The sequence below is a fragment of the Alteromonas macleodii ATCC 27126 genome (assembly GCF_000172635.2).
Lineage (GTDB): Bacteria > Pseudomonadota > Gammaproteobacteria > Enterobacterales > Alteromonadaceae > Alteromonas > Alteromonas macleodii.
The window spans coordinates 1787817-1903159 of the sequence record NC_018632.1 but is presented as its reverse complement, the minus strand read 5'-3'; the positions used below and the strand labels follow the sequence as shown (position 1 = coordinate 1903159).

Genomic DNA, 115343 nt, shown 5'->3' with positions numbered 1-115343 from the left:
TTCGATGTGTAATGTCAGATATGAAGCCGTCTACATAGAGCACCATGCCATCATCGTCTTTAACCTGTACTCCATGCTCGATAACCCACTTCACCTCTCCGGATTTTGCGACGATTCTATATTCATATGAAAAGGCGCCTACATCAGGACTAATAGATGATAGACGCTCTACATCATCAGGATGGTAAAGATCGGTGAAAGAGCGCTTCGGATTGGGCAAGGTAAAATCTTCAGGCGGGTATCCGGTTACTTCTGTTACAGCATCACTAATAAATACCATGGGCCACCCTGGCATACTTAAACAGCGATAAGCCATACCAGGAATATTTGAGATAAGACTTCTAAATTTAGCTTCGCTCTCGCGCAATGCATCTTCCATTTCCTTGCGTTTACGTAAATCAGAAGCGAAAGAGACAAAAACGGGCTTACCATCAATTTTTGTGTAGCCGACACCCAAGCGCACTGGTATACGCTCACCGTCTTTGCGAAGTACTTCTACTTCTCTTCCTGTACCAATAATTTGCTCAGTTGGTACTACTCGCTGACTGAAGAAGTCATCACCGTATAAATGACGTCTTTCAGGAGTTACTACCTCAGCTGCGTGCATACCGATTATTTCTTGCTGAGTATAGCCATAGATGCGCTCAACAGCGGGGTTAGCGGTTTTTATAATGCCTTTGTCATCAACGGTCAGGATGGCGTCGACGGCGGTATCGGTAATAGCACTTTGAATTCGCTCACTTTCAATGGCGCGTACCATTACATCGCGATATTTAAAAAGAAGGCTAATGCCCAATACCATCGTAATTAATATTAACGTAACGATAGCAATCGAAATTGCTAGATAAACAGCAATATCTGAAGACTGACCCGACGTTTCCATTCCTGGTGGCAATACGAATCTTGCTGCCGCCATCCCCGTATAGTGCATACCAGAAATAGCCAGTCCCATGACGATACTTGCAAGTAATACATGTTTTCCTAACAGCTTTTTACTTTTCGTAGCAGCTGTAATGCCGAATTTAATCCACAGCGACAGCATGGCTAAACACACAGCTACCACAATAGAAAGGGCAAACATACCAAGGTCGTAACGAAGAAGCGGTGCCATTTCCATAGCGGCCATACCACTATAGTGCATAGTGCCAATACCAGCACCTACCAGTACACCACCTAATATTATTTCAGCGAGGCTAATACGGGACTTAGTTAAAAGGTGAAGCGCCACCCAAGCTGCGGCAATCCCGGGAACGGCAGAGAGCCCGGTAATCAGAGGATCATAGTCAACGGGCAGACATAAATCAAAAGCGGTCATCCCCAAGAAATGCATAGACCAAATACCACCGCCTAATGCAATGCTGCCGGTGCCTAATAAGGCATTTCGTCGAAGTTTGTCTTCGGTGATCGCGGCTTGCCCTGCCACATTAAACGCCATAAATGAGGCAAACACAGCCACCATAAGCGATAGAATGACCAAAGGAAAATGATAAACACCTTCTATTAAGGTGGCGTGTTCTTCAAAAGTAAAAAAACGGGATATCATAACGCGGCCATACTACCTATTAGTTTAATTTTCAATGGTGGCGTGAGGTTAACTTAGCACACTCATTTACACAGTGTAGTAATTAATTCAAAATTATCGTGTAAATCAAGGAACGCTATTATGTTTTGCCGTATAAAAAGAAAAAACCCAGCAAAAGCTGGGTTTTAAATGTGGTTGCGGGAGCAGGATTTGAACCTACGACCTTCGGGTTATGAGCCCGACGAGCTACCAGACTGCTCCATCCCGCGGCTGTACGGTAAAGCTTGCATTTGCAATGCTTTGTAATTCTGGTTTTGTTTGGTTGCGGGAGCAGGATTTGAACCTACGACCTTCGGGTTATGAGCCCGACGAGCTACCAGACTGCTCCATCCCGCGCCAGAAAATTATTGTTGTAAGCGCTTCATTTAATGCCTCGCTTCAACGTGGTGCGTATTATACATAGGGACTTTCGCAACACAAGTACCAGCATGCGAAATATTTCATTTTTCTGACTGTTAGCGGTTTAATTGACCAACATGAACAAAGTTAATACGAATTAACCGATTTTTAGCTCCTATTTACACACGTTGATTAAAGCTATTTAAATTTTTCCATTTTTTCAGCCAACGAAAAATCTAATTCTGTTAGCCCACCAGCGTCGTGCGTAGTCAATGTTACCTCTACTTTATTATAAACATTGAACCACTCCGGATGATGTTTTAGCTTTTCCGCCCAAATCGCAATTTGAGACATCCACCCAAAAGCTCGGATAAAGCTCTTAAACATAAACGTCTTTTTGATAGTGTCTCCACTTTGCTCCCATGGTGTGTCATCGGAAACCAGTTCATTGAGCGCTTTCAATTTTTCGTTAATTTCATTATCAGACAGCTTCGTCGCCATTCTTATCTCCTTCAATCACTGATGATTACGTAAAAGTCTTACCTACTACGAGATACTTTAATCGATTGGTTTAACATTAGAAGAGACTGGAGACAAAATCACAAAGAGGAGTGGAGGCTAAGGTTTACAAAAAAGCCACCCTTCAACTTTTATAGTCAAAGGGTGGCTATACTTCTACCTTATTAACAGATTAGAACTCGATAGCTAAGCGCGCATAGATTTGACGACCTCGTGGATCGTGAACCTTAGAGTCAAACCCGCTGTTAGTGAATAGCTGTGGAGGCTCTTCGTCGAACATGTTAATTGCGCCTAACGTCAACACATAACTTTGTTCTGTATCATATAAGCCGCCTAAGTCGATGTTGTATTGAGCATCTACCGTCAAGTGACTATCCACTTCGTAAAAGCCACCTGAACAACCACCCACATTTGCAGTACCGTCCGCGCAATTTTGATCATCATCATATGATGAGATGTAGCGAAGGAAGATATTGGCTGCATGGATATCGTTTTGCCAAGCCAGTCCCAAGTTCGCGCGCAATTCAGGAGAAGACACACCAATGTTATTGAAGTTACGGCGTCCTGCACCATCAATGTTCCCTGCCTGTGGGTCCATCAAGTCATACTTAGTGATGTAGGTCGCATTCAACGTAGGTGTAAAGTTACCGAAGTCTGTCTCTATTTTATAACTAGTTACAAAATCAAGACCCGATGTTTCCAAAGAACTCGCGTTAACATACGTGTTATTTACTTGAAGAACAGGCCCAGTCAGCGGGTCTCCAGCACGGATGACGCGGTCTGGGTTAGTCGGATCATCATTTAGTACCGCCTGCGCGTTCTCTTGAATGATCAAGTCTTCAAACTCGAAATTCCAATAATCAACTTCAACAGAAAAGTCTCTGAAAGGCTCGTATGAGAAGCCAATATTATAGGCTGTCGACTCTTCAGGTTTTAGCTCTTCATTACCCGATGTTCTAACAGCTACAAATGCCGTAGCACCTTGAACGGGGTCAATAAGCTGTTGCAACGACGTTGCGCCACCTTGTGCTAAGAACACTGTTGGCGCTCTAAACGACGTAGATATCGAGCCGCGAAGTGAAAACTCATCAGTCGCACGCCACGAAATCGCTAACTTTGGATCCACCGTACTTCCAATGGTACCGCCGTAATCTTCATAACGAACCGCTAGCTGAACATCTAATTCGTCATTTATTGGTAATGCAAGTTCACCGAACGCTGCCCATACATCCTGGCTACCATCAATATCAGGGTTGCCGATAACGAATGTGAAACTGTCTTGGTTAGCAAGGTCATCGTAATCTTGGCTAAGCTGGTTTTCACGATATTGAACACCCAATGCTAACGCCGCAAAGCCACCGCCCATTTCGAACACATCAAACGATGTAAACGCTTCGAAAACTTCAAGGTCAGCTTTAGAGTCAATCACTTCGGTTCCCGTAAAGGAGCTAACCACGTAATCAGAGTTAGGCGCCGTTGTGTAAGACGTTGCAAATGGGTTGAAGAATTCGCAATCCCCTACCCCTGGCGTTCCAGCGATAGGGTCACAATTAGAGCCACCTAGACCGTATAGCGCAAGCTGAAACTCGGTATTTAGTACGTCAGGAACCCTAAATACAAAATCGTTAACCGCACGTGTATAGCTTACTTCCCAGAACCCAGTGTCTGTCACACCTTGTAAACTGGTGCTAAAGCGAAAGGTATCTGATTCGGTATTCGCTGGGTCACCAGGGAAGCCGTTACCTTCAGCGCGGCCGAAGAAAGCGACAGGCTGACCAAATGGATTCTGCGGATGATAATCCGGAACAATTGGAGAGGTTAAAATTGGGAAGCTCGGTGCTCCACCACGTTCAGCACGGTTTCTCGCTAAACTGAATTCAGCCGACCATGTAATATCGTTATCGAACTCGTAGTCTGCACGTACATAAGCATTTGTTCGGCTCTCATCAGCAACATATGAATAGAATTTACCGAAATCAAAACCACAAAAACCAATTTCTAAACCTGGCACTGTACCACTTGGCGCAAGTAAACTGGGTGCACCACCAAACTCCTCACATCCGTACGGGTCGATAATGGGCAGTGCCCCTGCACCTGGAATGTTTAAGAAGAAAGAGCCTGGGTTACCCAGAGCACTTGTATCGTCTTGGGGACGACTTAGTCGTCTATCGCTGAGAAAAAGCGGCGAACGGTTGGTATAGCTTATCGCCGCTAGTACGCTTCCGTTATCACCGGTTGCGCCCCATAAACCTTGTAAAATGTATTCTTTGTTGTCGCCATGCGCACCATCTTGATAGTCAAGGCTTACCATTGCTCCGTCATAATTGCGTTTGGTGATAAAGTTAACGACACCTGCAACGGCATCAGAACCATACAGAGCCGACGCACCATCTTTAACCACTTCCATACGATCAATGGCAATCATTGGCACAAGTGAACTGGTATCGACGAAGTTCAGGCCTTCGTTCGTTGGTTGCGCTGTAACGACCTGACGCTTGTTGTTAAGTAAAACCAGAGTAGACGCTACGCCTAAACCACGAAGGTTAATATTCGACGTACCCGCTGTTGCGTTTTGCGTAAAAGCATCTGGGTTGTTTTCAGCACCCGTGTTAATAGTGAGTGTTTGTGTAATATCCGCAATATTCTTTGCGCCAATCGCGTCTATAGCCACGCTATCTACCACGGCTAGTGGAGAAGGAGATTCGAAGTTTTCGCTACGGCGGACAAAACTACCAGTAACCAAAATGAGTTCTACGTCTTTCTTAGCTTCTTGCTCACTTTCAACGTCTGCTTCTTGGGCTGATGCGATATAAGGAGAGCAAAATAAAGCAGTACCGACCATTGCCGCCACTGCTGTCTTACGCGTTTTAAATTTCATAGTGTGATTCCAAATCTGGGCTTATCACTACCGGCATTACTACCCACACTTTCCGCTAGCGACAGGCTGTTCGATTTCGTGTTGTTATTGTCTGAGGCCATGAACAAATATTGACCTACGCAATTGATACTATGCTTGAATTTCACCTTTGTAAATTTATTGTGAATAATATGTTTACATTAATTTTACACATGGTCTGACCAGATATCCTTTAGGATAAATTGAAGCCTCTCCACTGAATTTAGCCATATCCCAATTGAGAATATGTTTCCCAATATGGGAAATTTATTCATTACGCTTGATGGATCGCGCACCTCAAAAACCAGGCATACCCTCCAATTTTCAATGCGTTACAAGATTATTTTGAAAGGAATGATTCTTGAAACATCAGGAACACTTTATATGAAGGTGCACGAGGTCTATGGAGTTTCCAAAAATAGATGAGGTTTATAAATTACTCAGCGAAAAGCTAGAGTCTTGGATAGAAGGTGGCATTACGCTTCTTCCTAACATTGTTGTCGCATTTTTTATTGCGATAGCCTTTGGCATTATCGCCAAAGTGATCGGCAACGTTGCTGGCAAGATTATGCGCAGAACGTTTGAGTCTCGACAAATTGCAAGCCTCCTCACCTCCATAATCAAATCTATCGTTTTAATAGCGGGAATTTTCATTGCGCTAGACTTTGTTGGCCTTAAAGGTACTGTCACCTCTTTACTTGCAGGCGCAGGTATCGTCGGGTTGGCCATTGGTTTTGCGTTTCAGGACATGACGGAAAACTTCATTGCCGGTGTAGCCATGGGAATTCGAAAACCCTTTGAAATTGGTGACGTCATTGAGGCAGAAGGTGTATTTGGTAACGTAAAGGAAATAAACCTTAGAAACACCTTAGTTGAAACCTTTTATGGTCAACTTGAAGTTATACCCAACAAGATTCTTTTCCGAAATATATTGACCAATTATTCATATCTTGGTTATCGAAGAATAGAGATCCCTGTCGGCATTTCTTATGCTGATGATATAGAAGAAGCCGCCAAAGTTATTACGGATGCTATGAATGAAAAAGATTATGTCATCAAAAAAGAAGAGACCGCGGTTTACGCAGAGTCTTTTGGCGATTCAAGTATCAACCTATTACTGTGGTTTTGGATTCGATATCCAGGAGAGCCAGGATTTATGGTCGTACGCCACGACGCGATCAGTACAGTAAAAACGGTATTAGAAGAAAACGATATTCTTATTCCTTTCCCTATCAGAACATTGGATTTCAATGCTAAAGGGGGAGATAAGCTTAATAGCATGCTTAAAAAGCAGGATGAGAGAAGTTCAAGTAAAGGTAATACAAATTCATCAACTGAGCAGTCTGATGTGAAAGCGGGTGATAACCCTGAGCAACCCGCAGAAGAATGAAACTAACGGAGATGCAAATGGAAATGTTAAATTCAAAAACACTTAAACACGCTTTTTTAGTACTTATACTCGCAGCCAGTTTTGGGAGTTTAGGCGGTTGTGCAACAGTTGAAGGGGCCGGTAAAGATATTCAAAGTGCTGGAGAAGCCATTGAAGAAGGTGCCGAGGAAGCGTCTAACTAACTCGTTTCTGTCGACATAGGTCTTGCCGATAAAGTACGACTGTGTAGGTAAAAGCCTGACGATTGCTAAACTAGGCCCTGTTGACCTTTGCTTTATATCAAAGGTCAACAACCGCCAGCATCTCAGGCTTTTTTATTTTGTGGCACCATGTTTTTGTAATACACGGTGCGACATATCAACTAGACAACGACGTAGCACACGCATCGTCATACGCATTTGGCAATATGCCGTACTAGTCTGTACAGCCACTTTTACTGCGTAAAACAGCAATCTATCAAGGCTTAAGCACCGCGAGCATGAGAAAGCCACCTATTAGCGCTGGATTCCCATTCGATTTAAGTAAGCAACTTGCCTCTACTTTATAAAGCTTCCCTTGCGCCTTTTCAGTGATTTCGACAAGTTTGAATCGGTATTTAACGGCATCATTACTTTTTACTGGTTCAAGAAAACGTAACTTATCAATGCCATAATTGATCATAGACGCGATACGTTCGTCTGGCGCGATTACCTCAGCGAATGCTTTAGGCATGAGACTGGCAGTCAAGAAGCCGTGAGCAATTGTTGTTTTAAAGGGACTTTCTTTTTCACAGCGCGCAGCATCTAAATGTATCCACTGGTGATCGCCGGTAGCGTCTGCAAACTGATTGATCATGTCCTGCGTAACCGTCAGCCATTCAGGTTGTTCAAGGGTATCTCCCACTGCTAAGTCTAAAAGTGTTCTCATTTTTCAGTCCAATCTCCATTTATTGACGATAAAACTACTATTATTACCTTGAATGTTTCAATTAACTTTTAATAATAGGTATTTATAAATATTCTTGTTACACTAACGTAAATTATTCGTAGATGCTATGTAGCATTGGATCACAGTTTTCTATTAAACGCACCGTGATACAAACTAGCGCCTCTTCATCTATTGGCTTTTTTCAGGGCACTCGCTCTTAAAGGATTAGTTATGAATCTCAATAGAATCGATTTGAACCTTTTTGCAGTATTCGACGCCATTTACACGGCAGGAAGCTTAACCAAGGCAGCAGATGTCTTATGCATTACTCAACCAGCGGTAAGTAACTCTTTAGCAAGGCTAAGAGAAATGCTTAACGACCCGCTGTTCGTTCGTACCGGCCACAGTATGACGCCTACCCCCGTAGCGCAAAATATTATTGTTCCAGCTCGACAAGCCTTAGCCTTACTACGCAGAAGCGTGCAAGAAAGTCATACATTCGACCCTCTCACAGCCGAGAAGTCCTTTAACTTTGCCAGCCGTGATTTGCTTGAAGTAAGCATTATGCCTCGTCTCATTTCACGTTTGCAGAATTTGGCGCCAAATATTGGGTTAACCAATTACGAGATTCCTAGAAGCCAAGTTGTTTCGGCGATGGCATCGGGCACGTTGGACTTTTACTCAGATGCATCGACATTTACAGACCCTCATTTGTGTAAAGAAAAAATCGCCCAAGACAGACTTGTTGTGTTAGCGCGTAAAAATCACCCCGCGCTCAAAAACGGGCTTAACTTAGATACCTTTCTACGATTAGGCCATATTAATGTGTCACAGCGTAAGTCTGGTGTGGGCCCGATAGATATTGCGTTAGATAAAATGGGCAAAAGACGCAAGGAAGTTATGCGAGGTCAACATTTTTTAACCGTACCAAGTACGATAGTAAAGACAGACCTAATCGCGTGCCTGCCGTATCACCTTGCTAAACACTACGATCTTGCGTTGTACGAGGTTCCTTTTGATTTACCGCCTGTAGAGTATTTCCTTTATTGGCATGTAAGCGCCGACCATGATCACGCTCATATGTGGATGCGTGAACAAATAATGGAAGTAGCGAGCAACTATAAACCTCACTAACATAGACAAAGCAAAAGCCCTGTTTAAACAGGGCTTTTTTTACTTTTGAGTAAATTAAACTTTCAGCACGTTGAAGCTTATCGAACTCTGATGCTCATCATTGTGATAAATCGTGTGGAATGCTCTGGTGAAATCGCTCTCTTTAGCGTTAAAAATGTTTTCAACATAATTCTGCGGGTTTAAATCAAGGAACGGAAACATGCTACTTTGTATTTGAATTTGTAGCTTATGTCCTCGTTTGAATGTATGTAATACATCGTAAAGTTCAAAGCCAATTTCCGTGGGCTGATTAGGAACAAACGCTTTGGGCTTACTCATACTTTCTCTAAAACGACCGCGTAACACGCCCCAACGCACCAACTCATGGCGATTACCTTTCTCCATATCCGCCTTATTGACATTGTCATCTACAGACGGAAAAACATCGACCAGTTTTACGACTACATCGGCAGCAGATTTGTTTGTTGAAAACCACAAATTTAGGTCTATGGCGCCAGCGATAGTGAGGTCGTTTTCTAGTATTTCTGTTTCGAATACCAGCACATCAGGCCTTCTCGCTGCAAACCTCTGATCTTCGACCATATAGGGTCTATCCCACCCGCGGCTAATTTTTGCAGAGTGTGGAACGGGTTTGTTCGGATCGCTCACATATTCGCTGCTTCCGGTGTTATTTGCATTTTCAACCAGCTTTTCCTTTCCTGCTAAGAACAACGTTTTTTGAGATGTATCTTTGGGTGGCCAGACATCAAAGTGACGCCAACGATTACTCCCCGTTTCAAACATAGTTGCAGTGGCAATGTTTGCATCATTGGCCCCTTTCAAGTGTTGCTTGAAGAACGGTAATAACACGTCTTTTTGAAACCAAGCGCTGGTGTCAAATCCGAAATGCGCTTCGCCGAGTTCCGTTCCACCTTTTTCACTCTGCCATTGACCGTGATACCAAGGACCCATCACCAGCTTTACATGATCCTTTTTGTTGTTATGTGACATGGTTTGGTAGGTGTAAAGCGGGCCGTATAAGTCTTCGGTGTCGTACCAACCGCCGACAACCAGCGTCGCAGGCTTTGTCTTAGATAAATGTTGCAATACATCTCGTGACTTCCAATAGTCGTCATAATTAGGGTGTTGAATAACTTCATTCCAAAATGGTCGTTCACCGTGAAAGTACTTGTCGTTGACATTGGAAAGCGGGCCTAAATTTTTAAAAAATTGATAGCCATCTGGTGTTTCTGACTTCATTCCTTCAGGCCAATACGCAAACGTACCATCACGCTGCTTATCAAACGTGTCGAAAAATATAAACGCCATAGGGGTCACAAACGCCCCATTTCGATGGAAGTCATCAAAAAACCAATCTGCAATTGGAGCTTGTGGAGAAATAGCCTTTAGCGCGGGGTGGCTATTTATAGAGGCGACTGACGTGTAATAGCCAGGATACGATGTGCCCCACATCCCCACTTTACCGTTATTGCCTTCAACATTTTTTACGAGCCACTCGATAGTGTCATAGGTATCAGTAGCATCATCCGTCGCATCTTTACCGCGCTTATAAGCGTCTTGAGGACGCATATTGACAAACTCTCCTTCAGACATGAATTTGCCACGCACATCTTGGAACACAAAAATAAAACCTTCCTTTTCGAAAGCTTCGCTCGGTCCCAAGCGCTTTTTGTACTTACTAACACCATAAGGAGCAACGCGATAAGGCGTACGCTGCATCATAAAAGGGTAAGCGTCTGTTCTATCGTTTGGCACATAGACTGACGTAAACAGTTTTACGCCATCACGCATTGGAATTTGGTATTCGTATTTCGTGTAGTTTGCCCTTATATAGGCTTCCCTAGCATCGGTTTCACTTTGTTCACTGAATGCATACGTAGTTGTTAACAAAAGTACCACCAGCATAATGCTGCGCATTACCACCTTCATTTTCTGTCCTTTTTTGTTATTGGATTAATTCATTTACCACCGCGATAGGGTGACGTGGCTTTTTACCTTCAAACCTTGCAACTTGGCTTCGACATGAAAAGCCGCTTACAAGCACTTCATGCTGTGTGCTACATTGCTTGAACACACCTGACCAACTTAATTCGTAAAGCGCTTTTGAATTTTTATAATGTGAAGCTTCGTGACCATAGGTTCCAGCCATACCGCAACATCCTGAGGGCTGCACTGTTAAATTAGCACCAAGTTTCTCAAAAATGCTTTGCCAGCGGGTTGTCAGCGCCGGCATAGCCGTTTTTTCACTACAGTGTGCAAGCAAACTGAATCGCTTTTTAATCATCGCCTTTACTATGTGCTTTTCAGTTAAAACCAAATCCAGCCATTCATCGATAGTATGCACAAAGAAGTTACCTCTTTTATCACGCAAATACTTCTTGTATTCATCTCTGTAACACAACACTAGCGACGCATCAGTGCCTACCATAGTTATGTCTAGTGCATGGAGTTGATTGAGTAAGTTAGCGGTCTTTATCGCTTGTTTTTCGAACTTATCCAGAAAGCCTTTTACGTGAGCAGGTTTTCCATTGGGCGTATACGGCACTACCATGGGTTTAAAGCCAAGCTTATAGATCACACTTATCAGCTTCTCGACGCTAGCCGCATCGTAATAACTGGTAAAGGGATCTTGAACGACAGCGATATAATTTTTTCGCTCTTCTGTATTCATTTGGGAAAGGCGTTGTAAATCAAACGGCACTGTTTGTGCTTTTACTCGGCTAGTTAACGTTGGATAAGAAAGCTGAGGAGCATCTTTATACCCTACTTGCTTCTCCAAGAAGCGCTTCACCCATTTTAGCTCTATTAGGGCATTATGAAGTTTAGGCGCACGCGCGCTCAATGGAGCAATCGTTTCTATATTAGCAACCAGCATATCTTTTAAAGGTCGCAAATACCGTCGATAGTAAATAGACAAAAATATTGACCTGAAGTGCGGCACATCAATATTCACCGGGCATTGATGTGTACATGATTTGCACGCCAAACACCCATCCATGACCTCTTTGACTTCGTGTGAAAAGTCTGGCTTGTTACTTAAAATGGAGTTCTTAAACCGAGATAGAAAGTTACTTTTGAACTGCTTATACGACAACCCTTCACTTTCTAATGTAGTGCCGAATTTGGTACTAAGCGATAGTAGCCGCGTCCACTCTCTTAGCATGCTTGCGCGCCCTTTCGGTGTGTGCCGCCTATCGTGGGTAACCTTGCTAGACGGGCACATAGGTGATGTAGGCTCGTAGTTGAAACACAGTCCATTGCCGTTACATTCAAAAGCAGGAAACACATCTTGTTTTATGCTGACGGGAATAACCCGCTCAATCCCTGCTCTTTTAATATCTTTCACCGAGACTAATTTATCATCACTCTCTATCGGTGTGCAGATTTTGCCGGGGTTCATCTGGTTATGGGGGTCAAATACGGCTTTGATCTTGCGCATTTCATTGAACAGTGTTTCGCCAAAAAATGCGGGGCCGTATTCACTTCGAAATCCCTTGCCATGCTCTCCCCACATCAATCCACCGTACTTAGCAACAAGTGCCACTACCTCATCAGAAAGCGTATGCATCAGTGCTTCTTGCTGTGGATCTGATAAATCTAGTGCCGGCCTCACGTGCAAAACACCAGCATCAACGTGACCGAACATGCCATATTTTAAATTATGGCTGTCTAATAATGCTCGAAACTCACCAATGAAGTCGGCCAAGTTTTCCGGCGGCACAGCGGTATCTTCGGCAAATGCAATGGGCTTTTGATTGCCCTTTACCTTACCAAGCAGCCCAACGGCTTTTTTCCGCATGGCATAGATGCGCTGAATATCGGGCTTGTCATAGGTGACGCTATAGCCTGTTATACTGCTGCCATCTCGTCCTATCCCTTGTGTAATTGCCACTTCTAACTGTTCAATATGAACTTTCGTTTCTTCTGCAGAATCGGCGTTGAACTCTACAAGATTTAAACCCAACAACTCGTTATCTGGAACATCTGCTATTAAATGATGAATGGAATGCCACACAATGTCGGTTTTCGCAAAGTTAAGTACCGTGCTATCGATGGTTTCAACACTGGTTGCTTTGGCTTTTACCAACACTGGCGCATGTCGAAGCGCCGCGTCAAATGAACGGTAGGATATGTTAACAAGCGCTTTCAGTGGCGCTATTTTATCAAGTGTTAACGTCGCTTCCGTAACAAACGCAAGTGAGCCCTCTGCACCTGTGATTAGCCTACCAATGTCAATGTTATCACCGTCAACTACGTGTTCTAAATCGTACCCCGTCAAAAAGCGGTTTAAGCGGGGAAATGTTTTTAAAATGCCCTCTCGATGTTGAATACAGGTACGCATTGCTTGTTGATAAATTGCGGCTTCTGACGCACAGCCACTTGCTTTAAGTAAAGCTTCATCCCGCGAAATTTTTGCGGTTTCAATTATCTCGCCATTCGCAAGCACTGCTTTGAGTCCGATGACGTGGTCGCTGGTTTTACCATACACTAATGACCCCTGCCCCGACGCATCAGTGCTTATCATACCGCCAAGCGTAGCGCGATTGCTGGTTGATAGATCAGGGGAAAAGAACAGGCCGTGCGGGCACAATGCGTCGTTGAGTGAATCTTTGACTATACCCGCTTGAACCCTAACCCACCCTTCTTCCAGGTTCAGTTCAATGATCTCATTTAGATAACGACGGATATCGACAACGATACCATCGGTTAAACTCTGCCCATTAGTACCAGTGCCACCACCACGGGCAGAGAATGCGACATCTGGGAAGTGGCTGGCTAATTTACCTATACACTGACAATCTTCAGTAGATTTTGGGTAAATAATGGCCTGCGGGACTTTGTAATAGACTGAGTTGTCAGTAGCATGCGCGATGCGAGCACTATAGGCCGTTTCGATATCACCGGTGAAGGCACTCATCTTTAGGCGCTCTACAAATGCTTTATATTGTGCGGCTAGATTGGATTCGACCGTCAACGCGGGAAGAGTCACTTGTTGATTTTCCTATGTTAAAAATGAGGGAGATTTTGTTACTGCGAAATTTTCTTACCTTAAGCGTATATCGCGGTGAACACCCCGCTCAAATGTTATAATATAACATATTATTATTAATTCATAGGGATGTACTCCCTGCTATGATAGCCTTGTGTGAGAGTTTTGATATTTTCATATGACTTTCAACGAAGACATTCACAATGATAAAAGCTGTACCTACTAACATCATTACTGGCTTTTTGGGTGTGGGTAAAACATCCTCGCTATTACATTTATTAAAACAAAAACCTGCAAATGAACGCTGGGCAATACTAATCAATGAGTTTGGTGAGATTGGTATCGATGGTTCATTGGTAAACGGCTCGCGAAATAAAGCACCTAACAATGACGCCAGCGGTGAAAAGCGGGTATTTATTAAAGAAGTGCCAGGTGGATGTATGTGCTGTGCCGCGGGGCTGCCAATGCAGATTGCTCTTAATCAGCTGTTGGCCGAATCTAAACCAGACCGTTTGCTTATTGAGCCTACTGGTTTGGGGCATCCTATAGAAGTACTACAAACACTAGCTGCCGAGCATTATCAAGACGTTCTCGACATACAAAAAACGGTAACTTTGGTTGACGCAAGAAAGCTCGCTGATCCTCGCTATACCTCTCATGATACCTTCAATCAGCAAATCGCCATTGCTGACGTTATTGTGGGGAACAAACAAGACCTTTACACTCATTCAGATGCCGAAGCATTGGAGACCTATGTCGTCCAACGTACCAAGCCAAACACGCCCGTCTTACTGTGCGAAAAGGGAGAGTTCCCAATTAGCGTATTAAAGGGAAACTCAAGTGCACTTACTCATATCAAAGCACAAAAATTGCACGACCACAAAACTACCACTACGCCCTCAATAAATGAACAGCCTTTTCCTGACTCAGGTGTATTGAGAGTAGAGAATAAAGGCGAAGGTTTTAAAGCTGTCGGGTGGCGTTTCTCACCTTCCAGGGAGTTTGACCGCATTGCACTACTAAAATGGATGCACAACCTTAACGTTGAAAGGCTTAAAGCAGTTGTCATAACAAGTGACGGTGTCTTCAGCTATAACGTTGTTGACAACGAGGTTACCGAAGCCGAATTAAGTGAGTGTAGTGAAACTAAAATTGAAATTATCGCTATTGAACTTAACCCTATATGGGATGAAGAGCTCACAAAGTGTCTTTCGGTTTACTAGTGCAATAATGTTTAGCATCAAGGCAGTCTTTTTATAACATTTGACGCAGCAACAGCGCGAGGCTATCACGCGGCACCAAAGAGAGAAGCGCCGCCGTAGTATTATTGAAATTAGAGGTGGTGTATTTGTCTAAATATTACCCCGTGAATACACAATGTTGCCTGCAACTATGGTTGTATGCGTTTCTCCATACAGAGTTTTTCCTATAAATGGCGAGTTCTGAGACTTAGAGGCGAAAAAGGATGGCGTTACCGTAAACGCGTTATTTAAGTCGAACAGCACAAGATCAGCCACTTCGCCTTGTTTAATTCTTCCACAGCGTATGCCGAAAATGTCACCTGCATTTTTACTCATTAAATCGATGGCACGACCAAGCGTTAGCTTTTCGGTTTTTACGAAATGGGTGAAGATCAGAGGAAACGCAGTTTCAAGACCAATAATCCCAAACGGTGCCTGTTCAATAGGTTGCTTTTTTTCCTCAGGTGAGTGAGGTGCATGATCCGTTGCTATAGCGTCTATTACACCCTCAACAAGGGCATTTTGACACGCCAGCATATCTTCTCTAGAACGAAGTGGTGGATTCATTTTCCAATTCGCATCTAAAGTCCCATCAGATTTTATGGCGATATCTTCGTCACATAACAACAAGTGATGAGGAGAAACTTCTACAGTAACGTTGGCGCCACGTTCTTTTGCTTGCTTTACCGCTTCAATAGAAGCCGATGTGGAAACATGCAATACGTGATAATGACCACCGGTTTCCAAACTATAGTCACAACCACGTTCGACGTGCACAGATTCAGAGGCTGACTTTATACCCTTCACATTGAATTTTTTTGAAATTTCGCCTTCATGTATTGCTCCCCCATTTGATAAAGTCTCGTCTTCACTGTGATCGAGAACTGGAACCCCTAGGTGCTTAGCACTAACGAGAGCTTGCTTAAATAACGCATTGTTTTGAACGCCTTTACCGTCGTCGGTAATTGCCACTGCACCAGCGCTTGTTAAGGCGCTGAAGTCAGTCATGGACTTTCCTTCTAATCCCTTTGAAAGCGCGCCCGTTGGGTAGACTTTACACAAGCCTTTTTTAGCTGCTGTTTCTACCATGAAACGTACAGTATCTGCATTATCAGCTGTAGGCGTTGTATTAGGCATTGAAACTACTGCTGTAAACCCACCTTTAACCGCGGCTTTACTACCCGATTCTATGTCTTCTTTGTATTCCATCCCCGGTTCCCTGAAATGTACTTGGGGATCAAGAAGGCCAGGCGATAAAAACAAGGCTTTCGCATCTATGGTCTTTACCGACTTTATAGTGATGGGGGTTTCCGAAAGAGCAGCTATTTTTCCGCCATCAATTAATAGTGAAACAGACGTTATTTCATCTTCATTTTTGCCTAATAACCGTGACGAGGTAGAGGCATTATTTATAATTAGTTTCATGACACTAAAGATATGAGTAGATTAAAAAAGTAGCGCTGCATTACTTGCAGTGCTTGCAGATACACGCCACTTCAAGGTGTGGCGTTACAATATCGCACCCTAGATTTTTAGCTTGCTTAACAAGATTTTCAGATATGATTGGGTCTATCGCAACTTCTTCAACAGAGCCACATTGAACACAAATTAAAAACTGTGAGTACCCGTGATGCTCGCAACATTTTGCTTGAGAACACGCGACAAACTTGTTGTTCAAATTCAGTTTGTGTACTAAATCAGTCTCAGTGAGAAACTCTAGTGCGCGATATATCGTCATAGGCTTTACATCTTCAGAATACCTCGTAGTGAACATATCCTTTATCTCGTAAGCGGAAAGCGGAGCTTGGGCATCTATTAATAAGTTCAATACTCTTTTGCGTTTTTCTGTTAAGCGCAAACCGTCCGAGTCGCATTTATCCTTTGCTACCGCAAGTAAATTTACAAACCGTCGATTCATATAACCCTAGCGTCAAAATGACGATTTCCTGTGACATTAAATGGCATGGCGTTCACAACCCAAAGCGATTAATTACGCACCTTAAGTGTTACTTTATAACATATCACTTTCAAGTGATTATTGTCAGCCCTGCACCACAAAAAGGCACTAAAGAATTGTTTTTGTAAAAGAGTGGTTCAAGCCTCGATGCGAACGACAGAGGCTTAATTCAATTACCTTACTATACTTATGAAACCACATACCTAAGTATCGCTTAGAACGTTTTCAAGATTTCATTTTTGTCGTTTAATCCTCCCGAACAAACAAACAATCTATAGAAGTACTTGAGGAATTAACCATGTTGAAAATTGTTAAAACTTCTCTTGTTATCGCAGCGACATTAGGTGTGTCGGGCGTAGCACAGGCTGATGTTAACGAAGCACTAGCGAATATTTGCACTATCGTTCAAGCGGACGATAAAGGCGAACTACGTAAGAAAATGCGTTCAGTCGAATCAGACTACCGTATGAAACTTAAAGACTACTACTCAGCAATTAGCTGTGGCGGTAACAGCCTAATTCGTACAGCACTGCTAAACAATGCTTTAGAAGCTGGCGAGTTACTTGTTAAGAAAATGCCAAAAAGTGATTTAGAAGCACCTGAAGCTGACGGAAAAACACTTCAAGCTTGGGTTGCGGAAAACGGTCTGCAAGATAACCCAATTGCTGCGGTTATCAACGACCGCCTATAAAACAGTTTCACACCATGTGAACCAGTTCAACATGGTTGCAGAGAAATCTGCACTTTAGAAAGCGACCCTCGGGTCGCTTTTTTCTTTTGTATCAGTCTATAAAATTCAATGCATAAAAAAGGAGAGTATTCCCTACTCCCCTTCGTACTAATGCAGATTACCAATACAATCTAACAAGCTCTGGCAAGCTCGAGTTTATTGTTTGCTACCTTTTCGCTAATCAGCAACACCGGCTCTTGTTGATACAAGCGCTCTACAAAGCCCTGGAAACTAGCGGTAAAACGCGCTTCATCAACCAGCTTACCAAATACTTCTTCTAGCATTAAAAAACTAAGGCTGTCTATTTGGTTATTACTAGCCGCGTTGTGTAACTTATCAGCTAACACATCGTTGATTTCAAGTGACTTCCCGTCTTGAGAGGCATGCCTGTCTGAATAGAAGGCCCAGCAAGCAACAACTAAAGCACTTATATCGGTGTCTCTGTTGGCCGCCAAATTATCTCGTACGGTGGGAAATAAAAACACCGGAAGCTTAGCCGAACTTTCAAGGCAAATTCGCGCTAGCGTATCTTTAATGAAAGGGTTGGAGAAACGAGATAGCAGCGTATCTCTGTATTCATACACGTCAATCCCCTCTACTGGGTCGAGTGTTGGCATAACCTCTTGTTCCATAAAGATTGATAGAAGACGCTTTAACTGTTTCGCTTCAACACTTTCATGGATAGTTTCAAGCCCTGCTACAGAACCAACCAACCCAAGTACTGAATGGCCCGCATTAAGCATACGAAGCTTAAGCTTTTCGTACGGTGCCACATCGCTTACAAACTGCGCGCCTACTAAATCTAAACACGGCTTGGTATTGCAAAAGTCATCTTCAATAACCCACTGGTCAAAAGGCTCACACACTACAGGCCAAGCATCTTCTACGCCCTGAGCCCATAACGTTGCGATATCTTCATTTGTGGTTGCAGGCGTTATTCTGTCTACCATTGAATTAGGGAAACTCACGTTTTCGTCAACCCAACTAGCAAACGCTTGGTCAAACAGTTCAATATACGCAAGCAGCATTTTCTTTAACACATGGCCATTGTGTTGAATATTGTCACAGGACATAACGGTAAAAGGCCTTACGTTATTTTCTTTGCGTTTTTTAAGCGCTGCAACTAAATAGCCGAAAACCAGTTTAGGCGTTTTGGGGTTTTCGATATCGTGAATGACATCAGGGTTAGTGGTAATAAATTCCCCTGAGGAAGCATCAAAATTATAGCCACCTTCGGTAATGGTTAACGATACGATGCGTACTTCGGGCTCAGCCATTTTATCAATGACTGCTTGAGGATCGTCCGGCGCCATTAAAAACCCCGTCATTGCACCGATAACTGATGCACTGCGGGAACCGTCATTGTGCTTTTCAACCAAGGTATATAAGTTATCTTGTTCGTCGAACACTTTTTTCATCGCACGGTCGTTCTCGCGAAGACCCACACCACAAATGCCCCACGATAGATCGCCGGTTTTTGCCATTAATCTGTCTACATACATGGCTTCATGTGCCCGATGAAAACCACCCACACCAATGTGAACAATACCCGTTTGAACGTTCTCCACATCATAAGCTGGACGCCTTATGTCATTTGGCAACGACGATAAGTTCGCTCTGTTCAATAAAATAGACGTTTGAGATTGCATAAGAACCTTATTAGCTTTGTAACGCTTTGTGGCGACGCATCGCCCAATACGCAGTAACGAAATAGATAACGGTGCACGCGAACCCAACATTAAAGAATAGGTCTCGGTTCAATTCGTAAGCGGCAACCGTGTCACTAAGAGAAAAAGTTTTGATTGCCAATGCTATGGACACCAACAAACTCGCTAGCGAAGTAAGACGCAGTAATTTAGATACGGCAGTAACGTCTTCAACGTGTTCGTTTTCTAACGCCGCTTCTTGCTGCTGATAAGCTTCAACACGTGCATTGAAAGCATCTACTTGTGCTTCTTGCTCAGGATAAGCTTGTTTTGCGCCATACTTGGCGGCCAGCGCTGTATAGACAACTATGGTGAAGAACCACGTGGGTATGAATAGATAGTAGAAAGACATGACGTCTAAGACGTTTAAACCAAAGCCAAACACAAGCCCCAAACCCCAACTCGCTACCGCTGGCGTGCTGTGAGTAAGGCTTTGATAATGTGCCCAATAACGTGTGAATCCAATACGCGGAAAAATCATGTGCTCTGCGAACACAATTGCTCCTACAGGAACAACAAGTAATCCAGCATACGTTAACAGTGGCAGTAATTTAGTAAACACGAACGGGAAACACGCAATTGCAACGGTGACCATACCGACGACCGCGGTCGTTGTGGTACGTGATTTATCTTTAAAAATGGCTTGCGCGGCAAGTCCAGCGCGATAGAGATTCGCGTTTGCTGTAGTCCAACCTGCAACGATAACAATAACGAGTCCAGAAAGACCTAATGCATGGAAAGCCACATCGCCCGGGTCTAATTTACCAATGGACTTTTGAACAATAACCGCTGTTCCTGCGCCCATAATACCGGCTGAAATCCATGCAATATAATGACCAAATAACATACCCGCCGACGTACATAAACCGTAACGTTTACGCTTGGCAAAACGCAGTAATGCCATATCAATAAGGCCGAAATGCGTTATTGTGTTCGCTGCCCACGAAAAGCCAATCACTTCTAATAAACCAATACCAGGCTCACCACTTTGGGTGAAGCCCGTCCACACCGATGTACTACCGATATGAATAAAGTCATTCCACGATGTAAGAAACGTTTGCCCAATTACAGATTCAGCGAGTGCAGGCATTAGAATAAGTGGACCGCAAATGAACATGGTGAACAACCAAGGCGCACAAATACGAGAAAAATTGGAAACGGCGTTAAAGCCATACATAGCGACAAAGACAACTATCACACCGACTGCAAGCACGACGGCAACAAAAGCTAAATTAGTCGGATACCAATTTAACTGCGCCGGAATGTTCAATGCAAAACGCACGGCGGTTGCCGACACCGTAATCATAGCGGCCGATATCACTGTAAATATGATGACATTCGCCCAGTTATAGAGCTTGGTCATAGAGTCGCCAGCTATTTTCTGAAGATACGAGTACAAGCTCAAACGGGTATCTACAGCGATAGGCGTAGTGATAAGTGTCCAGCTTAGGACAGCAAGTAGATTACCAATTAATAAACCCAACAGAATGTCGGTCATGGTGGCGCCTAGCGCAACAAAGGTTGCACCAAATACAAATTCAGTGGCTGCAACATGTTCACCGGCGTACAAGCCCATGAAATGCTTCCAGCCTTTCAGTTTATGTTTAGCGACGGGGAGTTGCTCGTCACTAACTTGTGAAATATCAATATCACTAGACGTCGACTTCATCTTCAAATCTCGTGTTGTAGGTGTATTTCCCACTGGTTTCAAAATACTTCAAGAGCATTTGCCCAGGCATTGAGATATATCTCAATTTTTGTAAATATTTGCATATACCCTCTACTTTGTAAACAGCCATTAACAAAATAAATGGAGGCTTGTTTATTTAATTAACACAATAAAAATGCACATTTAACCAATCAAAATAAACGCGATATAATTTATCCAATTGATACTATGAAGAAATTTTAGAGACGAAATTTGAGGCCGAAAACCGCGTATGTAGTCGTATGACTCAAGAACTGCTTGTTAAGGTAGAACAAACGCCATCAATTACCTTACACTTAGGCAAATGTTCATATAATTAGGGCCTGTTGACCTTTGGTGTACGAATACGGAATTGGCAAGGGGACGTTGGTTAAATGTTAATACTTAAAGGAAGGTGACTCTTGCAGGCACACAACGTGGAACTGGTGATTTTTGATTGTGATGGCGTACTGATTGACAGTGAAGTGCTGTCGATGCAGGCGTGGCAAGCACTTCTGTCTAGTTTCGATATTGCATTATCGAAACAATATTTTATAGAGCATTTTCTTGGCAAGAGCATGGAGCACGTTCAGGGTAAGTTAAAAGATGACTTTGCGCTCACACTTACCACGTCCATGAAAAACAAATTCCATGGATTACTGTTCGACAGCTTCGAGTGCCATTTACAAAAGACTACCGGTATCACCTCTGTACTTTCTGCACTTAACTCACTAGGTATTCCATTTTGTGTCGCCACAAGCAGTTCACCTGAAAGAACAACAAAGGCGTTAACCAGTACAGGGCTTCTTTCCTATTTTGAAGGCCGCATTTTCACGCGAGCACTCGTAAATAAAGGCAAGCCAGCACCAGATTTATTTTTATATGCGGCAAATGCGCTCAACATTGCCCCTAAAAACTGCCTAGTTATTGAAGACTCTCAGCCGGGGATCGCTGCCGCTAAAGCCGCAGACATGCGCTACTTCCACTATACAGGTGGCGCACATCTACAGAATTGTATTGTGACATCGGACAACACCATTAATTCATGGGACGAGTTTTGCTCTCGAATCCCTGACATTTTTGACATGAGAAAAATTAAATGAGTAAGAAAGCACAAAACGAACTCAATAAACTCGACGAGGCCGCCAGAGCAGGATGGATGTACTATGTTGGTGGTAAGACGCAAGATGAGATAGCTAAAACGCTCAAAACATCACGCCAAAGCGCACAACGCTTAGTGGCGTTATCCATGTCGGAAGGTCTTGTGAAAGTGCGCTTAGAACACCCGATTGCTAGATGTATGGAATTAGCGCAAGGCATAAAGAAAAAATTCGGATTAACTTTCTGTGAAGTTGTGCCCAGTGTTGATGACGATCCCAATTCAACGCTTGGCCTTGGTCAAGCGGGTGCAGCAGCAATAGAAAGAGCTTTAAAATTCGACGCTCCACAAACCATCGCGTTTGGCACTGGCCGTGTACTGCGTGCCTGTGCTGATGAATTGTCAATACTTCACTGCCCTCAGCATAAAATTGTTTCCCTTGTTGGTAATATTGCTGATAACGGAGAGGCGACGCGTTATGACGTTGCTGTTCACGTAGCCGACAGAGTTAAAGCACAGCATTATCCTATGCCTATCCCTGTAATAGCATCAAGTAAACTAGAACGGGAAATTTGGCAACAGCAACAACACATATCTAGAATTCACACGCTTGCCGAACAAGCGGATATTAGCTTCGTAGGCATTGGTAACTTAGGCAGTGTGTCTCCATTGTATAAAGACGGATTTATCGACGATGATCAATTAGCAACCCTCGCTGAATCTGGTGCAAGTGGCGAAATCATAAGCTGGATCTTTAATGAAGAAGGTGCGTTGATTAGTTGCGATATTAACGAGAGAGTAACGAGCTTTAAGTTGAAAGCAACGCCAGAAAAGCCTGTAGTAGGTGTTGCAGCGGGCGACAACAAACTGCACGCTATAAGAGGCGCTCTGCGATCGAAATTGCTCAATGGGCTCATCACGACAGAACGTACTGCCTCAGCACTGCTTACTTCTTAATTTCGTTCTTTTCTTATTAATACAATGCCTATTGCGTACATTTTTAATACGCATTAACTTCAACAAAAAGCAAAATAACAGCATTAACGTTGTTTTTTTGCACTTTACTTGGCTATTTATTGATCTGCAATTGCAATTCAACTTAGTTTGCCTGCGCCCTTTAATACTAAAGGCTACAGCGCATTTCATACCTCTTACATCTTTAGTCTAACGTATTATTCGATATACCTTGTTATTTGAATGAATGTTTTTCATTCGACCTGATTGTTTTTTAATTAATCCCGAACAGACAAACCGATTAATTAAACAAATATAACGAAGGAAATTTAACCATGTTGAAAATCGTTAAAACTTCTCTAGTCATCGCAGCATCAACATTAGCTTTTTCAAACGCAGCACAAGCAAATGACGTAAACGAGGCACTAGCAAACATCTGTACTATTGTTCAGGCTGACGACAAAGGCGAATTGCGTAAGAAGATGCGTCGCGTACAGTCAGACTTCAAATTAAAGTTACGTGATTATTACTCAGGTGTTTCATGCGGTGGTCAAAGCCTTATCCGCACGGCCTTAACGAACAACGCAGTTGAGGTAGGTACACTGCTTGTTAAGAAAATGCCAAGCAAAGACCTTTCTGAGCCCGAATCAGACGGCAAAACACTTCAAGCGTGGATAGCAGAGCAAGGCTTACAGAGCTCGCCAATTTCTGCTGAGCTTAACGATAGAATCTAAGCACTAATTCACATAGCCATGTGAGTCGATTCAACATGGTTGCAGCGTCAGCTGCAATGAAAGGCCCCGCTACGGGGCCTTTTTACTTTCTGTCTCTTTAAATTTTCACGTTCTTCAACCCAGTGACTTGGGTAATCAAGCTACGGTATGCGTGAGCTCGTAACGCAAGCTCACACTTTAGGTATGGATTGACATACCATGTTATTTTACAACATGTTTTTCAAATAGTTAGATTCGGGTTTAATGCATCTCAACGAACGAACACAATCTTAATAACAACAACCGAAGGAATTTAACCATGTTGAAAATCGTTAAAACTTCTCTAGTAATTGCAGCATCAACTTTAGCTTTTTCTAACGCAGCTCAGGCTAATGACATCAACGAAGCACTTGCAAACATTTGCACAATTGTTCAAGCAGATGACAAGGGCGAACTACGTAAGAAAATGCGTAGCGTTCAATCAGACTACAAACTTAAGCTTCGCGATTACTACTCTGGCATTTCTTGTAACGGCCAAAGCCTAATTCGCACTGCTCTTACTAGCAATGCGGTTGAAGTAGGTACTCTACTGGTTAAGAAAATGCCAAGCAAAGACTTAGCAGAGCCTGAGTCAGACGGTAAGACACTTCAAGCGTGGATTGCTGAACAAGGTCTTCAAAGCTCTCCTATTTCAACAGAGCTTAACGGCAGAATCTAATATAACTAATTAATCACACCATGTGATGTAACGATTCAACATGGTAGCGGCAGGACGCCGCACTGGAGGCCCCTTTTAGGGGCCTCACCCCTTTCTAGAGCCCTATAAAATTTATCACTTCTTTTTGTACCCATTCAGGTTTTTCCCTGTGTAACCAGTGCGACGCGTGCGGATTAAACCGCTTAATTATCAATGGAACATAGTGTTCGATTTTATCCAGTACACTTAGATCAAACGCATCATCCTGCTCTCCCCACAATAACAGGGTTGGGCAGTGAATGAATATTTCGGGTACACGAATATCATCCAACACGTGCTCAGGTACATTCTTTTGTGGCACTTGTTGAGGCATTTGCCGATAGTAATTGAGCATCGCGCTGAGGGTTTCAGGTTTACTCCAGTCGTTAAGCAGAGTCCTTGAATAGCTGGTTTCTTTCTCAAAAAAGCCGTTGCCTAACATATTTTTCAATAACGTAAAGCTTGTATTTGTAAGGGTCCGCTCTGCCCCCTTATCAATAAGCGCAGAGATATACAGGCTTTTTGCTCTTTGTGTAGAAGAGGTCTTTATTGCCCGTGTAAAGCAAGAAGGATGAGCAGCATTAACAATAATAAGTTTGCTAATTAATGTTTGGTGAAAGGCTGCTAGGGGCCACGCTATTGCCCCACCCCAATCGTGTCCCAACAAAATAACCTTTCGGCCTTTTTGAACTTTCTCGATGAAGGCGGCCATTCGACTTATCAATGATGGAACTTGGTAGTCCGTTTCACTGGGTAGTGGACTCGATAAATGATAACCGGGCAAATCTGGGGCAATGATGTCAAGTGATGTGGGGAGTGTCGCCATTAACGCTTCCCATGTGTGCGCATTTTCTGGGAAGCCATGAAACATGATAAGCAGAGGGTTCTCTGCGCTCTCTTCTTCTCGGGATAAATAATGAAGGCTGGCTCCCTCAACATTCACGTACTTTGACACAACCACTGTGCTCACTTCCTCTATGTTGTTTTTAAGAAACAAAAAGGCCGAGCAAAATAACGCATCCAAATGATTATTTGGTTAAATCATTTTCTCGGCTACATTATTTTCTCGGCCTTTCGTACGTCTTTTAGTAACGCACGTGTATTACTTTTATGTCGTTACTCGATAGCGAACATACTCTCTGGCATAGACATCAAGTTGTCTGCGCCTGATTGCATTGCCGAAACCAGTGAGCGAGTACGGGTTAACAAACGGTCAAAGTAGAAGCCCGTTGTTAAGATTTTACTCTTATAAAACTCGGTTTCGGTGCTACCTGCATCAAGCTGTTCTTGTGCTTTCACTGCCATTTTTAACCAGAAGTAAGCAACGGTGACATAACCTGAATACATTAAGTAATCGACAGACGCTGCACCAATTTCATCTGGGTTCGATGCTGCTGCCTTACCGATATCCATAGTGATCTGCTGCCACTCGTCAAGGTGAGAGTTTAGCGCGTTAGTCCAAGCACTAAACTGAGCGTTGTCGCGCAATGAATTACAGTAGTCGCGCACTTCTTGAACAAACACATTAAGCAATTCGCCATTAGAGCCCATTACTTTACGACCTAATAGGTCAACGGCTTGAATACCTGTAGTACCTTCATACATGGTGCAGATACGGGTATCGCGAGCTAGCTGCTCCATACCCCATTCTTTGATAAAGCCGTGGCCGCCATAAACCTGCATACCGTAACTCGTGGCTTCTTGCGCGGTTTCAGTTAAAAAGGCTTTTACGATAGGCGTTAAGAATGCAAGTTTTGCATCCGCAAGTTGCTTCTCAGCCTCGTCGCTACCATACAAAGTAACGTCAACTAACTGCATACAGTAAGCGGCAAGCGCTCGGTTGCCTTCCGCGAACGCTTTCTGCGTTAACAGCATACGACGTACATCAGGGTGCACAATAATAGGATCAGCTGGGCCATCAGGATTTTTACGCCCTGTTAATGAACGGAACTGAATGCGGTCTTTTGCATAGCGAAGCGCACCTTGGAATGCTGCTTCAGATGATGCCAAGCCTTCAAGACCAGTGCCAATACGTGCGGTATTCATGAACGTAAACATGCAGTTTAGGCCGCGGTTTGGTGGTCCAATCAAATAACCTTTTGCGCCATCGAAGTTGATCACGCAGGTTGCGCTGGCTTTGATACCCATTTTATGTTCAATGCTTCCGCAGCCTACTGCGTTTCTATCTTGCTTTTCGCCATCTTCAGATACGTTAAATTTAGGTACAACAAATAGTGAAATACCTTTGGTCCCCTCTGGCGCATCTGGCAATCGAGCTAACACAATGTGTACGATATTTTCAGACAAGTCGTGTTCACCTGCCGAAATAAAAATCTTCGTTCCTGTTAAGCTGTAGGTACCATCTTCTTGAGGTTCCGCGCGACATTTCAACATGCCAAGGTCTGAACCGCAGTGTGCTTCGGTCAAACACATAGTGCCTGTCCACTCACCGCTAACCAGTTTTTCAAGGAACATTTTTTGTAGCAATTCAGAGCCATGGGCTTTTATTGTTGCCATACAGCCCTGGCTTAGACCTGGGTACATCGCCCAAGAATGGTTTGCGCCTGAGAACCACTCAGCAATGATAGATGACAATGAATATGGTAATGCCTGACCGCCAAATTCCTCAGGGTGAGACATTCCTGGCCATCCGCCCTCAACATACGTTTGATAAGCTTCTTTAAAACCTTTAGGCGTTGTTACTTCACCATCAACCCACTTACACCCTTCTTCATCGCCTGATGCATTGATGGGTGCCAGTACGTTCTCTGAAAACTTTGCAGCTTCAGCGAAAATCGCCGACACCAGATCTTCAGATGCTTCGTCGAAACCTAGCTTTTGATAGTGATTTTGATAATTTAGTAGCTCATGTGTTACAAACATGGCGTCACGTTGTGGAGCTTTATAACCTTCCATACCCAATACCTATATTACTTCAAATAGACCAGCAGCGCCCATGCCGCCACCGATACACATGGTGCAAACAACATATTTCGCACCGCGTCGTTTACCTTCGATGAGTGCATGACCCACCATGCGAGCACCGCTCATGCCGTATGGGTGACCAATAGAAATGGCACCACCGTTTACGTTTAATAATTCGTCTGGAATGCCTAACTTATCGCGGCAATAAAGTACCTGTACCGCAAACGCTTCATTAAGCTCCCATAGACCGATATCGTCCATGGTCAATCCATGCTGCTTTAATAGCTTAGGAATGGCGAACACTGGGCCAATTCCCATTTCATCTGGCTCACAGCCTGCCACTGCAATACCGCGATAAATACCAAGAGGTTGAGCATTGCCTTTTGCCGCTGAGTGCTCATCCATAATCACTGTCGCGCTGGCTCCATCAGAAAGCTGGCTTGCATTACCTGCGGTAATACAACCACCTTCTATCACTGGGTTAAGCGCTTTAAGCCCCTCTAGCGTTGTTTCTGGGCGATTTCCTTCGTCTTTTGACAAGGTCACTTCACGCTCAGAGGTTTCACCTGTTTCCTTATTAAATAAGGCTTGCGTTGCTGTGATAGGTACAATCTCATCATCAAACTTACCTGCTTCTTGAGCAGCTGCTGTGCGCATTTGGCTTTGGTAACCGTATTCGTCTTGTACGTCACGGCTAATGTTGTAGCGCTTACCCACCACTTCTGCAGTTTGAAGCATTGGCATATAAATATCTTTGTGCTTAGCAACCAGTGCAGGGTCTACTGCACGAAACATATTCATATTTTTGTTTTGCACTAAAGAGATAGAATCTAAGCCGCCCGCAACCATAATGTTGGTATCGCCCGTACGAATTGAATTCGCTGCGGTAGCAATGGCATACATGCCAGAACTGCATTGGCGGTCGAGTGTCATACCCGCTACGGTGACCGGTAAACCACCCGCTAGGCCAGCCAAGCGGCCAATATTCATGCCGCCACTGCCTTGGGTTAACGCTGCGCCCATTACCACGTCATCAACACTGGCAGGGTCGATCCCTGCGCGTGCTACTGCGTTTTGAATAGCATGGCCACCTAATGAAGGGGCTGGTAAATTGTTCAGTGCACCTTTATAAGCGCGCCCGATTGGCGTACGTGCTGTACTTACGATAACTGCATCGCGCATTTTCATATTCCTTTCAGTTGGGCTGAAAGTTCAGCCAAAGTTTAGCTAGGCCTATGTGCTTCTTCTCGAAGTTACCTAGCTTTACCAAATTCGGATGTCGGGTAACGAGAGCTATCGCTAGCTCTCACCGTCGATTAACTCTCGCTAACGAGAGCTTTGTCTACTTCGCTTTATAGCTTTTAAACGTGCCGCCGCTTTGGGCCAATTTCACCAACAAATCACTTGGTTCAAGCCACATCTTTCCGTAATCACCCAATTGATCACGATAGGTAGTCAGCTTATCTAAAATAGTGCCTAGCCCTACTTCGTCGGCATATTGCATAGGGCCGCCGCGATACACAGGGAAGCCATAACCGTAAACATAAATCACGTCGATATCGCTAGATTTAGCTGCAATGCCTTCTTCTAAGATGGCAGCACCTTCGTTTATCAATGAGTACATGACGCGAACTAGAATTTCCTCATCGCTAATGTCTGAACGCTGAACCACGCCTAAACGTTCTGCTTCTTGCTTGGCAATTTCTAGTACTTCTGGATCTGGGACAGGAACTCGACTGCCAGGTTCATAGTTGTAAGCTCCGCGTCCGGTTTTGAGTCCGTTGCGCCCCTTTTCTACCAAGCGATCTGCCACTGCACCGTAAGCGGGGTCGTGTGCAATGTGCTCTTGTCGAGACTGTCGTACATAGTAACCAATATCTAATCCAGCCATATCACCCATAGTGAACGGCCCCATTGGCATGCCAAACTCGGTTAAAACACGATCAACTTGCTCAGGTGTTGCTCCTTCAAGCAGTAAGCGGTTAGCTTCACGGCCGTAAGGCTCAATCATGCGGTTACCTACGAATCCGAAGCAAACGCCTACCAACACCGCTACTTTCTTGATGCGTTTAGCCATCTTCATGCAGGTTTTAATGACTTCAGCAGATGTCTTCTCTGCTTTAACCACTTCTAGCAGTCTCATCACATTCGCTGGCGAGAAGAAGTGAAGACCAATCACATCTTCAGGACGGGATGTGGCTGTCGCTATTTCGTCTATATCCAGTGTTGACGTATTTGAAGCCAAAATGGCGCCTGGCTTACACACTTTATCCAGCGTCGAGAATACGGTTTTCTTTACTTCCATCTTCTCGAAAACGGCTTCGATGACGAGATCAACATCAGCTAAGTCGTCATACGACGTGGTACCTGAAAGCAGTGCCATGCGGCTCTCTACCTGCTCTTGGGTTAACTTGCCTTTTTTCGCTGAGTTTTCGTAGTTCTTTCTAATAAGCGCTAATCCCTTCTCTAGCGCTTCTTCTTTGAGCTCAAGCATTGTGACTGGAATGCCGGCATTGGCGAAGTTCATAGCGATACCACCGCCCATTGTTCCGGCGCCGATAATCGCAACTTTATCAATGTTGCGCTCAGGAGTATTTTTGTCGAAATCGCTCACATGACCTGCTGCGCGTTCAGCAAAAAAGAAATGCTGCTGGGCACGCGCCTGTGGCGTATTCATACACTCCATGAAAAGCTTGCCTTCATTTTTAAGGCCATCTTCAAAAGCGAGCGTGTAAGCGCCGCGTACCGCTTCGATACATTTTAATGGAGCAAAGAAACCACGAGTCGCTTTTTTAGTTTGTGCAGTTACTGCATCAAACACCGCCTGCGTTTCGTCAGACATGGACAGCGTGATATCACTGGTGCGTTTAATCGCTTTATCTGGCGTTAATGCTTGTAAATACGCTTTTGTATCTTCAAGTAAATGCTCAGGCTTATCAGAAATTTTGTCGAAGACACCTGGAAGTTTGACCACCGACGTAGGCTTGCCTGTTACGATCATTTCTAACGATGTTTGTGCGTCGGCTAAACGAGGAAGGCGCTGAGTACCGCCTGCGCCCGGTAATATGCCTAGATTTACCTCTGGAAGACCCACCTTATTGTCGGCAAAGGTGATGCGATGATGGCAAGCTAACGCCACTTCTAAGCCACCGCCGAATGCTGGTCCAGGGAGAACAGCAACAACCGGCTTAGACGCATTTTCAATCTTGTCTAGTACCTCAGGCAGCATGGGAGACAAATCGCCACCAGAGAATTCGCTGATGTCAGCTCCACCCGAAAAAATAGGTAGTGAAGAAGTAATAACAATGGCACGTACGCTGTCGTCATCTAGTGCATTGTTTATGCCTTCTATCAACCCTACTCTGATAGCGCGTGACAGCGCATTAACGGGCGCACTTTGCATTGTCAGCGTGGCAACACCCTGTTGTACTGCATATTCTACGGCTTTATTTTCCATCTCAGTCATAACCATGTCCTGTTTATCACGTTAACTGGATGTTATTGCAGTGTTGTCAATCATCCAAGTTTATTGGTGTTATAGACATTTATCATAATATTTAATATTGACCGCCAGCCCCTTTGTGAATTCATTTCTCTGCGCAGAGCCTGTCCTACCTTGCCTAAGGTTTATTTGACAGAAAATAAAACCGGTGTTTTTGTTAATCGGGCAACACTTGTAATTACATTTTATTTACAAAAGGATGATTGGCTATGCAAGTGCTTAAAACACCGGAAAGCGCCTTCGACACGATCACTGACTTTCCCTACTCCCCCTGTTTCACTGAAGTAACAGACACAGTAAGCAGTGAAATAACAATGGCCCATTATCAATGTGGACCGAAAGATGGACATACCGTGCTATTAATACACGGCGAACCGACGTGGGCTTATTTGTACCGCAAGATGATGCCCATATTGGCTGATGCGGGATTCAATGTCATCGCGCCGGATCTCATTGGTTTTGGACGCTCAGATAAACCAGTAAGAAAGGAGGACTACTCCTATGCTCGTCATGTGATATGGCTAAAAGACTGGTTTTCGCAGGCTACTAAAGGCCCCGTTACACTATTTTGTCAAGACTGGGGAGGTTTACTAGGCCTGCGACTTGTCGCCGATATGCCTGAGCGTTTTTCGGGTGTAATGGTGTCTAATACCGGTTTGCCCACTGGCGACCACCCGCCAAGTGATGCTTTCATCAAATGGCGCCGATTCTCACAGGATGTCGCCGTATTTCCCACATCTACGATCATTCAAAACGCCACAACCACTGTTCTAGATGAGGCGACGCTTGCTGCTTACGACGCCCCTTTTCCAGACGAAAGCTTTAAAGCAGGTGCACGCATGTTCCCTATTCTTGTTCCTACAAGCCCAGACAATGCTGAGGCACAGGCGAATAGACAGGCATGGGAAAAGCTAAAGCAATATAACAAACCTTTTGTTACGGCTTTCGGTGATAGCGACCCTGTTACTAAAGGTGGCGATAAGGTATTTCAAAAGCTCATTCCTGGCAGCAGCGGCATGGCTCATACCCTTGTAGAAAACGGTGGTCACTTTATCCAGGAAGACCAAGGGGAAATGCTAGCCAAATTACTCATTCAATTTATAAACCAAACGCAGCTGAAATAGCCACGTTTCAAAAACATTAAACAGTTACCAATAGGAGATTACCATGGATGCTCTACTCGACTTTTCAGGGCAAGTTGTATTAATTACCGGCGCAGGCAGTGGCTTTGGCCGCTTGTTATCGCTAGGTCTTGCCAACCGAGGAGCAAAACTCGTTCTTTCAGACATTAACGAAACCGCCCTTGAGGAAACGAAAAAGGATGTAAAAGCACTCACTGATGTCGTGGTGCTAGCGGGTAATATTGCTAGCGAGTCGCTAAATAAGGCGCTGGTTGAAACAGCCATTGAAACCTTTGGCAAACTGGATATAGCCGTAAATAATGCAGGCATAGCGCATAACCCTGCACCAATTCATCAAATGACAGAGGAAATCATGGACTCGCAGTTCGCTGTGAATGTAAAAGGCGTTATGTTTGGAATGAAGTACCAAATACCCGTTATGCTTGCACAAAAGCAAGGGCACGTTTTAAATGTAAGCTCACTTGCAGGACTAGGTGGAGCCCCTAAAGGCGGTGCTTATGCTGCAGCAAAACACGCGGTTTCGGGGATAACCCGCACAGCCGCGGTGGAATACGGCCGAAAGAATGTTCGCGTTAATGCAATTTGCCCATTCTATAGTCCTACCAATATTTTGAACGTAGACGGGTACAACACCCCTGAAGCGCGCGAGCAACTAGGCATGGGAAGTCCTATGAAACGTCTAGGCGAACCGCAAGAAATCGTTAACACCATGATGCTGATGCTTTCCCCTGGCAACTCTTACATGAACGGGCAAACCATAGCAGTAGATGGTGGTGTTACAGCGTGGTAATTTTTATCTCGCAGTTTCGAAATACATGCAAAGGTATTTTTTGACATACCTTTGTATGACTCATCATGTTTCTCTTTCGTTCTACTTTAGGTGTAATGAAGAGGAACAAACAAAATCGATGAATGAGGCGAGTGCAACCGCCTCTGCAATCGACCCCCATCAAGTAAAACCCAATAATTTTATTTAGCGATTAAGTTGAACAAAAAGAGAAAAATGTGATGAAAAAGCCAAGTAAAAACATTTTTTTAGCTACTACACTTTGTATAACCTATTCGTTGATTAACGTTAGTATTGCGCAAGAAGCCCAATCTACGCTTGTAAATATGAAGGAAGTGCCTTCTTCCCAACTATTAAAGAAGCAACGTCAAAATAAACCGCTAGCACTAAGCACAGTAAAGCGCGGTACTGATGTTTCGCTTCAAACCACCAAACAATCCAAAAGCCAATACCTTATTCATAGCGCACTGCCAAGTCACCGCTTCAGCGCTAAGTAATTTGTAGGCGAGTACTCGTCTATCAGGTTAATCCTTTATTTAACGCCATTCTTTTCGTTTATTATTCTTTTTTACTCTATCGCACACTTAGAAATAGTATTCTACGAATCAAATATTTATACCAATCCGCATAGATAAGTGCTAACTGACGACATAGCGCTTCTGAAAAAGTAGCGCCCTCGTTACGACATTAGCGACATATGAGTTAATTATACTAATTGTGAATAGCGCGACATCTATTTGAAAACTATCTTCAAGATTACCACAGGTAGAAGAAGTCACAGGAAAGAGGTGAACATGCTTTTAAAACCAAAACACATCGCGTTATTGTTCACGCTGGCAATTGCAGTATCTGCAATGGGATAAGCACGAAGGCGTCTCAACATGGAAACGCCCTTCGAAAGCGATCTTAAGTCGCAGTGTTTCTTGCTAGACGTGACGTAGGATTCTTTAGGTTAACGTTTAAAAAACTCAAAGCTTAGCGGGTACACCCACAACTCCCCTTTGTTCGCTTTGACTGCTGCCACGATAGCAAAGACGATGTTCATTAATCCAAGAGCGATGAAGCCTAGCGCTCCTATGATAATCAGCGTCAAGACAAAACAAATAACAGAGTAAATGAGCAAGCTTATTAACCAATTCGCTGTCACCCTGCCGTGCTGATTGATGTCTTCGTTTTGATCTTTGTGAGCAATCCATAGCACGATAGGCAATATGATACCTAAGCCAGGTATAATGAAACTGGATAACTGAGAAACATGAATGAGTGTACAGTAGCTTCGAGCGTTCAAGCCCCAGTAGAGTGGTTCTTCCGTTGACATAATGGTCCTTTTTATTGCGTTGGTTTGATTTGATAAATATAGGCGTTTTCAGTGTGACCGGCATCAAGCTTAACAGAAACAATGACCCGCTCATATTGGTCACCTTCAAACTCATCCAGCATGGCCCAGTTTTCGGCAAGTTGAGAAGACGTTAGCATCATGCCCTTCACCTCTTCTTTTGCCTTAGTTAGATCAGAAATAACAATTCCTGGAAACCCCATAACTGCTCCCCACCCTTGTTGAACTAAGTGCCCTTCTACCGTACCAGACTGCCACTGGCCATCAATATGAGCGACGATATGGTGATTTGGGCAATTAGGAGCAAGGCTTCCGTAGATAAACAACCTTTCTAAATCAGGTGTAGCAGACGTTACATTGTCATTGTTTTGCATTACTTTGACCCATTATTAAAAAACTTTTCGTCAGGTGTTGAGGCAAATTTAAAAACAGGCCCCAACCGTTCGCATTGCTAGTTATAAATTGCCTAAAAAAGCCAGTGCTTTTGTGAGAGTAATATCGAATTTGTTTTACAAAAGCAACACAGCGTTACACAATGCTAGAGCATGTCTATGTGAACGTCGATTCACGTAAAAACACAATAATTAAAGGACAAAGTATGCTCAATCACAAACGTACTCTGATAGCAGCATTGGTAAGCGTTTCGCTTATGGGGTGTGGCGAAAGTACAACACAGACAGAAACTAAACCACAACTCACTGCACAAGACGCCAAGCAGTTTTTAACACAGGCGCAAAATGATATTGCAAAAATGCAAGTTCCTGCCGCGCACGCCGAGTGGAGCTACGCCACGAATATCAATTTCGATACAGCAGCAGTCAGTGCTTACTTTAATGAAGTGCTTTCTACCAAGGTTGCAAAGTTAGCTAAAGAAGCGGCGAAATTTAACGATGTAGACGTAGATGCCGACACCCGCAGACAGCTTGATCTACTTAAAAACAGTTTAACAATGCCGCCGCCGGCAGATGCCGAAAAAGCAGAGAGGCTTGCAAAAATTGGTTCTGACTTAAGTGCCATGTACGGCTCTGGTGAGTATTGCAGCGAAGATGGTACGTGCAAAAGCTTGGTTGAAATGAGCTCTGAAATGGCCACCCTACGCGATGCTGACAAGCTACTAGAATATTGGACAGGTTGGCGTGAAGTTTCTAAACCTATGGCTGGACTATACGCAGAACAGGTATCGCTAGCGAACGAAGGTGCTGCAGAGCTAGGTTTTGAAAATGTCAGCGCCTTGTGGCGTGGAAAGTACGATATGCCAGCAGATGAATTTCCCAAGGAATTGGATCGCTTATGGACGCAAGTAGAGCCTTTCTACGAGTCACTACATTGCCATGTGCGCGCTAAGCTAGGTGAACACTATGGCGAAGACGTAGTACCTCAAGACAAACCAATCCCAGCCCATTTATTAGGTAACATGTGGGCACAGTCGTGGGGGAATATTTACGATATTGTTAAACCTCAGCAAGAAATGAAAGTTCCTGATGTTACAGGCGCATTAGCTGAACAGGGGTATGACGAAATCGCCATGGTTAAACAAGCAGAGTCATTTTTCTCATCGCTTGGCTTTGAAGAACTTCCAGATACCTTTTGGGAACGCTCTATGTTTCAAAAGCCTGAAGGCCGTGACGTTCAGTGTCATGCCTCTGCGTGGGATTTAGATGACAAAGACGATCTTCGTATAAAGATGTGTATTCAAAAGACTGGCGAAGAATTTAACGTTATTCACCACGAATTAGGTCACAACTACTATCAACGCGCTTATAAAGACCAACCACTTCTTTACCGTGGTTCGGCAAACGACGGCTTCCACGAGGCTATTGGCGACACCATCGCTTTATCAATAACACCTAAGTACCTTAAGCAAATCGAGTTAATTGATGAGATCCCAGACGCATCAAACGATATCGGTATGTTAATGCAAGTTGCGTTAGACAAGATTGCCTTCATTCCCTTTGGTCTGATGGTTGACCAATGGCGCTGGAAAGTGATGTCAGGTGAAGTAACACCTGAACAATATAATCAACTATGGTGGGAATTGAGAGAAAAGTATCAGGGTGTGATGGCTCCTGTTGAGCGCAGCGCCGACGCATTTGATCCGGGTGCAAAGTATCACGTGCCTGCTAACGTACCTTATACACGCTATTTTCTAGCGCATATCCTTCAATTCCAGTTCCATAAAGCACTGTGTGACATTGCAGGTGATGAGGGCCCGCTTAACCGCTGTTCTATCTACGGCAGTGAAGAAGCCGGTAAAGCACTTAACGAAATGCTAGAGATGGGTATGAGCCAACCTTGGCAAAATGCGTTAGAAACACTGACAGGCTCACCGCAAATGGATGCCAGTACTATCGCTGACTACTTTGCGCCACTAAAAACGTGGTTAGATGAGCAAAATGCTACACGCCAGTGTGGCTGGTAACTATATCCGTTATGATTAGCCACTGGCTAACATAATTCATGCAGTCCAAAAAGCCTCGAATTTCGAGGCTTTTTTTGTTGAATTTAAACTTTTGTACCATTGTAAGAGCGGTAGATTAGCGTAACGTTAGTGTATAAATTTTATGTAATTTTTGATTATATTATGCGCACCCTGTTGGTACTTTCGCTTATCATAGTTTTTACTGCAACTTGCAGCCTACCTGCACGCGCGAAACCTATTGCCCCAGCGTTTCACTCCTACAATATGGATAGTGGTATCGCCCACGTATCCATTTCAGATATTGCGGAAGATAAGTATGGTTTTCTGTGGTTGGCATCGCAGTCTGGTGTCGATAAATTTGACGGCTATACATTTCGAAACTTCGGCTTGTGGGGAGAAGACAAGTCAACAGGCCTCCAGACCCTGTTCGCCCTCCAGATAGAGGCAAGCTTAGACGGTCAATACCTTTGGGTGGGGACATATAGCGGGCTGAGCCGTATAGATGTTGATACTGAGTCGTTCAAGCACTACACGTTACCAGCGTCAGAGCCTTTCAATAAACAGGTAATTAATAGGATCAAGACCACCCACAATGGCCAGCTTTGGATTGTCTCTGAACGAAACCTTTACACATACTCTCCAGAATCAGACAGTGTAGAACTGGTCAGCTACCTTCCCAGTACCACGAGTACGCTGACAGACATAGAGCTTATCGGCAACACGCTTTATGTCACTTCCACTTCAGGCCTTTATAAACTTGATCCGTTTAAAAAGTCACTTGAGCTAGTGGCTTTTGAAAACATGAACTTTACTCGACTAGTGGCAGCAGAGAAATCTCAATTCTGGTTGGGTACCGCTACCCACGGCGCATGTTTGTTCAATCCCGACGAGCAAAGCACTACCATCGACAAAAGCTGTACCTCTGAAACTCACGGATTATCTGATAACTACGTTACAGACATCTTATTAAAGGACAACGGTGATATATGGGTTTCTACTCAGCGTGGGCTGAATATTTTAACGTCACATAACCCTAACTCTGTGCTGCGTGCTCCGATTAACGAGAAAGATGCGGCCAAAGAGAGAGTTTCAAGCCTTTATCAAACGAAAGCTGGGCTGGTTGTCGTTGGCACCAGAGACGATGGGTTTGCGATCAGTAATCCTCTGCTTAGCAACTTCTATTCTCAGGAAATAGGCGAAGGACGAATCATCTCCTCTTTATCAAATTACAAAGATAACCAAGTATGGGTAGCGAACGAAAAGGGCCTTTGGCTTTACGACACGATAAGTAAAACTCAAGAAGGCCCATTTACTTCCAATGGTGCATTTGCGAGTAGCGAAGACACTAACGATAAGCTGTTGAGCGTGTTTTATCATACAAAGAGCGATGCACTATGGGTAACCACACGCACAGGCCTCGCCAAACTGAACCCTCAGACCAGAAACCTAGAATTTGTTGCGCTGAATGGTAAGTCGGGTTACAGCATTAATATCGATGATGACGGAGACATTTGGTATGGCGGCTACAGCGATGGGCTGTTTGTATATCGCCCGTCAGAAGATAGGGTAATAAAGCAATGGCCATTGTCGCTGACAACGAGAATTGTTTTGGACGACAATGAGAACGCATGGTTAAGTACGGTATCCGGTTTATTTGTTGCGAATAAACTGACTGGAGACTTAACCAGCATCAGTGAGTTAACGGACAAGATTTCAGATCAAACTGTAGTGACGTGGATTTCTCAGTCGAAACGCGGTGGTTATTGGATTGGAACGCAAGCAGCTGGACTCTTCTTTATGTCTAAAGAAGGCAGTGATTTGTCAACGATTAAAGTGACACAAATTAAGCCTGAAAGTCGATTGAGCAATGTATCCATCGGGGCAATTGTTGAAGATGATGAATATGGGCTTTGGATCTCTACAATTGAAGGGATTGCGTATTTAGCACCTAACTTGTCTACCCTTTCTTATTTCGGTGCAGAAAACGGCGCACTGTCTACGGGTTACTATATTGGCTCTGTCACCGTAACTGAAAATAACACAATAATGTTTGGTGGAGCGGAAGGCTTAACACAATTTACTCCTTCACAAGTGGCAAATGTAAAGTGGTCACCTGGAGTGCACCTCACAAACGTTGAAACGGTGAGTAGGAACGAGCAAAACGGAACAACCTATCAGCAAAGACAGCGCCTAGACGAGGTAATCGAACTTAAACATAACGATATTGCGCTCACGATTGAATTTGCCGCCACTGATTATATGAATGCAAATGAACTTAGGTATGCCTATAAACTCGCAGACTTTGAGAACAGCTGGCGCTTTACTGACTACAAGACAAGAACGGCCACCTACACCAACTTGGACCCAGGACGCTACCGCTTCACTGTTAAAGCTATAAATCAAGAGAATGAATGGAGCACCAATGCAGCGCAACTTGAAATAGTTGTAGTTCCACCATGGTGGGATAAGCCTATATGGCGTGTGGCGATTACCCTGCTAGGCATGCTGTTGATTTCATCGATGGTGTGGCTGAGGATAGCATCGTTGAAAAAGCGCTCTGCTGAACTTGCACTAAAAGTTGAGGAAAAAACCCGAGACTTAGAAGCGGTCGTAGAAAAGTTAACGCAGCTTTCAACTCAGGACGCATTGACGGGTCTCAAAAATCGTCGCTACTTTACACAAAGAGCCAAGGCAGCATGGCAAAATTATAAACGCCATAATCATACTTTCTCCTTGCTAATTGTTGATATTGACTTCTTTAAGCGTATTAACGATGAATACGGTCATCATGTGGGTGACACAGTACTGATCAAAATAGCTAGGATCCTGGAAGATAATTTAAGAGAAAGTGACGTTATTGCGCGATGGGGCGGTGAGGAGTTTCTTATATTGCTGCCTTCATTAAAGGTTCAAGAAGCATTTTGGGTGGCAGAAAAGCTACGTAAAACTGTCGCGGATTACGAAATTGATGCTCCCCCCTACTCGGTATCGGCTACCATAACCTGTGGTGTAGCGGACATACGAGATTACGATAGCGTCGAGGCTTGCATTCACGCTATCGATAAAAAGCTATATGTCGGCAAAGAATCAGGCCGAAATGCGGTGATAAAATAGCCGCTGGCTGATCATCGTACCCATTAGTTTCTCTTCCCCCCATTGCATTGCCGTTTAAATGGCAATGCATGCAGGCAAACGTTTTGTCATGCATTTTATCGCAGTAATTGATCGCTTTCCTTTTTACCCGCCTATGTATTGTGAATTCTTAAGTAGCTTAAGATGAGCGAAATCACCCACAAGGAGGATGAAAACATGGCAAATGTATTAGTAATCGGCGCATCAGGCCAAATTGGTAAGCAAGCAACAGTGAAATTGTTGGATGCTGGTCACAAAGTCGTAGCGCCAGTAAGAAGCCCAGACAAACTGTCAGATATCCAAAATGCCAACCTCACAGTGGTTGAGCAGGATTTAGAAAAAGATTTTTCAGCACATTTTGAAGGTGTGGACGTTGCGGTATTCACAGCGGGTTCAGGCGGTAGCACCGGCGCAGATAAAACACTTATGATTGATCTTTGGGCGGCCCGCAACGCGGTTAACTATGCAAAAGCGGCGGGGACACCCAAATTTGTTATGGTTAGTTCTATTGGTGCAGACGATCCTGACGCCGTGGAGTCAGCAATAAAACCATATTTGGTTGCCAAACACATGGCCGACGAGCATTTAATTAATAGCGGCTTACATCACGTAATTCTTCGACCTGGCACTTTATTAAATGAACCGGGCACGCATTTGGTACGAACCGATATGCCAAGCAATAGGGACGATGCTGTAATACCAAGAGAAGATGTAGCGACAGCTATTGTCGAAAGCGTTGCAAGAGAAAGTAATGCTGACTTGATCACCTATTTATTTAAAGGTGATACACCAATTTCCCATATTTTCTAGGTGAGCGACTTTTCTAGGTGATCGGCGCCCTCTCATTTGCCAATGCGTTATCGCGTCTATTCAAGCTAGAGAGGGCTTACTTTTTGCTTAGGTCGCCGGTTTGTATGCCGCTGACTTAGGTGGTGCCCAGAATAGGCAGTATCACGCACTTAATATGTGCCTACTTAGAGACTAGAGGTGGTTACCTACGGTATCAATGACTGGCTAACCCAGTTGCCATTTCCGTCTTTTTGATGCCACTCTCGACTTTGAGGGTTACCTCTCAAATTCAGGTAATCTACGCTATCAATAGCCAGCATGATCACGCAAAAGTGAGGTGGAACTACACCAAAATCCCCTTCAACCTGTAGTGCCGAACCATCGTTTCTTGGCGTGCCGGGCTCGCCCCACAAAAACTGCTTTTTGCCTGCATCTGACAATTTATTCCAGTGCTGAGTAACTAAGTCAGCATCTTGATGTAACGTTATTATTGTTGCAGTACAAGAGAAGCGATATTGCTCCCTGGTTTTAGAAAAATACCAACAAACCTGCGAGTGAGAATTCTGGCCAAGCTGGTCATATTTATCTGAGCGGGTGTCAGAAATAACCACCAGTTGGTTGTCGTCGGTGATCCCTCTAAAAACCACGGTACGGCAGTACGGTACACCACTACCGTCCACAGTAGCTAACTGAAAGTAACGACTTTCTGGCATACTGCGGGTTTGGTGAAGACTCTTTGTCAACCCTTGTCGCCACTGGGGCATAACCACCTCCGAGAGTAAAATCGCCTATACTTACCGCTACGCGGCTTTCTTCTTCGCAGCTAAAGAAAACAGGGAGTAGAAGTTTTGCGTGGTAATTTCCGCTAGTTCTTTTACCGTCACGCCTTTAAGCTCAGCAATAAATTCTGCCACTTCTACCACGTAACCTGGCTGGTTTTGTTTACCTCGATGAGGAACTGGCGCAAGCCATGGTGAGTCAGTTTCAATAAGTAGTCGCTCTAAAGGGATCGCTTTTACCACTTCACGCAATTCATCTGCTGAATTAAAGGTTACGATGCCTGAAATAGAGATATAGAAGTCCATCTCTATTGCTGCCAGCGCCATGTCTAATGACTCAGTAAAGCAATGCAAAACACCTTTGGTGTGCGCAGCTTTGTGTTGGCGGAGTAAGTTAATGGTGTCTTCCCTTGCATCCCGCGTATGAATAATTAACGGCTTTTTAGTTTCGTTAGCTACTTTGATGTGGTCGACGAAAGACGTTAGCTGGACTTCTTTACTTTCCGGACTATAAAAATAGTCCAGCCCAGTTTCGCCAATGGCTACCACTTCTTCACGCTGCGCCTTCTCTAACAGTTCTTCATAGCTACACGCTTCATCTTGATGTAGTGGGTGCACACCACAAGATACTGATACATCTTCAAACTGACTTACAGCAGCTAACATGCTGTCGTAATCACCAACAGATACGCACACACAAAGGAAGTGTTCAACACCTCGGGTTCTTGCGAAATTTAAGGTTTCAGCCAGCTCTTCTGGCCCTTGCTTAAGTCGGTCTAAGTGACAATGAGAATCTACGAACAAACTACACCTGTTTTAAAAAATTGCTGTTAGACAAAAGGGCTTCGACAAGCCAGCGTTTGCCTATTAACGTTGAAATTGCTTTAGTAACCCAAAAAGTACCATTGATTTGTTAACACCTGCGTGCTGCAGCGTTCTTACCGCATCAACACACGCTTCATAGCGTTCAAAATCAACAGCCTGTTGACGTTTTATGTATTCGTCATGGGCCATCTGTTGACACCACAATGCGATTTGAGGCGCATTGTCCTGCCACTTATTCGCAAGCGTTTGTACTTGCAAATTTGCATCGCCTGCTAAGAGCGCTTGCATACCATCGCTAAAATTGCGATAGCTAATGTCTTCTTCACCACTGAGGGCCTCTTCTACGCGAAGAGGGGCATAGCCATAAGCTGCCAGTAACGCTTCGCTTGCGTCTTCTACGCCTTTGGCGTTCAAGTAGTTCAAACTCTCTGACACTGACGGGAGTGAAAGTATCTGCCGTTCACATCGACTTAATATGGTCGGCATAATTTTATTGATACTGTCAGTGATCAGCAGCAAGAAGGTATTATTTGTGGGCTCTTCCAAGGTTTTCAACAGTGCATTAGCTGCCGCTTCCGTCATGGTATCGGCACGGGGAATCAACAACACTTTATTGCCCCCCATTTGCGCAGTACCTGATAGCTTACCAATGCCCTCGCGAATTTTATCCACACCTAACTGCTTTTCACTTTCTAAAACATGAAAGTCTGGGTGGTTTCCAGCTTGCCTCAAATGGCAACTTTGACACTGTTCACATGGCCCATTTATGCTTGGCTGCTTACACAATAGCGCATTGCTTAACCCTAACGCGAGTTGGTATTTTCCAATTCCCTTTGGCCCTGTCAGCAATAAACCATGGTGTAGTTTCTTTGCCATATATCGCGACAGTAACGTCGAGAACGTTGTAGCAAACCAAGGCATTACTTGCATTAACCTTTCCCCTGCTGGCTTTCGCTACTTGTGTTCGTCACATAGTCATTGATAATCGCAATCACGTCTTGATGAACCTTTTCCATAGGCTGCATTGCACTGACCACGACGATAGATTCATCTTGCTTAGCAAGCGACAAGTATTTAGCACGAGTTCGCTCAAAAAAAGCAAGCCCCGCTTGCTCAATGCGGTCAAGCTCCCCTCGCCCACGGGCGCGCTCTAGTCCAACCGCAGGCTCGACATCCAGATATAAAGTTAAATCTGGCTTAAACCCTTTAAGGGCGATATCGCTGATGGCCGACATTGTTTTTCCACTGACGCCCCGACCACCGCCTTGATAGGCTTGAGATGACAGGTCGTGTCTGTCACCTACCACCCACGCACCAGCATCAAGTGATGGTAAGATTTTATTGGTAAGTAATTGCACACGCGCCGCATACATAAGAAGTAGTTCAGTCTCCTCACTCACGGTCTCATCCCAGTCGTGTTTTACACATTCTCGAATGGCTTCTGCCATCGGTGTGCCGCCTGGCTCACGAGTTTGCTCAACGCGCTTTCCTGCACCTTTTAATGCTTGAACAATCAGCCCAATCACTGAGCTTTTTCCTGCCCCTTCAAGGCCCTCAACTACAATAAACTTTCCGCGCATTACTTTTTAAACTCTGTTTTTATTTAGCTATAACGTATCGGTTGTCTGCATCAATACGGCTATCGTTTTAACTGGTATTTTCGCACAGCTGCATTGTGTTCAGCTAGTGTCGTAGAAAATTGATGGCTGCCATCGCCCTTCGCCACAAAATAGAGTGCATCCGTTGTCAGTGGGTGCAACGCAGCGTGAATGGCGGCCTTGCCTGCCATCGCGATAGGCGTAGGTGGGAGCCCTTTAATAACATAGGTATTGTAAGGCGTTGCTGTTCGCAAGTGCTTACGGGTAATGTTTCCGTCAAACGTAGGACCGATACCATAAATCACGGTGGGATCAGTTTGAAGACGCATATTTCTGTTTAGCCTATTGACGAAAACGCCTGAAATCATGTCACGTTCCGCAGGCACAGCCGTTTCTTTTTCAATGATACTCGCTAAGATAAGAGCCTCGTAAGGTGTGGCTAACGGCAGTTCGGCATCCCGTAATTCCCATTCGCTAGAAACAAAGTCAATTAGCGCGCGGTGTGCTCTTTTCAATACCTCGCTTGCGGTTGTGCCTTTGGTAAAGAAATACGTATCAGCCAAATATACGCCCTCTGTCTGCGAAACGTTTTCGCAACACCAATCTACACCATTATCCTGAGTGAGCTGGTTTAATTTCCCTTCATTTAAATCAAACACCAAATCTGTGTTTTGTTTAAGCGCCTCAAGCCACTGTGCAAGAGTTAGCCCTTCAACTAGACTCACTGCGAAGAGATGCTCATCGCCCTCAGTAAACAAGGTAAACACATCTACTAGTGACTGCCCTGGGCGCAGCATGTAGGTGCCAGACTTAACAGACGTACTGCCTGCAAAGAATTTGAGCCACACCTTAGCAACAAAGGGCGACACATCGGTCATGCCTATTTTACGCAAGTGTTTCACGGTACGATAAGCGTTACTGCCGCTCTCTATCGTAAATAAGGTTTCACTTTTTAATGCTAGTTCATCGGTAACCTTGCTCGAGACATACATTACGCCAGAGGCTGCCCCAACAACGGCAAGCATGAAAAGAGATAATAGAATAACAATTACCCGCTTCATGCTTGAACTTCCCCTTTCTTCATTGCTTTACATTCCATTTTATTTCTTTTTACTACTAATCTGGTGAAGCTCGTAAAACGTTGACGAACCCCGTTGTGAGAAGTGCGTTTTAGTTAATTTTGAAGCGCAGTCTGAAGCCGTGTCTTTAGCGCTACAATCGCATCGCTTCTTACATCAAAATCGACATAAGAGAAATCCGGCATTTGTATTTTCTGTACCGGCATTACGCCCATTAGTGCATTGGTAATTACCACTGCACTCGCTTTTCGCAAATAAGAAAGATCATATTCCCCCACGTGAAGCGAACAATTGTCGTTTAACAGCGAATCAATAAGACACTGCCTGACTACGCCATTGACACCGCTTCCCTTCAAAGACGGGGTATACCATTGTTCATTGAGGTAGAAAAATACATTGCCAGCACTCGCTTCAATAATGTTATCTTGGGTATCGCAAACAATAGCATCGTGTACGCCAGCGTCGTCTACTTCGTGCTTAATTAAGACTTGTTCTAGCCTGTTCATATGCTTTACACCCGCAAGCAATGGTTGAATGGCTAACCGCGTTTGAGCGCATATTACCGTTGCACCTTCATTCGCAAGACTATCGTAATGGACAGGGTAAGGGTGCTGGCTAAATCTGACTAATGCTTCACTGTCTTCGCTTCGCGCATACCCCCTTCCGGCTTGACCTCCCGACACGTGAACTTTTAGCACATATTTTGGAGAAGCGTTATCACCTGAACCGCTCTTTATCGTCTTGACCTGTTCAGCAATTGCGGCTTCAAGCGCGCGGATATCAATATTGAGCTTGATGGCTGCCGCATCGTGCTCTAAACGTGAAATATGATAAGGCAATAATTCTACTTGATGTTCACTTACCAACAATGTGGTAAACACACCGTCGCCATAATTAAACGCCCTGTCACTTGATGAAATAGGCGTAGCGCTAGGAATAATTCTCACTGCCTACTCTTGTTCGCCGTTATTGTGGTTGTTGGAAGTATACCAACTTGCGTTGGTCAGACAACGTCTAGCTGAATTGATTTGGCTGTAGCTGTGCTCAAAGAGACCTGAGTTTTATGATATTTACTGTGAGATTTAACTGTATAAACAACAAAAGGCAGCCGAAGCTGCCTTTTAAATATACGTGAAGTTCACTTAATCAGCGATAAGTACGCTATATTAGTTACGCCGTATTAGATACGCTTGAAAATCAATGAGCCGTTCGTACCGCCAAACCCGAATGAGTTACACAGTGCGTAGTCTTCATTGAATGCTTTCGCTTTGTGTGCAACAAAGTCTAAGTCGCAGCCTTCACCTGGTTCATCCAAGTTAATGGTTGGCGGCGCCATTTTGTCACGCAGTGCCAAAATAGTGAAAATTGCCTCAACTGAACCGGCGGCCCCTAGCAAATGGCCTGTCATTGACTTGGTAGAGCTAACAAGTAGCTTGTGAGCATGGTCATTAAACACGCGTTTTACTGCTGCCACTTCCGCAATGTCACCTGCAGGCGTAGACGTACCATGTGCGTTAACATAGCCGATTTCGCTTGCATCCAACTTCGCATCATTTATCGCGTTTTGCATAGACGCTGCCGCACCTTCTCCATCTTCAGGTGGAGAAGTCATGTGGTATGCGTCGCCGCTCATGCCAAAACCAACCAGTTCTGCATAAATGGTCGCGCCACGCGCTTTTGCAGCTTCGTATTCTTCTAGCATTACCACGCCAGCGCCCTCACCCATGACAAAACCATCGCGGTCTTTATCCCATGGGCGGCTTGCTGCTTGTGGGTTGTCGTTGCGAGATGACAACGCACGTGCCGCGGCAAAACCAGCCATACCTAGCGGAGTAATAGACGCTTCTGCGCCTCCGGCCAGCATGGCATCAGCATCGCCATAAGCAATTGTTCTTGCGGCAATACCAATGTTATGAACGCCTGTTGTACAAGCAGTCACAACGTTTAAATTCGGTCCTTTCAACCCTTCCATGATAGACAAAAAGCCTGAGATCATGTTGGTAATGGTTGAAGGTACAAAAAATGGCGATACGCGCTTAGGACCGCTATTTGTCAGTTTCAAATGGTTTTGTTCAATTTGTTCTAAACCACCAATACCTGAACCAATAGCTACACCTACACGATGCGCATTATCTTGTGAAATAGTTAAACCAGAATCGACCAAGGCTTGCTTGCCTGCTGCTATACCCAACTGGATAAAGCGGTCCATTTTCTTGGTTTCTTTCTTTTCAATGTATTCCTGCGGATCAAAATCATTAATTTGACCTGCGAAACGGGTTGAATAGTTACTACAATCGAAATGGGTGATTTCACCGATGCCGCTTTCGCCCGCGAGCAATTTGCGCCATGTGTCTTCGCTATTAAGACCTAATGGTGAAAGCATTCCAAGACCAGTAACCACTACGCGACGTTTTGTCACAAAAAGCCCTCGCTTTGGAACTAAGGTAGGAGATACAAAAACGGCTCTGTTAGAAGAGCCGTTTTGTCGCTACTTAAGACTTAAGCGTCTTTGTTAGCGTTGATGTAATCAATTGCTGATTGAACAGTAGTAATTTTTTCTGCTTCTTCGTCAGGAATTTCAGTATCGAATTCTTCTTCCAAAGCCATTACTAGCTCAACAGTGTCAAGTGAATCAGCGCCTAAATCGTCAACGAATGAAGCTTCTGCTTTTACTTCTTCTTCTTTCACGCCAAGTTGTTCAACGATGATTTTCTTAACGCGTTCTTCAATGTTACTCATAATTCTAGGTTTCCCTTAAACGTCACTAGATAATAAAAGTGCCGCTAGTTTATTTTGCAAGGTGCATCCTTGCAAGCACCAGTTTAAACAAATTTTCTGGTCAAACCAGCGACATTCGAAATTCGTAAAATACTATTTTTACATCCAAGTTCGGGTAAATACCACCCCAAACTAAGGAAAATTCGCAATTTTTGCGAATTTACCCCATATACATACCACCATTTACATGGATAGTTTCGCCTGTAATATAGGCTGCACCATCGCTTACTAAAAAGGCAACAGTGGCTGCAATTTCATCAGGCTCGCCTAATCGGTTAGCCGGAATATCTTTGAAAATGGCTTCTTTTTGGTCATCGGTCAGCGCTTTTGTCATATCGGTATCGATAAAACCAGGCGCTACAACGTTGATGGTAATACCACGAGAAGCCACTTCACGCGCCATAGATTTAGAAAAACCAATGACCCCTGCTTTCGCTGCAGCGTAGTTTGCCTGTCCGGCATTACCTGCACTGCCCACCACTGAACCAATATTCACGATGCGACCAAAACGCTTCTTCATCATACCGCGAAGTACCGCTTTTGACAGTGTGAAAATTGAGGTTAAGTTGGTGTCGATAATATCCTGCCACTCGTCATCTTTCATGCGCATTAGCAGATTATCACGTGTGATACCGGCATTATTGACCAAGATATCGATACCACCATGTGCTTCATTAATCGTTTTAATCGTGGTATCTACGCTTTCTTTGTCGGTGACATTTAGCGCAAAGCCCTTGCCGCCGAATTCAGAAAGATAATCGCTAATTGCTTGTGCACCATTTTCACTGGTTGCTGTGCCGATAACCGTAGCACCTTGCTGTGCAAGCTGCGTAGCAATCGCTTTGCCTATACCTCGGCTTGCGCCGGTAACAAGCGCAATTTTACCGTCTAATTGACTCATTGCGTTTCCTTATTGTTTTAATGCTTCAACACCATCAGGTGTATTAACTGCAAGAGATTCTAGGCTCTTGTCGATACGTTTGTTCAATCCAGTAAGTACTTTACCAGGACCTACTTCAATAACGCGCTCAACGCCCGCTGCCGCCAAGTATTCAACAGTACGTGTCCATTGAACGGGGCAATATAGTTGTCTCACTAATGCGTTCTTGATTGCATCACCTTGGGTTTCAATAGTGACATCAACATTATTCACGATATTGATTGCAGGCTCATTAACGTTCAATGACGATAACGCGTCTTCTAACTTGTCTGCTGCAGGACGCATTAACTCACAGTGTGAAGGAACGCTTACCGCAAGAGGAAGTGCGCGCTTAGCGCCCGCTTCTTTACACGCATTAGCAGCTTGCTCGGCGGCGTTCTTTTCCCCTGCAATAACCACTTGGCCTGGAGAGTTGAAGTTAACTGGTGCAACCACATCGCCTGTAGCAATAGCAGTTTGCTGACAAATATCCGCAATGGCGGCATCGTCTAATCCGATAATGGCATACATGGCACCCGCACCTGCTGGTACAGCTTCTTGCATGTATTTACCACGGGCTTCCACAAGCTTGATAGCATCAGCAAAATCCATGGCGCCGCCACATACTAATGCTGAATACTCACCAAGGCTGTGACCCGCTAGGTAATCTACATCGATGCCCTGCTCGCGAATAACACGCCAAATTGCTACGCTAGCAGCAAGCAACGCTGGTTGAGTGATATGGGTTTCATTAAGTTTACCGTCTGTATCATTTTGGACTAAATCCCACAGATCGTAGCCGAGCGCGTCAGAGGCTTCTTTAAACGTTGCTTCGATAATCGGAGAAGTCTCAGCAAGTTCCTTTAGCATACCTACGCTTTGAGAACCTTGTCCTGGAAATACACAGGCTGTCTTTGTCATGTCGATTCCTTATTATTTTTAATTTACTAGAAGCGAGAAAACGTCGGAGTTGGAGTGCCCCTTAACGAGGCAAATATCACCAAAGCAAATATCTGCAAGGCTAATAGCGTACAAGCGCCGATGCCCAAGCAAATCCGCCTCCGAATGCTTCTAGTAATAAATGCTGTCCGCGTTGAATGCGCCCGTCTCTGATAGCTGTATCAAGCGCTGTAGGCACAGTAGCAGCAGAGGTATTACCATACTGCTCTAACGTAAGCACTACTTGATCAAGAGACATATTCAGCTTTTTAGCTGTCGCTTTAATAATTCTAAAGTTTGCTTGGTGAGGTACTAACCAGTCAAGATCAGATTTTTGCATACCGTTGGCAGCAAGGGTTTGTTCTACCACTTCTGAAAGCTTGGTTACCGCAACCTTAAAGACTTCATTACCACGCATCACACCCCAGTTCTCGTGAACCGACTGCTCGTCACCTCGGGTTGGATTACCCACGTAAAGCAAATCACCGTGAGAGCCTGATGCATTGATATGTGTCGAAAGAATGCCAGGTTCATCGCTAGCTTCAATAATCGTTGCACCCGCTGCATCGCCAAACAAGATAACCATGGTTCTATCTTCAGGGTTTATCAAACGGCTTAAACAGTCGGTACCGACAACAAGAATACGTTTCGCCATTCCCGACTTAATGTATTGATCGGCAACACTTAACGCGTAGCAGTAACCTGCACATGCAGCAGCTACGTCAAAGGCAGGGATACCGTCAATATCAAGAATGCGTTGAATTTCACATGCTGTGCTTGGAAGCGCATAGCGACCACTCGTGGTGGCACACACAATCATGTCGATAGATTTCGGGTCAATGCCAGCCATCTCAATGGCTTTCTTACTGGCTTCTGCCCCCATGGTAGCAGCGGTTTCATCTGCTCCAATAATACGTCGCTCTTTTATCCCGGTACGGTCAGTGATCCATTCGTCACTGGTGTCCACCATTTGCTCTAAATCTGCGTTTGTACGCACGTCGCTGGGATAATAGCTACCTGTTCCTATAAAGCGTGAATATTTGCTCAAAGCTGCTCCAACAATACCGTTTCTATCTTTGTCTTTATCTTTTCAGGTAAATGCATCTTTGCTTCTTTCATTGCTTGCACGATGGCGTAATAAAAGGCGTCTTTTTGTGCATTTCCGTGACTCTTGATAACAATGCCGCGCAATCCTATCAGACTCGCACCGTTATACTGGTCGGGGTTCACGCTGTTATAGATAGATTTCAGTAATGGGAAGGCAATTTTTGCCAATAATCGGGTATAAAAGTTCTTCTGTGACTGGCGTTTTACTTCGTTTATCACTAACTTAGCCAGCCCTTCGCTCGATTTAAGCGCTACATTTCCGGTAAAACCGTCTGTTACCACTACATCGGCATGATCGGTGAAAATGTCGTCGCCTTCTACATAACCAATATAGTTTATGCCTGGCGCATCTTTAAAAAGCTGGTCGGCAGATTTTACCTGTGCGTTACCTTTAATATCTTCTTCGCCCACGTTCAATAAGGCAACCCGTGGCGATGCTATGCCCGCGACTTCTTGTGCAAGCACTGAACCCATAACACCATACTGGAAAAGAATTTCAGGCGTACAGTTCACGTTAGCGCCTAAATCCAAAAGAAATACGTTATGGTGCCCTGTTGTAGGCATCATATTAATGAGTGCGGGCCTATCAATACCTGATAAGGTTTTAAGCAAATAGAACGATAAGGTAAGCAGTGCACCGGTATTACCTGCGCTTACGCACGCGTTTGCCTCGCCACTTTCGACAAGTTCAATAACGCGACGCATGGAAGAATCTTTCTTGTTTCGTAGCGCTGACGTTGGCGCTTCGCCCATCTCAACGACTTGTGAGCAATGCACAATAGTAACGCGGTTTCGTTCAGCGTTGGTAAGGGGCTGTATACCTGCTTTGATGGTATCTTCATCACCGCATAACGTGAAGTGCACGTCTAGGTGAAGTTGAATAGCCTTTACGGCTGCGGGAAGGATAACAGGGGGACCATGATCGCCCCCCATGATATCTAACGCGATGGTTAGTTTAGACAAAATGTAGTCGCCGTATTACGCGCCGATTACTTTCTTGCCTTTGTAATAACCGTCAGCGGTCACGTGGTGACGACGGTGAGTTTCGCCCGACGTTGAATCGACAGACAAAGTCGCGCCTGTCAATGCATCGTGTGAGCGACGCATACCGCGCTTAGAACGCGTTTTACGATTTTGTTGTACTGCCATAACTTACTCCTGGTCTCGCTTAAGTTCTTTCAAAACCGCGAAAGGGTTTTGTCGCTCTTGTTCCGGTTCAATCTTTCCAAACGACATATCGTCTTGCTTCACTGTACACTCCGACTCTGCATGAAGGGGCACAATTGGCAAAGATAACAGTAGCTCGTCTTCAAAAATTTGAAGCAGATTAACTTCTCCGTGGTCGTTGACCTCTACCGGTTCGTAAGCCTCGGGAATGATGTCATCGCTTTCCTGTTCTTCTCCCTGCACTGGAGTAAAACAGAATTCCGCTTCCACGGGATAATCGAGTTCACCATTACACCTTTGACAGATAAGTGTTACCTGCGTGGCTAGATGGCCGTGAAAGACAGTAAGACCCTGCGCGTCTTTTTCGAACTGTACTTCTGCGTCCACATAGTCATTGCATCGGACAACTGCTTCACTCAATCGTTCCATATCTTTAGACGCAATCACGCCCCGGTAATCGGAACGTTTCATGGCACTTTTAGTCGGTTCAACCGAATGAGGGAGTTTCACTTTCTGCATAGGGCGCGCATGATATAGGGTCAACCCCTTCCTGTCAAAGCAAAATTGCGTTTTAACCTACAATAAAACGCTGTATGTGGTACGCAGTGATAATGTAACATTGTACTACTAACTGAAAGTACGCAACATATTGATTTTATAAAAGGAGTAATTGTGGCCTCCCTTGTTCTTGCCTCATCATCGCAATACCGAAAAATGTTGCTCGCCAACATTGGTATTCAGGTAGACACCCACGCACCAGATATTGACGAAACGCCCTTTGCGAACGAAAGCCCTACGGCATTGAGTTTACGTTTGGCCGAACAAAAGGCGCACAAGGTTGCCGCTGAATTAGAGAAGGTAAATAACGACACCATTATTATAGGTAGTGATCAAGTAGCTTTGGTCCAAACCGATGCGGGCCCGCAGCTACTTGGCAAGCCTGGCACGTTTGAAAATGCAGTAAACCAGCTAATGGCATGCCAAGGTAAGCAAGTGTCATTTTATACTGCACTTTGCCTTCACCAACCTAGCGCCAATAAAACGATAACGCAGGTAGATGAAACACGCGTTTTCTTTCGGCATAACAGTGAAACTGCCATTCGCGCCTATGTAGATAAAGAGCAACCATTCGATTGCGCCGGCAGTTTTAAAAGCGAAGGTTTGGGTGTATTACTGTTCGATAAAATAGAAAGCCGCGACCCTAACAGTTTAATCGGTCTTCCGATAATGCTGCTGAATGAATTACTGGGCGCACACTTCGATGTCGATTTATTAGCAATGGCTGCACAGTAAGCCACTAATTCTGTCAGAGCAGTTGTATCAAAGCAGTGCTACAAACCAGCGCTATTTGAATAGCGCTGTTTCTAGTTCACTTATAGAGTGTACAAGTGCTACAGGTAACAACGCTTCTAAATGAACCTGCGCATGTACACCGTATGACACACCTATCCTATCCATACCAATCGTTTTCGCCATTTGCATGTCGTAGGTTGTGTCACCAATCATAACGGCGTCTTCTATTTTTACACTAAGTTCATCAAGTAACTGTAGCAGCATGTCGGGCGAAGGCTTAGATTCTGCCTCATCGGCGGTACGTGACGCACTAAAGAAAGGTCCCGTCCCTGTTTGTGCCCACGCTCGATCAAGACCGCGGCGCGCTTTACCTGTCGCAACGGCCAATGTGCATCCCGCTTCTTTCAAATTGCTAAGTAACTGTTCAACGCCATCAAACAAAGGACACGGCGTTGTATCGCGAGTGACAAATGCCTCTTTATAGGCGGCGACTAAACGTTCGGCTAACTCATCGTCTTTGATATTAAAAAGCTGTTTAATGGCAGGCTTTAAACTTATACCAATAATGTGGCCTACTTCATCGTAGGTAGGAACAGGCATATCACACTGCTTTGCGGCAAGCTGCATGCAGCTAACAATTTTTGCCGCCGAATCCATGAGCGTGCCATCCCAATCGAAGATAACAAGTTTGTACTTAGGCAGTGTTTTATCTAACGAAGTGAAAGGCTGTGTTTCCACAGCCTGTTTTTTTGAATGCATAACTTACAGCGCTTTAAGTGTATTTGAGAGAGTGTCGTCTAATGGCGCGGTAAATGTGACGCGCTCTTCAGTCGCTGGGTGCAGCAGTGAAATACTGCGAGCGTGAAGGAACAGTCTGTTCAGTCCTTTTTGGCGCATTGCCGCGTCGAAATCCGCATCACCGTATTTTGGGTCACAAGCAATAGGATGACCCGCATGCAAACAGTGAACGCGAATTTGGTGGGTTCTACCTGTAATAGGCGACGCTTCAACCAAGGTTGCACCTGCGTATTCCTCTAATATGCGATAGCGAGTTTCTGACGGTTTGCCATCGTCGCTTACACTTACCATGCGCTCACCCGATTGCAGCACATTTTTACGAAGCGCCGCTTTAACTTTAAATCGGGTTTTAGGCCACTCACCTGCAACTAGCGCATTATATCGCTTGTCCATTTTACCGGTGCGAAGCTGCTCATGCATGTGGCGAAGGGCAGAACGTTTTTTAGCAATTAAAATGCAGCCTGATGTGTCACGGTCTAGTCGGTGTACCAATTCCATAAATTTGGCATCGGGACGCAAGGCTCTTAAGCCTTCGATTAAACCAAAACTCAAGCCACTTCCTCCGTGAACTGCCATTCCCGATGGCTTGTTGATAACAAGTATACGGTCGTCCTCGAAAAGGATATGCGACTCTAATGATGCAATTTTATCGAGCTTTGGCGATGGCGCAGGCGCACCTTCCGACACGCGAACCGGTGGAATTCTGATTAAATCGTCGGCTTGTAACTTATATTCAGGCTTAACACGACCTTTATTCACCCGCACTTCACCTTTGCGCAAAATGCGATAAATCATGCTTTTCGGCACACCTTTTAGCTGGGTGCGCAAAAAATTATCGATACGTTGACCAGCCAAGTCGGCTTCAACCGTTACAAAACGTACTTTTTGGGGAGCTTCTTCTTTCATAGGGGCATTATACCCTATTGCAAAGTGCCCAACATACTGAAAGTTACGTTTTACTAAATAATTATTATATCAGCGCTTAGCTAGGACTTAGAAAACCCACCTTTGCGCATACTTTTTATCCAAAGCGCATGTTTTCTGTATTTAACATCTCAATTTATAGGATTTATTCATTCGCTTTCCTTGCTAAAATTTGACTTTTAGTGCGATAATTATCGATGTTTTTAACACGATTAAATTCACGTAAAAAGAAAGGTGTGGAACAGGCATTTCGTTGCCGCACTTTAACAATGTGAAACACAGCGTTATAAAAACAACAACAAGACCGAAAATCAGCACGCATCTGAGTGTGTTGTTTTAACTTGTAAACGATAAAAGCATGGTTTGAGCGTCGGTGACATCAGCAATGATAAGTGTTCGATGAAATAACACATTCATACCGACCCCGCGAGAGAGGCAACGACTACACTGCCGTAAAAAGCGAGGCCATGCTTGCGAACATAAAATAAGTTTGCCGTTTAGCTAACAGAATTAAATGACAATTGAGTGGCAAAAATGATGCCGCTTGAAAAAATGAAATGAGTAATAAGGGCTAGTCGCTCCCGACATCCTTAAAGCAGTGTGAACATGAATGCATCTGTACGATTATACGTGTCAATTCACGGTCGTATGGGTTTGCGCTTAAGATAAAGGCGCTTGTTTATTCGCGTGAGTGTTTGCCCACCAGGGATAATGCGACGTTACAACAAGGTCCCCGTCCAGCCGTGAGGTTGCGCGGTGAGGGTTTGCACATGTCACTTTAATTTTGTGTCTTAACGGCTGTACGAAAACAGAGTTAGATACAATGAAAAGAATGTTAATTAATGCAACTCAGCAAGAAGAGTTGCGCGTTGCTCTTGTCGATGGGCAACGGTTGTATGATTTAGATATAGAAAGTCCAGGACACGAGCAGAAAAAAGCGAACATCTACAAAGGTAAAATTACCCGCGTTGAACCCAGCTTAGAAGCTGCTTTTGTTGACTACGGTGCAGAGCGCCATGGCTTCCTACCCCTCAAAGAAATTGCCCGCACTTACTTCCCTAAAGGTTACAAATTCGAAGGCCGCCCTAACATCAAAGATGTGATTAAAGAAGGCCAAGAAGTAATTGTTCAAATTGATAAAGAAGAGCGCGGCCAAAAAGGCGCTGCATTAACTACATTCTTATCGCTTGCAGGCAGTTACCTAGTACTTATGCCAAACAACCCTCGCGCTGGCGGTATTTCACGCCGAATAGAGGGCGACGAGCGTACAGAGCTTAAAGAGTCACTAAGCAAATTGGACCTTCCTGAAGGTATGGGTTTGATTGTCCGCACTGCGGGCGTTGGCAAATCTTACGAAGAGCTAGAATGGGATTTAAAAGTCTTGCTTACCCATTGGGAAGCTATCTCTAGCGTTGCTGAAGAACGTGAAGCCCCTTTCTTGATTCACCAGGAAAGTAACGTAATTGTTCGTGCTATCCGCGACTACCTACGTCGCGATATTGGCGAAATCCTTATCGATAAAACCAGTATTTATGAGCAAGCTTTACAGCACATTCAATTAGTGCGCCCTGACTTTGCAAATCGCGTAAAGCTCTATCGCGGTGAAGTGCCGTTATTTAGTCACTACCAAATCGAAAGCCAAATTGAGTCTGCATTCCAACGCGAAGTGCGTTTGCCTTCTGGCGGCTCAATTGTTATCGACCCAACAGAAGCACTAACCTCTATAGATATTAACTCTGCCCGTGCAACAAAAGGTGGTGATATTGAAGAGACAGCGCTTAACACAAACCTAGAAGCGGCAGACGAGATTGCCCGTCAACTGCGTCTTCGTGACCTAGGTGGATTGGTTGTAATTGACTTCATTGATATGACACCAGTACGTCACCAACGTGAAGTTGAAAACCGCATGAAAGACGCGGTGAGAAGCGACAGAGCACGAGTACAATTGGGTCGTATTTCTCGCTTTGGCCTTTTGGAAATGTCTCGCCAGCGTTTACGCCCTTCTTTAGGCGAATCAGCGCATCACGTTTGTCCTCGCTGTTCTGGTCACGGTACCATTCGTGGCACTGAGTCTTTGGCACTGTCTATTCTTCGTATTTTGGAAGAAGAGAGTATTAAAGAAAACACAGGGCAAATTGAAGCACAGTTGCCTGTTCCAGTTGCGACCTATCTACTTAACGAAAAGCGTAAGTCAATTCAGCTTCTCGAAAAGCGTCACGGCGTAGATTTACTGCTTATTCCTAATGCAAACCTAGATACACCGCACTACCAGGTATTACGCAGACGCCCAGATGACGTTATATCTGAAGCGAGTTACGACGTAGAGTTAATGCCTGCGGTAGAAGCTGAGACGGAAACAACGACTTCTGCTCCGATTAAGCGCGAAGAGCCAGCACTGAAAGGCCTTGTTGCACCAACGGCTGCACCTGTAGTTGCGCCAAAAGAAGAAACAGCAAAGAAAGCCGACGATGTGCCTTCACTATTTGCCCGATTTGGCAAATGGATTAGTGATTTATTCGGTAGCGAAAGCGAAGAAGAAACCAATAAAGACAAGAAGCCACAGTCTGGTAATAAAAATAGAAACAACCGCAGCCGCAATAATGACGACCGTCGCCGCAAGCCGCGCAACAAGAACAATCGTCGTGGCAACCAGTCTCAAAACAGAGACCAAGGTAAAGACCAGAACCGCGATGGTGAGCAGCAGGATAATCGCAAACCGCGCGGCGAGCAGCAGCGAGACCAACGTCAAGATCAAGATGATAAGCGCAATAACAAAGGTCGTAAGCCTCGTAAGGCACAACAACCTCGCGATGAGCAACAAAAGCCTAAGCACGAAAAGCAAGATGGCGAGCAGCAAGAAAACCAAGCGCAGAAGAAGCGTGAAGTTGCTGAACGTAGAAAACGTCGTGATAAACGCCGCAGCGTTCGTGTGAAGAAAGATGACAACGCGGTGAATACTGCTGAACAAAGCGAAGCGCAGGCCACACCAGTAGCCAAAGAAGCGACAATGCAGCACAAAGCTAAAGCTGACACCAAGCCTAAAGCGCCGAAAGCAGAGTCACCGGTCGAAAACACTGCTGAACAGAAGAAGGATGAGCAAAAGCCAGCAGTCAAAGCCGCGCAAAAGCCAGCGGATAAACCTGCTGAAGCGAAGCCAGTATCGGATGCTGTTAAGGGTGAAGGTGACTCATCAGCGATAACTAGTGATGCCGTTGATGGCACTGATGCGAATACCGACGCTAACAGTGAAGAGCATGGTCAAAAACGTGAAGGCCGTGGCCGTTCACGCCGCTCTCCACGTCACGTTCGTGCGGCTGGTCAACGTCGTAAGAAAGAGTCGCAGCAATTTGACGATTCAGACACGCAAGCTAAACAGCCTGGTGAGTTGTCACCGCAGCAGCCAGAAGTAGAAGTTGAAGCGACAGCTAAGACAGATGCACCTGTTGTCGAAGAAACACAAGCAAAAGAGCCTGGGCAACTAGCGCCAGCTGAAGAGCAACCTGTTGCTAAGCAAGAGAAAGCAAAACTTGACGTTGAAGCCGTTCAGGACGAACTTCAGTTTGATGCAGAGCCTTTAGCGGGTAAAGAGCCTTCAGCGGGAAATAAGCCTTCAGCGGATGCAGAGCCGTCAGCGAACGATAAACCTTCGGAAGCTGTAGACTCAACTGATGAAGTAACGTCAGCAGACGATAACGCGACAACTGAAGCTAAACCGGCTAAAGAAGCTCAAACTTCAGTGCAAGAAAGCAACGTTGAAGAAACGGCTCCGGCAGCACAAACGGAACCGGCAGTTGAAGCTAAAACAACGCAAGCTGATACGGCGCCAGAAGCTAAAGACGAAGCAACAGCATCGCCAGAGCAAGTTGAAATAAACTTGGCTGACGCACCTGTAGTTGCAGAACCAGAAGCACAGGTACAAGAAGCGAAAGCAGATACGCCAGCGGCTAAAGAAAAAGCTGAAACAACAGCAGCGCCTTCTTCGAGCCTAGCAGCGAGTGGCAAAGGAAAGCGTGGTGCATCGCACCCTATGGCATTGCCTGCAGCAGTAAACGACGCATTTGTTGATGTAGCGCTTACCGCTAAAGCTGACGACACACGACCTGCACTCGCAGTATCGGGTAAAACTGCAGCGATGTCGCACGTAACGTCACGTGCATCAGCAGTAACAACGCTTCCTCAGTCGGTAGATGACGTTGCCGAAGTAGCAGCAGTGGCTGAATAATTTTCAGTCGCTAGTGCGCTACTAGCTAATTGACGTAAAAGCCGCTTTCGAGCGGCTTTTTTGTTTGTTAGTGTACGTTTAACATCGAGTCCGAGTTGAGAATAAAATGTCAGATACGGTAAACCAGCAGTATATAGATTGGTTAAGCCAAGTATGTAACGCGCAAGTATTAGACACACAAATGATTCAACCTCTTTGGAGTGGCTACGGAGCGTGCTTTCGTGCCACTTTGGGCTATCCTAATAATACTTTTTCAAAGAACCAGGACGAGAGAAGCCCTTTCCAAGAAAGCCAGTATCACCAAGCTCAACAAAACCCACTTGGCGCGCAACAAAGTGGAGACGAAGCAGCGCTAAAAGTAGTCGTGAAATGCGCCACTCCGCCACACAGGCTCTCACACCCTAAAGGCTGGAATGGTGAAGCTAGCCACAACCGTAAGTGCCAATCTTTTAAGGTAGAGAACTGTTTTTATAACGACGTTCAAGTCCAAACTGATGCGTCGTGCCGTACAGCTAAATACTTAGGGCACAGCCAACAGGGCGAAGCCTCCCTTCTTGTTATGGAAGACTTAGCACACAGCGGCTATTCTCGCACGGCCTCTTCACTTACCGCTGAGCAATGCATCACTGTTCTAAAATGGCTTGCCAACTTTCATGCACGCTTTGTCAATGTAAGAGATGAATTTGATAGCCAAAGTTTACAATTATGGCCTGAAGGCACTTATTGGCACTTGGCAACCCGTGAAGATGAGTTCAACGCCATGTCGGATGGATTACTAAAGCAACATGCTGTCGATATATCTACCACGTTAGGCAACGCTCACTATCACACTTTGGTGCACGGTGATGCTAAAGTGGCTAACTTTTGTTTTACCGAAGATTTTTCTGACTGTGCAGCTGTCGACTTTCAGTACGTGGGTTATGGCGCAGGCATAAAGGACGTGGCGTATTTTTTGGGCAGTGCACTATCAACCCAAACCCACATGAAGCATCGTGATGCACTGCTCAATACCTACTTTCAAGCGCTCGAAGATGCGCTACACACTCGATTGGCTAACAATGATAGCTCGGCTTGTTTCAAGCGTGCTGATATTGCGCTTATCATTGCTGAATGGAAGTACCTGTACCCCTTCGCCTGCGCTGACTTTTATCGGTTCTTAGCGGGTTGGAGCCCCAAACACTGGAAAATAGATGAAGAGCTCCAATATCAAACAGATATTGCCTTGTCTATTCTTGAGCGCACGGCTTAAACGATTACGTTTTCATAGTGATCACGACTTTTATGAACGTACTTTTTTCTCTCTCTCGCCCTTTTTTACGTTCTATTTTTACACCAATTCAGACGACATGTCGCTGGTAGCCCATCTGCTCAGACTTACTATTTTATTGCCGTGAAACTGCACCATTAAATTACGTTTAGCGTATATAGTGACAAATAATCATAACGCTGCTGCCAATGTACAAACGTAAACTCTACCTTTTTGGGCTACTTTCCACTTTTATTCTGTTGATTGCTTTAGCCAGTGCAGCCGTATCTGCGCATTTAACGCGCACTAACTTAGCGCAAGCTCAACTCGCTCAATCCCTGCTGTCAGAGCACCAGCAGTTATCAAGTATTTCCTACAGGCTTTTCAAACAGCTAACCGATGAGCTTATTTTTGGCAAGAATGCGAACCAAGCGAAAGTGAGAAACAAACAACAACAAATAGAAAACTCGTTGAACCGTATAAAATCTCTGGAACTTGCCCAACGCGAAGCACTAGGGCTTGAGGCAACATTAGGAAGTGTTGAAGATACCGATGAACTTGAAGCGCTGATTCAAGGCATTGTGGAAGAGTTTAGAGCTATTGCACTAAGTAACGACAGTACTCCACTTAATCAACAGCAGCGCCTTCAAACATTACTAGAAGTAACTATCGACAACCAGTTTAGGGAGGCCATCAACTCTGCAGTAAACCGCCAAACAGGCGTTGTATCGCGCATTAACGCTAGCATTGAAACGCTAAACAGCAGCATTGTGTGGTTTACTATCAGTTTAGGCCTTATCACCTGTCCTTTCATTCTGCTGGGTTGTTATTGGCTATTCAATGCCCTGTATCAGCCGCTTACAGTTATTCGCACGGGTACCGATGCCATTGCCTCGGGAAACTACCACTATCGATTGCCTGAAACCCTGGATAGCGAATTTACTGACTTGGTCAAAGCACTAAATTCGATGATAGCGCGACTACAAGAACACGAAGACCAGGCTGATGCCCATCGTAAGCACTTAGAGTTTGAAGTGGAGAGCCGAACCCGGGCTTTAAAAGAAGCCAACAATAAACTCACTCAGCTGGACGCAAAGCGCCGACAATTTATGGCTGATGTAAGTCACGAATTGCGCACGCCGTTAACCATTATTCGTGGCGAAGCGCAGGTAACCCTTAGGCAGGCTGCGGCTAGCAACGAGATTTATAAAGAAACGCTGGAAACCATACTTGAGCAAGCCGTGAACTTAAGTAAGTTGGTTGATGATTTGCTGCTGCTAGCGCGTGCCGAGATGCACGAATTTACTGTAGATCTGGTTAAATCTGACTTACATAACCTGCTTACACAAAATATGGCGTTATGGCAAAAGCTCACAAAGCCAAGAGACTTAGATCTTAAATGGCTTGCCAATAATGAGGTCCAAGTGCTCATCGACAAAGACAGAATTGCGCAGGTACTGACCATCCTTATCGAAAACGCGCACAACTATTCTTATCCCGATACGCCCATTGTGCTGCGCGTTGAGAGCGAAGGCCCGAATATTAATGTATCGGTCATTGATAGCGGTGAAGGCATTTCTTCAAGTGATTTGCAGCACGTTTTTGAACGCTTCGTTAGGCTAAAGCGCAAAGGCAATGGAATGGGGCTAGGTTTGTCTATCGCTAAAGCGATAGCAGAAGCCCACCACGGTACATTGAGTGCGCATTCCACATTAGGTAAAGGCTCGCAGTTCACGTTGACGCTGCCAGTTTTACAAGACCACGCGACGTCCTTAGATTAATAACAACCGTTAAGTAACTTCGAACGACTAGGATCATAACAACAATGAAAATTCTTATTGCTGATGACGAAGCCCCCTTGCTACGCTTTCTATCACGAGGCTTAAGCGCTGAAGGTTTTGAGTGCATCGAAGAGTCGGCATTACACAACTTAGTCACGCGCATTCGCCATGAAGCCCCTGCTATTATTGTACTTGATCGCATGTTTGGTGATGAAGATAGCGTAGAGCTGCTGCCCGCAATCAAGTCGCTTCCCCATGCCCCTATGGTTTTGTTGCTAACCGCGGTGGACGAAGTACGCGAGCGCGTGAATGGTTTAAAACAAGGCGCGGATGACTATTTGTGCAAGCCATTTGACTTTGACGAACTACTTGCGCGCATAACGGCCTTAAGCCGAAGAGTGACGAATACACCGGTTACCCAATTAGGCCTCACCATCGGACCGTTAAACATCGATGACGAGTCACGTATTGCGACATTGTCTGGGGAAGAGATTTCACTCACCAAACTAGAATACGACATGCTCTACTACTTCGCAGAAAATGCTGAAAAAGTGCTGTCTCGAGAACGCATATTAAGTCGAGTATGGCGAAGTCACAGCGATCCGCTAACTAATGTTGTTGATGTGTATATCAGTAGGCTGCGACAAAAGCTTCACAGCAGTGATGCCATATTTATTGAAACTCTGAGAGGCAACGGCTATCGGTTGACCACCAGAAAATAGTCGTTTCGTCTCATTAGCTATTGCATTCATGTGTTATCCCGCCTAATTTGAACACTCGTTCAAATTTTATAAAGGATAATTATGGCTCGCTCACTTTCTTCATTACTCTCAAGGCTATGTTGCGCAACCGCTGTAGGCATTAGTCTATTGTCATCACCAGTCTTCGCTCAGACAGACACCAGGGGTGCCGCGCAGCCTGATAAGAATACAGCAATGTCTGCACGGGAATTGCGAGCACCAAAGGTTATCTTTTTCGATGTTAATGAGACCTTGCTTGACCTCACCGCCATGCGCAGCTCGGTAGGCGAAGCCTTGGGCGGTCGAGATGATTTGTTGCCACTGTGGTTCTCTACTATGCTGCATCATTCACTGGTTGATTCAACGACTGGCCGCTTTCATACCTTTGGAGAAATTGGCGTTGCCTCCTTGCTGATGGTGGCTGAAATTGAAGGTATTGAATTGACCAAAGCGCAAGCGAAAACGGCAATTGTCACGCCTTTGCGAAGCCTACCACCCCATCCTGACGTGCGCGATGGCTTACAGGCACTTAAAAACAAGGGTTATAAACTAGTAAGCCTTACCAACTCGTCTAATCAAGGCGTATATACCCAATTTAAGAATGCTGATCTTTTGTCTTATTTCGACGAGCGACTAAGTGTTGAAGACATTAACTTATATAAGCCCGATACTCGCACGTATGAGTGGGCTATTGAAAAAATGGGTATAGCAGCAGAAGACGCTATGTTAGTGGCGGCACACGGTTGGGATATTGCTGGTGCTAAACAGGCAGGCTGGCAAGCCGCGTTCATTGCACGCCCCGGTAAGGTACTTTACCCGTTAGCAATAGCGCCTGACACGGTGGTAAGCGGACTAGATGAATTAGTTTCCCAATTACCCGATGCCAAATAAGCGTTAGGGTTGATGGTATCTAGGTGCACATAAAAGCACAGCTTAAAGGTTGGCACGGGTAAACATAATTATTAGGTTAAACGCCTGGGCCATAAAAGGTCATGCAAACCAATATTTCGAGCTAGGCACTGAGCTACTCTGTTGCCGTGCCTGCTCTTTTCATATCGATGTGAGGAATATCGTCTTCCAAGTACATAGTCGAGGTGGCTTCAAACCCAAAACCTTCATAAAACCGTTTTAAATACTCTTGCGCGCCAATTTCAATATCACAGCCTGGCCATAACGCCTCACAATGATCAATGGCTTCACGCATAAGTGCTCTGCCCGCCCCTTTACCTCTGAAAGCTTCGCTGGTAGCTACTCGACCGATACTCACCGATGGATAACTAACCCCTTCGCCAAGTAATCGTGCACACGCTACCAATTTGTTATCTTGAAACCCCATTAAATGATGAGTTTTTGGATGGCGGTCTTTTTCGTCAAGCTCCGGATAGGCACAGTTTTGCTCAACGACAAAAACATCGACACGCAGCTTGAGCAAGTCGAAGAGTTGATGATTAGTCAGTTCATTAAATGTAAGTGATTGCCAGGAAACCATGTTGCCTCGATGATTTTTATTATTAACGTTTGAGTAGCGCCTTTAACAGATCCTGTTAAAGTTATAGATGTCAAAATACAAATTTTAAGATGCCAATTTTAAAATGCTAACTTTAAAATCTCTGCGACGATAACGATTGGTTTAGTGTAACGCAACCCATTTTACTCACAACTTATGCTACAGTCTGAGCACCACACGCGTAGGTCAAGATACTCTGGATTATTCAGGCTCTAGGGTTAAGATACTCGTTGTTCGCCAACCCTGCCTTGACATAGTCAATGAACATTTTAACCTTAGTAAGGTTCTTACGCCCTTCAACACTTACCACCTGTATAGGCAACTTTTTGTCTTCCACATCTTCTAACAAACTTACCAAATCACCACTTCTAAGTGCTTCTGCAACCTGATAGGACATCAACCGAACAACCCCAACGCCTGCAATGGCGGCGTTAATAGCCGCTCTGTTTTGGTTGGATTGAAAACGAGGTGTGAGCTTAATGGCAATAGGTCTGCCGTTTTTGTGATACGTCCATACCGCTGGCTCGTTAAAGCGCTTCGGATAAAGCACACTATGCCGTTTTAAATCTTCTGGCTTTTTTATGGCCGGGCTACTCGCCAAGTAGCTAGGCGCCGCACAGGTTACACGCCGTACGTATCCTACCGTAACACCGTAAAGCGAAGAGTCTTTCGGGTTACCTATACGTATTGCTACATCCATATTGCTATCAATTAGATTCACCACATCGTCGTGAAAATGCCCGTTAACCCTAATGTCGGGATAGTCCTTAAGAAATTGGGATATTATTGGCGTTACATAACGTTCGCCGAACAAAATTGGTGCCGTGATGTTAAGCTCACCTCTGGGCACCAAGTCAATGCCAGACACAGCAGCTTCACTTTGCTCAATATCTGCCAGTATACGTGAAACATGAATAAGGTAATGTTCACCAACCTCACTCAACTTCACTTGCCGCGTTGTGCGATGAAAAAGTCGAGTATTTAACTGTGCCTCTAAATGTGCAATACACCGAGTAACCGCAGGCGCTGACATCGACATCGCGTCTGCAGCTCCTACAAAGCTTCCCGACTTAGCAGCCTCTGCAAACACTCTCATGCACAAAAGCTTGTCCATATTATTTCACTCAATGAAATTATAAATTTCAAAAATAGCTAATTATTAAATAAAAGGAAAGTTCTAATATCGCTATCAGCTTTTACACGTTTTCGTTCAGGTTAACGTTTTTACACTACAGCCCAATGCCTACAGGAGTTATTTATGAGACCACCACTTCCCCCCTTTTCACCTGAAACCGCAGCGCAAAAAGTGCGCCTTGCTGAAGACGCATGGAACACCAAAGATGCGGTAAAAGTTGCAGGTGCTTATACCTTTGACTGCCGTTGGCGCAACCGAGCAGAATTTTTTGAAGGACGTGCTCAAATAGTGAGTTTTTTGACGAGAAAGTGGAACAAAGAGCTCAACTATAAATTAGTAAAAGAGCTATGGGCATTCAACGCAAACCGCATAGCAGTGCGCTTTGCATACGAGTACAAGGACGATTCTGGTCAATGGTATAGAGCTTACGGTAATGAAAATTGGCAGTTCAACCTTGATGGCTTAATGGAAAAACGTATTGCCAGTATCAACGAACATCCTATTTCAGAAAGTGACCGAAAGTTCACGTGGGATGGCGAACGACGCCCTGACGATTTTCCCACGCTGTCCGAGCTTGAGCTGTAAACAATGTTGATAATAACACCCAACTAACCATTTCTATTGAGAGGATGAATTTATGACAAATCCAACAAGCAATACATTGCCAAAAAGCCCTATTGTTTTGATTCAAAACCCTAAATCTGGCCACTGTCACAAAGTTTCATTATTTATGACACTGAATGCCATCCCTTTCACAACCGTTGAGCCTGACATGGCCAAAGGCGAGCACAAGAGTGATCGCTTCAGCTCACTTAACGTGTTTAAACAAGTCCCCGTGATAACAGACGGTGATATCACGTTGGCTGACTCCAATGCCATTCTGGTTTATTTGATCCACGCATACGCAGACAGTGACTATTGGCTAGGAAAGGACGCCAAAGAAAAAGCGCTAATTCAACGCTGGCTATCAGTCTCAGCGGGTGAACTTGCTAAAGGGCCGGCCGCAGCGCGATTAGAATACGTATTTGGAGCAACTATTCATGTGCCCACAGTACTAGCCACCAGCGAGACGTTACTTGCAAACATCGAGGCTCATCTAGGAAACACGGTAAGTGCTTTTTTGGTTGGCGAACACGTTACCGCAGCAGACATCGCCATGTATTCGTATATAGCTCATGCCCCTGAAGGAGGAATATCGTTGTCCAAGTTTCCTCTTATCAATGCCTGGATAAATGCGGTTGAGAGTCTGGATAATTTTGTTCCAATGCCAGCGTCTGACATCGCACCAGCGCGCAATACCAGTCCGCATAGTTAATTGAGGTCGTTATGTCTCTACCTAAGCTATCATCCTTGAACCCAGCGTTTCATCAAGGCGAAATTGCACTGCAAAAAAAGCTGGAAATTGACAGGGAAATCGGTGAGCGGACGAATGGTTTTATCCGTAGCTTTATGCCGGAACAACACAGACAGTTCTTTACATCCAGTCCGTTCACTGTTTTCGCCTTGGTAGACGAAAAAGGGCACCCTGTAGCCACCCCTGTTTGGGGAGAAGGAGGTTTCATAGAAAGTCCCTCTGCTACCCAATTGCGCTTTAGCCTACCAGTAGAAGTTTGGAATATGATGCAACACTCGTTAAATCTCGACGTGACTTCAGGCAGCAAAATTGGAATCGTCGGCATTGAATACGCTACAAGGCGAAGAAATCGGTTGAACGGTACGATAAGTCACGCAACTAATGAAAACCTTTTGGTATTGGTAGATCAAAGTTTCGGTAACTGCCCCCAATACATTCACAAACGAACCACAGTCAAAAAACAACGTGCCGTTCAGACTGCCCCAATGAAAAACACAGTAGGTGCCGGTGATTCTACATTTTTTACTTCAACATCGAATGAGCTCACCCCAAGCGCACGCTCGCTAATATCAAGGGCTGAAACGTTTTTTATTGCCTCACGACATAAATCTTTAGGCCATGCCGCGAATGAAGGGCTAGACGTTTCTCACAGGGGGGGCAAAGCAGGCTTTGTTAAAGTGGAAGGGAATTCGTTAATCTTTCCTGATTTTAGCGGTAATAAATTCTTTAATACCTTGGGCAACATCCTACTGGACCCACGCGTCGGTCTGTGTTTTTGGGATAATGAAACAGGTGACCTTCTGTTTATAAAAGCAAAGGCGAGTATCGAATCCCTCGAATCGAATATAACCGCATTTGAAGGTGCAGAGCGCTTTGTGTCTCTTTCGGTACTCTCGGTAACACATATTTCGGGTGTATATCCCTACTCCCATGAGATTACAGACATGTCCCCCTATACACTAAAGACAGGCGACTGGAAATAAGCGGTTAATTGATGAACCCTATCATCTAGTTAGCGTAATCAATTGGAATACCGTAACCAGAATGGTTACGCTGTTTAGACAAAAAGTCTTGGTTAGGTTTTGTAGACAAGGGCAAATGCCCGCGTAGACACAGGGGCAGAACATGAGTGATAAGCGTAACATAAAAACGTACAACAAACCCGCTGGCGGATGGGGAGCACTAAAGAGTGTAACCCAGAGCTGGATCCAAAGCGAAAAGCCACTTAAGAATCTACGAGCCATGCTCAAAACGAACCAAGACAAAGGCTTTGACTGCCCAGGCTGTGCGTGGGGTGAATCACCAGAAAGTGGTTTAGTGAAGTTTTGTGAAAATGGTGCTAAAGCAGTGAACTGGGAGTCTACCGGTCGCTATGTAGACCCAACATTTTTCTCTAAGTATTCGGTCGGCTCACTGAAAAAGCACACCGACTACTGGCTTGAGTCACAAGGGAGACTCACCCACCCTATGCGCTACAATGCTCAAGCAGACCATTACGAACCAGTATCATGGGACGATGCCTTCGCACTTATTGCCAAACACTTGAAGGGTTTACATTCCCCTCATCAGGCGGAGTTTTATACCTCCGGGCGGGCGAGTAATGAAGCCGCCTATTTATATCAGTTATTCGTGCGCGCATTTGGCACAAATAATTTTCCCGATTGTTCAAATATGTGCCACGAAGCGTCGGGGCAAGGTATGAAACCTACGATAGGCGTGGGCAAAGGCACAGTTACGTTCAATGATTTTGCAAAAGCAGACACCATTTTTGTTATCGGCCAAAATCCGGGAACTAACCACCCTCGCATGCTAGAACCTCTTCGTGAAGCAGTACGAAGAGGGGCGCAAGTGGTATGCTTCAACCCGTTAAAAGAGCGTGGCCTTGAACGATTTCAAAACCCGCAGCATCCCGTTGAAATGCTTACCAATGGCTCTGAGCCAACCAATACCGCCTATTTCAGGCCTGCTCTTGGTGGTGACATGGCGGTTATGCGCGGCATCGCTAAATGGCTGTTAACTTGGGAGCAAGAAGCCAAAGCGAACAATGCTCCTCCCGTATTCGACCACGACTTTATTAACGCACATACCAATGGAATGGACGATTATTTGAGTGCCGTTGAAGCGACGAGCTGGGAGCATATTGAAGCGCAGAGCGGTTTATCAAAAGACGAAATACGTCACGCGGCAACCATGTACAGACGTGGAGAACGGGTGATCATGTGCTGGGCAATGGGGATCACCCAACACAAGCACTCAGTAGCTACGGTTCAGGAAATAGTGAACGTACAACTACTACGAGGAAACGTGGGCAAGCCTGGTGCAGGGCTTTCTCCCGTTCGTGGCCACAGCAATGTGCAGGGGGATAGAACTGTGGGTATTAACGAAGTACCCCCCAAAGCATTGCTTGACGCACTAGAGAACAAGTTTAACTTCGCCGTTCCACGAGAAAGAGGTCACAATACGATTCAAGCTATCCAGGCTATGGAAAGTGGTGAATCCAAAGTTTTCATCGGCTTAGGCGGTAATTTCGCCCAGGCGACGCCAGATACGCCGCGTACTCACGCTGCGCTGTCACAATGCGACTTAACCGTTCATATCGCCACCAAATTAAATCGTTCTCACCTAACCACAGGTAAAGACGCGCTTATATTACCCTGCTTGGGACGTACTGAAATTGACATGCAGGCTAGCGGGCAACAAGGCGTGACTGTGGAAGATACATTTTCTATGGTCCATATTTCTTATGGCCAACTTCCGCCAAGCTCGCCCGAACTTCGCTCTGAACCCGCTATTATTGCTGGTATCGCGAAGGCGACGTTAGGCAACACGCCGGTAGACTGGGACTTCTTAATAAGCGATTACGACAATATTCGTGAGCTCATTGCCGACACCATAGACGGTTTTAAAGACTTTAACACCAAACTCGCTCAACCAGGTGGTTTTCATTTAGGTAATGCAGCAGGTGAGAGACGCTGGTTAACACCATCGGGCAAAGCCGAGTTTGCTGCTAACGCCCTGCCTGATTCACTGTTAAATGCCGACCTCGTTGCGAAAGGTGAAGAGCCGGACCTCATTTTACAAACACTGCGCTCTCATGATCAGTACAACACAACTATTTATGGTATGGATGACCGCTACAGAAACGTGTTTGGCGCGCGGGACGTTCTGTTTGTCAATGAACGTGACATTAAGAAGCTGGGTTTTAACGATGGCGATAAAGTCGACATTACGTCAATGTGGAACGACGGCAAAACACGCCAAGTTAAACAGTTTATGTTGGTGGCTTACGACATCCCGCAAGGTCAAGCGGCAGCATATTACCCCGAAACCAATCCGTTAGTACCACTAGAAAGTTACGGTGATGGCACGTTCACACCAACATCGAAATTTATCGCGATCAAGCTTTCTAAATCTGAATCAGATGGCAGAATAGCAGTCTCTGCGGTGTAAGCTTTTCTTTGCTTATCCGGCACTTATCAGTACAGGCCCTTTGTTTCTAACTGGCTCGCTGCGCACTACTTTTCTTGCGGTGCGTAAGCTCTTGGAGGGTCATACTTAGGTACATGGATCAGGGTGAGACCATAACGGCTTGCCCACTTTACTGATAAGGCTGTAGGAGCAGATAGCGTCACTACCAAAGGTAATTTAGCTCTTATCGCTTTTTGAACCAACTCTAAACTGCAGCGGCTTGTGAGCACAACAATACCTTCAGGTTGAAAGAGTTTTTGGTGGTGATAGCACCAATTAATTTATCAAAAGCATTATGCCTTCCTATATCTTCTCGGCATGCCAGCACATTGCGCTTAGCATCAATGTAGAGCGCTCCATGCACCGCACCGCTCTGCTGAGCTAATGCTTGCGCATTAGATATAAGGCTTCGCAATCCTTTAAACCAGCTCACATCAGGCAAAGGCGATACATCAATAGACGTCAATTGAGGCAAAGCGTTGTCTAATGCCTCAACACCGCAGAGCCCACAGCCCGACGCCCCCGCCAATTGCCGTTTATTTTCCTTTAACTTCCAGAACGCCTGATTGGCAATTTCAACTTCCGCATTGATGTGTTCTTTGTGATGCGTCAATTCAATACCGTAAAGCTGGCGGGGATGTTCGATAATGTCGTTACTTAAACTGAAGCCCACAATGAAATCTTCAATGTCGTTTGGGGTTATCAGCATTACGGCATAATTAATACCGTTATAACTAATGCTTAAAGCGACTTCTTCGGCAAGGGCAAACTTTTGCGTATAGGGTGTAGCATCTAAAACTAATGCGTGTTGTTCAGTGTTACTTTTCATGTGGCCAATCACCTGGAGTATTCACATTCAACCACTCTACGCCATCTTCATTGGACATATTTGCGAGACGCTTTTTGTTATCGCTTTCATCTTTACGCGCTATTTTTTTGAGGTCGCCTTCTTTAAGAGAAACTGCATTGAGAATTTCTAAAAATCCTACCACTCGTCTTTTACTTTGCTCAACTAGATAGTTGGCTAAGAGGGCTTTGGTGTCCTGAGTAACGGGTAAATAGAAAGGCAAAAAGCGTTTTTCCACATAACATGCCTTTTCAGCCTCTCGCCCTCGCGAGACTAATATTCTCAAAAGCTCGGGCGTCATCTGCGGCATGTCAACGGGAAGAACAAGTAGTTCACAAGGATTGCCATTGTGATTATCAGGTTGAGATAGTGCGTCTAAAACAGCATGTACTCCGCTAAGCGGACCTGCATCTTCAATTTTGTCATTCAAAAAACCTGGCGCGTTGCGGCTAATTAACACTTTATCGCAACTCGCAGACTGTAAAAGTAACGAAGCATTATCGATGAGAGTACGGCCCTGATAACGCATAAGTGCTTTATCTTGCCCCATTCTGCGCGATTGACCACCCGCAAGCGCTAAACCGATGAGTGTCGTATTCACTTTACTCACAGCATATGCCCCCTTTATTGAAAATCTCCTCATATCCTTTTAAAAACTCAAAGCATTGTTTGGCAATGGGAGAGCTGGGTTCGCCTTTTCGCATGATGAGCCCTAAAGGCGAAATGGTTTTACCATCGTCAACAGTAACATAGGCGAGTCCTAAATCATCATTGGCCTTTGCGACGTTGGTTGGAAGGATCGTACAACACATCCCCTTTTTCACTGCTTGCAGTAAACAATGAACCGAGTCTGATTCAATAACAGGCTCATTGTTCACGCCCACATTAGCCATGTTTAACGTGATTGACTGCCTAAAGTGCATTGAAGGTGTTAATAACCCAAGTGGCAGTGATGAAAGAGACTGCCAGCTTAGGGTATCTTGCTCAAAGCAGTAATGATTAGGGTGATACAGCAACACCATTGGTGTAGCTTTAAACGGCAAAATATGGAAGTGTTGCGCGCTCATGCCTTCAAGGTAACAAAGACCCAGGTCAAGCTCGTTACGGTGTAGCGCGTTAACGATATACTCACTGCTATGTGTTTGTAAGGAAAACTGTAGTGCACTGTGCTGTTTTGAGAGGGTGTCAATAATGTCGATAGGATCGACACTCGCTAGAGGAACGGCACCAATCCGAAGTCGGCCAACTAAGGCACCTTTGCACGATGCAGCTTCCGCTTGTAGTCCGTCACACGCCGCTAAGATATTCCTTGCCCATGCCAAAATTCTTTCACCTTCCGGCGTAAAGCCTTGGAATCTGTGGTTGCGAGCCACCAACTGAATGCCAAGCTCATCTTCTAAATTATGAAGGCGTGAAGAAAGCGTGGGTTGTGTAACATTGCACGACTTAGCCGCTTTACCGAAGTGCTGCGTCTCATCTAACGCGACCAGAAACCGGAGCTGACGAATATCCAAAGACCAATTCCTTAATCATGATAGATAGCTTCTATCATGATTCTACCAATGAAATGCTTGACTTGTAAGTACATTAAACGCATGTTTTTAGAATAAGCCAAAAATCCCAAAAATATGTGCACATACTGATTGATAGAAACTATCACTCAAGATTATTCGCCCAGCATAGATTTAGCATTTTGTTCTGCGCAAGCGCTTCAACGCTGCTAGACCGACATCGCCTGAAAAATTTGTAGACGACGTGTACTAGCGCCTGTTGACCTTTGATGATGCCTTCTTACAACAAGTCCCATTGAAAATAGAAATAGCCATACCGTTGCGGCTTCACTTACTGCATGAGTAACCGTAGTCAAATAGCCAATATCAGCAAACGACGCTACAGTGGTATCACTTAACGAAATTGGATATGGCCCCAAATACCCTGTCATTAAATCTGATGAACCACCAGGCCAAGGTTCGTCCCAGTGACTGTTGGCAGTGCCGGCTCCTCCCCCCAGTTCTACAGGAATAAATGTGGCGTTTTCAACAAACTCGCGGCGATAAATTTCCAAAGCGTACTCTCCGATGTAACGCCCTGAACCGCTGACGTAGTTAGATTGGCTGCCCGCAATAAAAAAGTCGGTCGTCCACAATGTTCCAAATCCAATAACATGGGCCATCTCGTGTACGATGACATCAAAAAGCGTACCGCGACTTTCTAAGCTATCAAGGTCTGCCGTATCAAAACGCATGCGGCCTTTATTTGCATAAACAAAAGTGCTGTCTGGTAGCTGAGTGATACCCGTTGGGCCAGCACTACCCAATACGCCACCCACACCATCAAGTGCAACGCCACTCGCATCTATAACAATATTGTGATTAAACTCGCTTTGAACGCCTATTAGGTAAGACTCCCAATAAGCGATTGCATCATCAAAAACGCTGGATTGTGAAGGTGTTAAACCACCAAGATCGTTAATAGAAATTTTGAATAGTCCTGCATTTGCTGAAAAAGACACACACAACGACACCACAACACTGAAGAACCACTTAATTGAGACACCCATGGCACCCCTCCAAAACTAAGAAAAAACGTTCGATGCAAATAAAATTAGTAACGTAGGCCTGTTTATCTTTGCTGTATTTCAAAGCTCAACAGGGTAAGGACTAAAAAAAACTATAGTAGAGAAAACCGTAAGTAGTTATGAGAAAGATTGCTTGTTAACGGCAAAAGTAAAAATTACTAAAGATCAACGTGTTGAATTTTTTAACAGAGAATGCTTAACGGTAAGTCGTTCGCCATTGGCACAATGGCGTATTGGGAGGGGGCGAATTATTGAAATTTTTTTACGTCTACTTTCCCGCTTACCACGCTCTGTGATACAGAACGCGGCTGCGAGAATCAATTAGAGGGCCTACCAGGTTAAATCATCTGGAATTTCATAATCGGCGTACCAATCATCTTCTTCTTCATCTTTACCATCGGCTCCGCTCTTATCTAAATCAGCACGGTAAATAACTGAAGCCTCGTCGCGCTGTGCAATTTTGTCAGCAACGGGGGCTGGTACTAGTTCATAAGCGTCATCTAGCAATACAACAGCCAAACGACCTTTTGTCACTTGCTTGTGCATCTCTTCACTCACATACAGACGCTTTACTACGTTGTCGTGTGTAAAGTTAAGTAAGGTTTCGCCATTGCGCGGTTGTTTGTTTACCGTAATAAGCTGCCTTACCTGCGCAATAATTGAGCGCTTCTCTCGCTCCTGCTGTTGAAGCTGGTTTAGCTCGCGTGAGCGCGCTTTTTTCTCTTCAGCTGCTTGTTGAGCAGCAATAGTCGCTTCATCAGCGACAGGTTGTTTTTGCTTATTCTTTTGCTTTTGTTTTTTGCGTTTATCTGCACGCGCTTGCTTTGCAGACGCTTTATCGGCCAAACCGGCTTTCAGTAGTTGGTCTTGTAAGGAGGCCATAATTACTCTCTGTTACTCTGTTTCTATTGATACGCTTTGCAGACGTTTACCGTCTTTTAACTACGTAACAAGCCCGAGCAATGTCGGGCTTGTGAATTTCAATTAAAGGTCTATTTTTACCTTTTCCGAATTAAAGGCGTTACTTCTTCTTGGCTTTAGTCGCTGGCTTTTTAGCGGCTTGCTCCTGCCATTTGCCATTGTCGTACCACGCAGACCACCCTGTTGCTTTACCGTTGTCATTCTCAGACATCACGTATTGCTGTTTGGTCTTCCTGCTGTATCGAACTATTGCAGGGTTACCATCAGGGTCTGTTTGTGGCGCATCAGCAAGATAGTAGAATTTCGGCGAAATTCTATCTCTAAAGCGAGCAAGTTCTTCCACTTTCGGCGCACGAGTTTCACGCGACTTTGGAAAGTTATGCGCCGCTAAGAAAATTCCCGAAGCGCCATCACGTAGCATAAAATGCGCGTCAGACTTTTCACACGGAAGCTCAGGTAAATCTACCGGATCTTCTTTTGGCGGCGCAGCTTCACCGTTTCTAAGTAGCTTACGAGTATTCTTACACTCTTCGTTGGTGCAGCCGAAGTATTTACCAAATCGACCGTTTTTAAGCTCCATATCGCTGCCACATTTATCACACTCAATAATGGGGCCGTCATAGCCTTTTATCTTGAATGTGCCTGTTTCAACTAAGGTGCCATCACATGTTGGCGTGTTACCACACACATGAAGTTTACGGGTTTCGTCAACCAAGTAACTGTCCATCGCCGTGCCGCACTTAGGACAACGCTTTTTAGAACGAAGCGCTTCCGTTTCGAGCTCTTCTTCATCGTCCACTTTCACGACTTCATCACCAGGCGTTAAATTCATGGTGTTTGTGCAGCGCTCTTTCGGCGGTAAATTGTAGCCTGAACAGCCCAAGAATACGCCAGTTGACGCGGTTCTCACGTTCATTTCACGGCCGCATTTATCGCACTCAACACCTGCAGGCACTGCCTGATTCAAGCGCATACCGCCCTCTTCAGGGTCTTTCTCAGCGTTTAACAGTTTTCCGTAGAAGCCGCTGTAAAAGTCGTTGAGCACGTCCTTCCAATCTTTCTTGCCTTCAGCAATATCATCAAGATGCTGCTCCATGTTGGCAGTGAAGTCATAGCTCATTAAATCGTCAAAGTTTTCCATCAGACGATCGTTTACGATTTCGCCCATTTTCTCGGCATAAAAACGCTTGTTCTCTAAGCGCACATAGCCGCGATCTTGAATCGTCGAAATAATACTGGCGTAGGTCGATGGACGACCAATACCGCGTTTTTCAAGCTCTTTTACTAACGAAGCTTCATTAAATCGCGCTACAGGCTTGGTGAAGTGTTGTTTAGGATCAAGCGCTTTTAAGTCAAGCACATCGCCTTTTTGTACATCAGGCAACATGAGCTCTTCTTCGCCTTTTTTGCGAAGCTGAGGCTGAACGCAAGTCCAACCATCGAACTTAAGTACGCGGCCTTTCGCCGTCAGCTCGTAATCACCCGCCGCCACTTTGATAGTGGTTGCATCGTACTTAGCTGGGGTCATTTGACAGGCCACAAACTGGCGCCAAATAAGCTCATAAAGACGCTGTGCATCGCGTTCCATATCGCCTAAACTTGCAGCACTTATGCTCACGTTTGAAGGACGGATCGCTTCGTGCGCCTCTTGCGCACCTTCTTTACTGCCGTAGCGATTTGGCGAATCAGGCAGGTACTTGTCACCAAAATTATCTGAAATGTATGCACGAGCACTGTCCAACGCCTCTTGGCTTAAATTGGTTGAATCCGTACGCATATAGGTGATGTAGCCCGCCTCATAAAGGCGCTGTGCCATCATCATGGTTTTCTTAACACCAAAGCCCAATCGAGTACTTGCCGCTTGTTGTAGCGTTGAGGTAATAAATGGTGCAGAAGGACGACTTTGCGTAGGCTTTGACTCGCGGCTTTCTACCGTGTAGTTAGCCCCTTCTAAGTCAGCAAGCGCTTTATCAGTTTCGGCCTTGTTTTTAGGCTTGAACGCATTGCCCTGGTGCTTTGCTACCAGCATGCGCAGTGCCGCTTTTTGCTTGCTAGTTAAATCTGCGTGTACGTCCCAAAACTCTTCAGGTACAAACGCTTTAATTTCTCGCTCACGCTCTACAACAAGTCTAACCGCTACCGATTGAACTCGCCCTGCTGAGAGGCCTCGCGCAATTTTTTTCCACAGAAGTGGCGATACCATGAAGCCTACAACACGGTCCAGGAATCGACGAGCCTGCTGGGCGTTGACGCGAGAGATATTTAGTTCGCCCGGATCTGAGAACGCATCTTGAATCGCGTTTTTAGTAATTTCGTTAAACACCACTCGCTGGTAAGTTTTGTCTTTTTTACCTAGCAGCTCTTGTAAATGCCATGCAATCGCTTCCCCTTCGCGGTCCAAATCGGTCGCGAGATAGATAGTGTCAGCATCTTTAGCAAGCTTTTTAAGTTCGTTAACGACTTTCTCTTTACCCTGCAGCACTTGATAGTGGGCTTTCCAGTCTTTCTCTGGATCCACACCCATTCTGTCTACAAGCTTCAAATATTCGTGACGGCGAAGATATTCTTGACGCTCTTCTTCGCTTAAAGTTTTGAGTTCTTTAGCCGGTTTTTTAGGCTCTACTTTGCCTAAAGCCTTCGTCGGAAGATCTCGCACGTGGCCAACCGAACTTTTTACGATAAAATTTTTACCGAGATATTTATTTATCGTTTTCGCTTTGGCTGGTGACTCGACTATGACCAGTGATTTTGCCATATAATTGAACTAAACCTATTGATTTTTAATGACTATTTACGTCAAATTCTGAAAATTGGAGCAACCTTGCACTATATATAGGGTACTCGCTCTTTTTTAACATATATCTACAAAGTGAATGGAAAACAAGATCTTCTTCATACTTATTCTTTCCTTTGCTTTAAACACGCGCAAAAACTGCACAAAAAACAAACAGCGCGATTGGCATTGGCCTTAAAAGCCGTATAATGCCAGCCATTCCAACCTAGCCTGACAACATGTTCAGGTGTGAAGAAGTGCATCGTTTGCCCCTGTAAAAGAACGAAAGCGTTGCCGCTGCTATTAAATTAATCGCAGTGCGTATGGAAAAGTAACATATAGGGTCAAGCGCCAAAACTCCAAGAATGAGGGAAAGTATGAAGCAGTTTGAAGTTAACTTTGATGGTCTTGTAGGACCTACCCATAACTATGCCGGTTTGTCGTTTGGCAATGTCGCTTCCCTGAACAACGCAAACGCAAAGAGCAGTCCAAAACAAGCTGCAAAGCAAGGCTTAGCCAAAGCAAAGGCGTTGGCCGATATGGGAATGGTTCAAGGTGTGTTGGCCCCACAAGAGCGTCCTGACATCGCCGCACTGCGTCGATTAGGTTTCACAGGCTCTGATGCTCGCGTGCTAGAAAGCGCTGCAAAGCAATCTCGCGAGATTTTCCTTGCTTGTTGTTCTGCCAGTAGCATGTGGACTGCAAATGCCGCCACTGTGTCTCCTAGTGCCGATACTGCCGATGGTCGCGTTCACTTTACCCCTGCAAACTTAACCAACAAGTTCCATCGTTCACTAGAGCCTCAGGTTACAGGCAATATCCTGCGTGGTACATTTGCCAATGAAAAGCACTTTGCTCATCACCAGCACTTGCCAGATAACGAGCATTTTGGTGACGAAGGTGCAGCTAACCACACGCGAATTTGCAGCAACTATGGTCAGGCAGGCGTAGAGTTGTTTGTTTATGGTCGTCATGCATTTGATACCAGCAAACCAGCACCGAAAAAATATCCGGCTCGCCAAACGCTAGAAGCATGCCAAGCAGTAGCTCGCTTACACGGTCTAGACGACGATGGCGTAGTTTACATGCAGCAAAACCCAGACGTTATCGACCAGGGCGTATTCCACAACGATGTGATCGCTGTTGGTAACCAAAATGTGTTGTTTTTCCACGAGCAAGCGTTTTATCAAAAAGACGCTGGATTTAAAGAGCTTCAAGCTAAATTTGGTAGCGAACCGCTGCATTTTATTGAAGTGCCGACTGCTGAAGTCTCTGTACAAGACGCAGTAAAAACCTACTTGTTCAATACGCAAATTATAACGCTTCCAGGTGGTGATATGACCATCATTGCGCCAACTGAGTGTGAGGAAAATGAAGCCGTTAAGCGCTATTTAGACAAGCTGGTAACACTGGGTACGCCCATTAAGTCGGTTAATTATTTTGATGTTAAACAAAGCATGCGTAATGGCGGTGGTCCGGCATGTTTGCGTTTGCGCGTTGCAATGAATGACCAAGAACTCGCCGCGGTTAATCAAAATACGTTAATTAACGATTCACAGTTCGCACGCTTAAATGCATGGGTCGACAAACACTATCGCGATGAATTAAGCGAAGATGACTTGCGCGATCCGCAGCTTCTCATTGAATCTCGTACTGCGCTTGATGAGCTTACACAAATCCTTAAAATTGGTTCGGTTTACCCATTCCAACAGGCGTAAGTTAAGTCTGATTAAAATTAAGCGAAAAAGAAAGCCGGCTATAAGCCGGCTTTTTGTTACTTGTTAAGTATAAACTCTTTATGGTGTGACCAGCGTACACTGATCAGTTACGCCGAATGGATTAGCCGGCGGTGACGCCCCTTCATCCGTCACGTCGTCAGCAGAGATACTTAGGGTGTAACGCATCTTCGCACTTGCTTCGCTGCCTGTAGACTGCCCGAACACTGAAATGACAGCGTCATACCAGATTGCATAGCTGCGAGGATAACGGTATTCCAATTCCGCGTAACCATTCTCATCTGTCACCGCTGCACCGTTGGCAAACGCGATGGTCCCAATTAATCCAGGAGTTAACATACCGTCTTCATTGGTATCTTCATCTCTTGGTGTTGTATCCAAAATACCGTTGTCGTTAACGTCTTCGGTTTCACAGTTTTGATTTACTATTGCAACCCATTGAGAAGCATCATCGTCGAATACCCAAAAGCCGGTTCTATACTCACCGCCATTTACGTATTTTACCGGCGCAACTGACGCAGTCAGGTTGACGCCACTGACTGGCTGACCTGCAGAATCTGATACAAACACACCAAAGCGCTTTAGGTAAGAAGTCGATGTGGCTTCTTCAAGCTCATTACCCGTTCCTAGCGAGATATCAAAAGCACGTGCGCCCACTGTTAACACAACCTCGTCGTCAATGGCTGGGTCGTCAGCAACAAAAGCAGTAACCACTACCGCGTCTTGAGTCGATACCGATCCTGAAGTAAAGACAGTGGTCGCTATCCCCTTGCTGTCGGTGGTTGCCTGAGAAGGTGATACAAATCCGGTCGATACGTCAGATACAGAGAAGTTAACCACACTGTTTTTCACTAAGTTTCCATCAACGTCGCGAACAACTGCACTGATGGTACTGGTTTGACCGTCAGGGCCAATGATGTCAGGTGATGCATCGGCAATCAGTGTGTGAGGTGTGGTAGCAATAAACTCAATCTGAGTGAGTGCTGAAACCAACACATTCCCACTTCCGTCACTCGCTGATGCAGTAATTGAAGAGATACCAGCATTATTCGCACTGATATCAATACTCGCTTGCCCTTCAGCATCGGTCACTACAGTTGCGTTGCCCGCAATAACGCCACGTGACGCGCTAAAAGTAACATTCTGACCTACCACAGGCGTGTTGTCTTGACGCCACTGGACCGTAATAGTTTGAGTCTGCCCTAGCGGCACTTCCTCTGTAGGCAAGTTGACAAAGTTAAATTCGTCTTGCTGAACTTGCACCGTAAAGCTGGTCTCAGCGTTAAGTGCTGCCGCAGTGATAGTATCTTCGCCAGACGTTGATGCAGTGTAAGACACTGTCGCTTGTCCGTTTGCGCCCGTATTAACAGTCGTGCTGCTAAGCGTTCCGTTAACCGCACTTAGCACTACGTCTTGGTTGAGAATTGATGTTCCGTCAGAGTCCTGAACACGAATTGTATAATCTACGCTGTCGTTCAAAATAACTGACGATGCACCGTTGATGGTGACTTCTGTACCAGCAATGGTAATTTCAACTGTTTGCGTAAGGCTGCCTGCACCTGCTGTAATGGTGACGGTGCGGTTTGACGCATCGTTTTGAGACGTTAATATTGCGCGCGCTGTACCATCTGCGGCGGTTTCTGGTTGAGTTAATTGAAGTTCAACCCCATCGCCTGATGCGGCAGAGAAGCTTACTTCTACCCCTTCCATCAGCACACTTTGTTCATTTTTAACCAGTGCTATCAACTCAACTTCATCACTACCGCTTGAGGCGAGCTGAATGCTGTTAGCATAAAGCTCCAGTGACGCGGGCTCTTCACTTACCGTTGTACTGCCCGAAGAGCTGAATGTAGTTGAATCCGCTTCACCCGTTGACAAAGTAGCCGTTACTTCACCATCCCCTGATGCGCTTCCCACCGACATACCGATCGACGCTACGCCTTCTGCATTAGTCAGTGCAGTGGCAGTATCGTTAGAAAACGTCGCTAAATCATCATTGCTCAATGAGAAAGTTAGGAGCAAATCGGCCTGAGGCTCACCCTCAGAATTAGTCACGGTTGCCAGCGCAACCAATGCGTTGCTAGAAGATAAGCTGTTATCTGCTTCCCCACCTGCATTTTGTAGGGCTAGCGATACACTTATTGTTGTTGGGTCGGTGCTTGTCACCGCTGTGGCTGAAAACGTGGTAGTTCCCGTTTCGCCGCTACCGAGCGCAGCGGTAATTTCGCCATCTCCAGAAGCCGTGCTGGCATTAAGGCGTAATCGGGCTACACCATTTGAATTTGTACGCGCCGTTCCCGTGTCGTTGCCAAACTCGGCTAGTTGTTCGTTGCTTAGCGTAAAGGTTAGTAACGCGTCTGCATGCGGATTGCCATCTTGATCTGACACGGTCGCAACAACAAACAGACTATTGTCTTCAGAAAGGCTGTTGTCGCTTGCTCCACTTTCATTTTCCAGTGTTAAAGCGATTGAATAGGTCGGTGATGTGGTACCGCCGTCTCCGCTTCCGTTATCCGTGTTATCTCGAGAGACTGATGAACCGCCCCCACCACATGCTGTTAGCATAAATAATGCGCTAATTAGGCTTAGCGTTTTCGCTAATGTCGACATAATTCGTTCCTGAACCTCTTTTATTGACAATTGCGTCGTTTTTTATGTTTAAAAATCAACTGAATCTGGCACACTACGAAAGATTAAAAATATAAAAATGCACAGGGAACATTAATGTCTTCATCTGCACATAAATATAGTTTAACCGCCCGCATCTTTATCGGCATGGCTGCCGGTATCTTGACTGGTGTCTTTCTCCAATTATTGTTTGATGATAGCGGAGATTTTACTTTTTCGATATTCGGTTTAGAGTTCTCAACGTATAACATTCTTGTAGAAGGTATATTTTCCACTCTCGGCCAAATATTTATTGCCAGCTTAAAAATGCTTGTGGTTCCTCTTGTGTTTGTTTCCTTAATTTGCGGAACCAGCACACTGTCTGACCCTAGTAAATTGGGAAGACTTGGCGCAAAGTCAGTCGGACTCTATGTTGTCACAACCGCCATTGCCATAACACTAGCCATGAGTATAGCTTTAGTGGTGTCTCCGGGTGACGGGCTAAATCTAACAACAGAAACTACCTTCCAAGCGAAAGAGGCCCCTAGCCTGTCTGACGTTATCGTTAACATGTTCCCAAGCAACCCAATTAACTCAATGGCACAGGGCAACATGCTACAGATCATTGTGTTTGCCGTACTGTTTGGTATAGCTATGGCGATGACAGGTGATGCGGGCAAGCGTCTTACCGCTATCTTTGAAGATATTAATACGGTAATCATGCGTCTTGTTACCATCATCATGAACTTAGCGCCATACGGCGTGTACGTGTTGATGGCGAAACTCTTCTCCACTATTGGTGGCGAAACAATTCTGAGCCTGGCGAAATATTTCTTCTTAGTATTTGGCGTGTTAATCCTTCACGGCCTGGTAACCTACTCAGTGCTGCTAAAAGCTTTATCGGGATTAAACCCTGTTATCTTGATGAAGAAAATGCGTGACGCTGCGCTATTCGCATTTAGTACCTCAAGCAGTAGCGCTACCTTGCCCGTCACTATGGAAACGGCGAAAAACAAGCTTGGCGTAGGTAACTCGGTATCGTCGTTCACCCTGCCGCTAGGCGCAACAATTAACATGGACGGCACGGCCATAATGCAGGGTGTTGCCACGGTCTTTATTGCCCAGGTTTACGCTGTCGATTTAAGCCTTGGCGACTATATGATGGTAGTACTTACCGCCACCCTTGCTTCTATCGGAACCGCCGGTGTGCCAGGTGTGGGCCTTATCATGCTAGCTATGGTATTGCAGCAAGTGAACCTACCGGTTGAAGGGATCGCACTTATTATCGGTGTAGACAGACTGCTGGATATGACACGCACTGCGGTAAACATTACAGGCGACTGTATGGTGTCGTGCATTGTAGCTAAAAGCGAAGGAGCATTGGACGAAAGCGTTTATAACGATCCTAAAGCCGGTTTGAAGCAGGAAGATGTGGACTTCGAACATTTTGAAAAGAATAAATAACGACTACAAAAGCTTCTTTAGCTCGATTTACATATGAGTTTACAGAAGCAGTCGCATACTAAAAAAGGCCAGCATCAATTGCTGGCCTTTTTAGTTAGTTGCTTGCTCCGTTATACCAATCCGCATAGATAATTGCCCACTCAGAAGGCGCTGGCAAGCTTCCTAGCAAAGCGTGGGAATGCAGGAATGGCTGTACCCTTTCAAATTTCTCGCTGAGTGGGTAATGATCTATGCTGACTGGTATTACTTACCCTGTTGAGCTTAAAGTTAGTGAAGCGCTGATGAAGGTGATACCTTGGCTGCCTTTTGCGCTGGATAAATAGTAGCGCCCACACTCAAGAACATAGCAACAACCACGGTTACTACAACGTCTTGCCAATGTAGATCAGATGGTAGGAAATCGATGAAATATATATCGCCTGATAGAATTTCTATGCCTATCGCCACCTCAATAAAGCGAACAATCTCAGAGAGGTTAGGTGCTACCAGTAGCGCTAAAACCACACCTACAGTAATGCCTATAACGCCATTGATAACGCCCTGCAACACGAAGGTATTGCGAATTAAACGATCCGTCGCTCCCATGGTTTTTAATATTGCGATGGCAGCCTGTTTGTCTCTAACCGCCATAACCAGTGACGACACAATGTTAAAACAAGCAACGGCAATGACCAGCGTCAAGGCGATATACACCACAGCTCTAACTAGCTGAATATCGTTATATAAGTGGCCTTGGGTACGTGTCCAGTCAGACATGTAAACACCCTGAGGGTAGCTGTAACCTATATCTCGCATCGTGTCGTAAGATGAAAATGGGTCGATAAGTGTAAACTGAATTCCTTGTGACTTAGATGAAATACCAATAGCTTCAGACGCTGTTTCCAAGTGCATTAAACCCAGTTGGTTATCGAGTTCACCGCCAACAGATAGCACTCCAGAAATAGAAAGCGTAATTGAACGTGGGGCTTTGAAGGTTAGATCCTGAGTTGTTTGAGGAATGAGTATTTGAACAATGTCACCAATATTAAGGTCCATGGAAGCGAAAATACCCTTTCCTACAATGAGACCATTTTTCTGCGTCGAAAAACGTTGCCAATCCTCACTTGTGACTCTTTCAGTATATTTGTCGCTAACACTGTTAACCGGAATACCAGTAACGCTAATTGCCTTCAATTCCCCCTTTGACTGCAACATTCCGGTTATCCCTGTGTATGGCGTGACAGAGGCAATACGGCTATCTTGAGACAAACGATAGAGCTGCGCGTCTAAATTTTCTATTCCGCTTTCGCTCTTGCTATATAATTCACCATGAGGAACCACACTCAAAATACGACTTGTAAGCTCTTTTTCAAACCCGTTCATTACGCTCAGCAACACAATTAGTACAAAGCAACCAAGGGCAATCCCAATGGTGGATGACATAGAAATAAAAGAGATGAAACGCTGTTCTGAACGTGTTTTTCTGAAGCGTTGGGCCAATTCAAAGGCGAGCATCTTGGCTCTCCTTGAATAACGTATCGCTCGCTAATCTGCCGTCCTTTATCTTCAGCACCCTGTCCATTTTCCCGGCCAAGGTAATATCATGGGTAACGACAACAAACGCTGTCCCTTTTTTATCACTTAAGCTAGTAAGCAGTTTATAAATTTGCTCACCCGTCGAGTCATCAAGATTTCCTGTAGGTTCGTCGGCCAGTACCACTGATGGCTCGGTAACTAAAGCTCGTGCTATTGCCACACGCTGTCGTTCACCGCCTGACATGGTCGATGGTAAATGGTCGACGCGGTGAGAAAGCCCAACTTCATCTAACATTTCACGAGCCTTGCCGTGGGCCAATTTGGTCGAAAGCCCTCTAATTCTTAGCGGCATTGCTACATTTTCTAACGCTGTGAATTCACCGAGTAAATGATGAAATTGATAGATAAAGCCCATTTCGTCATTGCGAAGCTTTGCTAATGCATTTCCAGATAATTGACCGAGTGATTTTCCATTGAATTCGACTTCACCGCTAGAAGATTTATCTAACCCTCCAAGAATATGTAAAAGGGTGCTTTTACCTGAGCCGGAGCTACCTAAAATAGCAACATGTTCGCCAGCTTTTATTGAAAGAGAGACATCGTGTAAAACGGGGGTAGCATTACTGCCATCTTGATAGGTTTTATTAATATTGCGGCAAATTAGCACGTCCTGCATGCGAGTATTCTTCTTTAATTTCCAGACGGTGAATGGTAGCGTTAAACACTACCAACACCAACTGAAAAATAACAGCGCTAAAACGTAAATATCAATCTGTATTATTGCGTGCCTTGAACGCTTTTGGCCAACGCATCCGCAGACTGTGGCTTGCCAAATAACCACCCTTGACCAAAGCCGATGGTTAATCCTTTCAGTTCATTGCATTGATCAATGTTTTCAACCCCTTCTGCAATCAAATCAACATTAAGTCCTTCGGCAATACTCACAATGTGAGGGATGAGTGATGAACGAATGCTGTTATCTTCCATATCCATAACAAAGCTGCGGTCAATTTTAAGGTAATCACAGTTTAGCGTTTTAAGCTGGCTTAAATTTGAATAACCCACTCCAAAGTCGTCAATTGCAAATAAGAAGCCTTTACTCTTCAGTGACTTAATATGCTTCACCGCACTATGAGTGGCGATTTGCTCATCTTCAGTGATCTCTAAAACTAACTTGAAGTTCTTTACGTTCATATCTAGTACAAAGTCTAGGTCCAAACAACCTTCGCGGGTAAAATCGAAGGGGAATAGATTAAACGATACCTTAAAGCCTTCGGGGATCTCTGGGTTTTCGTTGAGTTCTCTCATGGCGGTGGTAATCATATCAACCGTAAATTCCCAGGTCATATCCTGCTCTTTTACCTGAGGAATAAATTCGTCAGGGTAAATCGGCCCAAATTCATCCTCAAATCGACTCAATACTTCGCACCCAATGACCTTTCCCGATTCCAAGTTTACAAAAGGTTGGTACAAGCAGTAGAACTTATGTTCTTTTAGCCCTTTACTGACGCGAGACTCAAGTGAACGTCGTCGTCTTAAATAGTTAAAGGTAAGCATATGCGTCAACGCTGCTGTCATTAGCATAGCAAACACAAACAACACCAGCTTGCCCATGTGCAAATCTAATACGCGACCGTGATCAGATTTCACTTTTAGGCAGGTATGATTGTAGCGTTCATCACACTGGATAAATTGTAAGGAAAAGTAGCCAGTGCGTGCGTCCATGTCATCTTGGCTGAGGGTAGAACCGACAAGGCTAGGATTACCTGCCATATGATAAAACTGATCGCCATTGTAGAACAGCTGCCAATCTTGCGTGTAGCTGTAACCAATGACACTATCCATATCCAATACTGCGTTGTAACGTCCGCGCTGTACTATAGTACCGGTAGCTTGTTTATCGAAAAGCTGAAGAGGAGTATTTATCCAAAAAGCGTCGCCAAGCTGAGTATAAAAATCAGGCTTAACCTCTTTCATGGGCTCTTCTAGAATGCCCAAATAAGTACTGCACAATAGCTCGTTATTTTGATAAAAACCTATCTCTTTTACAAATCGAGAGCGAAACAAGGTTTTTCGCATTTCCGCTAAGTTATCCATTTCACAGGTTTGATACGGCAGCGCATTTAGGTAATCGAGCGTGATCTCAGCATCTCTAAATACTACGCGCACATTATCTAGTATTTCTGTAGCGCGACTCTCCTCTTGTTCTCGAATAAACATAAACATAACGATAGCGAGTAATAGGGTCACACCCACTACGCTTAGCAATGACACCCCAATTGCTTTTAAATTATCAGCAAGAAAGTACTGTTTTTGGTCGCTTTTATTCATAATTTCCGTGTTTTTTTAGCGTGAACGACCTAACTTTAGTACAAATTAAAAAAAAGACACTACGACTTTAGGGCATGTTACTGTTTGTTGGGTGTTTTTTTACTTTATAGAAGACTATTAATCGAAGAGGAATAATGTTTCTAATGTCACATTGTGCAATTGGGAAACGGAGCAATTTCTTGAATGGCTAACTGACAAGAGGGTAAGAATAAATAAAGTGCGATTGCGAGAACAGCAATTTTAACTGCAGAGTGAGAAAGAACTTTTTGAGTGTCCCCAGAAGGGGGAATTATCTAAGAAGAAAAGCTTATCATTAATGGCGGAGCGGACGGGACTCGAACCCGCGACCCCCGGCGTGACAGGCCGGTATTCTAACCAACTGAACTACCGCTCCGCATAATGGGAAGCGCGCTTTATTCGATTAATGGCGGAGCGGACGGGACTCGAACCCGCGACCCCCGGCGTGACAGGCCGGTATTCTAACCAACTGAACTACCGCTCCACATAATCGAGATTGCGCTGTATAACTAAATGGCGGAGCGGACGGGACTCGAACCCGCGACCCCCGGCGTGACAGGCCGGTATTCTAACCAACTGAACTACCGCTCCGAAGACCTTTTAGTTATACCATTGAAAGAGTGGCGGAGCGGACGGGACTCGAACCCGCGACCCCCGGCGTGACAGGCGGTATTCTAACCAACTGAACTACCGCTCCACATCTTCAATGTTATCAGTGAGTTGACTTGGCTGTTGTTGCCCTGTCCCCTGACTGCGGCGCAGATAATACGTATTCCCCTATGTGGAGTCAACGCTTTTTATTAATAAAATTGTCATCTGCGGTTTGTTTGCCTGTTAAATAGGCATTATGTCGAAATAAAATTCAAACTGAACAAATTAGCGACGCCTTAAACTGAAGCGCTGGTCTCCCTGCTATTCCTTTTCAGCTTTTTCACGCTTTTTGAATAGCCCTAACAGTTTTTTAAACCCCTTAGGTTCAGATTCCATAGTAAGGTCAGCATCGGTGGTTTCTCCGGATGGCTTTGCAGTACTATTTGCTTGCTTAGGCGCAGACGCCTTTTTTCGCATAATAATAATTACAGCAGCAGCGATTACTCCGATGAGCACTATAGACCCATTTACGGCCACCAGAATGAGGGTTAGCGTCCCATCATCCATTTCATCTTCTACCGAATTTGGCTGCATATCGTCTTGTGGCACTTCAGGTTGCGTTATTGAGGGTGCACTGCCATCAACGATAGGATCTTTTCCATTGATTAAAGGGTCTTCAACCTCAGGCTCGGCAGGTCCCTCTGCCACAAAACTATATTCAGGGACATCTAATATAAAATCGCGCCCATCCATTGTCGTGCCGTAAGCAGTGAGTTTTACCCTAAAAATTCCTTCTTCGTAGGCGACAATTAAGTGCTCTCGAGGATCCACACCGCCTTCTGTTAGCGAAAAATTCTGCATATCGGAATTAGGAAACTTCACTTTGCCATCGACTAACAGTGACTCGATGTCGACTAATTCACGGTCTACATCAATGATAATTTTATGATATCCCTCTCCGCCTCCATCCATTTCAACATCAATAGACACGGGATTTTCATGTAAGACGATAAGTTCGCCTATTTGCTCGCGGGTGTACATTGGTGTGCTTACGCGAAAAATAGGCTTCCATTCACCAGCCGGTATTTTCAAGTTGAACTGGCCAGTAAAAACGCCATCTCCTGGTCGCTCATCCATCCCTCGCCCATCGTCTTTAAATGTCGCTATGCGCTGGTCATTTGTACCAAAGTTGCCGTAGTTAGGGTTATTGGTACTCTTAAACTCAATTTCTAAATCAACGACATCTCTGAACTGTTTGTTTTCTATAGGCTTGCCGTTGTTGGTTAAATAGGCTGTGGATTTAAGTATTTCGCCGGCAAACAGCACATTTGGTAACGGCTCAGCATGAAGTTCAACATTAGACAAAACCATTACACGGCTTTCCGGTAATACTTGACCTACAGCTTGCCAAGGCCCAGGCACAGGATCTTTGATGGTGATCATGTCAAAGGTATCAGCGTCGTACCACTGCACCTTTTCTTCGTCGACGCGCCCTTGAAATAGCTTTGAACCATCGGGTCTAACCAGCACTACAGGGGCAGAACCGTACTCCCTAAAGAAAACCATGGTGATTTCTTTAACGTTATAGTCAACGCGAAAGCGGTTTTGTAACAGTTGAATGGAGTTGGTGTATTCATCACCAAGCTCTGTAAGAGGAGATGTATCTATTGTTGCGTTGCTTGATTGAGCATTTTGTACAGCACTATCTGCTAGCTGCCTTGCAGCATCGCGCTCGTCCTCTTGCGACTGAGCGCCAGCGGTTAAGTGTATAAACAATGATAAAAGAATTACCCAATAAAACCACACTCTCACGCTACGCTGCTCCTGCATTGTTTGGCTACTTTATTTCTATTTGATTATGTTTTGCTAAGACACCTCTTCAGGCTGAGGACGCCATAAGCATTTGCCACCCGCTTTTTCCACTATGTCCAAGCGAGCCTCGTGCTGTGTTATTTCATCGGCGGTAGCTTTAATAACCTTTAATTTATTTGCGCTTCGCTTAACTCTTCGTATCGCGGTGGAATCGGCATCACTGCCAGAGCTAGATGCTAGTTTAAGTTTGGTCTGCCCACCGGTCATTAACAGGTAAACATCTGCCAGAATTTCCGCATCCAGCAAAGCGCCGTGAAGAGTTCGATGACTGTTGTCTATACCATAACGCTTACACAAGGCATCGAGGTTGTTCTTTTGGCCTGGGTGCATTTGGCGAGCAAGAGTAAGTGTATCGAGAACATCGCAAATTTGGTTAGTAATAACGCCTTTGGTAGACGCTTCCATGCCAAACTCGTGATCCATAAACCCAACGTCGAAGGGCGCGTTGTGAATGACTAACTGTGCCCCTTTGATAAAGCTCACAAACTCCTGAGCCACTTGAGAAAATGTAGGCTTGTCGGCAAGAAATTCATTGGTTATACCGTGGACTTCAATTGCCTCTTGTTCAATGTGACGGCCTGGGTTGATGTAAACGTGAAAGTGATTCCCCGTCAAACGGCGGTTAACCACTTCAACACACCCTATTTCGATAATGCGGTGGCCTTCTTTGGGGTCAATACCTGTGGTTTCAGTATCGAGAACAATTTGGCGCATGGAACCTCTACTATAATTGCACTTTCATTTTTTGATAGTATATCAATCCCTTCGCAATCCGCTAAGGGAAAAGATACGATAAATTACGCTAGTTAAATCAAAGGAAACGCTGTGGCTCAAAAGACCATTCATATATACACCGACGGCTCGTGCTTGGGTAATCCAGGGCCGGGCGGGTACGGCGCTGTGTTAATTTATAAGCAACACAGAAAAGAGTTGAGCGATGGCTTTGCCCACACCACTAACAATCGCATGGAACTCTTAGCCCCTATCGAAGCACTTAATAGCCTAAACGAACCGTGCAACGTCGAATTAACCACCGACAGTCAGTACGTAAAAAACGGCATTAATCAGTGGATCCATAACTGGCGCAAAAATGGTTGGCGCACGGCTGACAAGAAGCCAGTAAAGAATGCAGATTTGTGGCAACGTTTAGATGAAGCGGTAAAAAAGCACAAGATAAACTGGCATTGGGTGAAAGGCCATTCGGGTCACCCTGAAAACGAGCGCTGTGATGATCTTGCACGCGGTGCTGCAGAGGCAAACCCAACAAAGCCTGATGAAGGCTTTGTTGGAAAGTAGTATACCTCAGCGAAGCGTCTTTACTACGAGCATTACTAAAAGCTCTCACCGATAGCTTTTATCAAAGACGCTTACCACGAAAGCACCAACTTGCCCTGTGTGTCGTTGTTTTCCAATCGCGCATGAGGCTTGTCGATATCATCAATGCTGTAATGGGTATCGATGTTTACATTTAGCTCTTTATTTTCAAAAGCGGGCAAACATACGTTGGAAAAGTCACGTATCAAGTCCGCTTTATACTCGTCACTCCGGTTTCTCAGTGTAGTTCCAATAATCGAGGCTCTTTTACCTAACAGCATTGCCATGTCGAGGTTGTCGGCGTAACGTCCTGCGAGCATAGCTAAATAAACCACTTTTCCATCTTGCTTTAGTATTTTGAGGTTTCGATTTAAGTAGTCGCCACCTACCATATCAAGCACCATATTAACCCCTTCAGGCCACACTTTTTTAAGAACGTCTTCAAACTGCTGCTTTTTGTAGTTAATAAGGTGTTCTGCACCATTGTTTTCACAAAGGGTAAGCTTATCTTGGCTTGACGCTGTTACGGCACTATGTACGCCCCAATATCGACATAGCTGAGTGGCGGCCAACCCCACACCACTTGCACCACCATGAATTAACGCCCGTTCAGCCGGTTTAATATGCGCGATTGTGCGTAAGCACTGAAAAGCCGTAAGAAATACTTCAGCCAAACCCGCAGCTTCAAAAAACGGCATACTTTTAGGGATAGGCATTAAGTGCGCTGGATTAACAATGACTTCAGTGGCATAGCCGCCACCTGCAACCAAACCAAATACTTCATCTCCCTCTTTAAAGGTACTCACATCACGGGCAACTTCCGTTACGACGCCAGCGACCTCTAATCCGAGGATTTCACTTTCCCCTGGCGGAGGTGGATAGTTGCCTTGACGCTGCAACGTATCTGCTCGATTTACACCGAATGCTTTGACCTCTACTTTTACTTTTCCTGATGTTAGCGATAAACCTTCGCATTCCTTAACAACCAACTCGCTTGGGGTACATCCCTTTTCAAAATCCACATAGCGCATACTTTGCACCTAATCCTAGTCTTAAAATTTTAATCGTAATGTGTCTACGTACATCAATAACAATCAGTTTGGGTTTGTTTTGTGTTTATACCAGTCCGGATAGAGCATTTTAACTCTCGCTGAGTGGGTAATTATTTATGCAGATTGGTATTATTAACACAGAACTTATGAAATTGCGTATAATCGCGACCATTCTCATAAGCGAGTAAAATCGCTTAACTCTGTTTCACATTTATTAAATTAGTACGAGAGCCTTCATGTCAGCACAGGTCATATTACAGCCATCCAGAGACAAATCACTTCGCCGCAAACACCCTTGGGTATTCGAAAGCGCTGTGGCTGAACTAAAGGGCCGCGCGCGAGTTGGCGATACGGTAGACGTATTTGACTCTGAAGGCGACTGGTTAGGGCGAGGCGCTTACTCTCCAAATTCAAAAATTCGCGTTCGTATGTGGACATTCAAAAAAGACGAAAGCATTGATAACGGATTTTTCCTACGCCGTTTAGAAACTGCACTAGCCCTTCGCAAACGCTTGTTTGACCCAAACAAAACCAACGCGTTTCGCTGGATAGCGTCTGAAAGTGATGGCCTTCCAGGGATCACTATAGACCTATACGACAACGTTGCAGTACTTCAGCTTTTGAGCGCGGGCGGCGAAAAACACAGAGATAAGATAGTGTGGGCAATTACTAAGCTAATGCCTAATGTACACATATACGAGCGAAGCGACGTGGACGTGCGCAAGAAAGAAGGCTTAGAACCTGTAACTGGTGTACTGCATGGTGAACCACCTATGCAAGTTACAGTAAAAGAAAACGGCATCAACATAGTGGTTGATATCGAGAACGGCCATAAAACCGGTTTTTACCTTGATCAGCGAGACAGTCGCGCGGCGGCTGCACACTACGCGAAAGATGCCGACGTACTCAACTGTTTTAGCTACACAGGTACGTTTTCTTGCTACGCACTTGCTGGCGGTGCTAAGTCAGTGACTAACGTTGATGTATCTCAGCCTGCTCTTGATTTGGCTAAGCACCATGTAGCCATCAATGGTTTAGACGAAAACAAAGCCAATTACGTAAACCAAGACGTGTTTAAGGCACTCAGGGAGTATCACGAGCAGGGCAAACAGTTTGATATGGTGATACTCGACCCGCCAAAGTTTGTCGACAGCAAGGCAACATTAAACCGTGCTGCCCGCGGCTATAAAGACATTAATATGTACGGCATACATGCTGTTAAATCTGGTGGGCTGCTGCTTACATTTAGCTGCTCTGGCCTTATGCCGGCAGATTTATTCCAGAAAGTTGTGGCAGACGCTGCACTTGATGCAGGTCGTACTATCAAAATTATCGCAAGGCTTAATCAAGCCTCAGATCATCCTATCATTGGCAGCTATCCAGAAGGCTATTACTTGAAAGGTCTAGTGTGTGAAGTCACCGACGACTAGCGATTAAAAAAGCGCCCTTGTTGATGTATAGGGCGCTTAACGAAATCTATTGAGCTAACATTACGTTGTGCGAAAAGCTTACGAAGGTAAATCCATTCCCTTAAGATGCAAAGGTTATCTCATTGTTAGAAAAGCTACTTGATAACTGTTGTGAACTGTCATCTGATTGTTCCTTAACAACACCCTCTTTTTCTTCAACTTTCTTCCACACCATCTCGTGAAAATAAAACGCCACGGTATTAATGGCTGGCTCAACCAACGCTACAGCACCGCCTACTACCACACTTCCTGTCAGTAAGTAGGCAACCGTAAAGGCCACTGAAAAGTGCATCACTGCAAAGGTCATCGTCTTTTTCATATTCATCGCTCTCTCAAAATATTAAATCAGTTTGCTTTCGCGTTAATGAGAATTATTGGCAATTAAGACTGAGAGTTAAAATAGAAAAAACTGAACGGCCTATTCGGTTTAGTATATGAAAGCTGAAAGACTGTTTTCAAACCACAACGGGCTGGTCAACATAGGAGTGTAAAGAAAGAAGCAACACCGCGAGTACGTTATTGCTGTAGACCCTGACGCTTTGTGTTTTTTAGTTAGACACGAAAAGGCGAAGCTTTTACCCCGCCCTAACACGTTAGATTAGACTATTTCATCTGAGAAATTTCGACGCCTATAATGCAGCTTGACTCGGATTCAGGTTCACAGCGCACAACAGTCGCTAATGCTGCCAAAGATGGGATTTGCGAACTAGATGACTCTATTGCAACACTCACTTGTGTACCCACCTCAATTGAGGGTTCATCGACTTCCAAAGACATACCTGTAGCACTGATATCTCTACACATTGCCTGCATGGTGCGGCTCGACTCATCATCAGTAATTTGCAACTGACAAGGCGAATTTACCATCATCCTGAAAAAATTTCGCTTATCGTCGTATCCCAACATGTCTACTTCTCCTGATTTTTAGCGTTACGCTGACGACTACATCTGATGTTATAGGGCGATGCCGGTAACTTGTCAATCGAACTGTATAATATTTATTCAACAATTATTAAAAGTGTACTTTGGTCTAATTTCGACTACCTTCCCACTTAAATCAGCGACTCAGCCGTTTCTGCCCGCTGTTTTGTTTGCGATAACAAATATGTGCCCGCATGCCCTAGCCTAGCTCATTGATGCTACCTTACACCTAACGCCCTTTTTTAAAAGTCAGCGAGGTGCAAAGTGATACGCTTAGCCGAAATGGGATAAGCCGTACCAAGCTGCTGCGCAAACAACGAAACCCGTAATTCTTCTATCATCCAGCGCACATCATTAAGAGCTTGAGGTACTTTACCTATGGGGTATTTGCTGCACGCCTTTTCCCATTCTTTAATCGACTTTTCTACCGTGACCTGATGCATTCTGTCTTTGTTGGGATCAATGGGGAGCTTCTCTAGCCGACGCGCTAAACCTTTAATGTAACGATTCCAATCATCTAATCTGCTCTCGCCAATTTCAGAAACAAAACCAGGAAAAACTAACGATGCCAAGTGGGCTTTACAGTCTCCTAAGGCATTTATCATCGTCAGCGGCACGTTACCTTTCATTTGCTTCTGGCACTGGTGCGCGAGGGTAAGCCCCTGCTCCACTTGTTTGGCAATCTCTAACACTCTGTCATTAATGTTTGCACGAGCAATCTCTAAACAGGCTTCAAAATCGGCTTTGCTGCGAATGTCGGTGTTATTGGTTTTGCAGTAATCACTGACGATGGCGTCGATACCCGCAAAAATACAATCATCAATTAGCGCTTTCACTTGTCCAAATGGATTGAAATACAAACCCAGTTTGGCTTTATTCGGTAATTTGCTTTGCAAATAATTAAGCGGCGACGGCATCGCGTTTTTAATCAAGACATTCACGCCCTGCTTATGCAGCACTTGGGCTTTATCCGCCTCCTCAATTAACGCAATATCTACCTTATCACCCTTTTGCACCAGAGCCGGAAACGCCTGAACTTCAAACCCGCCTACTTTCTGCACGAAGGTTTCTGGCAAGCTTTCGAAATCCCATTGTTCTATGTTATTTCGCTCTAACTCCGGTGTTGCGGCTTTCTCAAAGGTTTGTTTCACCTGCCCTGCACACTGTTGTTTAAGCGCGTGCAGGTCGTCACCTTTAGCAATATCATTACCGTTGTCGTTAACTACCGCAAAGTGCATTTTCAAATGCTTATCAAGCTGATCTAAATTCCACTCTTCGCTTTCAATAATTACACCCGTCATTTTGCGTAACTTATCGGTTACAGCTTCAAGCAGCGGCACCGGACGGTTGTTCTTATCTGTTTCACTGATATCAGCAAGGCACGCCTCAGCAAAATTAGGCGCAGGCACAAAGTTACGACGCAAGCGTTTAGGCAAGGTTTTAATTAAACCCACAATTAGATCGTGTCTTAGCCCCGGCACCAGCCAATCAAAACCTATATTGTCGACTTGGTTAAGCACAGGCAGCGGAATCACCACAGTTACGCCATCGTCTTCAGCGTTAGGTTCGAAGTTATAGCGAAGCGGCAGCGTAATATTGCCTTGGCGCCATACATCAGGAAATGCGTTTGCTACCGACTGCCCAGGCTGCTGGCGATATACGTCTTCTTCTTTAAACGTTAAACTGTCGTTGCTTCCGTGTTGCTTAAACCACTTCTTAAACGCCGCGTCGTTATTGGCTTCAACCGGAATGCGCTTGGCGTAAAAGCTTACCAGTTCTTCATCATCGACTATCAAATCGCGACGACGGGTCTTTTGTTCAAATTCATCAGCTTGTTCAAGCAGCGCCTGATTTTCCTGTAAGAAGCTGTAATTGAGCTTAGTATTGCCCTCAACTAACGCTTCGCGGATAAATAGTTCGTGGCAAATTGGCGGGTCGATAAGGCTATAAACCTTCGCACGCTTCATCACTATGGGTAGCCCGAACAAAGTAACCTTTTCAAAGGCAATCACCGCGCCGCGCTTTTTAGACCAATGGGGCTCTGAATAGCTTCGTTGCACAACATGCTCGGCCAAAGGCTCTACCCATGTTGGGTCTATTTTTGCCACCATACGAGCAAATAGCTTAGAGGTTTCTACAAGCTCAGCTGCCATTACCCATTTTGGCTGAGATTTTGATAATCCCGAACCTGGGAAAATAAGAAAGCGCGAATTACGCGAGCCCATATACTCCCGTTCTTTATCTTTAAAGCCCATGTGAGACAGCAAGCCGCTGGCGATGGCTTGGTGAATAGCCTGATAGTCGGCTTCTTGTTTTGAAATGCCAAAGCCCAGCTCAGCAATAGACTTTTTAAGTTGGCTGACAATGTCCTGCCACTCACGCATACGTAAATAGTTGATGAAGTTTTGCTTACACCATTTGCGCAATTGGTTTTGACTGAGTGCGTTTTGCTGCTCTCTAAACGCCACCCACAAGTTGTAAAGACTGATAAAGTCAGAATCTTTATCGTGGTATTCGCTGTGCTTCTCGTCTGCTTGCTGGCGTTTTTCCTGTGGGCGCTCACGCGGATCCTGAATTGAGAGCCCCGCTGCAATCACCATGACTTCGCTTAGCGCATTAGTGCGCTCGGCTTCAATCACCATGCGTGCATAGCGAGGGTCGATAGGCAAACGAGCTACTTGACGACCTAACGGAGTAAGCTGCATTTTGCCGCTTTGCTTGGTTTTCCGGTTATCTTTGCCTTTCGCAATAGCTTGAATTTCTTCAAGTAAACGGAAACCGTCGTTGATATTGCGGTTATCAGGCGGCTGAACAAATGGAAACGCAGCGATATCGCCTAACCCTAAAGCAAGCATTTGCAAAATAACCGACGCTAAGTTGGTTCGTAGGATCTCTGGGTCGGTAAATTCTGGGCGGCCTAAATAGTCATCTTCACTATAAAGACGAATACAAATACCGTCTGACACACGGCCGCATCGCCCTGCTCGCTGATTCGCTGACGCTTGAGAGATGGGCTCAATAGGTAAACGCTGTACTTTACTTCTAGCGCTGTAGCGTGAAATACGGGCAAAGCCCGGGTCAATGACGTATTTAATGCCGGGGACCGTGAGCGAGGTCTCTGCCACGTTGGTGGCAAGTACAATGCGCCTACCGCTGTGAAACTGAAATATGCGGTTTTGCTCTGCCGCCGACAACCTCGCATACAGCGGAACAATTTCAGTGTTGCGATAATGCTGTTTGCTCAAAGCATCTTGGGTGTCGCGTATCTCGCGCTCCCCGCTTAAGAACACTAAGATATCGCCCGGTGCTTCACGCATTAGCTCGTCGACAGCATTTACGATGGCGTCGCTTTGATCAATATCGTCATCATTGTCTTCTGGCGCGTGGTAGCGAATTTCTACCGGATAGGTACGTCCGCTCACTTCGATAATAGGCGCATTATTAAAATGCTTAGAGAATCGCTCTGGGTCGATAGTAGCTGATGTTATGATGAGTTTTAAATCAGGGCGCTTATCTAAAAGCTGACGCAAATAGCCTAACAAAAAGTCGATATTAAGGCTTCGCTCGTGGGCTTCATCGATGATGATAGTATCGTATTGATTTAAAAAGCGGTCTTGCTGCATTTCAGCTAGCAGCATACCGTCGGTCATAAGCTTAACGTAGCTTCGCTCGCTTACCTGATCGCTAAAGCGAATTTTAAAACCCACCTTTTCGCCAAGCGGCGTGTTGAGCTCTTCGGCTATACGGGTGGCTACACTTCGCGCCGCTAATCGTCTTGGCTGGGTGTGGGCTATCATGCCATTTACACCGCGACCTAACTCTAAGCATATCTTAGGTAGCTGCGTAGTTTTACCCGACCCAGTCTCACCCGCAACGATAACCACTTGGTTATTCGCAATCGCTTCTTTGATATCTTCTTTTTTATCGCTAACTGGCAGCGGTGGGTATTCAACTTTGGGTAGGTTGTCTTTACGCCAGTTACGCTTTTCTACCGATGCATCGATGTCGCCTTCAAGTTTTTCAAACTGCGCTTTTAAGCTTTCTTCGCTAACCGCGCTGTTACGTTTTGAAACTTTGGGATTAGCAGCTTTTTTCTCCGCGCCTTTTCCTTCAACACCAGATTTATCATTCACTTTTTGTGCAAGCTGTGTAATGCGGCGCTTCAAGCGAAATTTATCTGCGCTCAAACAATCATCTAGTTTGTTGTAAAGAGGTTTTATTGCAAGTGTTGAAGACAAAGTGACATCCTAAAGCGTGTTTCTAATCATCAATAAAATTCGGGCGGTGATCCTAGAAGATACCGCCCTAAAAAGCCAGCGTGTTAAGCGTTACGAGAATTTAAGCGCTTTGGGTTAATTCATCGTCTTGGGGCGTTTTAAAACGGGGAAAACCGAACCAAATGGCCGCCACACCAAACACGAAAATCAGCATGGGATACCAGCAGTACGGTGTAATAGCTAACGGTGAAATACCTACTACGGCCGCGGCACTTAAAAGCTGCGCACCGTAAGGGACTAAACCTTGGAAACTGCACGAAAAGATATCCAAAAGTGATGCGGTACGACGAGGGTCAACACCGTATTTTTCATTTAAGTCTTTAGCAATTGGACCTGCGGTAACAATCGCAATAGTGTTGTTCGCCGTTGTAATGTCCAAAAAGCTAACCAAACCAGCAATACTGAACTCAGCGCCTTTCTTTGACGTGACCTTACGAGTTAAGCGCTCGATTAACCATGTTATACCGCCGTTAGCGTGCATAAGCGCCACAATACCGCCTATGGTTATAGCGATCATCGCTAAGTCTTGCATCCAGCCCATCCCTTTTTGGATGCTCTGCATCATTGAAAGTGGCGTAAAGCTGCCTTGTAGCAAGCCTACTACGCAGGCACTGGCAATACCCACTGCAAGTACGCTAATGACGTTAAACCCTGTTAGCGCAAAAGCGATAATGCACAAGTAAGGCACTATGCGCCAAAAATCGTAGCTGCCGCCTTCAACGATGCCAGAAGTATCAACATCTACCATAAGCAGCAACGCCATGGTGACGATGCATGCCGGCACAGCAACCATTAAGTTTGCCTTGAACTTGTCTTTTAGCTGAACGCCTTGGGTACGGGTTGCGGCAATGGTGGTGTCTGAAACAAACGAGAGGTTATCACCGAACATTGCGCCCCCCACCACAATACCCAGCGCCATTTCCACCGGCAGCCCTAAACTTGTGGCAAGACCTGCACCTATGGGCGAGAGCGCGGTAATGGTGCCCATGGACGTGCCCATTGAAAATGATATGAAACAGCAGATCAAAAACAGACCTGGCAATATAAGTGCAGAAGGCACAAATTGAAGTGCCATATTCACCGTGGCATCCCGAGCGCCAATATCAATAGTCACCGCATAAAATGCACCAGCTAACAGGAAAATAAGCACCAAGAGAATAATGTTTTTATCGCCACCGCCTTTACAAAACGTTTGTACTTTTTCAGAGAAGCTGACCTTTTTCCCTTTCGGGTTTAAACATAGCCCATAGCCAGCGCTGATAAAAAACGCAACCAAAATAGGCATCGCAGTGATGTCGTTTGTAGTAATGCCGGTTACCACAACAAGGATCACAAAAAGCAAAATAGGCGTTAAACCTAGCGGGTTAGGTGCAATAGAATTTGGTGCAATGTCTTTATTTTCGTGCACAGAAAACTCTCTTTTTGGGTTTTATTGCCTGCTAGCAACAGTTTAAAGGCTACGCGGAAAAGCCACCTGCCGGTTGCGAATGCGCAAGAAAAAGCTTCAACGAAACCATATTTTGACGGTCTTGAACGGTGAAAAGCTAAAGCTGCAAAGGATAAAAGGTTTTTAAAGCATTGAAAAGAAATTTACTTTCCAATAATTAACTCATCTGTACTGTGCCAGACGCTACGATTAGATTTCGAGTTATTACAGGAGTGAAGCTACAACCATTTAGCCGTAGAACGCGACTGCCGCCTAGCTATTTTTCATAGCTGTGTTGCATAAATGTTTGGCATAAGTGTGTGGCATAGCTCTGTTACGTAGAAATATGGACAGGCGCTATCAGTCATTCACGTTAAATTCTAAGCTCGCTAGGGGTTTTACCTGTGAGCCGTTTTACCGTTCGTCGAAAGTTAGGTAAATCGTTAATGCCCATTGCATTGGCCGCCGTCTCGTTACTCACTTTGTGCACCGAAAGAAGTAAAAGTGCATGATTGCGCTGTACTTCCTCGCAGAGCGCGCGATAGCTAGTGCCGTACTCTTTTAGTTTCCGCTTTAGCGTAGCCACGCTGACGTTTAAGGCTTCCGCTAATTCAGGTAATCCGATATTTGCTGCCTGTGTGTTGGAGGATGCATAAACATAACGCCTCACAAAATCAGGCAAAGACAAGCGGTTTTGCAATTCAATAGAAACCCCTTCTTTTGTTTGCGTTGCGCTATTACTAACGACACCTTCCAGAGAAACATGTGATTCAGCAGAACAATCCGACTGAGCTGTTAGCTTCAAAGGTTGGCGTAATACGTCTTTCTCAATGCAAATACTGTTAAAAGCGCGATTAAACGATAACTTAAGCCCAAGGTGGGTTTCGTAATCAGCAATATTTCTTGGTCGACTCTCGGTAAAAGAGAAAGATAAACGAATTCGCTTATTCGCTATACTTTTCATAAGTGCAACAACGCTTGCGAATGCCATTTCAATGGAGAACTGAAGCTGTTTGCTGCTTACCCCTGTAAACTGAGGCACTAACATTATTTGGTCGGCGTTTTCAAAACGCTGAAACTGACAGAGCGGTAGGCTACACCACCGGTATGTTTGGCGTTGAGTCAGCTGTAAAAGTAGCTGCTCTACATTTTCACATGCTTTGAGCGCATTAAGTGGACTAGATAGCCACTGCGAGGCGAAAGCGCCCCCCAGCAAAAAACTAACGTCGCCGCCTCTCGCCTGGCTTTGAACGTTCACTAACAGCGATGAGTATTGCTTTGTGCTTAGTAGTGATTGGTGTTGCAACGCATCTTCAAAAATACCTGTACCGCGCAAGAGCTTATTTTTATTCGCACCACGAGAGAGCGCCACATTAAGTGCTGCCCTCACTAACCAATACCCAACTATTACTTTATCTTGGCTAGACATCACTACATGAGCACTACCAGCACTATCGATGACACCCATGCCAAGCGCTTTAGCATCAACTTTTAGAGCGCCATTTACAGAGACACCCACGCCAAGCCCATCAGCACCGCCATTTACAGAGACACCCACGCCAGATAGACCTGTTAAATAACGACGCTGAGCTCCTGCAGCTTTCTCTTCGTCAGCAGAATCTCGTAGTGCGATTAGTCTTGGTAACATTAAATCCATAAGTTACTCGCTGCAGGCATCTTCATTCATCTTCACCGGTTACCCCTACCAATTACTTTCGCCAAATACACTGATCAAACCGGCCTAATTACGCTGCGCTATCATGGGCACGTTCAAGTTCTAAGAGCATGGTGTTAAGCACTGTCGCAAGGCGTTGGTTAGGTAACAAGGTCACTTGAGTACTGCGAGCGGTGGTGTAAATGGCGTTTGCATTTTGGCTGTGTCTAAACGCAAGGTGCTGAATGCTCACTTTGATATCGTTGAGGATAACGTCAGCCTGCATGGGCGAGACGTCTGGCATCAAAATAGCAAACCTATCACCGGCATAACGGCACGCTAAATCTTGCTGACGCAAATTCATGATAACCAACTGCGCAATATCGTGCAGATACCTATCGCCTTCTGTATACCCATGTTTTTGATTGAACAAAGAGAAGTTATTGATATCGATAATGGCGATGACAGCTGACTTGCCAGATTGCTGTAATTTATTAATTTGTGTTTTCCAATACTCTGCGCGGTAAAGCTGAGTGATGGGATCGATAGCATCGTGATCGCGAAAGTCCCATTCTCTGCGTCGTAATTGCAAATTTAACGCGCGCTGCTCTAGATGCCACTGATACAGTGCCGCGGTCATTACTACCATACCCACAGCCGCAGGATAAGACTCAATCATGCTAAGCCAATAAGCCTCTTCAGGATAATGAAAAAACTCATCCAAAAAATCTAAACTAACTGAAAATAGAAAGAAGCCGAGCCCTATCGTGAGAAGGCTCGTTACTTTACCTGGAGGACGGCTGGCAAGCGCAGCTAGCATCCACGCCAAAGTTAAAAAAGCAATGCTTCCCTCCCCCACAATATCGAGGCCTGATATCACGGTGCTTTCTTTTGCATTGCCAAACATAAAAGCTAAACAAACCGCTAACGCCACTACGCAAAATGTAAATGCTAGCCAAAGCTTGTGATGCCTAAATTGTGTTGAATTTGTAAAGGTAAACATAGTGCTCTCTTTGGAAATCTCTTGAATTGGATACATCACGCGTTAGTCCGGCCACCGCCAGCGTTTATAACAAAACGAGAGTCTTGCCCAAATCTGATGAAACTGTCGAGGGTCAGTTTGGCTCAGCAATGTGACATCTTGATGGCAGCGAACTTTAGGAGCATAAAAAGAGACACACAAACCAAACAAAATCAGTAATTTAAGCAAGGGTCAATTTAGCTCAGCCAATTGCAAATAGGCGACAATTACCGATTGTGTACCGCTTGTTCCATCAAATCGTCATATAACTGTCATGCAGGATTCTTAGGGTACCCATTCACTTACTTAGCACTTATTCAAAACGCCTTTTTACTGCTTAATTAATTGGAAAATAAATGAAAATTAAAACCGCGTACTCTTCTCTAACACTTGCCTGCATAGCGGCAATGGGCCTTAGCGTCGCTACACCTGCTTCAGCTGCTGATGGCGTAATTATCGGTTCAGTAAAAGATGCCGCACAGACGCGCAGCTATACCGGTGCTCAAATTAAGCTTAAAGAATTAGGACTAGTTACTGAAGCAGGCACAGACGGTACATTTCGGTTTCCCTCTATTCCAGAGGGTACTTACACGCTAGAAATTTCTTATCTTGGTGAGGAAACGGTTACGCAAGCGATAAAAGTGACAGACAACGGCATTGCGCGCGCAGCCGTGGAGTTTGGCAGCGGCGATACTATCGATGAGATCTTGGTGCGTGGTCAACGAAGCGGTCAGGCAAGTGCCATAAACCAGCAGCGAACGTCAGATCGTATTTCGTCTATTGTATCCGCAGATGCCATTGGACAATTTCCAGACCAAAATGCTGCTGAGTCGTTACAGCGTTTACCTGGCTTGTCGATTGAGCGAGATCAGGGTGAAGGTCGTTTCGTCGGCATACGCGGTATCGACCCCAACTTGAATAACGTAACCATTAACGGCTTGAATATTCCCTCGCCTGAATCAGGCGTACGTTCAGTAGCCCTTGACGTTATTCCCTCTGAACTCATCCAAACGTTAGAGGTGTCTAAATCGGTAACTCCCGACATGGACGGAGACGCCATTGGTGGTTCAGTCGCGGTGAAAAGCGTGAGTGCGTTTGATAAGGCTCGTGATACCGCGAGCATTACCGTGCAAGCCAGTCAAAATGATTTACGCGATGAAACCAGTCCAAAGCTTTCTGGTACGTTTACCAAGAAGCTTTCCCCTGAATGGGGGGTGGCTGGCGCCATTTCCTACTTTGACCGAGATTTTGGTTCAGACAATGTTGAAAGTAACGGTGACGATGAGCTTGAGCAACGTCACTACACGATCACTCGCGAACGTTTGGGGAGTGCGTTAAATATCGATTTTCGTCCTGACTTCAACAACCAATACTTTCTTCGCACACTTTACAGTGAGTTTTCTGACGACGAATACCGTCAAGGTAATATATTCACGTTCGATGGCGAAGACTCAGAAATAGAAAGAGAAAGTAAAGACCGCTTTGAAAGCCAGAGTATTTTTACTGTGGCGCTTGGTGGTGAACACCAATTGGATACCTGGAAAGCAAACTGGCAGCTCGGTTATGCAAAGTCTGATGAAGACGAGCCAGATGCACTGTATTACGTATTCAAAACCGAAAATGACAGTATCGACGCAGACTTAAATACTATGCGTCCAACCGTGTCACAAAACGCTGATGCCATGGACTTATCAACCTATGAAGTCGATGAGATCAGCTTTGAAGATAACTACACGAAAGATACCGAAACCAGTATTAAATTCGACGCCGCCCGCCCCATCAACCTTGGTGGCTATATCGGTGAGTTAAAAATTGGCTCGAAATATCGAAGCCGAGAAAAAGACCGCAACAGCAGCATCGCTATTTTTGATGGAGAATTCGACGACCTAGACGCTTCGCAATTCGGAGCTGCCAGTCCAGACTACTCTCTTGATAACTTTGGGCCTGGGCTTAATCGAAGTGAAATGCGCAACTACTTTAACGAAAACCGCGAGAGCTTGGAATTAGACAGCCTAAATTCTGAAGTAGAATCTCGTGGCGCGACCTATGTGAATGAAGAGGATATTTTTGCCGCTTATATCATGGGCAGCGTAGATATAAATAAACTTCATTTGGTAGCAGGGGTTCGCTATGAGCGTACTGACTTTTCTACATCGGGTATGCGAGTAGAGCTTGTAGAAAACGAAGAAACCGACGTGGAAGAAGTGCTAAATACGCCGTGGGAAGTGGAGCGCGACTACGATCATTGGTTACCCAGTGTAAATGCCAGATACACCGTTTCAGATAAACTTCAGCTTCGCGCTGCCTACACCCAAACTATTTCAAGACCAAAATTTGAAGATGTAGCGGCATTTCAAATCATCGAGAGTAAAACGGAAGAAGATGATGGCGTATTTGTGACCGAACGAGAGGCGGAAGTTGGCAACCCTGACCTTCAGCCATACGAAGCACAAAACGTTGATTTGTCGATTGAATACTATCCAGGTGACATTGGTGTAGTTTCAGCAGGGCTGTTCTACAAGAATATCGATAACTTCGTTGTGTACGCTGATGTTGCAGGTACAACCGGTTGGGAAGGTTTTGAAGAGGTCATACAGCCAATTAACGGCGACTCTGCCGATTTAACCGGCTTAGAACTTTCTTGGGTGAAAGCTTTCAATAACGGTTTTATTGTTTCCGCCAATGCTACTTTTACTGATTCTGAAGCGACTACCTTCTTAGATGGCGAAAAATTTGAAACCCAGTTACCAAATCAATCAGACAGTATTGGCAACATCACCATTGGGTACGAAGCGAATGACTTCAGTGTACGTCTAGCCACCACCTATAAAAGCGACAATTTCGAAGAGATTGATGGTGACATGCTCAGATTTGAAGACGACCACGTACAGGTTGATTTCATGGCGCGCTACTACATCAACGACAGCATGCAGGTGTATTTCAACGGCATCAACTTAGGTGACGAACCTTTCTACAACTATTTCGATACGCGCAACCAAAACGCGCAGTATGAAGAATACGGCCGCACGTTCGAACTTGGCTTTACTTGGCAGCTTAACTAGGCAGGTATATCGAAAGTTAATTATCGGGTTTGAAGGCCGTAGGTAATTTGGCCTTCAAACCTGCTCTTAATAATCTGTAAGCCATGTTTTAGTCGATGCGCCATGCATGGTTTGATCTCAGTAAGTTTCAGGACAATAACAACAATGACCAATCAGCGTCACACCAAAACAGTTTTTAAAACCAAATTTACCACAGCGGCACTTTCAAGCACACTTTTGACTTTGTTCGGTTGCGCAGCCTCTCACGATACTAATACCAGCGCAGATACCAGTGCAAATATCAAGTTAGCGCACAGCGAAAGCCAGCTAGTAAAAGCAGAAAGCCAAGACATCGCATTACCGCTAACAAAGCTAAAAAAGGGTTTAGGCCTGACTCTGCATTACCAAACGCACGCCAACCATTCCAACACCAAAAGCGCTTACAAAGACGCTTACAAAGACACCCATGCTAACAACACTAGCAAGGACGCCCGCGCCAACAACAAACATAAAGTTTACGATGACACCCACGCTATCAACATTAATGTTAACGAACATAAAGGTATTTCACTAAGTAACTCTGAAGGAAAAAAACACTTCATTGCGGGACATTACACCTTAGCACGTGCCGAAGTTGTGGAATCTAATTCAAGACAATGGGTGTCTTTAGTAGTGTTCAATAACAACACCCAGTACATAGAGGTGTATCGCATTAACGCCGCGTCTCTTGGGGTTTACCAACCGCAAACCCAGTTGACCAAAGGTTCTGAAGCCATTTGTGCTACAACATCAAGCGCTGGCGAACTGCAAATTGTTAATATCGATGCGACAGGCACATTGAATCAGTATGAATTTTACAACGGGCGCTTTTTATCGCTTAGAGACTTTGCGATAGGTCCAGGCATTAAAAGTTGCGCGATAAATGCCAACACCGAAACGCTATACCTTGCTGACGAATTTGCCGGTGTGTGGCAATTAGATACCGATATTGAAAGTGAGCTAGCAAAAACCCTTATTTTTCACGATCAAGATGTTGCCATTGAAGGTGTAGCCACCCTATCTTCAACGACGGTAGATGGCGTGGATATCGCTGCCTGGGCGAGTCCGGATGCCAGCGGGATATGGCTCAAAGCACCATGTCTTACGCAATTTGTCTCGCTAATAAATACGGCGAACGAAAGTAACTCAGCAGATCGCCAATTAAAAGCAACCGACAAGTCTACTTTTATTCAGCCTGAATTCATTCATCTGTCGTTAAGTGAAGAAGGCACGCATATTTCTCTTGTTGTTGACGATGATGATTCAGGCGACGTGTTTTCTGCCGAGCTTCCCTCAAAACTAAGCGCAGCTTTACTTCATCGACAATGCGGCACCGATTTTAAAGCTGCCTCGCCAAAAGAAAATTACATGGAGAAGGCGTATACAAATAACAGCGCTTCCCAACATGCAAACCTAACTATCAAGGTTAAACCCGATGTTGAAACTGACCCAGTGGAAAATCATGGCGACGCCGCTGACGACCCTGCCATTTGGGTCAACTCGCACAGCGCTTCACAAAGCCGCATAATCGGCACCGACAAAAAAGGCGCATTAAATAGCTATGACTTAGCCGGCAAGCTAGTGCAAAGCCTTCTTGTTGGCAGAGTGAATAACGTTGATGTGGGATACAAGGTATCTGTGACACAAACCAAAGCTCAGCAAAGCGATACGCCACTTATCGATATCGCAGTGGCATCAAACCGGTCGAATAACAGTTTGTCTGTATTTGAAATAGATAAACGCGGTCATATGACTCAACTTGGCCACATAAGCACTACACTCAATGATATATACGGCATGTGCCTGTTTGTGTCAGGCGGAATAGCTCATGTATTTGCTAACGACACCAGTGGCCGCTTCGAACGATATAGCGTGTCTATCGCTCCAGACAAAGCTGTTGATGGACATTTAACACAGTCCTTTTCACTGCCCTCACAGCCAGAAGGATGTGTTGTGGATACTAAAACGAGCACGGCATACTTAGGTGAGGAAGGTGCTGGTATCTGGGCCCTGGATATAACAACAAACAGCAATCAGCCTCAGTTCATCGCAGAGATAGAAGCCCCGGTAGAAGCTGATGTAGAAGGTTTGGCACTGTTTAATGTAGATGCACAAACTTACCTAATCGCATCGAGTCAGGGTAATAACAGCTATGCTATCTATCACGTACACAATGAGAACCCTGAAGTCTTGAAACTTATGGGTCTTGTTCAAATTACGGCAGATAAAGCCACGCAAATTGACGGCGTGTCGGAAACAGATGGGCTTGATGTAACCAACGCTAACTTGGGAGGAAGGTTCACCGAAGGGCTTTGGGTAGTACAAGATGGAAGAAACGTTATGCCTAGTGAAACCCAAAACTTTAAGCTAGTTGCTGGTGCTTCACTTAAAGATGCGATCAGAAAATTAGCGAGCGCCAAGCGTGAACACCACTCACACATGTAACAAATAATACGAAAAGTAAATAAGAAGGAGGCGTTAAGCAAGTTAACGCCTCCTTTCTGGTATATGATAAATGCATGGTGCCGCACCAGCTTCTGGCCTTTCTAACCCAGCGCCGCACCTTCATTCATTACGCTACCTGCAGCGCTAGATCCTACCAAGCTAAATTAAAGTGCGTTAGTCTAGCCCGCGCGCTGGTATCCATCATTTAATTGAACATCAATAGCCCGTAGCACTGCCGTTCGATTAATTGAGCCTAACAGTACCCCGTCATCATCAACAATGGGGTAAACTCTCGGCTTTTCCTTTAACAGCAACTGCGCTAACTCTATTACCGACATATAAGGTTTGATAGAAATCACAGGGGTTTTCATGATTTCCCCTACTCTACAAATTTGTTCGCGATAGTAGCTTGACGCAATCATTTGAGCGATACAGTCTTGCTCAGACAAAAAGCCCACCACTCTGCCTTTGCTATCGAGTACCGGACCACCACTCTGCCCACTGGCTAATAACACTTCGACAGCCTGCGCAACGGGCATATCGACATTAAGCTTCACTGGGTGAGTATTCATATAATCACTGACTTGCAACGATTCCATTTTCAATTCTCCAGCCGTGGCGCCTAATGTGACCGATACTGCGACTTAATTGGCGTTACGGCACTTCAATTATTTTTAACCACATGTGAAAGCAATTTTCCCCCACACTTTAAGATTAGACGTTTCGTTGCATACAAGCCAGCACATTTAACATTAAAATAACAAATAGTTTTTCAGTGATCAGTCCTTGTAAATTGCCACTTTAACTTTACCATTTATGTCAACACTAGCGCGGTACATCCCCGCAGAATTGAAAGGCATAGCGACGTTACCTTTAGCGTCAATAGCAATCACACCGCCATCGCCACCGGCTTTTACAAGTACGTCGTTAACTACAGTGTTCGCAGCGTCGTTTAACGTTAAACCCTGGTACTTCATTCGCGCACAAATATCTGCTGCCACGTTGTATCGAATAAAATATTCACCATGTCCTGTGGCCGATACCGCGCAGCTTTCATTGTCGGCATAGGTCCCCGCTCCAATAACAGGCGAGTCTCCAATACGTCCATACCGTTTAGCCGTCATTCCGCCAGTGGATGTTCCCGCGACAATGTTGCCTCCTTGATCCAATACTACGGCTCCAACTGTGCCAAAGCGCTCATTGCCTTGCTGCGAACCGTAACCACTCGAGACCTGCTGCATACGTGCTTTCGCTTTATCTAAAGCTTGCTTGCGAAACTCGGTATCAAAAACGGTGTTGTCTACCTGTTCAAGGCCGTTTTCTTTTGCGTAATCTTCAGCGCCTCTCCCTGAAAGCATAACGTGTGGAGACTCATTCATTACCAATAACGCAGCCTCTATTGGGCTTCTTATTGTTTTCACCCCCGCAACAGCACCTGCATTTTTACTGCCGCCGTGCATTATCGACGCATCAAGCTCGTGCTCACCGTCGAAGGTATATACCGCACCGATGCCAGCATTAAACAACGGCGAGCTTTCAAGAATTTTGATGGTTTCTACTACCGCCACTTCACCTTTTTCGCCTTTCTGCAACAAGGCGTAGCCATGCTGCACCGCTTGGGTTAATACGCTTTTATAGTCCGCTTCTTTTTCTGGCGTCATCGATGATTTTAAAATGGTTCCTGCTCCGCCATGAATAGCGATAGCTACGGGTGTTTTTCCTAATTGTTTGGAATCACCCGCTAATGCGGGAACACTCGTAATGGCAAACGTTGCAGCAAGCGCGCCTATTGCATACAGTGCATGTCGAACTTTATTCGGCTGGCGAAAAATACGAGATGGGTTCAAAAGCTTTACTCCTAATAGCTACGTTTTACGTGCGCGCATAATCTGGGAGATGGTTTGAGTACAGATTTCTAGAATCAATTCAACGCGCTCTGTTGATGCGATTTTTACGCGACCTTAGACGTAAGATGACACAATTAGCTTAGGTAGGCTAGGCTACCTCGAGGATCTCTAAGAAAGTATTAAGATCATCGGTGATGGAAGGGAGTAGCGCTTCAGCGTCTTCCCACTTTTTCGCCTTTGACAATTCCCATAAGCTCTCAAAGTCTCGTTGTAACTGTACGGCACCAATATCTGCAGACATACCTTTGAGCTTCAATGAAAGCACCTGAACCTTTTCGAAGTCTCGACTATCAATAGCCTGCTGCAGTAATTTAAGCTTGTCAGGCGCGCTTCTGGAATACAGGTCGCAGACACGGGAAAATAGCGCTTTATCGCCCATTATCCGAGCAATGGCATCGTCTTTTTCCCAACATCCATCAAGCCCCTCTGAATTGTTTTCATCAGCTTGAGTTTGATTGACGTTATCAATTTCAGCCTCCTTCTCCGAGCCCTCGCGAGCGGCGATATCATTAGCTATTTTCGCGTTTTTTAACGTGGGGGCTATTTCTACTTCAGACTCTTTACTTGACTGAGCCTCTGTTCTTGAATGCGATAGCGTGTCGCAGTCCATTTCTTTTGAGATGGCACTCAACAAACTGTAAACCAGTGGAGGTTCGCTGGCAGTAATTCCGGTACCTGACCTCGTATCAGTATCGTTAAGCTCTGCACTTGCTAATGCCGTTATTTGATGCACTATCCATTGTTTCACTTTAGGAATAAGTACATCGGCCATGACAGGCTTTGTCGCAAAGTCGTCCATACCTGCCTCCAAACATTTCTCTTTTTCGCCGAGCATGGCATTGGCTGTCATGGCAATTATAGGTACATCTTTGTGCATCGCTCCTGCCTTACCTTCTCGTATGGCTCGGGTAGCGTCATAACCATTCATATTAGGCATCTGGCAATCCATCAATATGCTGTGAATTCTGCGGCCTTTGCTTTCACATTTCGTCAAGAACGCCACGACTTCCTCACCATCGCTGCAGGTAAACAATTTAACAGGTAAACTTTCCAGCACTCCCTTCGCCACCTCGCGATTGATCATATTGTCATCAACTATCAATAAGTTGGCATTCTCAATAGACAATTGCTGCTCAGTATCGTCTGCTGCCCCTTCATCGTCTGAGATGTCCTCAGCTTTCCCTTTACCTGATGAGATATCTGACTGGCTTAATGTATATCCCGACAGCGCAGCGTCTAACCCTTGTTGGACAATTGCAAAACTCGACCTGAATAATGGCTTTGGCAAGTAAAGCGGCACAAGGTGATTGAAGTGGAAAGGTGTCCCTTCTAGTTTTTGAAGAATATAAACCACAGGTAACGAACCCGCGTCTTTAGTGGCAGCTTGTGCCTGCCATATATCATCTAGCTCACGAATGAGTGAGCTGGCCTCGTCCACAATAATGGCATTAAATTGCGTCCAAGGTACTGTTCCTAATTCAGAATGCTTACCTAATACTTGCGGCTCTGCACCGACGTGTAAGGCTAAACAACAGATGTTTTCTTCTAAAGGTGGATAACTTGCAGAAACACCAATTGTGATCCCGTTAAGCAGCATACTTTCGTTTTCCACCGCCATTTTATGCTCGAACGCGCTGTCGTACGTTGTTTCAGGAAGAGTAACGAAAAATGAGAAGGTGCTGCCTATGTCCACTTCAGAATTGAACGTAATGTCTCCTCCCATAAGCTGGCTCAATTGCTTGCAGATAGACAAGCCAAGTCCGGTACCTCCGTATTGGGTAGCAACAGATGCATCAGCCTGCGTAAACGCGGTAAACAATTTGGGCTGATTTTCTTGTGCTATCCCTACGCCCGTGTCACATACGCTGAAATGAAGCTGTTGTGTCCCAGCATCTACATCACTTAACGATGCTTGTAGCTTTATATGCCCTTCTTCAGTGAATTTAATAGCATTGTTCAATAAATTACTAAGAATTTGGTTGATTCTGTGTGGATCTGAGTTTATTTCCACCGGGGGAAGACCTGTTGTGTCAACAAGAAGCTGTAACCCTTTAGAAGCTGCCTTAACGGCAAAGACCTTGGCGATAGACTCGATAAGTGCAAGCGGATCAAAATATTGATTATTAATATCAAGCTTGCCCGCTTCAATTTTAGACAAGTCGAGAACGTCGTTAATCAGCACACTGAGATTGTTGCAGCTAATTTCCATCATGGAAACAAGCTGTTCAGCTTTCTCATTAAGGGGCTGACACTTAAGTAGCGACAAGGAGCCAACTACCCCGTTTAACGGTGTTCTCATTTCATGGCTGATATTGGAAATAAAAGAGCTTTTAACACTGCTCGCTTTTCGCGCCTCTTGCGTAGCTTCAACAAGTTCTTTCGTTCTGCTTACCACTTTTTCTTCAAGCTTCAGGTTTACCCTTTCTATCGCGTCTTTTGCCTTTCGTTCGTCGGTCACATCTCGAATTACAACAGCAACACCTGAAAACTGTGATTGTTCACCCCAAATGGTAGATGCGGTTATGAGTAGCGTGTGCTCTTCTTTTTCGTCATCGATGTAGGGGGTTGTAAAGGTACTTTGCTTTCCGCCTTTGGTGAGAACCGATTCAAGCCCTAATAGAGAAAGCTGCTCAAATGACGAATAGTGATGATTTAAAATAAGCTGGCTTGGGATCCCAAAAAGTGACTCCGCTGCCATATTCCAACTTTTCACCACGCCAGCAGAATCTACGCTAAAAATCGCATCTTTAGATATAGCGATAATAGCAACGGACTCACCGCGCACCTTAGCCAGCTCAATGTTTTTACTGTTACTACGGTGCACGAAGAGTAAAACGCTTACAAAAATTAGCGTAACTACCCCAATTACACTGTAAACGCTAATCCTCTTCTCATTGATAAGGGCTAGCACTTCTGACTGAGACAATGCCGTATGAAGAAAAAACGGGGCGGTTTGCTGATTTCCATTTATCGTAAAAGCACGAGTGACCGTATACAAAGGTGAGTTTGTCTGTGCGGCCTGTTTAATTTTAGCCCTACCTATTTTCGAAGGGCTTTCGAATTCGCTCGCCCAATTCACCATAGGATTTAAATCTCTGGAGAAGGACTTATCACTGTCTGGATGACTGACAAAAAAGCCTTCACTGTCGGTAACAAATAACAATTGATTGCCGACAAGCGTTTGTTCCATTTGCGACAGTAGAAACTGGGCGTTTACATTCATGATTATAAAACCATAACGCTCACCAGAGCTGCTGAAGATTGGAAGAGAGAGGCGAATGACGCTTTTATAAGGAAACTCGAGCTTCCCATATTCACGATTCAAATTGATATCTGAAATATAAAACTCGCCCTTATTACGCTTAACACTCTCTGTGAAGTAACTTCTCGCTGCTTTAGGTTGTAAATCGTTGTCCTTAATTACTAAAACACTTCCTCCGTTTCTTTCCACTCGAATAAACTCACTTCCATCCTCATTGGCTCGAATGATCCTTAATTGATCCACTTCTTCGTTATTTTCTATAAAAGCAACGAAAATCGTTTCTAGTCGCTGCTTCCACTGTTCCAACGTCGTACCGTCTTTGGGGTCTAGGTTTTCATTTTCAGTCGCGCGGACGATGCCGCTTATGGGTGGTGTCTGATGTAGAAAGTTAAGCGCATTGATATACTTTCTCACCTGAGAGTTTGCAGCATTTTCAGCACTGGCGGCACTCTCTTCTAATGCCGTGAAAGTTTGAGATTCAGCCGTCGCTTTGATATTACTTTCGAACAAACCAACAACAAGTACAACAAGCACTGTTGCAAGTACTAACGCTAAGCCTAAAGTACTCTTAGCTTCACTGATGGATGAACTGGATTTAAGGAACGACAAACAGGCAATATCCGTATAAATTTTGATAACTTAAAGCTAGTCATCATTTTGTTAATGCGCAAGTTTCGCGCGATACATCAAAACGCAAAATACTCAAAAAAAGACAATGATTAACGCGTTTTTTTTAAGTCTTGCCGATGGCTAACAAATAAATCACTGTTCATATTAACGCCAGCATTTGGTATTCAATTTCTCGCGGTGTACACTGCCATCAATATTTCTCTAACATCGCAATAGTGGTTATGCACGCACCTACATTTTTGTGGCACGATTTTGAAACCTTTGGCACCAGCCCACAAAAAGATCTCCCCTGCCAATTCGCTGCAGTAAGAACTGATATGGATTTAAATGTGATTGGTAAACCCATAAATATCATGAGCGCCATTGCGAATGATTATTTACCACATCCAGAAGCGTGTTTGGTGACCGGCATAACACCGCAGCAAACCATTCGCGACGGTTCTAACGAAGCTGACTTCGCCGCGCGAATTTATCAGGAAATGTCGACGCCAAATACCTGTAGTGTGGGCTTTAATAGTATCCGATTCGACGATGAAGTTTCCCGCTACCTGTTTTATAGAAACTTTTACGACCCATATTCACGTGAATGGCGAAATGGCAATAGCCGTTGGGATATAATCGATTTAGCGCGAGCGTGCTATGCGCTGAGACCCGATGGTATTAATTGGCCACGCCGAGAAGATGGTGCACCAAGCTTTAAACTTGAGGCGTTAACTGCAGCTAATAATATTGGCCACGAAAACGCTCACGATGCTTTGAGTGACGTCTACGCCACAATAGCCCTTGCTAAACTGATAAAAGAAAAGCAGCCTCGCCTTTTCGATTATGCGCTGTCGTTACGCAGTAAACAAACAGTTATGCAGCAAATTGATCTCACTAAACCATCGGTATTACTTCATATCTCGTCTAAACTCCCTGCCTCTCAAGGCTGTTGCACTTGGGTTATGCCTGTGGCTAAGCACCCAACCAACAACAATGCATTTATCGCTATTGATTTATCGCATGACATTGACAGTTTAGTGAATGACACACCAGAAGAGATTAGACAGGCGCTTTATGCCCCGTCAGATACATTTGACGATGCGTTAGAAAGACCAGGGCTTAAGCTCATTCACGTCAACCGCTCGCCATTTATTACCACAGCTAAAGCAATGACAGAAGACAATGCCGCACGACTAGGACTGGATCGCGAGCGCTGCTTAGACAATTACAAAGTACTTGCCAGTATGCCCGAACTGGCCACTAAAATCGTAGATGTCTATGATGACGACATTCAAAGTGGTGAACTGGATATAGATCACGCGCTATATAGTGGTGGGTTTCTTAATGACGAAGACAGAAGGTGGTGTGAGCGTGTAATTG

89 protein-coding genes and 6 tRNA genes (2 of these 95 cut by a window edge) are annotated in these 115343 nt (G+C 44.9%); 32 read left to right on the top strand and 63 right to left on the bottom strand.

The features are described from left to right. From MASE_RS08120 to MASE_RS08100, 5 genes are all read right to left on the bottom strand, one after another. Positions 1–1543: the beginning of an MHYT domain-containing protein gene (locus tag MASE_RS08120; RefSeq protein WP_014949252.1), read on the bottom strand. The gene continues 1709 nt to the left of window position 1, outside the view; the window shows 1543 of its 3252 coding nt (coding positions 1–1543); the start codon lies at positions 1541–1543; the stop codon falls past the left edge of the window. A gap of 171 nt (positions 1544–1714) precedes the next feature. Beyond that, positions 1715–1791, bottom strand: a tRNA-Met gene (locus MASE_RS08115). 50 nt (positions 1792–1841) lie between these two features. After that, positions 1842–1918 (bottom strand) — tRNA-Met (locus MASE_RS08110). Between the two features lie 201 nt (positions 1919–2119). Next, the gene (locus tag MASE_RS08105) at positions 2120–2422 is read right to left on the bottom strand and encodes a 4a-hydroxytetrahydrobiopterin dehydratase (protein ID WP_014949251.1); all 303 of its coding nucleotides are present in this window, start codon (positions 2420–2422) and stop codon (positions 2120–2122) included. A gap of 190 nt (positions 2423–2612) precedes the next feature. Continuing rightward, on the bottom strand, positions 2613–5318 hold the full coding sequence (locus MASE_RS08100; RefSeq protein WP_014949250.1) for a TonB-dependent receptor: 2706 nt from the start codon (positions 5316–5318) through the stop codon (positions 2613–2615). Between the two features lie 421 nt (positions 5319–5739). On the opposite strand from MASE_RS08100, the gene MASE_RS08095 reads away from it, so the two are divergent. Both MASE_RS08095 and MASE_RS08090 read left to right on the top strand, forming a co-directional pair. Then, complete coding sequence (locus tag MASE_RS08095) at positions 5740–6726, top strand: mechanosensitive ion channel family protein (RefSeq protein WP_014949249.1); 987 nt, start codon at positions 5740–5742, stop codon at positions 6724–6726. Between the two features lie 17 nt (positions 6727–6743). Beyond that, on the top strand, positions 6744–6908 hold the full coding sequence (locus tag MASE_RS08090) for an entericidin A/B family lipoprotein (RefSeq protein ID WP_014949248.1): 165 nt from the start codon (positions 6744–6746) through the stop codon (positions 6906–6908). A gap of 274 nt (positions 6909–7182) precedes the next feature. On the opposite strand, the gene MASE_RS08085 is transcribed toward MASE_RS08090, so the two are convergent. Beyond that, positions 7183–7632, bottom strand: coding sequence for a MaoC family dehydratase (locus MASE_RS08085; RefSeq protein ID WP_014949247.1), 450 nt, complete (start codon positions 7630–7632; stop codon positions 7183–7185). Positions 7633–7863: 231 nt separating this feature from the next. Here MASE_RS08085 and MASE_RS08080 point away from each other — a divergent pair, with 231 nt between their 5' ends. Beyond that, positions 7864–8766, top strand: coding sequence for a LysR family transcriptional regulator (locus tag MASE_RS08080; RefSeq protein WP_014949246.1), 903 nt, complete (start codon positions 7864–7866; stop codon positions 8764–8766). A gap of 54 nt (positions 8767–8820) precedes the next feature. Here MASE_RS08080 and MASE_RS08075 read toward each other — a convergent pair whose 3' ends face one another. Together MASE_RS08075 and ydiJ are read right to left on the bottom strand one after the other, a co-directional pair. After that, on the bottom strand, positions 8821–10695 hold the full coding sequence (locus MASE_RS08075; protein WP_014949245.1) for a CocE/NonD family hydrolase: 1875 nt from the start codon (positions 10693–10695) through the stop codon (positions 8821–8823). Positions 10696–10711: 16 nt separating this feature from the next. After that, the gene (ydiJ, locus tag MASE_RS08070) at positions 10712–13756 is read right to left on the bottom strand and encodes a D-2-hydroxyglutarate dehydrogenase YdiJ (RefSeq protein ID WP_014949244.1); all 3045 of its coding nucleotides are present in this window, start codon (positions 13754–13756) and stop codon (positions 10712–10714) included. 203 nt (positions 13757–13959) lie between these two features. Here ydiJ and MASE_RS08065 point away from each other — a divergent pair, with 203 nt between their 5' ends. Further along, a complete protein-coding gene (locus MASE_RS08065) occupies positions 13960–14979 on the top strand; it encodes a CobW family GTP-binding protein (protein ID WP_014949243.1) in 1020 nt (339 codons plus the stop codon). A gap of 129 nt (positions 14980–15108) precedes the next feature. On the opposite strand, the gene MASE_RS08060 is transcribed toward MASE_RS08065, so the two are convergent. After that, positions 15109–16422 carry a dihydroorotase gene (locus MASE_RS08060; protein ID WP_014949242.1) on the bottom strand — a complete coding sequence of 438 codons (1314 nt, stop codon included), beginning with the start codon at positions 16420–16422 and terminating at the stop codon, positions 15109–15111. A gap of 40 nt (positions 16423–16462) precedes the next feature. Next, complete coding sequence (locus MASE_RS08055) at positions 16463–16915, bottom strand: Fur family transcriptional regulator (RefSeq protein WP_014949241.1); 453 nt, start codon at positions 16913–16915, stop codon at positions 16463–16465. 337 nt (positions 16916–17252) lie between these two features. Here MASE_RS08055 and MASE_RS08050 point away from each other — a divergent pair, with 337 nt between their 5' ends. Next, on the top strand, positions 17253–17645 hold the full coding sequence (locus MASE_RS08050; protein WP_014949240.1) for a DUF3718 domain-containing protein: 393 nt from the start codon (positions 17253–17255) through the stop codon (positions 17643–17645). A gap of 170 nt (positions 17646–17815) precedes the next feature. Here the strand turns inward: MASE_RS08050 and MASE_RS08045 are convergent, their stop codons facing one another. Then, positions 17816–19333 (bottom strand): mannitol dehydrogenase family protein, encoded by a 1518-nt coding sequence (locus MASE_RS08045; protein WP_014949239.1) that lies wholly within the window; start codon positions 19331–19333, stop codon positions 17816–17818. Positions 19334–19343: 10 nt separating this feature from the next. Beyond that, positions 19344–21059: a membrane protein gene (locus MASE_RS08040; protein ID WP_014949238.1), complete on the bottom strand. Its 1716-nt coding sequence runs from the start codon at positions 21057–21059 to the stop codon at positions 19344–19346. A 440-nt stretch (positions 21060–21499) separates the two neighbouring features. Between MASE_RS08040 and MASE_RS08035 the strand changes: the two genes are divergently transcribed. The 4 genes from MASE_RS08035 (at position 21500) to MASE_RS08020 (ending at position 24561) form a co-directional block, all read left to right on the top strand. Further along, positions 21500–22180, top strand: a complete 681-nt coding sequence (locus MASE_RS08035; RefSeq protein ID WP_014949237.1) for an HAD family hydrolase — start codon at positions 21500–21502, stop codon at positions 22178–22180. Continuing rightward, complete coding sequence (locus MASE_RS08030; RefSeq protein ID WP_014949236.1) at positions 22177–23133, top strand: sugar-binding transcriptional regulator; 957 nt, start codon at positions 22177–22179, stop codon at positions 23131–23133. The genes MASE_RS08035 and MASE_RS08030 overlap by 4 nt, the downstream gene beginning before the upstream one ends. 332 nt (positions 23134–23465) lie before the next feature. Continuing rightward, on the top strand, positions 23466–23864 hold the full coding sequence (locus tag MASE_RS08025; protein WP_014949235.1) for a DUF3718 domain-containing protein: 399 nt from the start codon (positions 23466–23468) through the stop codon (positions 23862–23864). A gap of 298 nt (positions 23865–24162) precedes the next feature. Continuing rightward, positions 24163–24561, top strand: coding sequence for a DUF3718 domain-containing protein (locus MASE_RS08020; RefSeq protein WP_014949234.1), 399 nt, complete (start codon positions 24163–24165; stop codon positions 24559–24561). A gap of 94 nt (positions 24562–24655) precedes the next feature. Here MASE_RS08020 and MASE_RS08015 read toward each other — a convergent pair whose 3' ends face one another. The 4 genes from MASE_RS08015 to MASE_RS08000 form a co-directional block, all read right to left on the bottom strand. Further along, the gene (locus tag MASE_RS08015; protein ID WP_232362832.1) at positions 24656–25534 is read right to left on the bottom strand and encodes an alpha/beta fold hydrolase; all 879 of its coding nucleotides are present in this window, start codon (positions 25532–25534) and stop codon (positions 24656–24658) included. 161 nt (positions 25535–25695) lie between these two features. Beyond that, the gene (locus MASE_RS08010; protein WP_014949232.1) at positions 25696–27495 is read right to left on the bottom strand and encodes an acyl-CoA dehydrogenase C-terminal domain-containing protein; all 1800 of its coding nucleotides are present in this window, start codon (positions 27493–27495) and stop codon (positions 25696–25698) included. Between the two features lie 9 nt (positions 27496–27504). Then, positions 27505–28686 (bottom strand): acetyl-CoA C-acyltransferase, encoded by a 1182-nt coding sequence (locus tag MASE_RS08005; RefSeq protein ID WP_014949231.1) that lies wholly within the window; start codon positions 28684–28686, stop codon positions 27505–27507. Positions 28687–28846: 160 nt separating this feature from the next. Beyond that, on the bottom strand, positions 28847–30970 hold the full coding sequence (locus MASE_RS08000) for a 3-hydroxyacyl-CoA dehydrogenase NAD-binding domain-containing protein (protein ID WP_014949230.1): 2124 nt from the start codon (positions 30968–30970) through the stop codon (positions 28847–28849). Positions 30971–31215: 245 nt separating this feature from the next. On the opposite strand from MASE_RS08000, the gene MASE_RS07995 reads away from it, so the two are divergent. The 3 genes from MASE_RS07995 (at position 31216) to MASE_RS07985 (ending at position 33432) form a co-directional block, all read left to right on the top strand. Further along, positions 31216–32130: a haloalkane dehalogenase gene (locus tag MASE_RS07995; RefSeq protein ID WP_014949229.1), complete on the top strand. Its 915-nt coding sequence runs from the start codon at positions 31216–31218 to the stop codon at positions 32128–32130. Between the two features lie 43 nt (positions 32131–32173). Continuing rightward, positions 32174–32938 carry an SDR family NAD(P)-dependent oxidoreductase gene (locus tag MASE_RS07990; protein ID WP_014949228.1) on the top strand — a complete coding sequence of 255 codons (765 nt, stop codon included), beginning with the start codon at positions 32174–32176 and terminating at the stop codon, positions 32936–32938. Positions 32939–33156: 218 nt separating this feature from the next. Then, complete coding sequence (locus tag MASE_RS07985) at positions 33157–33432, top strand: hypothetical protein (RefSeq protein ID WP_014949227.1); 276 nt, start codon at positions 33157–33159, stop codon at positions 33430–33432. 455 nt (positions 33433–33887) lie between these two features. Here the strand turns inward: MASE_RS07985 and MASE_RS07980 are convergent, their stop codons facing one another. Together MASE_RS07980 and MASE_RS07975 are read right to left on the bottom strand one after the other, a co-directional pair. Further along, positions 33888–34253, bottom strand: coding sequence for a DUF4870 domain-containing protein (locus MASE_RS07980; RefSeq protein ID WP_014949226.1), 366 nt, complete (start codon positions 34251–34253; stop codon positions 33888–33890). Positions 34254–34264: 11 nt separating this feature from the next. Then, positions 34265–34645 carry a gamma-glutamylcyclotransferase family protein gene (locus MASE_RS07975; protein WP_014949225.1) on the bottom strand — a complete coding sequence of 127 codons (381 nt, stop codon included), beginning with the start codon at positions 34643–34645 and terminating at the stop codon, positions 34265–34267. Between the two features lie 224 nt (positions 34646–34869). Between MASE_RS07975 and MASE_RS07970 the strand changes: the two genes are divergently transcribed. The 3 genes from MASE_RS07970 (at position 34870) to MASE_RS07960 (ending at position 40632) form a co-directional block, all read left to right on the top strand. Beyond that, complete coding sequence (locus MASE_RS07970; protein WP_014976329.1) at positions 34870–36690, top strand: M2 family metallopeptidase; 1821 nt, start codon at positions 34870–34872, stop codon at positions 36688–36690. 162 nt (positions 36691–36852) lie between these two features. Next, positions 36853–39804 carry a ligand-binding sensor domain-containing diguanylate cyclase gene (locus tag MASE_RS07965; RefSeq protein WP_232362831.1) on the top strand — a complete coding sequence of 984 codons (2952 nt, stop codon included), beginning with the start codon at positions 36853–36855 and terminating at the stop codon, positions 39802–39804. A 195-nt stretch (positions 39805–39999) separates the two neighbouring features. Beyond that, entirely contained in the window at positions 40000–40632 is a 633-nt protein-coding gene (locus tag MASE_RS07960; RefSeq protein WP_014949222.1) for an SDR family oxidoreductase, read from the top strand. Positions 40633–40817: 185 nt separating this feature from the next. Here MASE_RS07960 and MASE_RS07955 read toward each other — a convergent pair whose 3' ends face one another. From MASE_RS07955 to yceD, 14 genes are all read right to left on the bottom strand, one after another. Beyond that, positions 40818–41375 carry a pyridoxamine 5'-phosphate oxidase family protein gene (locus MASE_RS07955; RefSeq protein ID WP_014949221.1) on the bottom strand — a complete coding sequence of 186 codons (558 nt, stop codon included), beginning with the start codon at positions 41373–41375 and terminating at the stop codon, positions 40818–40820. A gap of 36 nt (positions 41376–41411) precedes the next feature. After that, a complete protein-coding gene (locus tag MASE_RS07950; protein ID WP_014949220.1) occupies positions 41412–42194 on the bottom strand; it encodes a TatD family hydrolase in 783 nt (260 codons plus the stop codon). A gap of 63 nt (positions 42195–42257) precedes the next feature. Beyond that, positions 42258–43145 carry a DNA polymerase III subunit delta' gene (holB, locus tag MASE_RS07945; protein ID WP_014949219.1) on the bottom strand — a complete coding sequence of 296 codons (888 nt, stop codon included), beginning with the start codon at positions 43143–43145 and terminating at the stop codon, positions 42258–42260. Beyond that, complete coding sequence (gene tmk, locus MASE_RS07940; protein ID WP_014949218.1) at positions 43145–43795, bottom strand: dTMP kinase; 651 nt, start codon at positions 43793–43795, stop codon at positions 43145–43147. The genes holB and tmk overlap by 1 nt, the downstream gene beginning before the upstream one ends. A gap of 59 nt (positions 43796–43854) precedes the next feature. Then, positions 43855–44874 carry an endolytic transglycosylase MltG gene (gene mltG, locus MASE_RS07935; RefSeq protein ID WP_014949217.1) on the bottom strand — a complete coding sequence of 340 codons (1020 nt, stop codon included), beginning with the start codon at positions 44872–44874 and terminating at the stop codon, positions 43855–43857. Between the two features lie 113 nt (positions 44875–44987). Further along, entirely contained in the window at positions 44988–45839 is an 852-nt protein-coding gene (gene pabC / locus MASE_RS07930; RefSeq protein ID WP_014949216.1) for an aminodeoxychorismate lyase, read from the bottom strand. Positions 45840–46072: 233 nt separating this feature from the next. After that, entirely contained in the window at positions 46073–47311 is a 1239-nt protein-coding gene (gene fabF, locus MASE_RS07925; RefSeq protein WP_014949215.1) for a beta-ketoacyl-ACP synthase II, read from the bottom strand. Between the two features lie 80 nt (positions 47312–47391). Next, the gene (gene acpP, locus MASE_RS07920; RefSeq protein ID WP_012518211.1) at positions 47392–47631 is read right to left on the bottom strand and encodes an acyl carrier protein; all 240 of its coding nucleotides are present in this window, start codon (positions 47629–47631) and stop codon (positions 47392–47394) included. Between the two features lie 199 nt (positions 47632–47830). After that, positions 47831–48571: a 3-oxoacyl-ACP reductase FabG gene (gene fabG / locus MASE_RS07915; protein WP_014949214.1), complete on the bottom strand. Its 741-nt coding sequence runs from the start codon at positions 48569–48571 to the stop codon at positions 47831–47833. Positions 48572–48580: 9 nt separating this feature from the next. Further along, entirely contained in the window at positions 48581–49510 is a 930-nt protein-coding gene (fabD, locus tag MASE_RS07910; RefSeq protein WP_014949213.1) for an ACP S-malonyltransferase, read from the bottom strand. Between the two features lie 100 nt (positions 49511–49610). Continuing rightward, positions 49611–50576 (bottom strand): beta-ketoacyl-ACP synthase III, encoded by a 966-nt coding sequence (locus MASE_RS07905; RefSeq protein ID WP_014949212.1) that lies wholly within the window; start codon positions 50574–50576, stop codon positions 49611–49613. Then, positions 50573–51598: a phosphate acyltransferase PlsX gene (gene plsX / locus MASE_RS07900; RefSeq protein ID WP_014949211.1), complete on the bottom strand. Its 1026-nt coding sequence runs from the start codon at positions 51596–51598 to the stop codon at positions 50573–50575. The genes MASE_RS07905 and plsX overlap by 4 nt, the downstream gene beginning before the upstream one ends. 15 nt (positions 51599–51613) lie before the next feature. Beyond that, positions 51614–51784 (bottom strand): 50S ribosomal protein L32, encoded by a 171-nt coding sequence (gene rpmF, locus MASE_RS07895; protein WP_012518206.1) that lies wholly within the window; start codon positions 51782–51784, stop codon positions 51614–51616. 3 nt (positions 51785–51787) lie between these two features. Then, complete coding sequence (gene yceD / locus MASE_RS07890) at positions 51788–52321, bottom strand: 23S rRNA accumulation protein YceD (RefSeq protein ID WP_014976324.1); 534 nt, start codon at positions 52319–52321, stop codon at positions 51788–51790. A 153-nt stretch (positions 52322–52474) separates the two neighbouring features. Between yceD and MASE_RS07885 the strand changes: the two genes are divergently transcribed. Further along, positions 52475–53095, top strand: a complete 621-nt coding sequence (locus MASE_RS07885) for a Maf family protein (protein ID WP_014949209.1) — start codon at positions 52475–52477, stop codon at positions 53093–53095. Positions 53096–53146: 51 nt separating this feature from the next. Here the strand turns inward: MASE_RS07885 and MASE_RS07880 are convergent, their stop codons facing one another. Together MASE_RS07880 and rluC are read right to left on the bottom strand one after the other, a co-directional pair. Further along, complete coding sequence (locus MASE_RS07880; RefSeq protein WP_014949208.1) at positions 53147–53854, bottom strand: HAD family hydrolase; 708 nt, start codon at positions 53852–53854, stop codon at positions 53147–53149. Between the two features lie 3 nt (positions 53855–53857). Continuing rightward, a complete protein-coding gene (gene rluC / locus MASE_RS07875; protein ID WP_014949207.1) occupies positions 53858–54799 on the bottom strand; it encodes a 23S rRNA pseudouridine(955/2504/2580) synthase RluC in 942 nt (313 codons plus the stop codon). 841 nt (positions 54800–55640) lie between these two features. Between rluC and rne the strand changes: the two genes are divergently transcribed. From rne to MASE_RS07850, 5 genes are all read left to right on the top strand, one after another. After that, positions 55641–59039 (top strand): ribonuclease E, encoded by a 3399-nt coding sequence (rne, locus tag MASE_RS07870; RefSeq protein WP_014949206.1) that lies wholly within the window; start codon positions 55641–55643, stop codon positions 59037–59039. A gap of 106 nt (positions 59040–59145) precedes the next feature. Beyond that, the gene (locus MASE_RS07865; RefSeq protein WP_014949205.1) at positions 59146–60288 is read left to right on the top strand and encodes an oxidoreductase family protein; all 1143 of its coding nucleotides are present in this window, start codon (positions 59146–59148) and stop codon (positions 60286–60288) included. A gap of 206 nt (positions 60289–60494) precedes the next feature. Next, on the top strand, positions 60495–62066 hold the full coding sequence (locus MASE_RS07860) for a sensor histidine kinase (protein WP_014949204.1): 1572 nt from the start codon (positions 60495–60497) through the stop codon (positions 62064–62066). Between the two features lie 44 nt (positions 62067–62110). After that, positions 62111–62788, top strand: coding sequence for a response regulator transcription factor (locus MASE_RS07855; RefSeq protein ID WP_014949203.1), 678 nt, complete (start codon positions 62111–62113; stop codon positions 62786–62788). An 81-nt stretch (positions 62789–62869) separates the two neighbouring features. After that, positions 62870–63697 (top strand): haloacid dehalogenase type II, encoded by an 828-nt coding sequence (locus MASE_RS07850; protein WP_014949202.1) that lies wholly within the window; start codon positions 62870–62872, stop codon positions 63695–63697. A 133-nt stretch (positions 63698–63830) separates the two neighbouring features. Here MASE_RS07850 and MASE_RS07845 read toward each other — a convergent pair whose 3' ends face one another. Then, complete coding sequence (locus MASE_RS07845; RefSeq protein WP_014949201.1) at positions 63831–64295, bottom strand: GNAT family N-acetyltransferase; 465 nt, start codon at positions 64293–64295, stop codon at positions 63831–63833. Between the two features lie 223 nt (positions 64296–64518). Then, entirely contained in the window at positions 64519–65427 is a 909-nt protein-coding gene (locus tag MASE_RS07840; protein ID WP_041693461.1) for a LysR family transcriptional regulator, read from the bottom strand. Between the two features lie 144 nt (positions 65428–65571). On the opposite strand from MASE_RS07840, the gene MASE_RS07835 reads away from it, so the two are divergent. From MASE_RS07835 to MASE_RS07820, 4 genes are all read left to right on the top strand, one after another. After that, complete coding sequence (locus MASE_RS07835) at positions 65572–66033, top strand: nuclear transport factor 2 family protein (RefSeq protein ID WP_014949199.1); 462 nt, start codon at positions 65572–65574, stop codon at positions 66031–66033. 52 nt (positions 66034–66085) lie between these two features. After that, positions 66086–66763 (top strand): glutathione S-transferase family protein, encoded by a 678-nt coding sequence (locus tag MASE_RS07830; protein ID WP_014949198.1) that lies wholly within the window; start codon positions 66086–66088, stop codon positions 66761–66763. An 11-nt stretch (positions 66764–66774) separates the two neighbouring features. Further along, entirely contained in the window at positions 66775–67785 is a 1011-nt protein-coding gene (locus MASE_RS07825; protein ID WP_041693459.1) for a pyridoxamine 5'-phosphate oxidase family protein, read from the top strand. A gap of 142 nt (positions 67786–67927) precedes the next feature. Next, positions 67928–70252 carry an FdhF/YdeP family oxidoreductase gene (locus MASE_RS07820; protein ID WP_014949196.1) on the top strand — a complete coding sequence of 775 codons (2325 nt, stop codon included), beginning with the start codon at positions 67928–67930 and terminating at the stop codon, positions 70250–70252. Between the two features lie 65 nt (positions 70253–70317). Here the strand turns inward: MASE_RS07820 and MASE_RS20400 are convergent, their stop codons facing one another. The 7 genes from MASE_RS20400 to topA form a co-directional block, all read right to left on the bottom strand. After that, a complete protein-coding gene (locus MASE_RS20400) occupies positions 70318–70500 on the bottom strand; it encodes a formate dehydrogenase accessory sulfurtransferase FdhD (RefSeq protein ID WP_269719638.1) in 183 nt (60 codons plus the stop codon). Beyond that, positions 70476–71099, bottom strand: a complete 624-nt coding sequence (locus MASE_RS07815) for a formate dehydrogenase accessory sulfurtransferase FdhD (RefSeq protein WP_014949195.1) — start codon at positions 71097–71099, stop codon at positions 70476–70478. The genes MASE_RS20400 and MASE_RS07815 overlap by 25 nt, the downstream gene beginning before the upstream one ends. Beyond that, positions 71089–71727: a molybdenum cofactor guanylyltransferase gene (gene mobA / locus MASE_RS07810; RefSeq protein ID WP_014949194.1), complete on the bottom strand. Its 639-nt coding sequence runs from the start codon at positions 71725–71727 to the stop codon at positions 71089–71091. The genes MASE_RS07815 and mobA overlap by 11 nt, the downstream gene beginning before the upstream one ends. Then, positions 71720–72631 (bottom strand): LysR family transcriptional regulator, encoded by a 912-nt coding sequence (locus MASE_RS07805; RefSeq protein WP_014949193.1) that lies wholly within the window; start codon positions 72629–72631, stop codon positions 71720–71722. Before MASE_RS07805 ends, mobA begins: the two co-directional genes overlap by 8 nt. A 206-nt stretch (positions 72632–72837) precedes the next feature. Further along, positions 72838–73677 (bottom strand): leishmanolysin-related zinc metalloendopeptidase, encoded by an 840-nt coding sequence (locus tag MASE_RS07800; RefSeq protein WP_014949192.1) that lies wholly within the window; start codon positions 73675–73677, stop codon positions 72838–72840. A 348-nt stretch (positions 73678–74025) separates the two neighbouring features. Then, positions 74026–74577, bottom strand: coding sequence for a DUF2058 domain-containing protein (locus MASE_RS07795; RefSeq protein ID WP_014949191.1), 552 nt, complete (start codon positions 74575–74577; stop codon positions 74026–74028). Positions 74578–74716: 139 nt separating this feature from the next. Then, positions 74717–77371 (bottom strand): type I DNA topoisomerase, encoded by a 2655-nt coding sequence (gene topA / locus MASE_RS07790; RefSeq protein ID WP_014949190.1) that lies wholly within the window; start codon positions 77369–77371, stop codon positions 74717–74719. A gap of 395 nt (positions 77372–77766) precedes the next feature. Here topA and astB point away from each other — a divergent pair, with 395 nt between their 5' ends. Next, entirely contained in the window at positions 77767–79107 is a 1341-nt protein-coding gene (gene astB, locus MASE_RS07785) for an N-succinylarginine dihydrolase (protein ID WP_014949189.1), read from the top strand. 78 nt (positions 79108–79185) lie between these two features. Here the strand turns inward: astB and MASE_RS07780 are convergent, their stop codons facing one another. Beyond that, on the bottom strand, positions 79186–81735 hold the full coding sequence (locus tag MASE_RS07780; protein ID WP_014949188.1) for a beta strand repeat-containing protein: 2550 nt from the start codon (positions 81733–81735) through the stop codon (positions 79186–79188). A 114-nt stretch (positions 81736–81849) separates the two neighbouring features. Here MASE_RS07780 and MASE_RS07775 point away from each other — a divergent pair, with 114 nt between their 5' ends. After that, the gene (locus MASE_RS07775) at positions 81850–83196 is read left to right on the top strand and encodes a dicarboxylate/amino acid:cation symporter (RefSeq protein WP_014949187.1); all 1347 of its coding nucleotides are present in this window, start codon (positions 81850–81852) and stop codon (positions 83194–83196) included. A gap of 267 nt (positions 83197–83463) precedes the next feature. Here the strand turns inward: MASE_RS07775 and MASE_RS07770 are convergent, their stop codons facing one another. The 9 genes from MASE_RS07770 to dnaQ form a co-directional block, all read right to left on the bottom strand. Continuing rightward, the gene (locus tag MASE_RS07770; protein ID WP_014949186.1) at positions 83464–84690 is read right to left on the bottom strand and encodes a lipoprotein-releasing ABC transporter permease subunit; all 1227 of its coding nucleotides are present in this window, start codon (positions 84688–84690) and stop codon (positions 83464–83466) included. After that, a complete protein-coding gene (gene lolD / locus MASE_RS07765; RefSeq protein WP_014949185.1) occupies positions 84677–85387 on the bottom strand; it encodes a lipoprotein-releasing ABC transporter ATP-binding protein LolD in 711 nt (236 codons plus the stop codon). The genes MASE_RS07770 and lolD overlap by 14 nt, the downstream gene beginning before the upstream one ends. Positions 85388–85488: 101 nt before the next feature. Then, positions 85489–87042, bottom strand: coding sequence for an EAL domain-containing protein (locus MASE_RS07760; protein WP_014949184.1), 1554 nt, complete (start codon positions 87040–87042; stop codon positions 85489–85491). Between the two features lie 317 nt (positions 87043–87359). Next, positions 87360–87436: transfer RNA gene (locus MASE_RS07755), tRNA-Asp, on the bottom strand. A gap of 31 nt (positions 87437–87467) precedes the next feature. Then, positions 87468–87544: transfer RNA gene (locus MASE_RS07750), tRNA-Asp, on the bottom strand. Between the two features lie 30 nt (positions 87545–87574). Next, positions 87575–87651: transfer RNA gene (locus tag MASE_RS07745), tRNA-Asp, on the bottom strand. A gap of 30 nt (positions 87652–87681) precedes the next feature. Continuing rightward, a tRNA-Asp gene (locus MASE_RS07740) sits at positions 87682–87757 on the bottom strand. Between the two features lie 215 nt (positions 87758–87972). Then, positions 87973–89481, bottom strand: a complete 1509-nt coding sequence (locus MASE_RS07735; protein ID WP_014949183.1) for a TIGR03503 family protein — start codon at positions 89479–89481, stop codon at positions 87973–87975. Positions 89482–89517: 36 nt separating this feature from the next. Continuing rightward, positions 89518–90237 (bottom strand): DNA polymerase III subunit epsilon, encoded by a 720-nt coding sequence (gene dnaQ / locus MASE_RS07730; RefSeq protein ID WP_014949182.1) that lies wholly within the window; start codon positions 90235–90237, stop codon positions 89518–89520. A 111-nt stretch (positions 90238–90348) separates the two neighbouring features. Here dnaQ and rnhA point away from each other — a divergent pair, with 111 nt between their 5' ends. Then, on the top strand, positions 90349–90819 hold the full coding sequence (rnhA, locus tag MASE_RS07725; RefSeq protein ID WP_014949181.1) for a ribonuclease HI: 471 nt from the start codon (positions 90349–90351) through the stop codon (positions 90817–90819). A 71-nt stretch (positions 90820–90890) separates the two neighbouring features. Here the strand turns inward: rnhA and MASE_RS07720 are convergent, their stop codons facing one another. Next, positions 90891–91868 (bottom strand): NAD(P)H-quinone oxidoreductase, encoded by a 978-nt coding sequence (locus MASE_RS07720; protein WP_014949180.1) that lies wholly within the window; start codon positions 91866–91868, stop codon positions 90891–90893. Positions 91869–92125: 257 nt separating this feature from the next. Between MASE_RS07720 and MASE_RS07715 the strand changes: the two genes are divergently transcribed. Further along, positions 92126–93319 (top strand): class I SAM-dependent rRNA methyltransferase, encoded by a 1194-nt coding sequence (locus MASE_RS07715; RefSeq protein ID WP_014949179.1) that lies wholly within the window; start codon positions 92126–92128, stop codon positions 93317–93319. A 100-nt stretch (positions 93320–93419) separates the two neighbouring features. Here the strand turns inward: MASE_RS07715 and MASE_RS07710 are convergent, their stop codons facing one another. The 6 genes from MASE_RS07710 to MASE_RS07685 form a co-directional block, all read right to left on the bottom strand. Further along, entirely contained in the window at positions 93420–93677 is a 258-nt protein-coding gene (locus tag MASE_RS07710; protein WP_041693724.1) for a DUF2061 domain-containing protein, read from the bottom strand. A 284-nt stretch (positions 93678–93961) separates the two neighbouring features. After that, positions 93962–94264 carry a PilZ domain-containing protein gene (locus MASE_RS07705; protein ID WP_014949177.1) on the bottom strand — a complete coding sequence of 101 codons (303 nt, stop codon included), beginning with the start codon at positions 94262–94264 and terminating at the stop codon, positions 93962–93964. A 257-nt stretch (positions 94265–94521) separates the two neighbouring features. Further along, positions 94522–98517 (bottom strand): ATP-dependent RNA helicase HrpA, encoded by a 3996-nt coding sequence (gene hrpA / locus MASE_RS07700; RefSeq protein ID WP_014949176.1) that lies wholly within the window; start codon positions 98515–98517, stop codon positions 94522–94524. A gap of 100 nt (positions 98518–98617) precedes the next feature. Then, the gene (locus tag MASE_RS07695) at positions 98618–99964 is read right to left on the bottom strand and encodes a Na+/H+ antiporter NhaC family protein (protein ID WP_014949175.1); all 1347 of its coding nucleotides are present in this window, start codon (positions 99962–99964) and stop codon (positions 98618–98620) included. Positions 99965–100355: 391 nt separating this feature from the next. Next, positions 100356–101639, bottom strand: coding sequence for an AraC family transcriptional regulator (locus tag MASE_RS07690; protein ID WP_014949174.1), 1284 nt, complete (start codon positions 101637–101639; stop codon positions 100356–100358). Between the two features lie 88 nt (positions 101640–101727). Next, a complete protein-coding gene (locus tag MASE_RS07685) occupies positions 101728–102639 on the bottom strand; it encodes a diguanylate cyclase domain-containing protein (protein WP_014949173.1) in 912 nt (303 codons plus the stop codon). Between the two features lie 374 nt (positions 102640–103013). Between MASE_RS07685 and MASE_RS07680 the strand changes: the two genes are divergently transcribed. Continuing rightward, positions 103014–105719, top strand: a complete 2706-nt coding sequence (locus MASE_RS07680) for a TonB-dependent receptor (protein WP_014949172.1) — start codon at positions 103014–103016, stop codon at positions 105717–105719. A 144-nt stretch (positions 105720–105863) separates the two neighbouring features. Continuing rightward, complete coding sequence (locus MASE_RS07675) at positions 105864–108182, top strand: phytase (RefSeq protein WP_014949171.1); 2319 nt, start codon at positions 105864–105866, stop codon at positions 108180–108182. A gap of 179 nt (positions 108183–108361) precedes the next feature. On the opposite strand, the gene MASE_RS07670 is transcribed toward MASE_RS07675, so the two are convergent. The 3 genes from MASE_RS07670 to MASE_RS07660 form a co-directional block, all read right to left on the bottom strand. Next, positions 108362–108781 carry a CBS domain-containing protein gene (locus tag MASE_RS07670; protein ID WP_014949170.1) on the bottom strand — a complete coding sequence of 140 codons (420 nt, stop codon included), beginning with the start codon at positions 108779–108781 and terminating at the stop codon, positions 108362–108364. Positions 108782–108961: 180 nt separating this feature from the next. After that, positions 108962–110029 (bottom strand): isoaspartyl peptidase/L-asparaginase family protein, encoded by a 1068-nt coding sequence (locus MASE_RS07665; protein ID WP_014949169.1) that lies wholly within the window; start codon positions 110027–110029, stop codon positions 108962–108964. A 148-nt stretch (positions 110030–110177) separates the two neighbouring features. Further along, positions 110178–113960, bottom strand: coding sequence for an ATP-binding protein (locus MASE_RS07660; RefSeq protein ID WP_014949168.1), 3783 nt, complete (start codon positions 113958–113960; stop codon positions 110178–110180). A gap of 242 nt (positions 113961–114202) precedes the next feature. Here MASE_RS07660 and sbcB point away from each other — a divergent pair, with 242 nt between their 5' ends. Next, positions 114203–115343 carry the 5' portion of an exodeoxyribonuclease I gene (sbcB, locus tag MASE_RS07655; protein WP_014949167.1) on the top strand. The gene runs 290 nt beyond the window's last position, so only the first 1141 of its 1431 coding nucleotides appear in the window; its start codon is at positions 114203–114205; its stop codon lies beyond the right edge, outside the window.

What these genes read in the sequence shown, in the direction of transcription:
- MASE_RS08105 (WP_014949251.1), bottom strand. Translation starts at nt 2,422, where the DNA reads ATGGCGACGAAGCTGTCTGATAATGAAATTAACGAAAAATTGAAAGCG.
- MASE_RS08100 (WP_014949250.1), bottom strand. Translation starts at nt 5,318, where the DNA reads ATGAAATTTAAAACGCGTAAGACAGCAGTGGCGGCAATGGTCGGTACT.
- MASE_RS08095 (WP_014949249.1), top strand. Translation starts at nt 5,740, where the DNA reads ATGGAGTTTCCAAAAATAGATGAGGTTTATAAATTACTCAGCGAAAAG.
- MASE_RS08090 (WP_014949248.1), top strand. Translation starts at nt 6,744, where the DNA reads ATGGAAATGTTAAATTCAAAAACACTTAAACACGCTTTTTTAGTACTT.
- MASE_RS08085 (WP_014949247.1), bottom strand. Translation starts at nt 7,632, where the DNA reads ATGAGAACACTTTTAGACTTAGCAGTGGGAGATACCCTTGAACAACCT.
- MASE_RS08080 (WP_014949246.1), top strand. Translation starts at nt 7,864, where the DNA reads ATGAATCTCAATAGAATCGATTTGAACCTTTTTGCAGTATTCGACGCC.
- MASE_RS08075 (WP_014949245.1), bottom strand. Translation starts at nt 10,695, where the DNA reads ATGAAGGTGGTAATGCGCAGCATTATGCTGGTGGTACTTTTGTTAACA.
- MASE_RS08065 (WP_014949243.1), top strand. Translation starts at nt 13,960, where the DNA reads ATGATAAAAGCTGTACCTACTAACATCATTACTGGCTTTTTGGGTGTG.
- MASE_RS08060 (WP_014949242.1), bottom strand. Translation starts at nt 16,422, where the DNA reads ATGAAACTAATTATAAATAATGCCTCTACCTCGTCACGGTTATTAGGC.
- MASE_RS08055 (WP_014949241.1), bottom strand. Translation starts at nt 16,915, where the DNA reads ATGAATCGACGGTTTGTAAATTTACTTGCGGTAGCAAAGGATAAATGC.
- MASE_RS08050 (WP_014949240.1), top strand. Translation starts at nt 17,253, where the DNA reads ATGTTGAAAATTGTTAAAACTTCTCTTGTTATCGCAGCGACATTAGGT.
- MASE_RS08045 (WP_014949239.1), bottom strand. Translation starts at nt 19,333, where the DNA reads ATGCAATCTCAAACGTCTATTTTATTGAACAGAGCGAACTTATCGTCG.
- MASE_RS08040 (WP_014949238.1), bottom strand. Translation starts at nt 21,059, where the DNA reads ATGAAGTCGACGTCTAGTGATATTGATATTTCACAAGTTAGTGACGAG.
- MASE_RS08030 (WP_014949236.1), top strand. Translation starts at nt 22,177, where the DNA reads ATGAGTAAGAAAGCACAAAACGAACTCAATAAACTCGACGAGGCCGCC.
- MASE_RS08025 (WP_014949235.1), top strand. Translation starts at nt 23,466, where the DNA reads ATGTTGAAAATCGTTAAAACTTCTCTAGTCATCGCAGCATCAACATTA.
- MASE_RS08020 (WP_014949234.1), top strand. Translation starts at nt 24,163, where the DNA reads ATGTTGAAAATCGTTAAAACTTCTCTAGTAATTGCAGCATCAACTTTA.
- MASE_RS08010 (WP_014949232.1), bottom strand. Translation starts at nt 27,495, where the DNA reads ATGGAAGGTTATAAAGCTCCACAACGTGACGCCATGTTTGTAACACAT.
- MASE_RS08005 (WP_014949231.1), bottom strand. Translation starts at nt 28,686, where the DNA reads ATGCGCGATGCAGTTATCGTAAGTACAGCACGTACGCCAATCGGGCGC.
- MASE_RS08000 (WP_014949230.1), bottom strand. Translation starts at nt 30,970, where the DNA reads ATGACTGAGATGGAAAATAAAGCCGTAGAATATGCAGTACAACAGGGT.
- MASE_RS07995 (WP_014949229.1), top strand. Translation starts at nt 31,216, where the DNA reads ATGCAAGTGCTTAAAACACCGGAAAGCGCCTTCGACACGATCACTGAC.
- MASE_RS07990 (WP_014949228.1), top strand. Translation starts at nt 32,174, where the DNA reads ATGGATGCTCTACTCGACTTTTCAGGGCAAGTTGTATTAATTACCGGC.
- MASE_RS07985 (WP_014949227.1), top strand. Translation starts at nt 33,157, where the DNA reads ATGAAAAAGCCAAGTAAAAACATTTTTTTAGCTACTACACTTTGTATA.
- MASE_RS07980 (WP_014949226.1), bottom strand. Translation starts at nt 34,253, where the DNA reads ATGTCAACGGAAGAACCACTCTACTGGGGCTTGAACGCTCGAAGCTAC.
- MASE_RS07975 (WP_014949225.1), bottom strand. Translation starts at nt 34,645, where the DNA reads ATGCAAAACAATGACAATGTAACGTCTGCTACACCTGATTTAGAAAGG.
- MASE_RS07970 (WP_014976329.1), top strand. Translation starts at nt 34,870, where the DNA reads ATGCTCAATCACAAACGTACTCTGATAGCAGCATTGGTAAGCGTTTCG.
- MASE_RS07965 (WP_232362831.1), top strand. Translation starts at nt 36,853, where the DNA reads ATGCGCACCCTGTTGGTACTTTCGCTTATCATAGTTTTTACTGCAACT.
- MASE_RS07960 (WP_014949222.1), top strand. Translation starts at nt 40,000, where the DNA reads ATGGCAAATGTATTAGTAATCGGCGCATCAGGCCAAATTGGTAAGCAA.
- MASE_RS07955 (WP_014949221.1), bottom strand. Translation starts at nt 41,375, where the DNA reads ATGCCCCAGTGGCGACAAGGGTTGACAAAGAGTCTTCACCAAACCCGC.
- holB (WP_014949219.1), bottom strand. Translation starts at nt 43,145, where the DNA reads ATGCAAGTAATGCCTTGGTTTGCTACAACGTTCTCGACGTTACTGTCG.
- tmk (WP_014949218.1), bottom strand. Translation starts at nt 43,795, where the DNA reads ATGCGCGGAAAGTTTATTGTAGTTGAGGGCCTTGAAGGGGCAGGAAAA.
- mltG (WP_014949217.1), bottom strand. Translation starts at nt 44,874, where the DNA reads ATGAAGCGGGTAATTGTTATTCTATTATCTCTTTTCATGCTTGCCGTT.
- acpP (WP_012518211.1), bottom strand. Translation starts at nt 47,631, where the DNA reads ATGAGTAACATTGAAGAACGCGTTAAGAAAATCATCGTTGAACAACTT.
- fabG (WP_014949214.1), bottom strand. Translation starts at nt 48,571, where the DNA reads ATGAGTCAATTAGACGGTAAAATTGCGCTTGTTACCGGCGCAAGCCGA.
- fabD (WP_014949213.1), bottom strand. Translation starts at nt 49,510, where the DNA reads ATGACAAAGACAGCCTGTGTATTTCCAGGACAAGGTTCTCAAAGCGTA.
- rpmF (WP_012518206.1), bottom strand. Translation starts at nt 51,784, where the DNA reads ATGGCAGTACAACAAAATCGTAAAACGCGTTCTAAGCGCGGTATGCGT.
- yceD (WP_014976324.1), bottom strand. Translation starts at nt 52,321, where the DNA reads ATGCAGAAAGTGAAACTCCCTCATTCGGTTGAACCGACTAAAAGTGCC.
- MASE_RS07880 (WP_014949208.1), bottom strand. Translation starts at nt 53,854, where the DNA reads ATGCATTCAAAAAAACAGGCTGTGGAAACACAGCCTTTCACTTCGTTA.
- rluC (WP_014949207.1), bottom strand. Translation starts at nt 54,799, where the DNA reads ATGAAAGAAGAAGCTCCCCAAAAAGTACGTTTTGTAACGGTTGAAGCC.
- rne (WP_014949206.1), top strand. Translation starts at nt 55,641, where the DNA reads ATGAAAAGAATGTTAATTAATGCAACTCAGCAAGAAGAGTTGCGCGTT.
- MASE_RS07865 (WP_014949205.1), top strand. Translation starts at nt 59,146, where the DNA reads ATGTCAGATACGGTAAACCAGCAGTATATAGATTGGTTAAGCCAAGTA.
- MASE_RS07860 (WP_014949204.1), top strand. Translation starts at nt 60,495, where the DNA reads ATGTACAAACGTAAACTCTACCTTTTTGGGCTACTTTCCACTTTTATT.
- MASE_RS07855 (WP_014949203.1), top strand. Translation starts at nt 62,111, where the DNA reads ATGAAAATTCTTATTGCTGATGACGAAGCCCCCTTGCTACGCTTTCTA.
- MASE_RS07850 (WP_014949202.1), top strand. Translation starts at nt 62,870, where the DNA reads ATGGCTCGCTCACTTTCTTCATTACTCTCAAGGCTATGTTGCGCAACC.
- MASE_RS07845 (WP_014949201.1), bottom strand. Translation starts at nt 64,295, where the DNA reads ATGGTTTCCTGGCAATCACTTACATTTAATGAACTGACTAATCATCAA.
- MASE_RS07840 (WP_041693461.1), bottom strand. Translation starts at nt 65,427, where the DNA reads ATGGACAAGCTTTTGTGCATGAGAGTGTTTGCAGAGGCTGCTAAGTCG.
- MASE_RS07835 (WP_014949199.1), top strand. Translation starts at nt 65,572, where the DNA reads ATGAGACCACCACTTCCCCCCTTTTCACCTGAAACCGCAGCGCAAAAA.
- MASE_RS07830 (WP_014949198.1), top strand. Translation starts at nt 66,086, where the DNA reads ATGACAAATCCAACAAGCAATACATTGCCAAAAAGCCCTATTGTTTTG.
- MASE_RS07825 (WP_041693459.1), top strand. Translation starts at nt 66,775, where the DNA reads ATGTCTCTACCTAAGCTATCATCCTTGAACCCAGCGTTTCATCAAGGC.
- MASE_RS07820 (WP_014949196.1), top strand. Translation starts at nt 67,928, where the DNA reads ATGAGTGATAAGCGTAACATAAAAACGTACAACAAACCCGCTGGCGGA.
- MASE_RS07815 (WP_014949195.1), bottom strand. Translation starts at nt 71,099, where the DNA reads ATGAAAAGTAACACTGAACAACACGCATTAGTTTTAGATGCTACACCC.
- MASE_RS07800 (WP_014949192.1), bottom strand. Translation starts at nt 73,677, where the DNA reads ATGGGTGTCTCAATTAAGTGGTTCTTCAGTGTTGTGGTGTCGTTGTGT.
- MASE_RS07795 (WP_014949191.1), bottom strand. Translation starts at nt 74,577, where the DNA reads ATGGCCTCCTTACAAGACCAACTACTGAAAGCCGGTTTGGCCGATAAA.
- topA (WP_014949190.1), bottom strand. Translation starts at nt 77,371, where the DNA reads ATGGCAAAATCACTGGTCATAGTCGAGTCACCAGCCAAAGCGAAAACG.
- astB (WP_014949189.1), top strand. Translation starts at nt 77,767, where the DNA reads ATGAAGCAGTTTGAAGTTAACTTTGATGGTCTTGTAGGACCTACCCAT.
- MASE_RS07780 (WP_014949188.1), bottom strand. Translation starts at nt 81,735, where the DNA reads ATGTCGACATTAGCGAAAACGCTAAGCCTAATTAGCGCATTATTTATG.
- MASE_RS07775 (WP_014949187.1), top strand. Translation starts at nt 81,850, where the DNA reads ATGTCTTCATCTGCACATAAATATAGTTTAACCGCCCGCATCTTTATC.
- MASE_RS07770 (WP_014949186.1), bottom strand. Translation starts at nt 84,690, where the DNA reads ATGCTCGCCTTTGAATTGGCCCAACGCTTCAGAAAAACACGTTCAGAA.
- lolD (WP_014949185.1), bottom strand. Translation starts at nt 85,387, where the DNA reads ATGCAGGACGTGCTAATTTGCCGCAATATTAATAAAACCTATCAAGAT.
- MASE_RS07760 (WP_014949184.1), bottom strand. Translation starts at nt 87,042, where the DNA reads ATGAATAAAAGCGACCAAAAACAGTACTTTCTTGCTGATAATTTAAAA.
- MASE_RS07735 (WP_014949183.1), bottom strand. Translation starts at nt 89,481, where the DNA reads ATGCAGGAGCAGCGTAGCGTGAGAGTGTGGTTTTATTGGGTAATTCTT.
- dnaQ (WP_014949182.1), bottom strand. Translation starts at nt 90,237, where the DNA reads ATGCGCCAAATTGTTCTCGATACTGAAACCACAGGTATTGACCCCAAA.
- MASE_RS07720 (WP_014949180.1), bottom strand. Translation starts at nt 91,868, where the DNA reads ATGCGCTATGTGGATTTTGAAAAGGGATGTACCCCAAGCGAGTTGGTT.
- MASE_RS07715 (WP_014949179.1), top strand. Translation starts at nt 92,126, where the DNA reads ATGTCAGCACAGGTCATATTACAGCCATCCAGAGACAAATCACTTCGC.
- MASE_RS07710 (WP_041693724.1), bottom strand. Translation starts at nt 93,677, where the DNA reads ATGAAAAAGACGATGACCTTTGCAGTGATGCACTTTTCAGTGGCCTTT.
- MASE_RS07705 (WP_014949177.1), bottom strand. Translation starts at nt 94,264, where the DNA reads ATGTTGGGATACGACGATAAGCGAAATTTTTTCAGGATGATGGTAAAT.
- MASE_RS07690 (WP_014949174.1), bottom strand. Translation starts at nt 101,639, where the DNA reads ATGGATTTAATGTTACCAAGACTAATCGCACTACGAGATTCTGCTGAC.
- MASE_RS07685 (WP_014949173.1), bottom strand. Translation starts at nt 102,639, where the DNA reads ATGTTTACCTTTACAAATTCAACACAATTTAGGCATCACAAGCTTTGG.
- MASE_RS07680 (WP_014949172.1), top strand. Translation starts at nt 103,014, where the DNA reads ATGAAAATTAAAACCGCGTACTCTTCTCTAACACTTGCCTGCATAGCG.
- MASE_RS07675 (WP_014949171.1), top strand. Translation starts at nt 105,864, where the DNA reads ATGACCAATCAGCGTCACACCAAAACAGTTTTTAAAACCAAATTTACC.
- MASE_RS07670 (WP_014949170.1), bottom strand. Translation starts at nt 108,781, where the DNA reads ATGGAATCGTTGCAAGTCAGTGATTATATGAATACTCACCCAGTGAAG.